We start from the raw sequence: 114,035 nt of genomic DNA, 5'->3' as shown, positions 1-114,035 counted from the left end.
GAGCACTTCGCCGGGACCGAGTACGCGAAGTACTGCGCCGACCGCGACTGAGCGGACCCGCTCATTCCTGCCGCGATATGGAGGAAGAATGTCTCGGAATCAGCCAATCGTGGATGCTTGCCGGCGGGCATACTCCGGATTCGAGGAGAACGATTTCTCGGACCTGGTGGCCCTGATGTCACCCGAGGTGGTTTTCCACTTCCCCACCTCTCTGCCTTACGGCGGGACATTCCACGGTCCGGAAGGGTTTCTCGCCTTCTACCAGGATATCTACGATCACTATTACGACACCTTCAATTACGACGCACATACGGTGCTCGACGCCGGGTCACACGTGATCGTTCCCGTCAGGGCCAGGGCAAGGGCGAAGACCGGCCGCACGATGGAGAATGAACACTGTCTGCTGTTCACCGTGAAAGACGGGCTGATCACCGAGGCCCGGCTGTACGCGGACACCGCCAAGGGCCGCGACTCGATCGAGGGCCTCCAGGCGTATCCCTCGGCGGCCTGCTGAGCCCCGAACCGACACAGCGGGCATTCGAGCGACGCCGCGCCGTCCGCAGTCGGGAATCGTCCCGGAGCCGGGGGGTGCGGACCCCGAAATGCCGGATCCATGATCCGAACTCGGTGTGCTGCGCCGAGTCGCGCGGTCCTGATCGCGGACATCGGTAAGCCGCACGAACCCGGCGCGATTACGTGATCGTCTCGAGTGGGCCGGTGAAGGGGAGTAGGGAGCCCGTGCCGATGACACTCAGCACGCGGGCCGGTTCCATCAAAAAGGAAGGGCCTGCAGCCCGGGCGCCGACGAGGAAGCCGGCACCAGCATCGTTCTTGTCCGTAACGCCCGTCGAACTCGCCGGGCGCTGGGAGATGAAAGGTCTCTCATGCCTCGATCCATGCGCGCGCTCGTAGCCGGAAAGGTCGGCGAGCCGATCGATGTCCTGCGGCTGGAATCCCGGCCTGTTCCCACACCAGGAGCCGGCCAGGCGTTGATCCGTGTGCAGGCGACTCCGATCCACGCCAGCGATCTGCATGTGCTGCGTGGACGCTACGGTTTCTCGCCCGAGTTTCCCACCGTCGGCGGTCACATGGAGTGCGTGGGCCGTATCGAGGCCCTGGGCCCGGATACGGAGGGGCTGACGATCGGCGAGCGTGTGGTGGCCGTTGCGGTCCCGGCGGTGCCCGGGCCCCATGTGGCCGGCACCTGGCAGGAATACCTTGTGGCCGATACACAAAGACTCCTGCCGGTCCCGGACGGTCTGAGCGACTCCAGCGCCTGTCAACTCGCCGTCAACCCGTTGACGGCACTGCTCCTCGTGACGCGCGAACTCGACGTAAAGCCGGGCGAATGGCTGTTGCAGACGGCCGCGGGCTCCACCGTCGGCCGGCTCGTCATTCAGCTGTCAAGGCATCTGGGTATTCGCACGATCAATGTCGTGCGGCGACGCGATGCCGTCGAGGAGATCAAAGCGCTCGGCGGCGACGAGGTCATTTGCACCGAGGACGAGGACCTGTTGCAGCGCGTGGCCGAGATCGCAGGACAGTCCGGCGTTCGCAAGGCCGTCGACTGCGTGGCGGGACATGTGGGTGCCCAGGTGTCCCAGGCATTGGCTCCGGGAGGCGAGGTCGTGGTCTACGGCGCGCTGTCCACCCATCGGCAGACCGACCCGGCGGCGCTGACGATCCCGCTGCAGGCACGCTCGGTCATCTACGAGACCAAGGCGGTCCGCGGCTTCTGGCTGAACCGCTGGTTCGGCACGGCTTCCCCTGAGGGCGCGCTGCGCGCGCTGTCCGAGGTCCGCGGTCTCGTCGCTGACGGAGTGCTGAGCATCCCCCAGGGCCGGCCGTTCCCGCTCGAACGCTTCACCGAAGCCATCGCGCTCGCCGAAACACCCGCCCGAGGCGCCAAGCCTCTCTTCGTCTTCGAAGACGGCAGCGACAACGACGCCGGGTAGCAAGCGGTGTTGCACGCGGCCGCGGCCATCAGCCCAAACAGGCGACGACGGCTTCCGCGACGCCGAAGACCACATCGCACTCGGCGCACTGCGCGTTGCCGAAGACGTAGGTCAACTTGTGTGCGACGCCGGACTGGCCGTCCGCGAGGGCGCGGTTGTGGAGTCTTCGGCCGAGCTCCGCCAGGGCTGAGGGAGCCTGTGGCTGCAGTGGCACTTTCCTCGCAGTGGTGGCCTTCATGTACATGCTGTCGGCAGTCGAAAAGAAGCCGTATGCCCCGAAGGCTATGAAGTTCTCCGTACTGCACGTGGGGCAGGAGACCTCGTACTCCTCGTCGTTCAGCCCGTCGAGCCGTTCGCCCCAGACGTCGACACCCTCGAAGCTCAGGAGGGCTGCCAGCAAGTGGACGTATGTCGTGGGAGTGTCGGCGAGTCCAGGGTCCTCGAGCGCTTCCTCGGTCAGCCCCACCAGGTCGGATGTTTCCGACGCGTAGGTCACCTGGGGATCTTGAACGCCGTAGGGCTGGTCCTTGCCGGCCACGATGGAGCCGGCCAAGCAGAGCGGCATCCGTCGATCCCGTGGCGACCAGTGACGCGCCATGTCTCGGAGTGCGGGCAGGGCCGCGTAGCTCGCCGGGTAGACGGTGCCCTGATGGCACAGCCGGGACCAGAGTTCGTCCCAGCTCGGATCCTGTGGAGCCGGGCTCGCTGCGTCGAGCAGCCCGGGAACGTCTTCTGCGGTGCCGTAGGCGTGGTGGAGCTCGGACCAGTCCGTCATTGCAGTGATCCAAGCAGACGGCGGCCGCATGACATCGGCCGGCCGGGGGCCGAGCGGGAATCCTGTCCCCGTGGTGGGCCAGGACCGATCGTCCGAAGGGGCCACCAACCTCCAGACATGGGCCTAGATCTCGTCAACAGCTCGTCTCCGGCCCCGACACAGGCCCGCTCGTGAGACATGGCGCCGTACGGACACGAAGACCCCGCCTCAGCGTTTCCGCCGGTGACGGGGTCTTGAGCACCATGCAGGGTGTCCCCGGCAGGCTTTGAACCCGCGTACAGGGTCCGGAGTGAATGCCGCGGTCACTACCGGCAGCTCTCTGAACTGCGGCGGAGTCCATCGCAAGCCGTCGGCGACACAGCAGCGCCGGACGCGTGTGGCAACGCCGGTTCGCGGCTCGCGCTGCCGGCACGCGGGGCGGCCGAGTGACTCGGGGTCGAGTATCCACGGCCGCCCGTCCGGTCATCGCCTGTGCCGGTCGCCGGGACCCGGTCGACTATCGAAGTGACCGGAAGCCCGTGCGGAGTTCCCCGACGAAGAGCTCCGGCTGCTCCCACGCGGCGAAGTGCCCGCCCTTGGGCAGCCTGTTGTAGTGGACGAGGTTCGGGTACGCCTCCTCCGACCAGCTCTTGGGGGCCTGGTAGAGCTCGTCGGGGAAGACGCTCACCGCTACCGGGAGTTTGACACCCTTCGAACCGAAGAACGGAGTTGTGTTCTCCCCATAGAGGCGGGCCGCGGAGATCGCCGTGTTCGTCAGCCAGAAGAGCGTGATGTTGTCCAGGACATCGTCCCGTGTCAGGCCCTCACTCACTCCGTTGAAGGACCGGGTGATCAGCTCGAGGCTGGCCTTGTCGTGGTCGAGCAGGAAGGCGGCCAGGCCGACGGGGGAGTCCGCGAGCGCCGTAAGGGACTGCGGGCGCGAGGCCATCATGTAGGCGTAGTAGACGTGCCGGTAGACGAAGTCCAGCTGCTCGACGGCGCGCTTTTGCTCGTCGTCGGCGAGGACGACGTCGGACGGCAGCGGGTTGCCGGCGATGATGGCCTGCTCGACCGCGGGCGGAATCACCTTGGGCATGTTGGTGTGGATGCCGACCAGGCCCTCGGGCTCCTGCACCCCCATGAGGTCGGTGACGACCGCGCCCCAGTCGCCGCCCTGCGCGACGTACTTGGTGTATCCGAGGCGCTTCATCAGTTCGCCCCAGGCGCGGGCGATGCGTTCCGGACCCCAGCCGGACGCGGTCGGCTTGCCGGAGAAGCCGTAGCCGGGCATCGACGGGATCACCACGTGGAAGGCGTCCGAGGCGTCACCACCGTGGGCCGTCGGGTTTGTGAGCGGGTCGATGATCTTCAGCTGCTCGATGATCGAACCCGGCCAGCCGTGGGTGACTATCACCGGCAGCGCGTTCTCGTGCTTCGAACGGACGTGGATGAAATGGATGTCCAGCCCGTCGATCTCGGTGATGAACTGCGGGTAGGAGTTCAGCCGCGCCTCGACCTTGCGCCAGTCGTACTCGGTCGCCCAGTAACGCGCCAGCTCCTTGACGGTGGCGAGCTGGGTGCCCTGGGACTGATCGTCGACGGTCTCCTTCTCGGGGAAGCGCGTCGCCTCGATGCGCGCACGCAGGTCCTGAAGTTCCGCGTCGGGGAATTCGAACGTGAACGGGTGGACAGTCGTCGATGCGGAAGTGTCAGACATATGGGGGGTGCTCCTTGCAATGTCGGCGACCCTCTGTCGCCGGCTCGTCCACAGTCGTCCAGGTCTGCGTGCGTCGCCCCAGGGAAACCCCCGGGGTGTCCCCGTGGTCGAACCCCGGGGTGCGTCCGATCCGCGCACAATTACTGAAAGCGCCCAAAAGGGAATACGGTCAAAACAGTGCGTAGGTGCATCAAAACTGCGTTCCAGGAAGATCGACCTATGGGTGTACAGTCCATGGACTCTCGGGTCGTGCTACGGGGCCGGGACCACGAGCTGGCGGCGCTGGAGCGGGTACTGGCCACGGCACGGGCGGGCGACAGTGCGGTTCTGGTCCTGCGCGGTGAAGCCGGGATCGGCAAGACCGCGTTGCTGGACCACGCGGTCGGCCAGGCCGTCGGGTTCCGCACCCTTGGCATCTCGGGCATCGAGTGCGAGATGGAGCTTCCCTTCGCGAGCCTTCACCAGCTTTGCGCGCCCTTGCTGGGCAGGCTCCACGGGCTGCCCGATCCACAGCGTGATGCACTGTCCGTCGCGTTCGGACTACAGAAGGGTGAGGTGCCGAATCGGTTCCTCGTGGGTCTGGCTGTGCTTGGTCTGCTGGCCGGCGCCGCCGGAGACGGCCCGCTGGCCTGCCTCGTCGACGATGCGCAGTGGCTGGATGAGGAGTCCCTGCAGGCGCTGGCATTCGTGGCCAGGCGGTTGGCGGCCGAATCGGTAGCCTTGATCTTCGCCCTGAGGGATTGCGATGACGGCCGGGAGCTGGCCGGTCTGCCGGAGCTGATCGTCGAGGGACTGAGCGATCACGAGGCGCGTGCCCTGCTGGCCTCGGCGGTTCGCGTACCACTCGACCCGCTGGTACGGGACAGGATCGTCGCCGAGACGCACGGCAACCCGATGGCGCTGCTGCAACTGCCACACACCCTGGCCCCCGCCGAGCTGGCGGGTGGCTTCTGGCTACCGGGCAGGCGACCCTTGGCGAGTCGCATCGAAAGCGCCTTTCACCAGCAGTTCGCATCGCTTCCGGTGGACAGCCGGCGTCTTGTGCTGACCGCCGCGGCCGAGCCGACCGGAGACGTTGATCTGTTGCGGCGCGCAGCCGCGCTGCAGGGGATACCGGAGGATGCCGCAATGTCGGCCGAGGCCGCGGGACTGGTCGAGTTCGGTACCAGGGTGCGCTTCCACCACCCCCTGGTGCGCTCGGCCGTCTACCGGGGGGCGGCCGCGCCGGGGCGCCGGGCCGCGCACCGGGCGTTGGCGGAGGCCACCGATCCCCACCTTGATCCTGATCGCAGGGCGTGGCACCGCGCCCACGCGACCGACCGGCCTGACGAGGGCATTGCCATGGACCTGGAGCGCTCGGCGGGCCGGGCCCAGGGCAGGGGAGGAATCGCCGCAGCGGCCTCGTTCCTGCAGCAGGCGACGGAGCTGACCTCCGATGCCGCACGGAGAGCCGGCCGTGCACTGGCCGCCGCCCAGGCACACATCGACGCAGGCGCGGTCGACCAGGCTCAGTCCCTGCTGGCCATCGCCGAGGCCGGTCCACTCGACGACCTGCAGCGCGCCCGACTCGAGCGACTGCGGGCCCGGCTGGTGTTCTCCCAGGTGCGCGGCAGCGCAGCGCCTCGGCTCCTGCTCGATGCCGCACACCGGCTGGCACCTCTCGACTCCGACCTCGCCCGTGACACCCTCCTGGAAACACTCGGCGCGGCGAGCTTCGCCGGCCGGCTCGGCGAAGGGCCCGGGCTGCGCGAGGTCGCCGAGGCGGCTCGCGCCGGCCCACCGTCCAGGACGCCGCCGCGGATGGTGGATGTCCTTCTGGACAGCGTCACCGGTCGGATCCTTGATGGTTACGTCGCCGGAGTCGCCGCCCTCAGGCATGCGCTGCACGTTGTCCGGCAGGAGCAGAAGACCGGTGTGAGGGAAGCGGAAAGGCGCTGGCTGTGGCTGGCGTTCCGTGTGGCACCCGAGCCTCTCGCACCCGAGTTGTGGGACGACGACGCGTGGCACGAGATGGCGCAGGGCGCCGTCGGCCTCGCCCGCCACGCGGGGGCGCTCAATGTCCTTCCGATGGCGCTGACCTACCAGGCGTGCTCCCACGTCCACGCCGGCGAATTCAACACCGCCGAGGCTCTGATCGACGAGGCCACGGCGATCTCGGAGGCGGTGGGCGGCGTACCGATGATGTACACGTCCCTGCTTCTCGCCGCCTGGCGAGGACAGGCATCCGCGGCCCTGGACCTCATAGGGGCCACCATCGAAGAAGTACGTGCCAGGGGTGAGGGACGCGTACTCGGCCTGGCCGAGTACGCGACCGCACTGCTCTACAACGGACTCGGCCGCTACGATGCCGCGCTGGCCGCTGCGACGCGTGCATGCCAGTACGAGGACCTGGGCTTCTTCGGGTGGTCACTCGCCGAACTCATCGAGGCGGCCGCCCGCAGCGGGCAGCCGGAGTCCGGCGAGGCGGCTCTGGACGATCTCACCGAGCGCACGCGTGCGATTGGCACCGATTGGGCCTTGGGTACGGCGGCCTGCTCTCGGGCGTTGCTGAGCGACGATCAGGCCGCCGATGCGCTCTACAGGGAGGCGGTCGAGCGTCTCGGGCACTGCCGCGTCGCCGTCCAACTGGCCCGTGCGCGCCTGCTGTACGGCGAGTGGCTGCGCCGCCGGAACCGCCGTCAGGAAGGCCGTGCCCAACTACGCTCCGCCTACGAGGCATTCAGCAGATTCGGAGCCGACGGCTTCGCCGAACGGGCCCGCAGGGAGCTGTTGGCGACGGGAGAAACCGTACGCAAGCGAACGGTAGGCGCCGACGCCGAACTCACCAGCCAGGAGGCACAGATCGCCAGGCTGGCCGGAGACCACACCAACTCGGAGATCGCCGCCCAGTTGTTCATCAGCCCCCGCACGGTGGAGTGGCACCTCGGCAACGTATTCGCCAAGCTCGGCGTGAGTTCCCGCAGGCACCTTCGCTCAGCGTTGTCCCCGTCGAGATCGGGGACGCCGGGGGCCTGACGGAGTCGCGACAGCCCACGCTGCCGGGAGCGGGCGCTTCGAGATCGGGGATGCCGGGGGCCTGACGGAGTCGCGACAGCCCACGCTGCCGGGAGCGGGCGCTTTGACAGGGCCGAGTGGCTCTCCGATCTCGTGGACCGGGTGTCCGGGGGCCGGCGATTTCTGGGTCTCACCTGCGACGATGCTTCAGGGTCCCGTCCACGCCTCGTCTGCGGACCTTGGCATGTGGTCGCTGCGGCGACATACGCCTGTGTGGGCGAAGCCCTGGCACCGGGCGCTTTCACTAGTGGCAGGACTTTGGGCACTTTATGCCGGGGGTGCCCCGGGGGCGCAGGGTTCGAACCTGCGCACACGGCTCCGGAGGCCCTTTGGGGCTGGGGCATAGATGCAGGTCAGGCGTCCCCAGTCGAGCATAGGATGGTTCCCTGTCCACAGGTAGTCCATCTTAAGAGGGCGCTCTATCTGCTCAGTTGGCCCTCACGAAACGTGAAGAACCCACGTTCAAAAGTGAAGTTGTTGTAACATCCCCGCATTGTCACGTGGAGACATCGTCGGTGGCGGTCAGGTGCTTCTTGATGGGGGATAAGGGCGGTGGCGAGAAGCGGCACATCGCTGCGCAGCGCGTTCACGACGGCGGGAAGCATCGGGCGCAGTAGCTGGGAGGTTCGTGCTGACGCGTGACTACGTTGCCGTTCTGCTGGCTTATGACGTAGTGAACCGAGCTGCTCAGGTCGAGGGGGCCCCAGGCGCCTCTTACCCGCGTGAAGCCCACCTTTGCAGGGTTGAGCTGAGGTGATCGGATGAGTACCGCGCCAACGTCTCCTAGCTTGAGCGAACCGCCAGAGCGTGCCACTGAGTTGGCAACTTTCCCGATGCCTAGGCTGAGGAAGCGATGAACAGCAAAGATCATGAATCCCGCCTCCCGGCGGAGGCCCGTGCTCGTCTCCTCATCGACCAGCAGCTGACTGCCGCTGGTTGGGCGGTACAGGATCGCAAGGCGATGAATCTGTTCGCGGGTGAGCTCGGCGTGCACGGTGTCGCGGTGCGCGAGGTCGTCATGGCGCCGGGCCACGGTCGGGTCGACTACCTGCTGTACGTGGAGAAGAAGGTTGTCGGGGTCATCGAGGCTAAGCCTCAGGGCACGACTCTGTCAGGTGTGGAGTGGCAGTCGGCGATGTACGCCACGGGCCTGCCGCCGGATCATCGCAAGCGTGCGCACACGGTGGGCGATCGCATCCCGTTCGTGTTCGAGGCATCGGGGTCGGAGACTCACTTCACCAACGGCTACGACCCCGAGCCGCGCGCCCGGAAGATCTTCAACTTCCCGAAGTCGGCCACCCTCGCGCGAATAATTCGGGAGGCTCAGGACGATCCTGCCTTCCCGACCTGGCGGGCAAAGGTGCGGCGCATGCCGGCACTGAACGAGGAACGGCTGCGGCCCGCGCAGACTGAAGCGATCTTTGGGACCGAGACATCCCTGGCCGCCCAGCGTGCGGACCGGTCGCTCATCCAGATGGCCACCGGCGCGGGCAAGACGTACACCGCGGTAACCCTGTCCTACCGGCTGCTCAAGCACGCAGGGTTCAAGCGGGTGCTGTTCCTGGTCGACCGCAACAACCTGGCCAATCAGACCGCTGCTGAGTTCAGCAACTACGAGACCCCGGACGACGGCCGGAAGTTCACCGAGCTGTACTCGGTCCAGCGCCTGACCGGTCTGGGAATGCTGGAGTCCTCGAACGTGGTGATCTCCACGATCCAGCGCGTCTACTCCGCGCTGCGCGGCAGGGAGATCCCGGAAGGCGACGACCCGGGGCTGGACCGCTTCGTGCCGGACGCCCCGGTTGAAGTCGCCTACAACCCCGACATGCCACCGGAGTCGTTCGATGCGGTGATCGTGGACGAGGCCCACCGCTCCATCTACGGGGTATGGAAAGGCGTCCTGGAGTACTTCGACGCCCACATCCTGGGGCTGACAGCCACACCCGGCAAGCAGACGTTCGCGTTCTTCCGCCAGAACCTCGTCTCGCAATACACGTACACCCAGTCGGTGGCCGACTGCGTGAACGTGGACTTCGACATCTACCGCATCAAGACGGAGGTCTCGGAGAATGGCGCGAAGATCGAGGCCGGCACGTTCGTGCCGAAGGTCGACCGCCGCACCCGCATCCAGCGCATCGAGGCCATCGACGAGGACGTCCAATACAAGAAGAATCAGTTGGACCGGGCAGTGCAGAACCCCAACCAGATCCGCACCGTCCTGGAGACCTTCCGCGACAGGCTGTTCACCGAAATCTTCCCCGGTCGCACCGCGGTCCCCAAGACGCTGATCTTCTGCAAGGACGACGCGCACGCCGAGGAGGTCGTCACCCAGGTGCGGCAGGTCTTCGGCAAGGGAAACGAATTCGCCGCAAAAATCACCTACCAGGCCAAAGACCCCGAAGGCCACCTGAAGGCCTTCCGCTCCTCCGCGAGGCTGCGGATCGCGGTCACGGTGGACATGATCGCCACCGGCACCGACGTCAAGCCGCTGGAGTGCGTGTTCTTCATGCGCGACGTCCGCTCGGCACAGTACTTCGAGCAGATGAAGGGCCGCGGGGCACGTACGATGCCCAAGCCCGACTTCCAGGCCGTCACCCCCGACTCCCAGACGAGCCCGGCCGCCCAGGAGAAGACGAGGTTCGTCATCGTCGACGCCATCGGCGTCACCGAGCACGACTTCGTGGACCCACCGCTGATGCGCACGAAGGGCATCAGCCTGAAGGACCTCCTGAGCAAAGCCGCAAGCCTCACGATCACCGAGAGCGAGACCGCAACCCTGGCCTCCCGCCTGGCCGCCCTGGAGCTCCAGGTCACGCCTGCCGAGCGGGCCGAGCTCGACAAGGTCGCCGGCCAGCCCCTCAAGAAGATCGTCAAGGATCTGGTCAAGGCCTGCGACCCCGAGGAGCAGGCCGAAGCCATCGCTGCTGCCGGCGAAGGCGCAAGCCCTGAACAAGTGATCGACGACCTGCTCGAGAAGGCCATCACCCCTCTGGCGGCTAACCCCGAACTGCGTACGCGCATCATGGAGCTACGCCGCCAGCACGACCAGATCATCGATGACACCAACCCCGACACGCTGCTCGAGGCCTACGGCGTCGGCGCCGAGGACAAAGCCCGCGAGATCGTCACGGACTGGCGCGCCTACCTCGACGAGCACCGCAGCGAGATTTCCGCGATCCAGGTTCTGCAGCAGGCCGAGGAATCCGGCACCAAGCCTGCCGGAAGCACGTTCGACCAGATCAAGGAACTGGCCGACCGGATCGCCCGCCCGCCGCACGAGTGGACCCCGCAGCGGCTGTGGGAGGCGTACGAGCAGGTGGAGCAAGGCCGGGTCCGGCCGAACCCTAAGGCCCAGGTCACGGACCTGGTGTCCCTGCTGCGCTTTACCCTTACGGGTGATGACGAGCTGGTGCCGTACGCAGACAAGATCGACGAGCGGTATCAGGGCTGGCTACGGCAGCAGGAGCAGGCCGGCATCGTCTTCACCGAGACACAGAGGTGGTGGCTGGACAACATGGCGGACGTGATCGCCTCCTCGGCCGGGATCGACGTCGACCAGCTCGATGGTGCCCCGTTCGACGAGCGCGGCGGCATCGACGGCGCCCTGCGGGACCTGGGCGACCAGGCCGGCAACCTCCTGGAGACCCTGAACAAGGAGCTGACCGCGTGAAGCCAGCCTTTCAGACCGTCGGTGAGGTCGCTACGGTCGATTCTGGCCCCGCCTTCAAGAGCGCCCACTTCGGTGGACCAGACGAAGGAATCCGGCTGCTGCGAGGTGACAACATCGAGCCCGGGGCACTGCGCTGGACGCGGACGAAGACCTGGCCAGAGGCGATGCTTCCGGGTTATGAGTACCTGGCAATACAGGAGGGGGATCTCATCCTTGGGATGGACCGCCCGCTCATCTCCTCAGGTCTCAAGCTCGCCCGGGCTCGCCCCAGTGACCTCCCCGCACTACTCGTCCAGCGAGTCGCCCGCATTCGCCCCCATTCGATCAACGGCGCTTACCTTTATTACTGGCTCGGCAGTTCCAAGTTCCAACAACACCTCAAGGGTTCAGCTACTGGAACCCAGCTGCCACACGTTAACTTGAAGAGCATCAAGGACTTTGAGGTCCCGCGTTTCGGTGAAGCCGTCGAAGCGCGGATCGTCAATGTACTGGAGGATCACCTATCACGCCTCGACGCGGGCGTCGACTATCTTGAGGCCGCACGTCGTCGAGCGGAGTCGTATCAGCGATCGGCTCGACAATTCGTGCTCGACTCTTACGAGGGCGATCCAGCCAAACTCGCAGACTTGGTTGAGTTTGTCGAAGCGGGCAAGTCGCTGGGAAGTTCAGCCCCTCCGGCAGGGCCGGATGAATGGGGAATCATCAAGGTAAGCGCGATGACCTGGGGGCAATTCCGCCCCGATGAGAACAAAATGATCCCGGCGGAGAAGGCCGATTCCCGCTATGAGATCAAGCCCGGCGATCTGCTCGTCAGCCGCGCGAACACATCCGCGTACGTAGGTGCCAGCGTGCTGGTCGGTGAAACGCGTCCACGCCTGCTCCTGAGTGACAAGAGTCTTCGAATCACGCCGAAGGAGGGGGTTGAGGCGGCGTGGCTTCAGCAGGTGCTTCAGACCCCAAGGTCCCGTCAGCAGATCTCTGACCTCTCCACGGGTACCAAGGATTCGATGCGCAACATCTCCCAGAAGGCCCTGCTGTCGATCTGCGTTCCGCGCCTGACGCCCGAGCAGCAGACTGAGATGGTCGCCCGCTGCCGATCAGCATCGGATCAGGCAGCCGCTCTAGAGCGGAGCGTCTCCGTCGGCCTGAGGAGAGCTAAAAACCTCCGACGCTCTCTCCTAGCTGCCGCGTTCTCCGGTCGCCTGACCGGTGCGGCCTCCGACCTTGAGCGGGTCGAAGAGATCGCCGCTGACATCGTCGAGGCTGAGGCTCCTGAAGGTGTGCTGGTCTGATGGCGGGCAAGCAAGTCCGCTTGTTCCTGGTGGACGGCAAGGTCGGTGGTCTGACGACCGCGGAGATCATGACGTGGACCGGGCAGCTCCTCAAGGGGGCCCGTAAGGACCTGGCGCGTATCCGGGAGCGTAGGGAGGCGCAGAAGACCGGCGTCTACATCCTGTTGGGTGAGGACGAGGAGACCGGGAAGACCAAGGCGTACGTCGGACAGTCGGATAACGTCGCCAAGCGGCTGAGCACGCACGATCAGAACAAGGACTTTTGGTCGGAGGTCGTGGTCATCACCTCTAAGGACTCCAATCTGACTAGCGCGCACGTGCGCTGGCTGGAGTCGAAGCTGATCGGCATGGCCAAGGCGATCGGCCGTGTGCCGCTGGAGAACGGCAACGAGCCCACTGGCGGTGCGGACCTGCCTGAGGCTGACGCTTCGGACATGGAGGAGTTCGTCCGTCAGCTGGAAATTCTGCTGCCGGTCCTGGGCGTCGATGTCCTGCGTGGCAGGGCTACTCGCTCGGCTGCCGGTGCTCCCTCCGTCGCGCAGGTTGCGCCTGCTGGGGCTGGTGGCCCGGGACCGGTCGCCGAGTCCGAGCCGGAGCCTGAGGTAGAGGTCTCCCCGGTGTTTCACCTCGTGCAGATGCCTGGTGCTCAGGCACAGGTCATTGATGGGGAGTTCACGGTTCTGGCCGGTTCAGAGGTGGTTGCGGAGATGCCGGACCGCTTCGGCTACAAGGCTTCGTCGGCCAAGCAGTACAAGGTTCGTCAGAGCCAGCATCGTGACCTGGTCGCGGATGGATCGATCGCCGTCGGTCCGGACGGGACCGCGCGTCTGACCCGTGACGTCGTGTTCGGCTCTCCCTCAGCCGCTGGAGCGGTGATAGCTGGACGGGTATCCATGAACGGGCGGATCAGCTGGATCACGGAGGGCAACGTCACCTACGCCTTCTGGGAGTCCGGCAGCACCAGCTGACCGGGCCCAAAAATCTATTCATCTCGCAGGGCGTATGCCTGGGGCAGGGAAGGAAGCAACGTGTCGGATACTCGCCGGCTGGTCGACAAGCTGTGGACGTATGCGGGGGTGCTGCGGGACGCCGGGGTGGGCGTGCTGGACTACACCGAGCAGCTGACCTATCTACTGTTCTTGAAGATGGCGCATGAGCGTGCCCACCGGCCGCTCAAGCCTGAGCAGATTGTCCCCGAGGAATACTCCTGGCAGCGTCTGCTGGACGCTGAGGGTGCAGCCCTGGAGACCCAGTACACGCTGATCCTGCAAGGGCTGGGCCGCCAGCCGGGCATGCTGGGCACGATTTTCCGCAAGGCGCAGAACCGGGTGCAGGACCCGGCGATCCTCAAGCGACTGATCCACGATCTAATCGACAAGGAGACCTGGTCGAGCCGCGGTGACATCAACGGTGACGCCTACGAATCTCTCCTGTCCAAGGGCGCCAGCGACAAGGGGTCGGGCGCGGGACAGTACTTCACGCCACGTTCAATCATCTCCGCGATGGTTGAAATCGTGCGGCCCACCGTGAAGGACACGGTGGTCGACCCGGCCTGCGGCACGGGTGGGTTCCTGCTGGGCGCGCACGAGTACGCCTCCAAGGACGCTGCGCACATGGACCCCGAGCAGCGTCAGCACTTGAAGGCGTCGTTCGTGCACGGCGTGGAGATCGTGGACGGCACCGCACGCCTGGCCGCGATGAACCTGCTGCTGCACGGCATGGGTGACGCCAAGGGCGAGTCACTGATCGAGGTCAAGGATGCCCTGGTCGCCGACCCCGGTGACCGGTGGTCGGTGGTACTGGCCAACCCGCCTTTCGGTACGAAGTCCTCGATCACGATGGTGGGCGCCGACGGCAGGGAGGCCCGCGAGGACCGGGAGATCGAGCGCAATGACTTCGTGGTCACCACGAGTAACAAGCAGCTCAACTTCCTGCAGCACATCATGACGATCCTGGACATCAACGGCAGAGCCGCGGTGGTGCTGCCGGACAACGTGCTATTCGAGGGCGGGGCCGGGGAGGCGCTGCGCCGACGTCTGCTGAACGACTTCGACCTGCACACGATCCTGCGCCTGCCCACTGGGGTGTTCTACGCCCAGGGCGTGAAGGCGAACGTGCTGTTCTTCGACAAGAAGCCGGCCAGTGAGACCCCGTGGACGGCCACGACGTGGGTGTACGACCTGCGGACCAACAAGCACTTCACGCTCAAGAAGAACCCCCTGGCCCGCGGGCACCTGGAGGACTTCGTCCAGTCCGCCAAGCCTGGTCAGCCTCTAGATGAACGTGTCGAGTCCGAGCGGTTCAAGTCGTTCACCTATGACCAGCTGATTGCCCGCGACAAGGTCAACCTGGACATCACCTGGCTTCGTGACGAGTCCCTCGAGGACCTCGACAAACTTCCCGCCCCCGACGTCATCGCCCGCGAGATCGTCGAAGACCTCACCGCTGCCCTAGAAGAGTTTGCGGCCGTCGCCGACGCCATAGAGGCAAATGAAGCGAACCAGCGGATTGTCGGATAGCCATCATTTAGCGCTAGCGGCCCGGGAAGGGGCTCGCATATCGGCGCTATCGATACGACTTTCGCTTTGAAGGTTCGGGCAGGGGCCCGCTCGATCGGCAGCGTGTCGCTGCTAGGGCAACAGAGGGGATTTTTGGAAGTGCAGACGGTGGAGCAGGAATCCGAAGAAGAACCCCTCGCGCGAGCAGCGAGAATCATCGAATCTATCGTGGAAGCCCGAGAAGGCGTCTCCCCTTTTTCGAGGACTGTCGAAAGAGAGTGGGGAAGGGCGTCCGATGAAGAGATCGATGCCGCCGTGCGCGAAAGAAGGATGCCTCTTCATAAGCAAGTGCAATTGCTATTTCTGCACTCGCAACGACTTGCTCTTGATGCCGCTGAAAGGTACGATCCGTCCTTGCTGCGCCAAAGTCTGATCAGACTTACAAGGGCGGGAGCTTATATAGCGCGTGCAAAGAATCACTTGCCTCCGGAACTACGGAAGGCAGCTCTGTCGTTCGCGGCAGTCTGCGCAGACGGTATCCGGGTCCCGCGCATTCTTCGCGAGGAAATTAGGCGCGAAAATGCTCGGATAGCCGAAGCTCCAGACTGGGCGGCACTATTTGGATACGGGTGGGATGAAAATGTTATTTCCGAGAAGTTGAAGGAAGTTAGGAAGGTGGCCATTGAGAACAATCCTGTCCTACTTCCGAAGGGGGAAATTACTGATAGTGATGAGTCGGCAGCCGATATTTTGGCGGCTGCTGCCGGTCGTCAAGAGCGGGAAGCCAGTGAGGTCAGTGGCGAAGTCGACTATGATCGCTCCGATGCTGAAGTAAGGCTGAGATCCGTCGAGCTTTCGGCTCTTCGTGGGGCGCCTGGAAAGCTGAGGTTGACTTTCGGAAAGAAAAACAGTCCGTCTTCTGCGCTCATTTTTGGCGAGAACGGGACAGGTAAATCGACGATCGTCGATGCGATTGAATTTGCCCTGCAAGGGCGTATTGGTCGATCTGCATACTATGACTCGCCTGTGGCTCCGTCGCTGCGCTCGTTCAGCGCGAAAGGTGAAAGCCGAGCCCGTGTTGACCTAACGGATGATTCATCCGTGGAGCGAAGCGCGGTCGTCGACCCACAAAAGAAGGTAATTGCAGAACCTCGAAGTGTCCGCCCTGGGTTCAGGCTGGCGCCGATCACGATCAAGCGAACCGATCTCTCTAATTTCTTGGATACGGAAGCGCTTAGTCGCGGTACCGTGTTGCTGGATTACTTTCCCGCAGACTCTGACAGTCTTGCTGTGCGGCCAAGCGAGAAGGCTCGGCTGCTTCGGACCGAAGTTACCGAGTTGCGCATTAAGCGCACGGCATATGCGGGGCGCCTGGCCGACCTCCTCGGTGTTGATCCTGGCGATTTGGCCAACAGTAGCGGATTCAATAATGCGATTCGAGAAAAGATATACAGGGGGAAGAAAGCTGCAACCTTCGCTGAGGAAGGAGGGTGGCAGCATGTTGACATCGAACTCCGTCAACTGGTGCAGCAGTTGGGGTCGGTGTTCACCCAACTAGGGAAGGCGAAGCAATTCATTGAAAATTCGGATAACTCGCTGAATCCCGTATTGCATCGAAAGCAGACGCTACTTCTTAAATCTGCTCTGCAGGATGTCGGAGCGGAGGTGACCGCGGCATTTCGGAGAATTTGTCATGAGCATCCGGTTGAGCGAATCGATATCGTCCTCGGAGAGTCTGGCCCCCTCTCGCTTGATGTAGTTGTGAGGCTAAAGGGTGGACGCAACTGCTTCCCGCAGCAGCTATTCTCGGAGGCGTACAGGGATCTGTTGGCCCTGCTATTCTTCGTGGCTGTGGCGCGAAGGGCGGCCGACCGTGGTCAGGCCAAGGTCCTGATTCTGGATGATGTACTGCAAAGTGTTGATTCAACAGTTCGCCAAGCATTCGTGGAGCACCTCCTCGAGGAACTTTCCGAGTGGCAGCTAATCTTCACAGTGCACGATCGATTCTGGCTCGAGCGTTTGCGCAGTCTCTTCAATTCCGCTCGCCATGTGTTTGTTGAGCACCAGATTCGCCGATGGGATCCGGATGCGGGTCCTGAACTTCAGCCGCCCGGTGTTGATGTGTTGACCAAAGACCTGAAGTTCCTTTTGCGGAACGGGGAACCAGACTCCGTTGCTGGAAAGGCTGGACCTCTTTTGGAGTATGTTTGCCGTGAGCTCTGTGCGCGTCTGAGGCTCCCCATCCCGTACAACCGCGAACGCGTATTTACCCTCCATGACCTTTGGGGGTCAGTTTCCACCTCGTTGAGTAGTACGCACTTGGCGTCAACTCTGCGGAAGATTGATTCAGTGAGGGGGATGAGGAATCCTGTTGCTCACGGTGACCCGAGGGCTCTTGAGCTAAGTAATGCAGAAGCGCGTTCTTTCGGTGATGCCGTCTTGGAACTGCACGATGCCGTTCGATGCTCGTCATGCAAGCGTTGGGCTAACGAGGGTGGGCGCTGTGCGGACAACCAATGCGTAATCGACATCCAGGTCACTCGCAAGTGATTCCTTCTGTGAGGAGTTTGGCTTGTTGCCGACGGCCTGAAGCGCATCAGTAAAACGAGGTCGGCGTAGCGGCTTTGGGCTGGAGCTGCTTTGGCGCGAGTGATCATGGCCCCGTAAGCTTCCGGCGCGTCGGGCAGTCTGTGGACCTGCCCGCTACAGCACGACGTTGGGGCCATGATCTTCGAGGCTCGCGCCAAAGTGGCTGCCTAAAGCCGCGGAGCCGACCGCCCCAGCCACGACGTACGCCTTCTCTGGCTTCAAGCGACTGATCGCTGTAGAGCGCGGCACGGGCGCCGGCAGGGCTGGAGCGGGGCGGAGACAGGAGCGCAGGGCCGGCCGGGGGCCGGGCCGCGCGCGGGGAGCGGAGCGAGCCGCCTTGATGAAGCAGGGAAAGTTCTATCCCGATCGTGTCCTTGTGGCCGGTCGCTCCCGCTCATGAGGTGGTGGCGTCGGTGTCGACGAGTGTCTGCAGTGCCAGGGTCGAGTACGCGCTCAGCCCTTCGCCGGCGCCCGGGCCGGTAGCACCGAAGCGGTCTCCCGCCCTGCCGCTGACGAGCTCAGTAGGATCGCTCTTCGTGGTCGCACTGGTCGTCACCATCGGACTGGCGTTCGTCGGTTATGCCGCTACCTATCTCAACGGGCTGCGTCTGTCGCAGCGGCAGGAGCGTCTCGCGCGCGTGAACCGCCAACTCAGCGACTTCTACGGGCCCCTGTTCGCCCTCACGGAGGCGAACGCTCGCAGCTTCCAGGCGTTCAAGGAACGTAACGCCTGCCCTGACGGCAGATCACCGTTCGTTCATGAGACACCGCCCACGGAGGAGGAACTCGCCGAGTGGCGGCTGTGGGTCACGACCGTGTTCCTCCCGAACATCCAGGCCATGCGCGATCTCGTCATCAGACATGCAGATCTCCTGAAGGAACCGGAGATGCCACCGATCCTGCTCCAACTGGCTGCACATGTCTCGGGCTACGAGATCACTGCTGCCAGGTGGACGCAGGGCAGCTACGACCAACACCTCTCATTGGTTCCGTTCCCCAGCGAGGAGCTCGCCGCGTATGCACGGCAAGGGTTCACCAATCTGAAGAGGGAACAGGCCCGTCTGTTGGGGCAACGGGGCTTCCGCTGAGCAAATCCAATGAGGTCTGAAGATCATCGGGAGCTGAGGAGATTTCGGCCGTCGTGGCTTCGGACGTGCGGCCCGCTTCCGTCGAGAGCGTCCAGGAGGCGGACGGCGAAGACCTCGGCCATGCGCTCGCTGACCTCGTCGGGTGTGAGCCATTCGACTGCCGTGGACTCGTTGGAGGTGCGTTCGGTGCCGCCTGAGGGCTTGCAGCGGAAGACCAGGGCCACGATGCCGCGGGTGGTGTTCTTGTAGACCCCGGTGAGCTCGTCGACCTCGACGTGGATGCCGGTCTCTTCCAGGACCTCGCGGGCGACGCCGGCCTCTGGGGTCTCGTTGAGTTCGAGTACGCCGCCGGGGAGTTCCCAAGTGCCGTTGTCGGCTCGGCGGATGGCCAGGAGGCGTCCGTCCTCGCGCACCACTACTCCGGCCACGGACACGGAGTGCAGCGGCGTTGACTGGCCTTCCTGGGCACTGTTACTCATGTACAGGAGCATAGGAGGAAGAGAAGGACTATGGGAACAGCGGTAGGAGGTGAGAGGGCCGTACCTCGGTACGTGCAGATCGCCGAGGAGATCGTGCAGCAGATCCGGGCCGGTGTCCTCAAGCCTGGTGAGATGGTGCCGAGTGAGTCGGAGCTGGTCGACCGCTACGGGGTCTCGGGCGGCACGATTCGCAAGGCCATGGTGGAGGTGCGTGCGAGCGGGCTGGTCGAGACGCGGCACGGCAAGGGTTCGATCGTGAAGGATCGCCCGCCGGTACGGCATCGCTCCTCCGACCGCTTCCGGCGCTCGCACCGCCAGGGCGGCAAGGCCGCGTATCTGGCGGAGTCCGCTCAGTCCGGTGCCACGGCCAAGGTGAGCGTCCTCTACATCGGCCCCATGGAAGCCCCCGAGGATGCCGCTGAGCGACTGGGCGTCTCGGCCGGCACCCAGGTGCTCGCCCGGCGTCGCCTCTACTTCCGCAACGGCACCCCTGTGGAGACCGCGACGTCGTACCTCCCGTGGGATGTCGTGAAGGACATTCCCGAGCTGTTCGCCGAGAACCCTGGTGGCGGTGGCATCTACGCCCGACTCGAGGACCACGGGCATGAGTTTGACGAGTTTGTGGAGACGCTGCAGGCGCGTACGGCTTCCAAGGCGGAGGCGTCGGAGCTGGCGCTGAGCCCCGGTGCGCCGGTGGTTCATCTGGTTCGTGAGGCGCGTACGACGGAGGGTCGTGTGGTGGAGGTCTGTGACACGCTCATGGCCGCTGACCAGTTCATCTTCGAGTACCGGATCCCTGCTGCCGACTGACGCAGACTCAATTCCCCTCAGCCCGTCGTGAGTTCTTCTTCGCGGCGGGTTGACTCATGTATAGGAGTCAGGCACTCTTCTTCATGTCACTCATGTACATGAGTGACGGAGTCCAGCATCTATAAAGGAGTGACCTGCTGTGCGTCAGATTCCTGTCGACACCTCCGCCGCAACCGTGATGGTCGCCAAGCCTCCGCAGCCGAAGGTCAAGGACCGCCGGACCGGTGAGATCGCCACCGATGCCGAGACCGGCGCGAAGCTGATGACCGTGGACGTGATGTTCGCGGCGAACGACGAGGTCGAGATCCTGTCCGTCACCGTCCCCGAGCCGGGTATCTCCGGTGAGCTGGCCATGGGCACGCCGGTCGCGCTGACGGGGTTGATCGCCCGGCCGTGGGAGAACGACTTCAACGGGCAGAAGCGCCACGGGATCGCGTTCCGCGCGGTCGCCGTCACCTCGCTTGCCGCCACCGGTTCGGCGTCGAAGGCGGCCTGATCATGACCGGGTTCACGGTCACGCTGGTGCTGGTCGCTGCTGCTGCGGGTCTCCTGCGGTGGCGGCGCCCCGCCTGGTACTGGCTGACCTTCGGGGTCACCCTCGCGACGTTGCGGGTCCTGGTCCGTTACGCCACGGTCATGGACGCCTGCGGGCTGACCGTTCCCCCGTCGCGGTGGCGGCTGGCGGTAGCCCGGGCCACCAACCGGCCCGCCCCCGAGTCCCGCCCGCCGCGCATCCTGCTGCTGCGCCCGACTCGCACCGGCCTGGTCCTGAGGTTGAAGCTGCGGCCCGGGCAGGACGCCTTCGACGTCGCCGCCGCCTCCGACCGGCTGCGCCACTCCTTCTCCATGTACGGCGTCACCTCCCGTGAGCTGCGCTCGGGTGTGGTGGAGGTGCGGATGACCGGCTACGACGTCCTCAAGCGGGTGCAGATGCCCGCCGTCACTGAAACCTGTCCGATGCGTGTCCCGGTCGCTTTGCGGGAGGACGGGTCGGTCCACTACCGCGACTACCGGGCGATACCCCACGCCCTCACCCTGGGCGCCACCGAGTCCGGCAAGTCCGTCTACCAGCGCAACCTCGTCGCCGGACTTGCCGCACAGGATGTCGCCCTGGTGGGGATCGACTGCAAGCAGGGGGTCGAGCTGTTCCCGCTGGCCCGACGGTTCTCCGCCCTGGCCGACAACCCCGACACCGCCGCCGAACTGCTGGAGGCCCTGGTGGTCCGCATGGGGGAGGTGTACCAGCTCATCCGGGCAGAGCAGCGCATCACTGCTGATGTTCCGGACGCGGAGATCGCCGCCGACATCTGGGACCTGCCCGACCACCTGCGCCCGACCCCGGTCGTGGTGCTAGTGGATGAGGTTGCCGAACTCGCCCTGTTCGCCTCGAAGGAGGAGGAGAGGCGGCGGGACCGGATCATCACCGCCCTGGTCCGTCTCGCCCAGCTCGGCCGTGCTGCCGGCATCTACCTGGAGATCTGCGGGCAGCGCTTCGGCTCCGAACTCGGCAAGGGCATCACCATGCTCCGCGCCCAGCTCACCGGACGTACCGCACACCGCGTTAACGACGAGACCTCGGCGAACATGGCCTTCGGCGACATCTCCCCGGACGCCGTCCTGGCCGCCATCCAGATTCCTGCCGAGATGCGCGGCGTCGCCGTCGCTGGGGACTCCACGGGTGGCTGGCACCGCATCCGCGCCCCGCACACCTCCCTGCGCCAGGCGGTCAACACCTGCAACCGGCATGCGGACCGGACCCCGGATCTGCCCGAACTGGCCCCCTTCCGGCCCGCCCTGCCCGGCACGCCTGCGGCACCGGTGCCGCTGTCCAAGGCCGCCCCCGCGACGGCCTGACCCCTTCCCGTCCTCCGGTTGGCGTGACCGTCTTCGCGCCGGGTCCCTACCCCCTCCATGCCTGAAACAGGAAGGAGCCACGATGAGCCGCCCTGCTCTCCGCGTCGATGCTGTGCTGGTCCAGGCCGTCATTGCCGGGGCGCTGTCCTTCGCTCACCTGCACGACTTGGCTGCCGCTGCTGGGCAGGACGGTTGGAAGGCGTGGGCCTACCCGGTGAGTGTCGATCTGCTCCTGGTCGCCGCCTGGCGACGCCTACGTAGCGATGGGCCGTCGCGGCTGGCCTGGTGCTGGTTTGTGATCGCCCTGTTTGCCTCCCTTGGGGCCAACATTGCGACCGCAGGGTTCCTCGACTTGGCCGACCCGCCCGCCCTGCTCCGCCTCGGCATCGCGGGATGGCCCGCCCTCGCCTTCCTCGGCGGCACCCTCCTCGCCCACTCCGGACACAGGGAGCCGCATCCGCCGGCACCCACAGCCCAGGACCCCGCACCCCACATCGAGCCGGAACCCGAACCCGAGCCCGTCAGCGCCCCAGAGCCCGAGCCCCTGTCGGTCGAGCAGTCCCCGGCCCTCCCTGCCGCCGCCCCGGCGCCCGCGGTTCCGGCCGTGCTCATCGAGCACGCGCGCAAGGTCGCCGACGACCACCAGGCCCGCACCGGCACCCCGATCGACACCGACACCCTCCGCGCCCGCCTCGGCGTCCCGCCCCAGCTGGCCGACGCCATCGCCGCCCAACTCACCTGACTCAGAGAGGAGAACCACCCGTCATGCCTGCTCGTGACCACTTCCATTCCGTGATGCGGATCGGCCCGGTACAGATCGGCACCCACCGCGACCGCAACGGCCACACCAAGCACGCCGCCGTGTGCACCAACGACCGGTGTGGCTGGTCCGCCGACTACTCCAGCTCCTCCGCTGCCCAGCTCGCCGCACGCACCCACCGCTGCCACGCCCGCTGAAGGAGACCACCGCCGTGCAGGTTCCGCTCTGGCTCGCCCTGATCGTCGTCGGCTACCTCGGCGTCAAGCTCATCCGCCCACCCGCCTGGCTCGTCGCCGTGCTCCTCCTGGGCGGCTTCCTCCTCGCCGACAGCGTCCTCGCCCCCGCCATCGACAGCTTCCTCAAGTAACCCGACCAGGAAGGAAATGCCTCGCCATGCTCCGCCCCAAGGTTCCGACCAACCCGATGCCGACCGGCATCGTCACCCGGCCCGCGGTCATAGAGCCGACCACCGTCGTGCAACAGCCGGTAGCCCCCGCACCTGTGCCGGTGACCCCGGCTCGATCCACCGTCCAACTCACTCCGGGCGCTGTGATTGCGCTCGTGGGGGGTGGGACGGCCGTGGTCCTGGTCGTTGGCGCCGTCCTGGTGTCCATGCTCCTCGCGGTCGCCATCACCGGCGCCTCACTCGCCATCTGCGCCCTGGTGATCCGCTCCCTGATCACGGCCGACGCCAAGCGGCGCTGACCGGCCCCCGGGCGGCCCTGATACCGCCAAGCATCCACCGCCCGGGAGCCATGCCCCCAACCGATCCCGCAGAACCGGAAGGAACCTCCAGCATGACCGACCGCACCACACCCCCGCCCCGCATCTGCCCCAACTGCGACGGCTTCGCCTCCGCCGCCATCACCCTCGGCGGCCGCAACGCCCGCGGACAGCTGCGCACCATCACCGCCCACTGCCCCGCCTGCCACGGCACCGGAACGGTTCCCGCTCGTGTCCGGGAGGGTGCCCGTGCCTGAGCAGCTGTTCGACCCGACCACCCTCGGCGACTTGCTGAGGGTGGCCTCGGCCGACGACTACCACCGCTGGGAAGAGCAGATCCGCCGCACCGGCGGCTGCGCCGACCCCATCCACCTCACCGGCTGGACCCTCCACAAGGACAAGACCACCGGCGAAACCCTCCAGCACTACAGCACCGAGAACGAGCCCGGCGGACGCCTCCGGATCGCCTGCGGCAACCGCCGCGCCTCCCGCTGCCCCGCCTGCGCCTTCACCTACGCAGGCGACACCTACCACCTCATCCGCGCCGGCCTGGCCGGAGACGACCGCCGCAACATCCCCGCCACCGTCCGCGACCACCCCCGCGTCTTCGCCACACTCACCGCACCCTCCTTCGGCCCCGTCCACAACCGCCCCGACCGAGGCATCTGCCGCTGCGGCACCCGCCACCCGGCCGACGACCCCGCCCTCGGCACGGCCCTGGACCCGGCCACGTACGACTACAAGGGCGCCGTCCTCTTCAACAACCACGCCGGGCAGCTGTGGATGAGATTCACCACCCGCCTGCGGCGCGAGATCGCCGTCCGCGCCGGACTCACCCGCCGTGAACTCCCCGACCACGCCCGCCTGTCGTACGGCAAGGTCGCCGAGTTCCAAAAGCGGGGCGCCGTGCACTTTCACGCAGTGATCCGCATCGACGGACCCGATGGACCGGACACCCCGCCCCCAGCCTGGGCAACGGTCGAACTCCTTACCGATGCCATCCGTGCCGCAGTGGCTCACTCCTACACCTCAGTCTCGGTGCCGGCCGCTGGCGACCAGCCCGCCCGCACGTTCCGTTGGGGCACCCAGCTCGACGTCCGGCCCGTGAAGGCCTTCGGCGACGGCTCCGACATCACCGAACAAGCCGTCGCCGCCTACGTCGCCAAATACGCCACCAAAGCCGCCGAGACCACCGGCACCCTCGACCGCCGCATCGGTGAACTCGCCGAACTCGACCGCCACAACGTCCCCGACCACGCACGCCGCCTCATCGAAGCCTGCAAGCTGCTCGACCCCCTGTATCCGGACCGCCGTCTGTGGGCGTGGGCCCACATGCTCGGCTTCCGCGGCCACTTCTCCACCAAGTCCCGCCGCTACTCCACCACTCTCGGGGCTCTCCGTCAGGCCCGCGCCGACTATCGCGCCGCACAGGAACGCGAAGCCCTCGGCTTCGAGGCCTTGGAGGACATCGAGCCGGACACCGTCCTCGTCCTGGCCGACTGGCAGTACGCCGGGCACGGCCACACACCGGGCGAATCCGCCCTCGCCGCATCGATCGCCCGAGACCTCAAACTCAACCGCGAAACCGCCCGCCAAGAACTTGCCGCGCTGGAAGGAGCCTGACGTGAAAGACGAGCTGATGACCGTCCCGCAAATCCTCGAAGAGCTCGGCGGAGTTTCGCGACGTACCTTCTACCGCTGGCGCGAGCTGGGGCACGGGCCCGCTGCGTTCAAGCTCCCCAACGGTGAACTGAGGGTTTGGCGGAGTGATTTCAGGACGTGGCTGCGGCAGCTGGAGACAGCCGCGTGAAGTCTCTCGACGTGAAGGTCTGGGGCGTTCGAAAGAGGAACACCAAGAAGTCGTCCTATGACGTCAGGTGGACCGTCGCCGGGAACGTGTTCTCCGAGCAGTTCCGTACCAAGGGACTGGCCGATCACCACCGTTCCAAGCTCCTTCGCGCTACCCACGCCGGCGAGGAGTTCGACACCGTAACGGGACTGCCGGACTCGCTGGTCGAGAGGGCGCCCTCGATGACCTGGTACGCGTTCGCCTTGAGATACCTCGCCATGAAATGGCCCCACGCGGCTCCGAACACACGGAATGGGATCAACGAAGCATTGACCGCCGTGACGGTGGCGCTACTCGACGAGCGTCCAGGGCGGCCGGATGACGAGCTGCTGAGGAAGGCCCTTCGCAACTGGGCCTTTGTCCTGCCCAGCCCTGACAATCGCGAGTTGCCGACCGACGTCGCGGACGCCCTGCACTGGGTGGCCAAGGCATCGCGACCACTTTCAGATCTTGCCGATGCAGCTATCGGCAGGGCGGTCCTCGACTCGTTGAAGATCAAGCTCGACGGCACAGCGGCCGCAGCGGAGACCGTACGGCGCAAGCGACGCACGCTCGTCAATGCGCTGCATTACGCTGTGGATCTCGGAGAGTTCAGGGAGAATCCGATCACGGCGGTCCGTTGGAAAAAGCCGAAGGTCGCCAATGAGGTTGATCCACGCGTCGTGGCCAATCCCGAGCAGGCTCGCGCACTGCTGACTGCGGTCTCTTACGTGGGTGGATATGGCCGTGCTCGCGGTCGTCGACTCGTCGGGTTGTTCGCCTGCATGTACTACGGCGCCTTACGTCCCGCCGAAGTCGTCGGTCTCACGGAAGGAGATCTGAAGCTGCCCGGACACGGCTGGGGAACAGCCCTGCTGAATCGCACTCGCCCCAGCGTCGGTAAGCAATGGACCGACTCCGGAGAGACGCACGACGACCGCGGGCTCAAGAACCGGCCCGTGGAGGAGGTCCGTCCCGTACCGATTCCGCCTCAGCTCGTCGTGATGCTCCGGGAGCACCTGGAAACGTTCGGCACCGCGAAAGACGGGCGGTTGTTCACGAACGAGCGTGGGGGAGTGGTCGGTTCGTCCACGTACTACCGCGTCTGGCAGGAGGCTCGGATGCTGGCCCTCCCGCCGGCCGCGGTCGCCTCACCGCTCGCGGCCCGGCCATACGATCTCCGGCACTCGGCGCTGTCGACCTGGCTCAATGCCGGAGTGGACCCGACCGAGGTCGCCGCACGGGCGGGCAACAGCGTCGAGGTACTGCTGAGCCGCTACGCCAAGTGCATCGACGGTCGGCAGGAGATCGTGAATCGCAAGATCGAAGAGTTGCTGCGCGAGTACGAGTAACCACGCCTCGGCTGTCGGCCCCCAGTTCACACGAGCTGGGGGCTTCGCTGTATCTCGGCCGTGCGGCGTTCGCTAGTGGTTGCCAGTTGCACCTACTGCGTCGCGTTACGCATCACCAATGGACGGCTGCCCCAGGCGGCCCGTCTGGTTCGCGCTCTACGCATCGGATGCCAGGCTGTCGACCCTCTCCATATGGCCGTTTTCCGAGAACGACCGCGTCGACTGCGAAGCGAGCAGTTACGTTGCCCCTACTGCGGGCTGCCACAGGATCGAGTAGCGACGCTGGATCAGGACTGGGTCCTGTTGGAGCCGGACATGGAGCCACTGGCTCACACGGTGCCGGCTGAGCATCGCTGGATCGTGCTGTCCGACGGACGAGTGACCGTGTACGGGGTATGCCCGCCGGACCCGTTCCAGCGCTGCCGAATCGAGCACCGGCTCGCATGCTCGGAACAGTCGCTGCCGGACCTTTGGCCCTGGCTGACGTCGCTGAGGGGCGAGAACGCGCGGCAGATGATGCGGCTGTCGGCTGTGGAACCATCGGAGCCTCCGACGCAATGGCCGGACGCCGGGTAGCCACCCCGCCGATTTGTGGGGGCTGACCTGGGCGGATGGTCCAAGATCCTGTCCACGAATAGTCCACAGACGGCGTCATAGGGCCGCTTCGGGCCGCATACGGCTGCACAAACACGAAGACCCCGGCCTCAGCGTTTCCGCTGGTGACGGGGTCTTTGGGCACCTCATGCTGGGTGCCCCCGGCAGGATTCGAACCTGCGCACACGGCTCCGGAGGCCGTTGCTCTATCCCCTGAGCTACGGGGGCGTGTCGGCCGTTCTCTGCGGCGACGGGTAGAACCCTACCAGCTCTTTCAGGGTCGCCATGAACAGGTTTCCCGGGCCGTGGGGTGCCCGCCGCTCCCTCGACAGGCGCCCCTCCGTCGAACACCGGGCGCCCCCGGTGTCGCAAGCCGCTCGTTTGGACACGCCCGGGTGCGCAGCGCCGCTCCCTCGAAGCTCTGCTTTCCCGCGAGCCTCGACTCCCGGCGGAACTCCCTTTGCGTGCACGGGCTGTCTCGAACCGTGGGCAAGGCGCCGGCTTCGTTGTGCCTCCCCCGGACGGGGTGGAAGTGGGGAAAACCCGGACGCGGTCGCTCGGGGCGACCTACTCTCGACTTGTGCCAGGCGCGTCCGGTCGGGTGCTTGTTGTGGACGACAACAAGGTCATCCGGCAGCTGATCAGGGTCAACCTCGAGCTGGAGGGTATCGAGGTCGTGACCGCGGCCGACGGTGCCGAGTGTTTGGACATCGTTCATCACGTACAGCCCGACGTGGTCACCCTCGATGTCGTCATGCCGCGGCTCGACGGGCTGCGGACCGCCGCGCGGTTGCGGTCCGATCCGCGGACTCGGGAGCTCCCGCTCGCCATCATCAGCGCGTGCACGCAGTACGAGGTCGAGAGCGGCCTCGACGTGGGTGTCGACGCGTTCCTCGCCAAGCCGTTCGAACCCACCGAACTTGTCGACCTGGTGAAGGACCTGATGGAGCGTCGAGGGCGTGTCGATGCCTCCCGCACCGCCGATGCCCCTGGCACCGGTGCCGGTGCCGGGCTCGCGGTCGGCAGCGGGCGCGACTCCGGAGAGGGCGAGCGGGCGGGGCGCGCTGATCACGTCGGGCGCGCCGGTGCCTGAACAGACATCCGGCCGACGGGGAACCTCCCTGAGGTCCTGATCAGCAAGTGGTCGTCGCCGTGACGGGCAGCGCATCGGCGCCGCCCGCCGAGGCCTCTCGCAACGGCATTCTGACCGCCGCCGGCCAGGCCCGTCGGCCACTCCCCGCCCGAGCTCTCCGACCCCCGTCCACATCCCGGACTTCCGTCCAAACCAGGTCGCAGGCCCACCCCCCTCCTCCCATACCCTTGTCCCGTGACCCCCGTCGAGCTCTCCCGTACCGTGCTGTGCGCGGTACGTCGCGCTGTGGACGACGGGGAACTGAGCGTGGCCGTGCCCGCACGTGCCGTCGTCACTCCGCCCGGGCCCGGCGGCCGTGGCGACTACGCCACCAACATCGCCCTCCAGCTCGCCCGTCCCGCCGGCCGGCCGGCGCGCCAGGTCGCCGAGATCCTGCGGTCCCACCTCCGTGACACCGCCGGAGTGGCCGACGTCGAGATCACCGGACCCGGCTTCCTCAACATCCACCTCGAGGGCTCCGGCGCCACCGCCTCCCTCGTGCGGGAGATCCTCCAGGGTGGCGGCGGGGATGCCTCGGGCAGGCAGGGCATCATCCTCCGGACCGGCGTCAACAGTGGCCCTGCCGTCGACAGCAGTAGAGATATCGACAGCAACAGAGATGAGAACGGCACAGATGCCGGCGGCAGCACAGACGCCGACCGCGACACCGATCCAGACGGCGACACAGAGGCCGACCGCGAGGCAGACGTAGACGTCGACCTCGGCGCAGACATCGCCCGCGGCGCAGACATCGCCCACGGCGCAGACCTCGACCGCGACGCGTACGTCGACCCTGACGCGAACCCCGCCCCCGACGCGAACCCCACCCTCGTCACAGCCACCACCCCCGACACAGCCCCCGCCCCCGACACCGCCCCCCGCCCCACCAACCCCCCCTACGGCCACGCCCCCACCCTCCAAGGCCGTGTCATTCCGCTTCGTGTCCCCTACGAGGTCCGGGCCGAAGTCGTTGCCGACAGCCTGGTGCGGATCATCGCCACCCAGGGCGGGCGGGCCGAAGTCGATCATGTGCGGCCCGGGGAGCGGGTGGATCTGCGGCCCGTGCCGGCCCCGGAGGATCCCGCCCCGCTCGGTCCCGACGCCGCTCGCTGGGCCCTGTTGTATCCGGCGCCGCACGACCGGCCCCGGATCACCGCCGATCATCTGCTGCAGCGTGAGAGCAACCCTCTCTTCCGCGTCCGGTACGCCCATGCCCGGGCCCGTGCGCTCGGTCGCAACGCCGTGCGGCTCGGGTTCGACGCCGTTCCCGGTGACCTGGCGGACGTGACCGCCGCCGACCCGCTCGTGCGGGCCCTCGCCGAGTATCCGAACGCCCTCACCCAGGCGGCCGCCCACCGTGCGCCCGACCGGCTCGCCCGGCATCTCGTGGCCGTCGCCGATGCCCTGCTCGCCTTTCAGCACACCGTGCTCCCGCTCGGCGACGAGAAACCCTCGGCCGCCCACCGGGCCCGGCTGGCTCTCGCCGCAGCCGCCGGGACGGTGCTGGCCGGCGGCCTGTCCCTGCTCGGCATCAGCGCACCCGACTATCTCTGAGAGAGCCCAGACCTGTCATGAGCCGTTCCGCACATCCCGCCGGGCCCCGCCACGCCGACGTTCTGCCCGAGGGCCACTACTCCGCACCGCCCACCGATCTCAACGCCCTCGACCCCAAGGTGTGGGCGCAGACCGTCGGACGCACCACCGACGGCGTGGTCGAGGTCGGGGGGATCGACGTCAAGGCGCTCGCCGAACAGTTCGGGACCCCCGCCTACTTCATCGACGAGGCGGACTTCCGCGCCCGGGCCCGGGCCTGGCGCACCGCCTTCGGGCCCGACGCCGACGTCTTCTACGCGGGGAAGGCGTTCCTGTCCCGGGCCGTCGTGCGCTGGCTGTACGAGGAAGGGCTGAACCTCGACGTCTGCTCGGGCGGGGAGCTCGCCACGGCCCTGTCGGGCGGCATGCCCGCCGACCGCATCGCCTTCCACGGCAACAACAAGTCCACCGAGGAGATCACCAGGGCCGTCCAGGCCGGTGTCGGGCGGATCGTGCTCGACTCCTTCCAGGAGATCGTGCGGGTGGCGCACATCGCTTCGTCGCTCGGCAGGCGGCAGCGCGTCCAGATCCGGGTCACCGTGGGCGTCGAGGCGCACACCCACGAGTTCATCGCCACCGCGCACGAGGACCAGAAGTTCGGCGTCCCGCTCGCCGGCGGGCAGGCCGCGGAGGCCGTGCGCCGTGCCCTCCAGCTCGACGGGCTCGAGGTCATCGGCATCCACAGTCACATCGGGTCGCAGATCTTCGACATGTCGGGCTTCGAGGTCGCCGCCCATCGTGTGGTGGGGCTCCTGAAGGACATCCGGGACGAGCACGGCATCGAGCTGCCCGAGATCGACCTCGGCGGCGGGCTCGGGATCGCGTACACGAGCGACGACGATCCGCGTGAGCCGCACGAGATCGCCAAGGCGCTCACCGAGATCGTCTCCCGCGAGTGCGAGTCCGCGCGTCTGCGGACCCCCCGCATCTCCGTGGAGCCGGGGCGCGCCATCGTCGGGCCCACCGCGTTCACGCTGTACGAGGTCGGCACCATCAAGCCCCTCGACGGGCTGCGCACTTATGTCTCCGTCGACGGCGGCATGTCGGACAACATCCGCACCGCGCTGTACGACGCCGAGTACAGCGTCGCCCTCGTCTCCCGGACCTCCGACGCCGAGCCGATGCTGGTACGTGTGGTCGGCAAGCACTGCGAGAGCGGGGACATCGTGGTGCGGGACGCCTTCCTGCCCGCCGATCTCGCGCCCGGCGACCTCATCGCCGTGCCCGCCACCGGGGCGTACTGCCGGTCGATGGCCAGCAACTACAACCACGTGCTCCGCCCGCCCGTCGTCGCCGTGGGCGACGGCGAGGCCCGTGTGATCGTCCGCCGTGAGACGGAGGAGGACCTGCTGCGTCTCGACGTCGGGTGACCCCGGACACCCTCCCGGGGGCCGCAGCTCCGGCGGAAGAACTTCCGGTCGTCCGCCGCCGATAGATGAAATAGACGTCTCACGATTCGGACAAAGGGCGGAAAGCGCCGTCCGGTGAGTGAGACTGGGTCAACCGTAGACCGCATGAGGAAACGAGGTCGCATGATGCGTACGCGTCCGCTGAAGGTGGCGCTGCTGGGCTGTGGGGTTGTCGGCTCAGAGGTCGCGCGCATCATGACGACGCACGCCGACGATCTCGCCGCGAGGATCGGGGCTCCCGTGGAGCTGGCGGGGGTCGCCGTCCGCCGGCCGTCCAAAGTGCGCCAGGGCATTCCCGCCGAACTCGTCACCACCGATGCCACCGCCCTGGTCAAACGCGGGGACATCGACGTGGTGGTGGAGGTCATCGGGGGGATCGAGCCCGCCCGCACGCTGATCACCACCGCCTTCGAGCACGGCGCGTCGGTCGTCTCGGCCAACAAGGCGCTCGTCGCCCAGGACGGTGCCGCTCTGCACGCCGCGGCGGAGGAGCACGGACGCGACCTGTACTACGAGGCCGCCGTCGCCGGTGCCATCCCGCTGATCCGCCCGCTGCGCGAATCGCTCGCCGGTGACAAGGTCAACCGGGTGCTGGGGATCGTCAACGGGACGACGAACTTCATCCTCGACAAGATGGACTCGACGGGGGCCGGATACCAGGAGGCCCTCGACGAGGCCACCGCCCTCGGATACGCGGAGGCCGACCCGACCGCCGACGTCGAGGGGTTCGACGCGGCCGCCAAGGCCGCCATCCTCGCCGGGATCGCCTTCCACACGCGCGTGCGCCTCGACGACGTCTACCGCGAGGGAATGACGGAGGTCACGGCCGCGGACTTCGCCTCGGCGAAGAAGATGGGCTGCACCATCAAGCTGCTCGCCATCTGCGAGCGCGCCGCCGACGGGGCGTCGGTCACCGCGCGTGTGCACCCCGCGATGATTCCGCTGGCCCATCCGCTCGCATCGGTGCGCGGCGCCTACAACGCCGTGTTCGTCGAGTCGGACGCCGCGGGCCGGCTGATGTTCTACGGCCCCGGTGCCGGCGGTGCGCCGACCGCCTCCGCCGTACTCGGCGACCTCGTCGCCGTGTGCCGCAACCGGCTCAGCGGGGCCACCGGGCCCGGCGAGTCCGCCTACGCGGCTCTGCCCGTGTCCCCGATGGGCGATGTCGTCACGCGCTATCACATCAGCCTCGACGTCGCCGACAAACCGGGTGTCCTCGCTCAGGTCGCGACCGTTTTCGCCGAGCACGACGTCTCGATCGATACGGTTCGCCAGCAGAGCAGGAGCCAGGGCGGCGGCGACGCGGCCGCCGCCGAGCAGGGCGGATCCGGGCGACGGGAGGGCGGGGAGGCCTCGCTCGTCGTCGTCACCCACCGTGCGTCCGACGCGTCCCTGGCCGGGACCGTCGAGGCGCTGCGCAGCCTCGACACCGTGCGGGGTGTCGCCAGCATCATGCGGGTTGAAGGAGAGTAGTCAGCAATGACCCACCAGTGGCGCGGAATCATCGAGGAGTACCGGGACAGGCTGCCGGTGTCCGACAGCACGCCCGTCGTGACGCTCCGTGAAGGCGGCACCCCGCTCGTGCCCGCGCAGGTGCTCTCCGAGCGCACCGGCTGCGAGGTCCACCTCAAGGTGGAGGGTGCGAACCCCACCGGGTCCTTCAAGGACCGGGGTATGACGATGGCCATCAGCAAGGCCAAGGAGGAGGGCGCAAAGGCGGTGATCTGCGCCTCCACCGGGAACACCTCCGCCTCGGCCGCCGCCTACGCCGTGCGCGCCCGGATGGTGTCGGCCGTGCTCGTGCCCCGCGGCAAGATCGCGCTGGGCAAGATGGGGCAGGCCCTGGTGCACGGCGCGAAGATCCTCCAGGTGGACGGCAACTTCGACGACTGCCTCACCCTCGCCCGGGCGCTGTCCGACAACTATCCGGTCGCGCTGGTCAATTCCGTCAACCCGGTGCGTATCGAGGGCCAGAAGACGGCGGCCTTCGAGATCGTCGACATGCTCGGCGACGCACCGGACGTCCACGTCCTGCCGGTAGGCAACGCGGGCAACATCACGGCCTACTGGAAGGGCTACAAGGAGTACGCCGCGGACGGCGTCGCCCGGCGGACCCCCCGCATGTGGGGTTTCCAGGCCTCCGGCTCGGCCCCGATCGTGCGCGGCGAGGTCGTGAAGGACCCCTCGACCATCGCCACCGCGATCCGCATCGGCAACCCGGCGTCCTGGAAGTACGCCCTCGCGGCGAGGGACGAATCGGGCGGGTTCATCGATGAGGTGACGGACCGTGAGATTCTGCGCGCCTACCGTCTGTTGGCCGCGCAGGAGGGCGTCTTCGTGGAGCCCGCCTCCGCCGCGTCCGTCGCCGGTCTGCTGAAGGCCGCCGAGCGGGGTGAGGTCGACCCCGGCCAGCGGATCGTGTGCACCGTCACCGGAAACGGCCTCAAGGACCCCGACTGGGCCGTCGCGGGCGCCCCGCAGCCGGTGACGGTCCCGGTCGACGCGGCGGCGGCGGCCGAACGACTCGGGCTTGCGTAAAGCGGGTGCCGCCGGGGGACAACCCTGATGGCATCCGGCAGAGGGGGCACAGGGGGCTTACGACACGCATCGTGCGCCTCCCGTGCGCCCTATGTCGCCACAGAACCTTCCTTCGATAGGCTGTACCGAACCCGCCCGCCGCATATGCCGCGGTACCGCGTCGTCCCTGCGGCCCGGCCCCCGGGTTTCCCGTACGCCTCGAAAGTCACTCGACCATCACGCAGCTCAAGGAGAGTCATCGAGCGATGGCCGGTCCAGCGTTCCGCGCCGCCGCCGTCCGGGTGCGCGTCCCCGCCACCAGCGCCAACCTCGGCCCGGGCTTCGACGCCCTTGGCCTGGCCCTGGGGCTGTACGACGACGTCGTCGTCCGAGTGGCCGACACCGGGCTGCACATCGACATCGCGGGCGAGGGCAGCGAGACGCTTCCGCGCGACGAGGGCCATCTCCTCGTACGGTCCTTGCGCGCCGCCTTCGACGCCCTGGGCGGGCAGCCGCGTGGCCTGGAGATCGTCTGCGCCAACCGCATTCCGCACGGTCGTGGCCTCGGCTCCTCCTCCGCCGCCATCTGCGCCGGCATCGTCGCCGCCCGCGCCGTGACCATAGGCGCGGACAGCCGGCTCGACGACGTCGCACTGCTGGAGCTCGCCACCGAGATCGAGGGCCATCCCGACAACGTCGCGGCCTGTCTCCTCGGCGGATTCACGCTTTCCTGGATGGAGCGCGGCTCCGCCCGTGCGATCCGCATGGACCCCGTCGATTCCGTCGTTCCGGTGGTTTTCGTGCCCGGAAAGCCGGTGTTGACCCAGACGGCGCGCGGACTGCTCCCGCGCACCGTGCCGCACGTCGACGCAGCGGCGAACGCGGGCCGCGCCGCACTGCTCGTCGAGGCGCTGACCAGGCGTCCCGAGCTGCTGCTGCCCGCCACGGAGGACCGTCTCCATCAGGAGTACCGCGCCCCGGCGATGCCGGAGAGCGCGGCGCTGGTGGAACGGCTGCGGGCGGACGGGATCCCCGCGGTGATCTCCGGCGCGGGACCCACCGTCCTCGCGCTGGCCGACGGCGCGAGCGCCGACAAGGTGGCCGATCTGGCGGGCGAGGGCTGGGCCGCCAACCGGCTGGAGCTGGACAGCCAGGGAGCGAGCGTGCTGCCGCTTGCGTCCTGACACACGGTTGCCGGATTTCGAGAGGGGGAATGTTTGTTGGATCCGGTAGTGTTAACCTCAAGTCTGCACCCCACCCCGCCATGGCAAGGTGCTTCGTGTCCCCGTCCGGGACAACCATTCTTCCGGGAGCCTCCCAAGCCGCACTGTGTTTCGTACCGCGTACGTGAGCAGTACGTCGTACGCGGACACTGAGCGGGTTGCCGAGCACGCTCCGGAATCGGCGTCACCGAGCCGAGTGACACAAATCCGAGTGCCACGCCTTCGGGAAGCGCCAATCATCAGATATGTCTTCCGCCGTTTTGGCGGACCACCGCCCCGGCACGGTCCACACAGACGGGATCGAAGCCGGACAGCACAACCGGTCGCCGAGCCAGACAGGCCGACGTCCGCTCCAGGGAAGGACCCTTCGTGAGCGACACCACCGATCTGATGGGCGCACGTGTCGACGAGACCGCTGCCGCGCCCGCCACGGACGCCTCTGCGCCTGCCACCGGTGCCGGCTCCCGGCGGCGCCGCGGTACCGGCCTCGAGGGCATGGTGCTGGCCGAGCTGCAGCAGGTCGCATCCGGCCTCGGCATCAGGGGCACGGCGCGCATGCGCAAGAGCCAGCTGATCGAGGTCATCAAGGAGGCGCAGGCCGGAGGTGCCCCGGCCAAGGCCGAGGCGGCCACCGAGGCCAAGCCCAAGCGCCGGGCCACCTCCAGGACCCGCACCGGCGACGAGGCCGCGGCCGAGGCGCAGGCGGAGAAGGCCTCCGAGCAGTCCGCCGCGCAGCAGATCGAGATTCCCGGCCAGGGAGCCGGTGACGAGGCCCAGGGCGAGCGCCGTCGGCGTCGCGCCACCGCCGAGGCGGGCAGCCCCGAGACGGTCGCCGCCGAGGCGAAGAGCGAGTCGAAGGCCGAGACGTCCGCGCAGGCGCAGGGCGACGGCAGGGCCGACGGCGGCGATGGCGAGGGCCGCCGCCGTGACCGCCGCGAGCGCGGGCGTGACCGCGACCGTGACCGCCGCGGCAAGGGCGACGACCAGCAGCAGGGCCAGGGCGGCCAGCAGCGTCAGCAGCAGAGCCAGCAGCAGGGCGGCGGCCGCCAGGACCGGACGCAGCAGCAGGACGACGACGACTTCGAGGGCGGCCGCCGTGGCCGTCGTGGCCGCTACCGCGACCGCCGTGGCCGTCGCGGCCGCGACGACGTCGCCGCCGAGCCGCAGTTGGCCGAGGACGACGTCCTGATCCCCGTCGCGGGCATCCTGGACATCCTCGACAACTACGCCTTCATCCGTACCTCGGGCTATCTGCCGGGTCCGAACGACGTGTACGTCTCCCTCGCCCAGGTCCGCAAGAACGGTCTGCGCAAGGGCGACCACATCACCGGCGCGGTCCGGCAGCCGAAGGAGGGCGAGCGGCGCGAGAAGTTCAACGCGCTCGTCCGGCTGGACTCCGTCAACGGCATGGCGCCCGAACACGGCCGTGGCCGCCCGGAGTTCAACAAGCTCACCCCGCTGTACCCGCAGGACCGGCTCCGCCTGGAGACCGACCCGGGCGTGCTGACCACCCGGATCATCGACCTGGTGTCGCCGATCGGCAAGGGCCAGCGCGGTCTGATCGTGGCCCCGCCGAAGACCGGCAAGACCATGATCATGCAGGCGATCGCCAACGCGATCACCCACAACAACCCCGAGTGCCACCTGATGGTCGTCCTTGTCGACGAGCGTCCGGAAGAGGTCACCGACATGCAGCGGTCGGTCAAGGGCGAGGTCATCTCCTCGACCTTCGACCGTCCGGCCGAGGACCACACCACGGTCGCCGAGCTGGCCATCGAGCGGGCCAAGCGGCTGGTGGAGCTGGGCCACGACGTCGTCGTGCTGCTCGACTCGATCACCCGTCTGGGCCGTGCGTACAACCTGGCGGCTCCGGCGTCCGGCCGCATCCTGTCCGGTGGTGTCGACTCCACGGCCCTCTACCCGCCGAAGCGCTTCTTCGGTGCGGCCCGGAACATCGAGGACGGCGGTTCGCTGACCATCCTCGCCACCGCCCTGGTGGACACCGGGTCCCGCATGGACGAGGTGATCTTCGAGGAGTTCAAGGGCACCGGCAACATGGAGCTCAAGCTCGACCGGAAGCTCGCCGACAAGCGCATCTTCCCGGCGGTGGACGTCGACGCGTCCGGCACCCGCAAGGAGGAGATCCTGCTCGGCAACGAGGAGCTCGCCATCGTGTGGAAGCTGCGCCGGGTGCTGCACGCGCTCGACCAGCAGCAGGCGATCGAGCTGCTCCTCGACAAGATGAAGCAGACGAAGTCGAACATCGAGTTCCTGATGCAGATCCAGAAGACGACGCCCACGCCGAACGGCGACTGAGCCCGTCCGAAGGCCTGAGGGCCGCCCTCGTCGCACGGCGACGGGGGCGGCCCTCTGCGTTGTCCGGACCCGGGTGCCTCCATGTGCTCTCGAACGAGACGTTCGCCACAAGAATCAGTGTCGGTACCGTTTTCCGGCACTACGCCCTCATCGGGTGAAACCCCAGGTGAGCACCGTTCGACACCATGATCGGGTAACGGTCTGTGATCGTGCGTCCACGATATGGCCACGGTGCGTCGTGCAACCCTGGCTCCGGTTCCTCCGTCTGACCGGACGGAGCGACCGTCGGAGTGACGGGGATCCCGCAGGGTCCCCCCGGCTCGACGCAGCCGAACGCTCCGGGGAGGTTCGCCACTGACCAGGCGTGACCCTGAATACAAGGGGTACCCGACCGGGACGAGAACTGAGGAGCACATGCCTGCCGAGAGCACGCCGGACGCCGGCATAGCCGACGAGACCGTGACGCCCGGGCCGCGACGCCGGGCCAAGGGCCGCCGCCGCAAGCCCCGGGGCAAGGGACGCCGGGCTCTCGTCGTCATGGCCTGGACCGCCGCGGGCATCGTCGTCCTCGGCGGCACCGGTGTCGGCTACCTGTACTTCAAGCTCAACGGCAACATCAAGAGCGTCGACATCAACCAGGCACTCGGCACCGACCGGCCCGCGAAGGTCGACAACGGCTCCGAGAACATCCTGGTCCTGGGCTCGGACACCCGTTCCGGCAGCAACAGGACGCTGGGCGGGGGGACCGACGACGGCAGCGCCCGCTCCGACACGGCGATGATCGTGCACGTCTACAAGGGCCACAAGAAGGCCAGCGTGGTCTCCATCCCGCGCGACACCCTCGTGGACCGACCGGAGTGCACCGACAGCAAGGGGAACGCGCAGCCCGCGGCCCGGAGCGTCATGTTCAACTCGGCGTACTCCACCGGAGGCGCCACGTGCGCCGTGAAGACCGTCGAGTCGATCACCGGTATCCGCATGGACCACTACGTCGAGGTGGACTTCGCCGGATTCCAGAAGCTGATAGACGACCTCGGCGGCGTCCAGGTGACCACCACCAAGGCCATCGACGACCGGGAGAGCCACCTCGCGCTCCCGGCCGGCACGCACACCCTCGACGGCCGGCAGGCGCTCGGCCTGGTCCGCACCCGGCACGGGGTGGGCGACGGCTCCGACCTAGGCCGCATCCAGCTCCAGCAGGCCTTCGTCAAGGCGCTGGTCGACCAGGTCAAGCAGATCGGCATCCTGTCCAGCCCGACGAAGCTGGTGGACCTGGCCGACACCGCGACCAAGGCGGTCACCACCGACTCCGACCTGGCCTCGGTCAAGTCCCTGGCGTCCTTCGCCAACGGGCTGAAGGGCATCAGCTCCTCCCACATGAACATGGTGACGATGCCGGTCCAGTACGACCCGGCGAACCCCAACCGGGTCCTGACCGACAAGTCCAAGGCCCGCCTGATCTGGAGCGCCCTGGAGAACGACAAGCCGATCCCGGCAAAGGCGACACAGGGCACGGCGACGGGCGAGGCCAAGGGCGTCGTGGCGTCGTCCTGAGCCGGGCGGCCACACCGCGGACCCCTCCGGCACGGGCGGCGGCAGCGGCGTGCCGGGGCCGCACGGAGGCTCTCCGGGCCCCGGTCACGGCCGGGGAATAGATCACTTGTGCCCCCGGTTTTGGGGGATGCGGCCAGTCCTGGCAGACTGGTACGTCGGCTCCGGTTCACGCTCCCGCATCCCGCGTCTGCGACCCGGCGCCCTCCCGAAACCTAGGAGACACCTTGAAGCGCGACATCCACCCCGAGTACGTCGAGACGCAGGTCAGCTGCACCTGTGGCGCGTCGTTCACCACCCGCAGCACGATCGGGTCCGGCACCATCCGGGCCGAGGTCTGCTCCGAGTGCCACCCGTTCTACACGGGCAAGCAGAAGATCCTCGACACCGGTGGCCGTGTGGCCCGCTTCGAGGCCCGCTTCGGCAAGGCTGCCGCTGCCAAGAAGTAGCGAGCCCACAGCGCCGGTCTCCGGTGTTCCCGTCTTCACGTGTGGAAGCGGGGGCCCGGGACCGGCGCTTTGCGGTGCAGCCACAGTTCGTCGTACGTACGTCCCCATGCCCGGCCCGGCGGGGGACAATCCAGGGAGTCGGAGATGTTCGAGGCGGTCGAGGAGCTGGTCGGTGAACACGCCGACCTGGAGAAGAAGCTGGCCGATCCGTCGGTCCACGCCGACCAGGCCAACGCACGCACGCTCAACAAGCGTTATGCCGAGCTGAGTCCCATCGTCGCCACGTACCGCTCCTGGAAGCAGACCGGTGACGACATCGAGACCGCCCGCGAACTGGCCGCCGACGACCCGGACTTCGCGGCCGAGGTCAAGGACCTGGAGAGGCAGCGCGAGGAGCTGACCGAGAAACTGCGCCTCCTGCTCGTCCCGCGCGACCCCAACGACGACAAGGACGTCATCCTCGAGGTCAAGGCGGGTGCGGGCGGCGACGAGTCCGCCCTGTTCGCCGGGGACCTGCTGCGTATGTACCTGCGCTACGCCGAGCGCGTCGGCTGGAAGACCGAGATCATCGACTCCACCGAGTCCGAACTCGGCGGCTACAAGGACGTCCAGGTCGCCGTGAAGGCCCGCGGCACCCAGGAGCCCGGCCAGGGCGTGTGGGCCCGTCTGAAGTACGAGGGCGGGGTGCACCGTGTGCAGCGCGTGCCCGCGACGGAGTCCCAGGGCCGTATCCACACCTCCGCGGCCGGTGTGCTGGTCACGCCGGAGGCGGAGGAGGTCGACGTCGAGATCAACCCGAACGACCTTCGGATCGACGTCTACCGCTCCTCGGGCCCCGGTGGCCAGTCCGTCAACACGACCGACTCCGCCGTGCGCATCACGCACCTGCCGACCGGCGTCGTCGCCTCCTGCCAGAACGAGAAGAGCCAGCTGCAGAACAAGCAGCAGGCGATGCGTATCCTGCGCTCCAGGCTGCTCGCCATGGCGCAGGAGGAGGCGGAGAAGGAGGCCGCCGACGCCCGCCGCAGCCAGGTCCGCACCGTCGACCGCTCCGAGAAGATCCGTACGTACAACTTCCCGGAGAACCGCATCTCCGACCACCGCGTCGGCTTCAAGGCCTACAACCTCGACCAGGTCCTGGACGGCGACCTCGACGCGGTGATCCAGGCCTGCGTCGACGCGGACTCGGCCGCCAAGCTCGCAGCCGCGTAAGGCACGTACACAACCGGAGGACCAGCGTGAACCTGCTGCTCGCGGAGGTGGCCCAGGCCACCCAGCGGCTGGCCGACGCCGGCGTGCCCTCGCCGCGCAACGACGCGGAGGAGCTCGCCGCCTTCGTGCACGGCGTCAAGCGGGGCGCGCTGCACTCCGTGAAGGACTCGGACTTCGACGCCCGGTACTGGGAGGTCATCGCCCGCCGAGAGGCCCGCGAACCGCTCCAGCACATCACGGGACGCGCCTACTTCCGGTACCTGGAACTCCAGGTCGGGCCCGGGGTGTTCGTACCCCGCCCGGAGACCGAGTCGGTGGTCGGCTGGGCCATAGACGCCGTACGGGCGATGGACGTGGTCGAGCCGCTGATCGTGGACCTGTGCACGGGTTCGGGTGCCATCGCACTCGCCCTGGCCCAGGAGGTGCCGCGCTCCCGTGTGCACGCCGTGGAGCTGTCCGACGAGGCGCTCCAGTGGACCCGCAAGAACATGGAGGGCTCCAGGGTCGACCTGCGCCAGGGCGACGCCCTGGACGCCTTCCGCGACCTCGACGGCCAGGTCGACCTCGTGATCTCCAACCCGCCGTACATCCCGCTCACCGAATGGGAGTACGTCGCGCCGGAGGCCCGGGACTACGATCCCGAGCTCGCCCTGTTCTCAGGCGAGGACGGCCTCGAGCTCATCCGCGGCCTGGAGCGCACGGCGCACCGGCTGCTGCGCCCCGGCGGCGTCGTCGTCATCGAGCACGCCGACACCCAGGGCGGCCAGGTGCCGTGGATCTTCACCGAGGAGCGGGGCTGGGCCGACGCGGCCGATCACCCCGACCTCAACAACCGCCCCCGCTTCGCGACCGCCCGCAGGGCGCTGCCGTGAGCACCCCGAAGACTCTCTTTCCGCAGCAGTACGTGTACGAGGAGGCCAGCTGAAGATGGCACGGCGATACGACACCAACGACGCGACCGACCGCACGACCGGTCTGCGCGAAGCCGCGTCCGCCGTCCGCCGTGGCGAACTCGTGGTGCTGCCGACCGACACCGTGTACGGCATCGGCGCCGACGCGTTCTCCTCGGAGGCCGTGGCCGACCTGCTCCAGGCCAAGGGCCGGGGCCGCAATATGCCCACGCCCGTCCTCATCGGCTCCCCGAACACCCTGCACGGCCTCGTCACGGACTTCTCCGAGATGGCCTGGGAACTGGTCGACGCGTTCTGGCCGGGCGCCCTCACGCTCGTCGCGCGCCATCAGCCGTCGTTGCAGTGGGACCTCGGGGACACCCGTGGGACCGTTGCCGTGCGCATGCCGCTGCACCCGGTCGCCATCGAACTGCTGACCGAAGTCGGCCCGATGGCCGTCTCCTCCGCCAACCTGACCGGCCACCCGGCGCCGGAGAACTGCGACGACGCCCAGGAGATGCTCGGCGACTCCGTCTCCGTCTACCTGGACGGCGGTCCCACCCCCGGGAACATCCCCTCCTCGATCGTCGACGTCACCGGCAAGGTGCCCGTCCTGCTGCGGGCCGGTGCCCTGTCGGCGGACGAGCTGCGAAAGGTCGTACCCGACCTCGAGGTGGCGAATTGACAGCCCCTGACGCGGGGCGTGGCATAGGCAACGGGGACGAGACGGGGACCTTCGGGCTTCCCCGCGACACTTTCCGCATCCTCCACGTCAGCACCGGCAACGTGTGCCGCTCGCCGATCACCGAGCGGCTGACCCGGCATTTCCTCGCGGACCGGCTCGGCGACCCCCTGTGGGGCGGGCTGATCGTGGAGAGTGCCGGCACCTGGGGTCACGAGGGCGCGCCCATGGAGGCGAACGCGGCGGCGGTCCTCGCCGACTTCGGCGCGGACGCCTCCGGCTTCGTCGGCCGGGAACTCCTGGACGAACACGTCATCCGGGCCGACCTGGTGCTGACCGCGACGCGCGACCACCGGGCCCAGGTGATCTCCATGGGCCACTCGGCGGGACTGCGCACCTTCACGCTGAAGGAGTTCACCCGCCTCGTGCGGGCGATAGACCCGGCCACGCTGCCCCCGCTGGAGGACGGCGTGGTCGCGCGCGCCCGTGCCCTGGTCCGGGCCGCGGCGGCCCTGCGCGGCTGGCTGCTCGCCCCGACGGCGGGTGCGGACGAGGTCTACGACCCGTACGGGGCCCCGCTCACCTTCTTCCGGTCGGTCGGGGACGAGATCCACCAGGCGCTGGAACCGGTCGTGACGGCGCTGACGGGAGTGCCCACCCGGGCCTGACCGGGTGACGCAGGCAGGCTCCGAACGAGGGCGTTGCACCTGCACGGCGGTAGCCACCCGGCGCCCCGGAGAACCCGGGCCTACATTGGACGTACGTTTCCGATGCCCGGAGCCCCGGAGCCCACCATGGCGGTCACGCACACCCTCGAGGCCGACGTCCTGCGTCGGCAGGACCCCGAACTCGCCGACATCATCCTCGGAGAGCTCACCCGTCAGTCGACGACGCTGCAGCTCATCGCCGCCGAGAACTTCACCTCGCCGGCCGTGCTCGCCGCCCTCGGCTCTCCGCTCGCCAACAAGTACGCCGAGGGCTATCCCGGCGCCCGCTACCACGGGGGCTGCGAGATCGTCGACGTCGCCGAGCGGATCGCGGTGGACCGGGCGAAGGCGCTCTTCGGGGCCGAGCACGCCAATGTGCAGTCGCACTCGGGATCGTCGGCGGTGCTGGCCGCGTACGCCGCGCTGCTCAGACCCGGTGACACCGTGCTCGCCCTGGGGCTGCCGCACGGCGGGCATCTCACGCACGGGTCGCCCGCCAACTTCTCCGGCCGCTGGTTCGACTTCGTCGGCTACGGGGTCGAGGCGGACTCGGGGCTCATCGACCACGAGCAGGTGCGCTCCCTGGCCCGTACGCACCGGCCCAAGGCCATCGTGTGCGGGTCCATCGCCTATCCGCGCCACATCGACTACGCCTTCTTCCGGCAGGTCGCCGACGAGGTGGGCGCGTATCTCATCGCGGACGCCGCCCATCCGATCGGGCTGGTCGCCGGGGGAGCGGCGCCCAATCCGGTGCCGTACGCCGATGTCGTCTGCGCCACCACGCACAAGGTGCTGCGCGGTCCACGCGGCGGCATGATCCTGTGCGGGAGCGAATTGGCGGAGCGCGTGGACCGGGCGGTCTTCCCGTTCACCCAGGGCGGCGCGCAGATGCACAGCATCGCGGCGAAGGCGGTCGCCTTCGGGGAGGCCTCGACGGAGGGCTTCGCCGCATACGCCCGCCAGGTGGTGGCCAACGCCCGGCGGCTCGCCTCGGACCTGGGCGCCGCGGGGCTGGCGATCACCACCGGGGGCACCGACACCCATCTGCTGACCGTGGACCCGGCCCCGCTCGGGGTGGACGGCCGCACCGCTCGGGGGCGGCTCACGGCGGCCGGCATGATCCTGGACACGTGTGCGCTGCCTCACGGCGACGCACGCGGACTGCGCCTCGGCACCGCCGCGCTGACCACGCAGGGCATGGGCGAGGCCGAGATGTCGTACATCGCCGCGCTCTTCGTGTCCGTGCTGCGTGACGAGGTGGACGGGAGGAAGGCACGTGAAGAAGTGCGGGAGCTGGCCGACGGATTTCCGCCGTATCCCGGCTGGTAGGGGGTAGGCGCAGCGGAGTGCACAGTCGAACGTGCAACCATCGTCGCTACCCGATTGTCCTCAACCATATGCACGCGAAGCTAGGGTGTGGTGCTGAGGACGTTCAGCGAGACCTGTGGGGAAGCCAGTGCGTGAATACCTGCTGACGCTCTGCATCACGGCCGCGGTGACGTATCTGCTGACTGGGCCGGTACGCAAATTCGCGATCGTGGCCGGAGCCATGCCGGAGATCCGGGCCCGTGACGTGCATCGGGAACCGACCCCCCGGCTCGGCGGTATCGCCATGTTCTTCGGCCTGTGCGCGGGCCTGCTGGTCGCCGACCACCTGGAGAACCTCAACGAGGTCTTCGCCAAGTCGAACGAGCCACGGGCACTGCTGTCGGGGGCCGCGCTGATCTGGCTGATCGGCGTGCTGGACGACAAGTTCGAGATCGACGCCCTGATCAAGCTCGGCGCCCAGATGATCGCCGCGGGCGTGATGGTCATGCAGGGTCTGACGATCCTGTGGCTGCCCGTGCCCGGCGTCGGCACGGTCTCGCTCACCCCGTGGCAGGGCACTCTGCTGACCGTGGCGCTGGTCGTCATCACGATCAACGCGGTGAACTTCGTCGACGGCCTCGACGGCCTCGCCGCGGGCGTGGTGTGCATCGCGTCCGCCGCGTTCTTCATGTACGCGTACCGGATCTGGTACGGCTACGGCCTGGAGGCCGCGGCCCCGGCGACCCTGTTCGCGGCGATCCTGATGGGCATGTGCCTGGGCTTCCTGCCGCACAACATGCACCCGGCGCGGATCTTCATGGGCGACTCGGGCTCGATGCTGATCGGACTCGTGCTCGCCGCGGGCGCCATCTCGATCACCGGGCAGGTGGACCCGGACGCGATGAACCTCTTCTCCGGTTCCGAGCGCGAGACGGTCCACCAGACCGTCCCGGTGTACATCCCGCTGCTGCTGCCGCTGACGATCATCGCCATCCCGGCCGCCGACCTCGTGCTCGCGATCGTGCGCCGTACCTGGCGCGGCCAGTCGCCGTTCGCCGCCGACCGCGGCCATCTGCACCACCGGCTCCTGGAGATCGGCCACTCGCACAGCCGGGCCGTGCTGATCATGTACTTCTGGTCGGCGCTGATCGCCTTCGGCGCCCTGGCGTACTCCGTGAACTCGGCGTCCCTGTGGATCGTGCTCGGCATCGTCGCACTGAGCGCGGTCGGCCTCGTGCTGCTCCTGCTGCCGAGGTTCACACCGCGTGCCCCGCGCTGGGCCGAGAGCTTCGTCCCGCCGCGCTACCGTCGCCGCCGCGACGGCGAACCCGAGGAAGCGGAGGCACCCGCCGCGTGCGAGGCGGAGGAGGAGCCGGAGCCGGACCACGAGCACCTCGCCCCGATCACCGCGGGTGTCAATGGGGCCACGGCCGTCAGCACCCGGATCCGGCCGACCCGACACAAGGCCGAGTCGTCGCGTTGACCTACAAGGTAAGAATCTGACTAACGCATTGCCGACCCGTGAGGGTGCAAAGGGCTTCAATACCAGACAAGTCGCCCCGCCGCCTGCGCAGACGCGCAGGTTCACCCTCATGTGTGACGGCGGGCACACCGTCTAGGTAAAGACCGCATCAAATAGTTTGTGATACGGTTCACGAGAACCCCGGGACAGAGCCGATGGGCCCAGCGAGAGGGACCCTCGGTGTGAGGACCCCATTCGGCCCGGGACTACGCTCGTCCATGACGACACCCTGCCCCCCTGTGAAAGCGGAGTTGCCGCCATGCCGTCCAATGACGCCCGGAACCTACTGCAGACCGCTGTGCCCACAGCGGCCGTCGGCGTGCTCGCCGTGGCCGCCGGCGGTGTGGTCGCGGGTGGCAAGGGGGCGCTGGGCGCGGCTGTCGGTGTGGTGCTGGCCATCGTCTTCATGGGGATCGGCCTGTACGTCCTGCAGTGGACCGCAAAAACGCTCCCGCATCTGTTCCAGGCCATGGGCCTGATGCTCTATGTCGCACAGCTGCTGCTGCTTCTGATCTTCGTGGGCCTCTTCAAGGACACGTCCCTCTTCAACGCGAAGGCGTTCGCCCTCTCGCTCGTCGTCGCGACCGTCGTGTGGATGGCCGCGCAGGCTCGTGCGCACATGAAGGCCAAGCTGTTCTACGTCGACCCGGACTCCCAGGAGCGCGAGAAGTCCCAGAAGGCGGGCTCCGCGACGTGAGGGGTAGGGCCGGGATAAAGACGTGTGAGAGATCCTGCTATCGTCCGGTGCCAACTGCGGCATCGCGGGCGCGGGCACTTGAGCTGACGCCTGCTCAATCGCGAGGCTCGAGGGCCCCAAGCCGCCCCCACATCCGTAACACCAGTCCGGTGCCGATCCGCGGCTGCGCGCCGCGCCGACACAACGAGGTTGCCGTACCCATGCGTCACGCCGAAGGAGCCCGCGGTGAGTGCTGACCAGACCCAGCTCGCCTTTGACTGGAGTTGTCGGGTCCTGTCCGACAACGGGTGCGGTTTCCCGGCCCCGGGCCTGCAGTCCTTCATGTTCAAGCCGCTCGCCACGGTGGGGGGCTTCGAGTTCAACAAGGTGATGCTGCTCGCCCTCCTTGCCACCCTCGTCATCGTCGCCTTCTTCTGGGCCGCCTTCGGCAAGGCCAAGGTCGTCCCGGGCAAGGTGCAGATGATCGGCGAGGCCGGCTACGACTTCGTGCGCCGCGGCATCGTGTACGAGACGCTGGGCAAGCGCGAGGGCGAGAAGTACGTCCCGCTCATGGTCTCGCTGTTCTTCTTCATCTGGATCATGAACGTCTGGTCCGTGATTCCGCTGGCCCAGTTCCCGGTGTCGTCGGTCATCGCCTATCCGGCAGTGCTCGCCGCGATCGTCTACCTGACGTGGGTGGTGCTGACCTTCAAGAAGCACGGCTTCGTCGGCTTCTTCAAGAACGTCACCGGCTACGACAAGTCGCTCGGCGCGGTGCTGCCGCTCGTGATGGTCATCGAGTTCTTCTCGAACCTGCTGGTCCGCCCGTTCACGCACGCGGTGCGACTCTTCGCCAACATGTTCGCCGGTCACCTGATGCTGGTCATGTTCACCGTGGCCTCCTGGTACCTGCTGAACAGCTGGCTGGTCGTGGGCGCCGGCGTCTCCTTCGTGATGACGATGGCCATGATCTGCTTCGAGCTCTTCGTCCAGGCCGTCCAGGCGTACGTCTTCGTGCTCCTCGCCTGCTCCTACGTTCAGGGCGCTCTCTCCGAGCACCACTGATCCGTACCACCTCCGCCCACCCCGAGACGTCCGGTGGCCAACCCCCACCGGTCCATGAAAGAGAAGGAAGAACCGGCATGTCCGCTCTTGAGACCCTCGCCGCCACCGCTGGTGTCCACGGCTCCGTCGGCTCGATCGGCTACGGCCTCGCTGCGATCGGCCCCGGCATCGGCGTCGGCATCATCTTCGGTAACGGCACGCAGGCCCTGGCCCGCCAGCCCGAGGCCGCCGGTCTGATCCGTGCCAACCAGATCCTGGGCTTCGCCTTCTGTGAGGCGCTCGCCCTCATCGGCATCGTTATGCCGTTCGTGTTCGGTAAGTAATCAGCTCTTACCCGACACGAATCGACGAAAGGCACTGATGTGATCGCCAACCTGGTACAGCTGGCGGCCGAGGAGACGGAGCAGAACCCGCTCGTCCCCCCGGGCCCGGAGCTGCTCGTCGGCACCATCGCCTTCGCCATCGTGTTCTTCTTCTTCTGGAAGAAGCTGCTTCCGAACATCAACAAGGTTCTGGAGGAGCGTCGCGCGGCGATCGAAGGCGGTATCGAAGAGGCCGACGCCATGAAGGTCGAGGCCCAGAGCGTCCTTGAGCAGTACAAGGCCCAGCTCGCCGAGGCCCGGCACGAGGCCGCGCGTCTGCGCCAGGAGGCGCAGGAGCAGGGTGCCACCCTCATCGCCGAGATGCGGGCGGAAGGCCAGCGGCAGCGCGAGGAGATCGTCGCCGCCGGTCACACGCAGATCGAGGCCGACCGCAAGGCCGCCGCTCAGGCGCTGCGACAGGACGTCGGCACGCTGGCCACCGAGCTGGCCGGCAAGCTCGTCGGTGAGTCCCTCGAGGACCACGCCCGGCAGAGCCGCGTCATCGACCGCTTCCTCGACGAGCTCGAGGAGAAGGCCGAGGCCGCGCGATGAACGGAGCGAGCCGCGAGGCCCTGGCTGCCGCACGCGAGCGTCTCGACGCGCTGACGGACTCGACGTCCGTGGACGCGGCGCAGCTCGCCGACGAGCTGGCCGCCGTCACCGCGCTGCTCGACCGCGAGGCGTCGCTGCGTCGGGTCCTCACCGACCCGGCGCAGTCCGGCGAGGCCAAGGCCGAACTGGTGCAGCGCCTGCTCGGCGCACAGGTCAGCGGGCCGACCGCGGACCTGGTGTCCGGCATGGTGCGTACCCGTTGGTCGCAGCCGCGTGACCTGGTGGACGCGCTCGAGGAGCTGGCGAACCTCGCCGACCTCACCGCCGCCGAGAAGGCGGACGCGCTCGACGACGTGGAGGACGAGCTGTTCCGGTTCAGCCGGATCGTCTCCTCGGACACCGGGCTGCGTGCCGCGCTGACCGACCGGGCCGCGAGTGCCTCCGCCAAGAGCGAGCTGCTGCGGCGGCTGATCGGTGGTCGCGCCAACGTGACGACCGAGCGTCTGGTGACGCGCCTTGTGACCGCGCCGCGGGGACGTAGCCTGGAAGCGGGACTCGAGTCCCTGTCCAAGCTCGCGGCCGCGCGCCGTGACCGCATGGTCGCCGTCGTCACCTCGGCGGCGCCGCTGAGCGACACCCAGAAGCAGCGCCTCGGTGCGGCACTGGCCAAGCTCTACGGCCGCCAGATGCACCTCAACCTGGACGTGGACCCCGAGGTCCTCGGCGGGATCCGGGTGCAGGTCGGCGACGAGGTCATCAACGGTTCCATCGAGGACCGGCTCGAGGACGCCCGCCGCCGCATGGCGAGCTAGCAGCAACTCCATACGCAGTACAACGGCCCGAGTTGGGCCGTGCAGAGGATTCCTGGGGGTCGCCCCCAGACCCCCACAGAAACTTCGGGCCCAACAAGGAGAGCAGGGAACCCAGATGGCGGAGCTCACGATCCGGCCGGAGGAGATCCGGGACGCGCTGGAGAACTTTGTCCAGTCGTACAAGCCGGACGCGGCCTCGCGCGAGGAGGTCGGTACGGTCACCCTTGCCGGCGACGGCATCGCGAAGGTCGAGGGTCTGCCCTCGGCCATGGCCAACGAACTGCTGAAGTTCGAGGACGGCACCCTCGGCCTCGCCCTCAACCTCGAGGAGCGCGAGATCGGTGCCATCGTCCTCGGTGAGTTCAGCGGCATCGAGGAGGGCCAGCCGGTGCAGCGCACCGGCGAGGTGCTCTCGGTCGCGGTGGGCGAGGGATACCTCGGCCGCGTCGTCGACCCGCTCGGCAACCCCATCGACGGTCTCGGCGAGATCGAGACCGAGGGCCGCCGCGCCCTCGAGCTGCAGGCCCCCACGGTCATGCAGCGCAAGTCGGTGCACGAGCCGATGGAGACCGGCTACAAGGCCGTCGACGCCATGACCCCGATCGGCCGCGGCCAGCGCCAGCTGATCATCGGTGACCGGCAGACCGGCAAGACCGCCCTGGCCGTCGACACGATCATCAACCAGCGTGACAACTGGCGTTCCGGCGACCCGAAGAAGCAGGTCCGCTGCATCTACGTCGCCATCGGCCAGAAGGGCTCGACCATCGCGTCGGTCCGCCGCGCGCTGGAGGAGAACGGCGCGCTGGAGTACACGACCATCGTCGCCGCCCCGGCGTCCGACCCGGCCGGCTTCAAGTACCTGGCGCCGTACACCGGATCGGCCATCGGCCAGCACTGGATGTACGCGGGCAAGCACGTCCTCATCATCTTCGACGACCTCTCGAAGCAGGCCGACGCCTACCGCGCCGTGTCCCTGCTGCTGCGGCGCCCGCCGGGCCGTGAGGCCTACCCGGGTGACGTCTTCTACCTGCACTCCCGTCTGCTGGAGCGCTGCGCGAAGCTCTCCGACGACATGGGCGCCGGTTCGATGACCGGTCTGCCGATCGTCGAGACCAAGGCCAACGACGTCTCGGCGTTCATCCCGACCAACGTCATCTCCATCACCGACGGCCAGTGCTTCCTGGAGTCCGACCTGTTCAACGCCGGCCAGCGTCCGGCCCTGAACGTCGGTATCTCGGTCTCCCGCGTCGGTGGTTCCGCCCAGCACAAGGCCATGCGCCAGGTGTCCGGCCGTCTGCGCGTGGACCTCGCCCAGTTCCGTGAGCTGGAGGCGTTCGCCGCCTTCGGTTCCGACCTGGACGCCGCGTCGAAGTCGCAGCTGGAGCGCGGTCAGCGCATGGTCGAGCTGCTGAAGCAGAACCAGTACGAGCCGATGGCCACCGAGGACCAGGTCGTTTCCGTCTGGGCCGGCACCAACGGCCGTATGGACGACGTTCCGGTCAACGACATCCGTCGCTTCGAGCGTGAGCTCCTGGACTTCCTGCACCGCAAGCACCAGGGCCTCATGACCTCCATCAAGGAGGGCGCCAAGATGTCGGACGACACGATCCAGGCGATCGACGACGCCGTCGCGGAGTTCAAGAGGCAGTTCGAGACCTCGGACGGCAAGCTGCTCGGCGAGGACACCCCGGCCGCAGCCGCCAAGTGACGTAAGGAAGGGACCTGACTCATGGGAGCCCAGCTCCGGGTCTACAAGCGTCGCATCCGATCCGTCAGCGCGACCAAGAAGATCACGAAGGCGATGGAGATGATCGCCGCCTCGCGCGTCGTCAAGGCGCAGCGCAAGGTGGCGGCCTCCACGCCCTACGCGACCGAGCTCACTCGCGCGGTCACGGCGGTCGGCACCGGCTCGAACACCAAGCACCCGCTGACCACGCAGGCCGAGACGGTGACGCGGTCCGCGGTGCTGCTCCTGACGAGCGACCGCGGTCTGGCCGGCGCCTTCAACTCCAACGCGATCAAGGCGGCGGAGCAGCTGACGGCGCGGCTGGAGCGCGAGGGCAAGCAGGTCGACACGTACATCGTCGGCCGTCGTGGTGTCGCGCACTACAACTTCCGTGAGCGCAAGATCACGGAGTCGTGGACGGGCTTCACCGACGACCCGACGTACGCGGACGCCAAGAATGTCGCGGCTCCGTTGATCGAGGCCATCGAGAAGGAGACGGCGGACGGCGGCGTGGACGAACTCCACATCGTCTACACCGAGTTCGTCTCGATGATGACGCAGTCGGCGCTCGACGCCCGGCTGCTGCCGCTCAGCCTCGAGGAGGTGGCGGAGGAGTCGCACGGCAAGGGCGAGATCCTTCCGCTGTACGACTTCGAGCCCTCGGCGGAGGACGTCCTCGACGCCCTGCTGCCGCGCTACGTGGAGAGCCGTATCTACAACGCGCTGCTCCAGTCGGCCGCTTCGAAGCACGCCGCGACGCGGCGCGCGATGAAGTCGGCCACCGACAACGCCGGTGAGCTCATCGAGAGCCTCACCCGGCTTGCCAACGCGGCCCGCCAGGCCGAAATCACCCAGGAAATCAGCGAGATCGTCGGAGGCGCTAGCGCCCTGGCCGACGCGACCGCGGGGAGTGACTACTAATGACCACCACTGTTGAGACGGCCACGGCGACGGGCCGCGTCGCGCGGGTCATCGGCCCGGTCGTCGACGTGGAGTTCCCCGTCGACGCGATCCCGGACATCTACAACGCCCTCCACGTCGAGGTCCAGGACCCGGCGAAGGAGGGGGAGAAGCGGACGCTGACCCTCGAGGTCGCGCAGCACCTGGGCGACGGCCTGGTCCGCACCATCTCCATGCAGCCCACCGACGGTCTGGTCCGCCAGGCCGCGGTGGTCGACACCGGCGACGGCATCACCGTCCCGGTCGGCGACTTCACCAAGGGCAAGGTGTTCAACACCCTCGGTGAGGTGCTGAACGTCGACGAGACGTACGAGGGCGAGCGCTGGTCCATCCACCGCAAGGCCCCGAACTTCGACGAGCTCGAGTCGAAGACCGAGATGTTCGAGACCGGCGTCAAGGTCATCGACCTGCTGACCCCGTACGTCAAGGGCGGCAAGATCGGCCTGTTCGGCGGCGCCGGCGTCGGCAAGACGGTGCTCATCCAGGAGATGATCTACCGTGTCGCCAACAACCACGACGGTGTCTCCGTGTTCGCCGGTGTCGGTGAGCGCACCCGTGAGGGCAACGACCTCATCGAGGAAATGAGCGACTCGGGCGTCATCGACAAGACCGCGCTGGTCTTCGGTCAGATGGACGAGCCGCCGGGCACCCGTCTGCGGGTGGCCCTCGCGGGTCTGACGATGGCGGAGTACTTCCGCGACGTGCAGAAGCAGGACGTGCTGTTCTTCATCGACAACATCTTCCGCTTCACGCAGGCCGGTTCCGAGGTCTCCACCCTGCTCGGCCGTATGCCGTCCGCGGTGGGTTACCAGCCGAACCTGGCCGACGAGATGGGCCTCCTCCAGGAGCGCATCACCTCGACCCGCGGTCACTCGATCACCTCGATGCAGGCGATCTACGTCCCCGCCGACGACCTGACCGACCCGGCCCCGGCCACCACGTTCGCCCACCTCGACGCGACGACGGTTCTGTCCCGTCCGATCTCCGAGAAGGGCATCTACCCGGCCGTGGACCCGCTGGACTCCACGTCCCGCATCCTGGACCCGCGTTACATCGCGCAGGATCACTACAACGCCGCCATGCGCGTCAAGACGATCCTGCAGAAGTACAAGGACCTCCAGGACATCATCGCGATCCTCGGTATCGACGAGCTCGGCGAGGAGGACAAGCTCGTCGTCCACCGGGCCCGCCGTGTGGAGCGCTTCCTGTCCCAGAACACCCACGTCGCCAAGCAGTTCACCGGCGTCGACGGTTCGGACGTCCCGCTGGAGGAGTCGATCGCGGCCTTCAACGCGATCATCGACGGCGAGTACGACCACTTCCCGGAGCAGGCGTTCTTCATGTGCGGTGGCATCGAGGACCTGAAGAAGAACGCGAAGGAGCTGGGCGTCTCCTGACGGCCCCCTGTCACGGGCCCTCCCGGGTCCGCGACAGGACTGCCTCTTGGTGAGAGGGGTGGAGAAGCACCCCGTGGGCGCGTTCCCGCGGGGTGCGGTCCGCCCCTCTCCCCACGCCTACTAGAATTCAGACCAACACCCGGCAACCGCCGGGTGGTGACCCGAGGAGCCACCCTTGGCTGCTGAGCTGCACGTCGAGCTGGTCGCGGCCGACCGCAAGGTCTGGTCCGGCGAGGCCACCCTGGTCGTCGCGCGTACCACGTCCGGCGACATCGGCGTCATGCCCGGTCACCAGCCGCTGCTCGGTGTGCTGGAGTCGGGCCCGGTGACCATCCGTACGAGTGATGGTGGAACGGTCGTCGCCGCGGTGCACGGCGGTTTCATCTCGTTCGCGGACAACAAACTGTCGCTGCTGGCCGAGATCGCCGAACTGTCGGACGAGATCGACGTCCAGCGCGCGGAGCGGGCGCTCGAGCGCGCGAAGTCGGAGGCCGACGCCTCCGCGGAGCGCCGAGCGGACGTCCGACTGCGTGCGGCGGCGTCGAGCTGACCACAGCGCGTACGCAATGACGTGACACTCAGCCGCGGCTGGGACCGGAGCAATCCGGTCCCAGCCGCGGCTGAGGCAAATCGGGGTGTTTTTTCCGTTCCGTTACCTAGGAGACGAGGAGGTCGGTGCCGATGGTCCTCGCTCTGACTGTGTGCGGAATTGTCGTCGCTCTCGTGGTGGTGGGGCTGTTCGTCTTCGGTCTGCGCCGCAGGCTCATCCAGCGGTCGGGGGGCACCTTCGACTGCAGCCTGCGCTGGGACGTCCCGGAAAAACCCGACACCAACGGCAAGGGCTGGAGCTACGGCGTCGCCCGCTACAACGGCGACCGCGTCGAGTGGTACCGCGTCTTCTCCTACGCCCCGCGCCCGCGCCGCGTCCTTGAACGCTCGGCCATCGAGGTGGCGGGCCGGCGCAGCCCGGAGGGCGAGGAGGAACTGGCCCTGCTCTCCGACGCAGTGATCCTCGCCTGCCAGCACCGGGGCACCCGCCTGGAACTCGCGATGAGCGACGACGCGCTGACCGGCTTCCTCGCCTGGCTGGAGGCGGCCCCGCCGGGGCAGCGGGTGAACGTGGCGTAGCCGCGGCCGCTTCCCCCGGACGAAGCCGGGAGGAGCGACCGCGGCCCTGGTGGGGAAACCGTTCTACGACAGACTGCTGTTGATGGCGCTCACCAGTTCACCGTTGCTGGTGTCACCACTGAACTCCCAGAAGAACGCGCCGCCCAGACCCTGGGTCTTGGCCCACGCCATCTTGGTGCCGATGGTGGCCGGGGTGTCGTACGACCACCAGTTGCTGCCGCAGTGCGCGTACGCCGTGCCCGCGATGGTGCCGGTGACCGGGCAGGACGTCTTGAGCACCTTGTAGTCCTCGATGCCCGGCTCGTAGGTGCCGGGCGCCGCGCCGGTGGCCGTGCCGCCGGGGGCGTCCTGGGTGACGCCGGTCCAGCCGCGGCCGTAGAAGCCGATGCCGATCAGCAGTTTGCCGGCGGGGACGCCCGCCGCCTTGTACTTGGCGATCGCGTCGGCCGTGGTGTAGCCGGCCCGCGGGATACCGCTGTACGAGGTCAGCGGCGAGTGCGGGGCGGTGGGGCCCTGTGCGTCGAAGGCGCCGAAGAAGTCGTACGTCATCACGTTGTACCAGTTGACGTAGCTCGCGGCGCCCGCGTAGTCGGCCGCGTCGATCTTGCCGCCGGAGGAGCCGTCGGCCGTGACGGCCGCGGTGACCAGGGCGGAGGAGCCGAACTTGGCGCGCATCGCGGCCATCACGTTCTTCAGGGCAGCGGGCCCGCTGGTGTCGCAGGACAGACCGCAGGCGTTCGGATACTCCCAGTCGAGGTCGATGCCGTCGAAGACATCGGCCCAGCGGGGGTCCTTCACCAGGTCGTAGCAGGACTGGGCGAAGGCGGCCGGGTTCTTCGCCGCCTCGCCGAAGCCGCCGGACCAGGTCCATCCGCCGAACGACCACAGCACCTTGATGTTCGGGTACTTGGCCTTCAGCTGGCGCAGCTGGTTGAAGTTGCCGCGCAGGGGCTGGTCCCACGTGTCGGCGACGCCGCTGACGGACTGGTCGGCGGTGAACGCCTTGTCGTAGTCGGCGTAGGAGTCGCCGATCGCGCACTTGCCGCCGGTCACGTTGCCGAAGGCGTAGTTGATGTGCGTGATCTTCGCGGCCGAGCCGGACGTCACCAAGTTCTTCACGTTGTAGTTGCGGCCGTAGATGCCCCACTCGGTGAAGTAGCCGAGCTTGACCTTGTCCCCGGTGGTCGGCGGGGTCGTGGTGCCGCCCGTGGTGTGCACCGCGACCGCGCCGCTGACCGGGCCGGTCTGGTCGGCGGTGTCGCGGGCCTGGATCGTGTACGAGTAGTCGGTGCCGGCGCTCAGACCGGTGTCCGTGTACGACGTCGTCGTCACGGTGGCGACCTTGGTGCCGCCACGCAGCACGTCGTAGTTCTTGACGCCCTTGTCGTCGGTCGCCGCGCTCCAGGACAGCTTCACCGAGGTGTCCGTGATGGCGGAGGCGGTCGGTGTGCCGGGTGCGGAGGGCGGGTTGTCGCCGGGAACTGTGGTACCGCCGTCACAACCCGCGCCGTTGAGGGAACAGTTGCTCGGTGCCCCGGAACCGGCGCCGTTGAAGCCGAAGGAGACGGAGGCGCCGGGGGCGAGGGTGCCGTTGTAGGACTTGTTCTTGGCGGTCCAGTGGGTGCCGGAGTTCGTCACGTCCGCGTCCCACGCCGAGGTGACGGACGTGCCGGAGGGGAAGTCCCAGGTGATCGTCCAGGAACTGATGCTGGTGGTACCGGTGTTCTTCACGGTCCACTTGCCTTCGAAGCCGCTGCCCCAGTCCTGGGTCTTGGCGTAGGTGGCGGTGGCCGATGTGGCGGCGTGGGCGGGACCGGCGAGTCCCACCAGGCCGGCGAGCGGGAGCAGCAGGGTGGCGAGCCCTGCCGCGGCTCTGTGTCTGAAGCGCATTCCGCGCCTCCTTCGGTCGTTGTGCGCCAGGGGGTGTCAGGGGCATGACTGAGCCTTCACGCCCAAGTGCCGCGAGAATAGAAAGGTCTGGACCATCGGTCAATAGGTCTGGACCATCCGGCAGTTGGCGGGCGGGAACCCCGGTTTCCCCGCCCGCGCCCGGCTGCCGCCCGCTCGGAGCAGGGCCGTACGCTGACCGGACTGCAAGCGGATCCGGGAGGGGCGGATGAGTGAGGGCATACGCCCCGGAGCCGTGCTCGTCGTGGACGACGACGCGGCCATCCGCCGTTCGCTGGAGCGCGGACTTCGACTCGGCGGCTTCCGGGTCCGCACCGCGGGCAGCGGTCCCGAGGCGCTCGCGGCGATCCGGGACACACCCCCGGACGTGCTCGTCCTCGATGTGTCGATGCCCGGTATGAGCGGCATCGAGGTGTGCATCCGGCTCCGCGGCGACGGCCAGGACCTGCCCGTCCTCATGCTCTCCGCGCTCGACGAGACCGCCGACCGTATCGCCGGCCTCCAGGCGGGCGGCGACGACTACCTCGTCAAACCGTTCGCCCTGCAGGAGCTCGTACTGCGGCTGCACGCACTGCTGCGCCGCAGGCCGCCGGTGGATCACGACACGCTCCGGGTGGCGGACCTCGTGATCGACCCGGCGGCCCGTACCGCGCACCGGGGCGGCCGGCCGCTGGAGCTGACCCGGAGGGAGTTCGAACTCCTCGAAGTCCTCGCCCGCAACGCCGGTCTTGTCCTCACCCGCGACCAGCTCCTGGACCGGGTGTGGGGATACGACTTCGATGTGCGCACCGACGCGGTCGACACCTTCGTCAGCTATCTGCGGCGCAAGCTCGAGGGGCACGGCGGCAGGCGGCTCGTGCACACGGTACGCGGGGTGGGCTTCGTGCTGCGGGAGGAACCATGACGGACCGGGGCGCCCGGCGCACGCCGGCAGGGCCTGCGGGGGAGTCGGCATGAGGCTGTCCACACGCATCGGAATCGCCGTCGGACTCACCGTCCCGCTGCTCGTGCTCGCCTCCGGCTGGCTGCTGCTCCGCCTGGTCGCCCAGGATCTGCACCGGGAGGAGGACCGCCGGCTGCGCGAGCGGGCCGCGGCCGTGCTCCCGGACGCCCGCGCCCTGCTGCGTGCCACGGCGGCGGGCCGTTCGCAGGCGGCCGACACCAGGGAACGGCGGCTCTACAGCGCGGCACTCGACGTCGGCATACGCGTCGTCGGACCCAGCGCGACCTTCACCGGCGGACCGCAGCCCGCCGCCTCGGCGGCGCTGCCGGCGCGGGCCGCCGCACCGGTGACCGTGCGCCAGGCCGGGCACAGCTGGCGGGCGCTGTCCGTGCCGGTCGAGATCGCCCGCACCCACGGCACCCTCTGGGTGTTCCAGGCCGACACCGCCGACCGGACCCAGCTCCGGCTCGTACGACGACGTGTGGCCATGACGGCCCTGCTCGCCGCCCCCCTGTCCGGCCTGCTCGCCTGGGGCGTCGCCACCGGAGCCACCGGTCCGCTGCGCCGGCTCGGCCGCCGCACCGCGGGCCTCGACCCCCGTACGAGCACCACCCGGCTCCATCACGAGCACACCGGGGTGACAGAGGTGGACGACCTCGCGGACACCCTCGGGACGGTCCTGGCCCGCTACGACGAACAGGCCGCCCGCACCGGTGAGGCCCTGGAGACGGCGCGCTCCTTCTCCGCCGCGGCCTCGCACGAACTGCGCACGCCGCTGATGAGCATGGGCACCAACCTCGACATCCTCACGGGCCACCCGGACCTGCCGGAACCGGACCGCACGGAGGTCCTCGGCGATCTGTGCAACGAGCACGCCCGCCTCCTGGGCCTGCTGGTGATGCTGCGGGATCTGGGGCGCGGCGATCTGGTGGAGGCGGAGGCGTTCCGCACGGTGGACGTCGCGGAGAGCGCGGACGCGGCGGTCGCCGAGGCCGGGCGGCGTGATCCGCACGCCCGGATCACGCTGCGGGCCGAACCCGGGCTGACGGTGCACGGCTGGGAGCCCGGACTGCGGCTGCTGCTGGACAACCTGCTCGCCAACGCGCTGGCGCACGGACGGGACGCGCGGGGCGACGCATCGGTGGCGGTCGGCGTGCGGGGCAGCGGCACCGAGGTCGTGATCACGGTGGACGACCGCGGTCCCGGCGTGCCGCCCGAGGCGCGCGAGCGGATCTTCGAGCGGTTCCTGCGCGGGCCGGAGAGCGCCGGGTCGGGTCTCGGCCTGACCCTGGTCGCCCAGCAGGCGGCGCTGCACCGGGGGAGCGTCACGGTCGGGGACGGTCCGGACGGTGTCGGGGCGCGCTTCGAGGTGCGGCTGCCCCGGGTCGGCGGCGAGCTGCCCGACCGGCGGGACTGGCTGATCGGAGCAGCCGGGGCAAACCGGTCACAGAGTTCCCACAAAGTCGGTTCCTAGCCTCCGCGGCGGAGGACGGACGACGGGCCGTCCGGAACGGAGGCGGAGATGGACGCACGACGAGGGCGCCGCACCCTGCTCGCGGGACTGGCCGCGGCGGCGCTGCTGGCGACCGGAACCGGGGCGGCCGCGGCCGACAGCTCACCCGCGCCCGGGCCCACGGGTGACGGAGCGCACGCGTTGTGCAAGCGGGTGCCGAAGATCGACCGGCGTCTCGAGCGGGCGCTGAAGCGGCTCGACGGCGGAGTGGGCGTGCGCGGATCCGTCGCACGGCTCCAGCGGCGTCTGGACAACGCGAAGCAGGCGGACCACGACGAGATCGCCACGCTCCTCCAGGACCGGCTCACCTTCCGCAAGTCCCTGGTGCCGACGCTTCAGCAGCGTCAGAAGGACCTGGAGGGCGTCAAGAGCTGGTGCGCCGCCCACAACAACGGCAAGGCGGCGAGCTGATGCGGGCGCGCCGGGCGCTGTGCCGGGCGGTGCCCGCGGTGGTCCTCCTGGTGGGGCTCACCGCGGGCTGCGCCGGGAACCATGGCGCGGCGGCCACGCCGTCCTCGTCCGCGGCCCCCTCGGCGGAACCCTCCGGTCTCGCCGACGCGCAGAAGGCGGTGTCCGCCGCCGAGTCCGCGCTCGAGCGGGCCGACCAGGACGCCGCGCAGGACGACAGCGACCGCTGACGGGCCGGGGAGCGTCGTTCAGCGCTCCCCGCCCGGCACCCACAGCACGTCGCCGGTCTCCTTGTTCGCGTACCGGGCGAGGATGAACAGCAGATCGGAGAGCCGGTTGAGATAGGTCGCGGTCAGCGGGTTCATCACCTCGCCGTGGACCTCCAGAGCGGCCCAGGTGGAGCGCTCGGCCCGCCGTACGACCGTGCAGGCCTGGTGCAGCAGGGCGGCTCCCGGCGTGCCGCCGGGCAGGATGAACGAGCGCAGTTTCTCCAACTGCTCGAGGAACCGGTCGCAGTCCGCCTCCAGTCGGTCGACATAGAACTGCTCGACCCGCAGTGGCGGGAACTCGGGGTTCTCGACCACGGGCGTCGAAAGGTCCGCACCCACGTCGAACAGATCGTTCTGTACGCGGGTGAGGACCTTGACGACCACCTCGTCGAGTCCCCCCAGCGCGATCGCGGTGCCGATGACCGCGTTCGCCTCGTTGGCGTCCGCGTACGCGGCGATCCGCAGGTCGGTCTTAGGCACCCGGCTCATGTCGCCGAGGTGCGTCGTCCCGCTGTCGCCGGTCCGCGTGTAGATGCGCGTCAGATTGACCATGTGACCAGCGTAGTTACGCTCCGGCGGTCCGGAACACCGGTGTGCCCACCGTCACGGCGGGTGTCGCGAGGCCGGTGGCGACCGGCGCCCCGCACGGTTTGACCGCCGTCGTGCGGTAGCCGGGGTACGCGTCCCGGACCGCGTCCACCGGACAGCGGAACGGCATCGGGTGGGACGGCCCGCCCGGCCGGGGGCCCAGGAACGTCGGCAGAAGCGGCCCGGAAGGCGGCACGAGCGGCATCGTCGTCGCGTTGACGACGGGTGCGTACCCCTGCGGGGTGCCCTCCTCCATGGCAGTGCGTACGACAGGGGGGCGAGCGGGACGGCCGGCGGCGCCACGAGGACGATGCCGATCACCATCCTCGCGAGCGATGCCCGGGCTCTTCTCGAAGACGATCGAGAATCCGGCGAACGCGGCATCGAAGAAGACGAGTTGGAGCTGCGGAACCGGTACCGGCGCCTGCCAGGAGCTGCTCCCCGACGCCGGCGCGCCAGGCCGGTGAGCAGCAGGCCGCATCAACCGGGTGCACCGGACGGTGACGGCCGTCGTCGACCGGGAGACGACGGCCTGCCGCAATCCGGACGAAGTGTCCCGCGAGGCCATGGTGCTTCTCGACCGCATCGAGGAGCTGTTGAGCGACAAGGTGCCCAACTACGCCGTCCGGGCCCAGGAATGACCCGTGCCGGTGTGATGTCCGTCATGTGAGACGTGACGCGCATTACTAACTGCTCACACAGCCCCCCACGAGCGCTAGGGTCCGGCCGAGAGGCATACGTAGCGCGTCAGGGGAGTCGCACAGTGGCACGGAAGCTTGCCGTCATCGGAGCCGGACTCATGGGTTCCGGTATCGCCCAGGTATCGGCTCAGGCCGGTTGGGACGTCGTCCTGCGTGATGTCACCCAGGAGGCGCTGACGCGTGGCACGGACGCCATCAAGGCCTCGTACGACAAGTTCGTGAGCAAGGGCAGGCTGGAGGCGCACGACGCCGACGCGGCGCTCGCCCGCATCACCCCGACCACCGACCTCGACGCCGCGGCCGACGCGGACGTCGTCATCGAAGCGGTCTTCGAGAAGCTCGAGGTCAAGCACGAGATCTTCCGGACTCTGGACAAGCTCGTCCGTGAGGACGCCGTGCTCGCCTCCAACACCTCCGCCATCCCGATCACCAAGATCGCGGCGGCCACCGAGCACCCGGAGCGGGTCGTCGGTGTGCACTTCTTCTCGCCGGTGCCGATGATGCAGCTCGTCGAGCTGGTCCGGGGGTACAAGACGAGCGACTCGACCCTCGCCACCGCCCGGGAGTTCGCCGAGTCCGTGGGCAAGACCTGCATCGTCGTCAACCGCGACGTGGCCGGGTTCGTGACGACCCGTCTCATCTCGGCGCTCGTCGTCGAGGCGACCAAGCTCTACGAGTCGGGCGTGGCCACCGCCGAGGACATCGACCTCGCCTGCAAGCTGGGGTTCGGCCACGCCATGGGTCCGCTGGCCACCGCCGACCTCACGGGCGTCGACATCCTGCTGCACGCCACCAGCAACATCTACACCGAGTCCCAGGACGAGAAGTTCGCTCCGCCGGAGCTGATGCGCCGGATGGTTGACGCCGGTGACTTCGGCCGCAAGAGCGGGCAGGGGTTCTACACGTACTGAATCCGCACGCACCTCTGGGGCCTCACCCCGTGGGGTGAATTCGGTATCGGTTCGCTTACAGACGGCAACCAGATCGTCCTTGGGGCAGTCAGAAGTTGCACAACCACAACGCGGAGTAGGAACGACGCACTCTCGGGGAGCGCATATGCACATCAGGGGCGACCACGCCGGGGTGGTCGTCGGGGGCCGCCTCGACGTCCACAGCGCGGCGGACGCCCGTACGGTCCTGCATGCGGCCGTCGACGACGGAGTCGGCGACCTGATCCTCGACCTGTCCGAGCTGGACTCCTGGGACGCCACCGGACTCGGGGTGATCATGGGAGTCCATCGGAGGGCCGGACGGTGCGGACGGCGGCTGGTGCTGCGCGGCGTGCCGGCCCAGATGCAGCGTCTGCTGGTGGCCACCCGGCTGCACCGGATCCTGGCCATCGAGGGCGGCATCGGGGTGGAGTCCCTCCCCCGGGTGTGAGCGAGGAGTGCGGCGCGTCACGGGAGTGAACGCTGACGAAACGCACGTCGCGCGCAATCCTCACGAGACTGTGATGTCTCGGACGGCGCGGTACCCCGGCTTGTCAGAGATACTGTGCGAAGGTTTAGGGTTCGGCTGCCCGCCGCCCGACACCCCAGAGCGGGCACCGGACCAGAAGCGACAGCGCAGTGTGCAGCGAGGCCGGGGGGGCTCAGGCACACGACGCTTTTGGGGGGCTAGGACCTATGGACCCGAACAACACGGGACCCGAGGAGTACGGCCACGACGGCGCCGGAGACACGCCGCGTCAGCGCCCGCCGCGGGATCCCATGACGCCGGACTTCGGACAGCCGGTACCCGCGCTCGTGCGAACCGTCGAGCTGGTGTCCGGCGATCTGCTGCTGACCGTCAACCCTGTCGACGGCAGCGAGATAGAAGTCCGGCCGCCGGAGGGAACCCCGGGGTCCGGGCGGCCGGTGAAGTACACCACGGCTGAACGGGCCACGCGCGCCGCCGCCGCCCGGCCGCCGGTACCCGCGGGGTCCGTCCAGCGGCCGCCGGCGCTGCTGGAGCGCCAGGACGAACGCGAGCGACTGGTGAGGCTCCTCGCCCGTGGACGCTCGGTCCGTCTCACCGGACCCGCCGGCTCCGGGCGCAGCGCCCTGCTGGACGTCGTCGCCGAGGACTGCTCGGACCTCGCGCCCGACGGCGTGGTGCGCCTGTCCGGCAACCGCCGCACCGCGAGCGACCTCCTGTACGAACTGTTCGCCGCCGTCTACCGGGCACCCCTGTACCGCCCGGGACTCCAGGAACTGCTCCAGTACGTCCACGAGATCGGCGCCGTCGTCGTCCTGGACGACCTGGAGATCGGCGGCAGCGCGCTGGACGAACTGCTCGACGCGACGCCCGAGTGCGCGTTCCTGCTGTCCGCCACGCCCGACGTGCCGGCACCCTCGACCGACTCGCATGTGGAGGAGGTCTTCCTCGGCGGTCTCGACCGTGCGGGCGGTGTGGAACTGCTCGAGCAGGCGGTCGGCCGCGAGCTCAGCGAGGAGGAGTCCAACTGGGCGGGCGATCTGTGGTTCGAGTCCGAAGGGCTGCCGCTGCGCTTCGTGCAGGCGGGGGCCCTGCTGCGGCAGCGTGAGCGGCAGCAGGCCGACGAGAGCGCCGTGGACGAGTTCGGTGTCTTCGAGGACGTCCCGGTGGACGCGCCCTTCGACGCCGGGGACGGCAACGACGTCCCGCTGCCCTCGCTCGCCGAGGCCGCCGCGGCCGCCCCGCTGCTCGCCTCGCGGCTGAGCGCGTCGGCGCGCGAGACCCTGAAGTTCGCGGTCGCACTCGGCGGCGAGGTGCCCCACCAGACGCATCTGCCGGCCCTCGTCGACGACACCCACGCGGACGCGGCGCTCGCCGAACTCGTGGGCTGCGCGCTGGTCTCCCCGGTCGGCTCCCACTACCGGCTCGCGGCCGGGGTGCTCACCCAGCTGGAGGCCGCCGGGTACACCACCGGCGCCGAGGAGTACGCGCTCAAGGCCGGCCGGCACTACGCCTGGTGGGCGGGACACCCCTCCGTCACGCCGGAGAGGGTCTCGGCGGAGGCCGACGCCGTGCTGGCCGCACTGACCGCCCTGGTACCGAACACCACGCCGCCGGAGGGCGACGAGGAGGCCCCCGCCGTCGAGCTGGCCCGGCAGGCGGCCCCCGCGTTCGCCGCAGGGCTGCAGTGGGGCGCCTGGGAGCGGGCGCTGCGGGCCGGGGCCGAGGCGTCCCAGCTCTCCGGCGAGGTCGGCGAACAGGCGTACTTCCACCATGAGTTGGGCATACTCGCGCTCTGCGGCGGACAGCTGGACCGGGCCCGCGCCGAGCTGGAGGCATCCATCGGGCTGCGCGGCGCCCTCTCCGACAAGCGGGGCGCGGTCGCCGGACGGCGTGCCCTCGCGCTGGTGACCGACCGTTCCGGGACGACGCCGGCCGGCGGGCGGACCGCGGCGGGCGAGGAGGTGTCGGACGCACGGCACGAGGAGTCGGCGTCGCCGCCCGGCGGCGTACCGGCCGGCTTCATGCTGCCCGCCCCGGCCGGGGACACGGCCACGCTCGTCACACACCGGGCCGCGAACGAGCCCGGGGGCGGCACCGCGGGCGCAACCGCGCCCAAGGGCCTGCGGGGCGTGGTGAAGGGCACCCGGCGCAACCTCGTGGCCGCGGGCGCCGGCGCGGCGCTGGCTGCCCTGCTCGGTACGGTCGTGACGCTCGGCATGACATCCAACAACGACCCGAACGCCCCCTCCGACAACGTCCGTGTGGGTCCCTCGGCCAGCCAGGGCGCGGACGACGACGGCCTCGGAGCGGCCAAGGTGGACAAGGGTGATGACGGAGACGCCTCCGGCACCGCCAAACCGCCGACACCGACGGATCCCGGCCCGGACGGAACGTACGGCACGTCCGACGACCCGACGCCGACCAGCACGAGCGGGCTCCCGGTCGACGAACCCACGGGGACGAAGGGGTCGAAGCCTACGAAGTCGACGAAGCCGTCGTCTCCGAAGCCCTCGGTATCGACCACGTCGAAGCCGCCCACCTCGCCGGAGCCGCCGAACAGTCCGTCGTCGACGCCTAGCGGGTCGGACCCCACCGGGCCCACGGGCGAGCCGTCGGACCCGCCGAGCACCACGTCCTCGGCCAGCGGTCCCGCCTCCTCCAGCGCCCCCGCCACCGTAACCAGCTCCGCGAGCGTCCCGGAGGGCACCGACCCGGGTGCGCCGTCGGGCACGGGCACGGTGATCTGAGGCCACCGTCCGTACGACAGAGGCCGGGTCCGCACCGCGGGCCCGGCCTTCGCCGTCGTCGTACCGCCCTCAGAACAGCCGCAGCTTGTCGTCCTCGATGCCCCGCAGCGCGTCGTAGTCCAGGACCACGCAGCCGATGCCGCGGTCCGTGGCGAGCACACGGGCCTGCGGCTTGATCTCCTGGGCCGCGAAGATGCCGCGGACCGGGGCGAGATGGGGGTCCCGGTTCAGCAGTTCCAGGTAGCGGGTGAGCTGTTCCACACCGTCGATCTCGCCCCGCCGCTTGATCTCCACGGCGACGGTCCCGCCCTGGGCGTCCCGGCACAGGATGTCCACCGGCCCGATCGCCGTCATGTACTCGCGCCGGATGAGCGTGTAGCCGTCGCCGAGTGTCTCGATGCGGTCGGCGAGCAGCTCCTGCAGGTGCGCTTCCACGCCGTCCTTGATCAGGCCCGGATCCACGCCCAGTTCGTGCGAGGAGTCGTGGAGGACCTCCTCCATCGTGATGATCAGTTTCTCGCCCGCCTTGTTGACGACGGTCCAGACACCCGCCTCGTCGCCCTCGCCCTCCTTCAGGGTGCAGGGCGGCGACATCCAGTTGAGGGGCTTGTAGGCCCGGTCGTCCGCGTGGATGGAGACGCTGCCGTCCGCCTTCACGAGGATCAGACGGGGTGCGGACGGAAGGTGAGCGGTGAGACGGCCCGCGTAGTCGACGGAACACCGGGCAATGACGAGACGCATGGTCGGCAACGCTACTCGACGCCGTGGCCCCGGCGCGATTCGCCCTCGTGAGCCGCCGGCACCGTTCGCGCCGCCCGTCCGTTCCCCGTGATCTCTCGGCCGTTTCCCGTGCGTTGCGTCGGGGTGGCACAGCCATGCCTCCGTGCCCGGTTCATGGGCCTCTCACACGGGCTTCGGGGGCTCCTGGGCGCTGCCCCGGGGGGCCCTCCCTTTCTTCCGGGATGCCCCTGTTCGTCAGTGGCTTGTTGTGTGCCTGGTGGGAGTTCGCGGTATGTGCATTCTCCTGGTGCCGTCACGGTCCGTTGCTTACCGTAGTAAACGGGAGGTCGCGCGGTGTGTACTCAGCGTGTTCGGCACCACGGGCCTCCCTTCCCTGTCCGTCAACCCCTGTTGTCTTGGGGTGCGAGAGGAGTACCCATGTCGCTCGACGTCTCACCGGCCCTACTCGAACAGGCCGAGCGAGGCGAGGTCGACGAAGCCGATTTCGTCGACTGCGTCCGGACCTCCCTGCCCTATGCGTGGGAGATGATCAGCTCCCTGGTGGCCCAGCTGAAGGTGGACGGCGGAGAGTTCGCCGACAACCAGACGCCCCCGCCGGACGAGCAGGCACGTGGACAGCTGCTGCGTGCGCTCGCGAGTGACGCGATACGCGGCGCCCTGCAGCGGCACTTCGGAGTGCGCCTGGCCTTCCAGAACTGCCACCGGGTGGCGGTGTTCCCGCTGGACTCCTCGGTGGACGACACACTGGCGCGCTTCACCTCGGTCCGCAATCAGCTGCTCAACCAGTCGCCGGAACTTCGCGACTGCTGACGCGCGCGAGGCCGCCACGCTTGCCGCTCCGTACACGGGAGGTGCATCTGTACCGGAGCGGCAAGCTCTCCCGCCAGGCCGGATGACGGGCCCGGTCCGGCGGTTCACCGGAGCCGGGGGAGTACCTCGGCACCCAGCCTGCGCACGTTCTCCTCCGTCGCCGCGAGGTCGCCCGAGCCCTCGACGAGCAGGGCGAAGCGCGCGATGCCGGTTCGCTCCGCGGTCGCCGTCAGCCGATCGACGCACAACCGCGGGGTGCCCACCGGATGCAGCGCGCTGAGCAGTTCGGTGTAGGCCAGCGGGTCCCGCATCGAGCGGGCCCGGCCGTCCACCGTCACATGGGCGTCGAGCCCCCGTTTCAGCCAACCCGGCATCGCCTTCGTCAGCGTCTCCACCGCGTCGGTGCGCCGGTCGGCGATCTGGCAGACGCCGGCCGAGACATGGCCCGCTCCGGCGATCACATCGCCGTCGACCCCGGCCGTGCGCGCGAACTGCCGCCACAGTGCGACCATTTCCGACTTCTCCTCGTCCCCGACGTGCATACCGAGAAGCATCGGCAGTCCCCGCTCGGCGGCCAGCCGTACGCTCGAGGGAGAGGTGCAGGCGACCACGACCTCGGGGCCCTGGGCCTCGCTGAGCGACTCCGACGGACGCGGGACCACGGGGACCTCGCGGAAGCTGAATCGTTCACCCGTGGCGGCGACGGACGGTTCACGCAGCCAGCGCACCAGCAGATCGAGTGATTCCGGGAATCCGGTCTCATAGGCCCCGAGGCCCGAGCCGAAGACCTCCAGGTCCACCCAGGGCCCGCCGCGCCCGACCCCGAGCGAGAGCCGTCCGCCCGAGACCACGTGAAGCAGCGCCGCCTGCTCGCCGAGCGCCACCGGGTGGGCGGTGGGCAGGACGCTCACCGCCGTGCCGACCCTGATCCGGCTGGTGCGGCCCAGGAGGTGGGCCGCGAGTGTGATCGCCGACGGGCAGGTCCCGTAGGGCACGAAGTGGTGCTCGGCCAGCCACACCGTGTCCAGGCCCGCTTCCTCGGCGACTTCGGCCGACCGCACCGCGCGGTGCAGCGCCTCCCCCTGGCCCTGTCCCGGAAACTGGGCGGCCAGTACAAAACTTCCTACGCGCATCGCACTTCCTGCTTTCCTGGCTCCGACGCGGAGCTCCCCCACCCGGCATAACTGCCTGACATGTGCCCAAGTCACGGCTGGACGGCAGGATTTGCGGATTGTCTGCAGAATGTGCTGTTGGGCGGGTTCCGTCGAAGACGGCGACGAACGCGTACCCCTGCTCGCGCCGCGTAGGCTGGACAGTGCCCGAGCCCCCGTACAGCCCTGTGAGGTGTCCTGTGTCGCCGCGTCGCAACCGACCGAAGGGACCCGGCTCGTCCGGCGGGAACGGGGACGACGACGACAGGTCCCGCTACGGAGGCTGGCAGTCCACCGAGAGCTGGCAGGGCGAGGACTGGAGCGTGCGCCATGTGGCGGGCGCCGGTGCCGAGGGCAAGACCTACCGCTGCCCGGGCTGCGACCAGATGATCCCCTCGGGCGTCCCACACGTGGTGGCCTGGCCCCAGCACGCGGGCGTGGACGACCGCCGGCACTGGCACAAGGCCTGCTGGAACGCGAAGGACCGCCGCACCTCGCGGGTGCAGCGGTCCCGTAACGCGCCCAGACACTGAGTCCGGGCTACACGTCCCGCTTCTCCAGCAGCACGAAGGCGCCTGCGAAGGCGACGGCCGTCACGCCGAGCGCGATCCACAGCGGGTCCCAGCCCGTCGGGCCCGAAGACGTCAGCGAGTTGGAGTAGAAGACGCTGAGCTGGTTGGGGATCGAGTACTCCAGCAGCCCCGTGCGCACCTTCGAGAGCGACTCCGCGAACATGAAGAGCGCGATGACCAGCGGGGCGAGCAGCAGCCCGATCATGATCGTGATGGCGCCCGCGGAGTGCCGGACGATCGACCCGATGACCAGCGAGAGCAGCCCGAGCAGGGCGATGAAGAGGGAGACGCCGATCGTTCCCTTGAACCATTCGCCGCCGGTGGGGACCCGGGCCCCGTGGTTCTCCAGCATGGACGTCTGGGCGAGGGCGACGACGGAGGCCGCGACCAGGGTGACCACGAAGGCGACGAGGAAGAAGACGATCGCCTTCGCCGCCAGCACCCGCCCACGGCTGGGGCACGCGGTCATGGTGGTGCGGATCATGCCGGTGCCGTACTCCGACGCGGTGGTCAGCACGCCGAGCGTTATCACGCACATGCTGCCGAGGAGCAGCCCGAAGAAGCCGAGGGAGAGCGGGCTCTCGCCCCCGAGGTCCGAGGAGGAGCTCGCGACCAGCGCGCCGGCGCCCAGGCCGATGCCGATCACCAGCAGGACGAACACCCCGAGCGTCCACATCGTGGAGCGCACCGACCTGATCTTCGTCCACTCCGAGGCGATGGCGTGTCCGAGATGGGTGCGCACCACCGGGATCGGCGAGGTGTAACCGGGGGTCCCGGAATCGGGCGTGGCCGGCCAGGTGGGCGGGGCCTGCGGCAGCGGGGGCTGGGGCGTGCTCATCGGGCGTCCTCGGGCTTGGTCAGGTCGGCGGCGGGAGCGGCGGGTGCGGCCGGTGCCCGGTCCTCGGGGGCCGGCCGTGCGTACGGGTTCGGGCCCCCCGCGCCCGGGGCGGCGGGGGCCGCAGGAGCGCCGTACGGGCCCGCGGGGACCTGCCCGGGCTGTCCCGGCATGACGAAGGGCTGCCCGCCCGGCTGGGGCGGTGGCGGGGCGTACCAGCCCGGCTGGCCCTGACCCGGCACCGGTATCGGCGGCTGGTAGCCCGGCGGCAGCGGCTGCATCAGCCCCGCGCGCTGGTCGATGGTGGAGCGGTAGTCCACCGCGCCCTGCGTCATCCGCATGTACGCCTCCTCCAGCGAGGCCTGGTGCGGAGACAGCTCCCACAGCCGTACGTCGGACCCGTGCGCGATGTCGCTGATGCGGGGCAGCGGCAGCCCGGTCACGCGCAGGCCGCCGTCCTGCTCGGGCAGCACATGGCCGCCTGCCTCGGTGAGCGCCGAGGACAGCTTCTCCCGCTGCTGGGGCTCGGTGTCGGGGGTGCGGACACGCGCGAAGTCCGCGGAGTTGGCGGAGATGAAGTCCCGGACGCTCATGTCCGCGAGCAGCTGACCGCGCCCGATCACGATCAAGTGATCGGCGGTGAGTGCCATTTCGCTCATGAGGTGGGAGGAGACGAAGACGGTGCGGCCCTCCGCCGCGAGCGACTTCATCAGATTGCGCACCCAGAGGATGCCCTCGGGGTCGAGACCGTTGACCGGCTCGTCGAAGAGCAGCACCTGGGGGTCGCCGAGCAGCGCGGCGGCGATGCCGAGCCGCTGGCCCATGCCGAGCGAGAAGCCCTTGGAACGCCTCCCGGCCACGTCCTGCAGGCCGACGACGCCGAGCACCTCGTCGACCCGGCGGGCCGGGATCCCGGACAGCTGGGCCAGGCAGAGCAGGTGATTGCGGGCCGCCCGGCCGCCGTGCACGGCCTTGGCGTCGAGCAGGGCACCGACCTGGCGGGGGGCGTTGGGCAGCTTGCGGTACGGGAAGCCGCCGATCGTCACCTGCCCCGAGGTGGGGTTGTCCAGGCCGAGGATCATCCGCATGGTCGTCGACTTCCCGGAGCCGTTGGGCCCGAGGAAGCCGGTGACGGTACCCGGTCGCACCTGGAAGGAAAGGTTGTACACGGCCGTCTTGTCGCCATAGCGCTTCGTCAGGCCGACTGCCTCGATCATGCTCCGCACCCATCGAAAGGTTCAGGACGTCGGGGCGCCCAGACTGCCCCCGTAAGGCTTAGGAGGATATCCGGGCGCCGACGGTTCCACTCAAGAGAATGTAAAAGCCCGCAGGTCACCGGCGTCAACGGGCCCTGACCGGACTCCCTGCGGGTCCTGCCTGGTCAGGGGCGCTCAGGCGTCGCGCTTCTTGAGCAGGGCGTATCCCCCGATCAGGGCGGCTGCCACCCAGAGGACCATGATCCCCAGGCCGCCCCAGGGACCGTAGGGTGTGTCGTCGCCGGTCCCGGGCACGACCTGGAGGATCCTGCTGCCGGCCTGGTCGGGCAGGAAACGGCCGATCTTCTTCGTGGCCGAGACGTTGCCCAGGATGTTGGAGATCAGGAAGAAGAACGGCATCAGGACGCCGAGGGAGAGCATCGGCGAGCGCAGCATCGCGGCGATGCCCATCGAGAACATCGCGATCAGCGTCATGTAGAGCCCGCCGCCGACGACCGCGCGCAGGACGCCGGGGTCGCCGAGCCGTGCGCCGTGCGGTCCGAGGACCGCCTGTCCGAGGAAGAAGGCCAGGAAGCTGGTGGCCATGCCGACGACGAGGGCGAGCGCGGTCGCAACCGTGATCTTCCCGAACAGGAAGGTGGCGCGGCGGGGGACCGCGGCGAGCGAGGTGCGGATCATGCCGGTGCTGTACTTGTTCGACACGACAAGCACCCCGAACACGATCATCGCGAGCTGGCCGAGGCTCATTCCGGCGAAGCTGATGAAGGTGGGGTCGAGGGTGAGCCGGTCCCGCGGGCTCATGCTGTCGAACTCCCGCCTGGTCAGGGCCGAGATCAGCATGCCGAGGGCCACGGTGACGACCAGCGCGGCGGACAGCGTCCACACCGTGGACGCCACCGACCGGATCTTGGTCCACTCGGACCTGATGACATGGGCCATCGCCATGGCTCAGGCTCCCTTCTTCCAGTCCGCGCCCCATTCCCCGCGCGGAACGGGCTGCGCCCAGGTGCCGCCGGGGGCTTCGGAGTGCGCGTGGTACTCCACCGACTGTGCCGTCAGCCGCATGAACGCCTCCTCCAAGGAGGCCTGTTGCAGGCTGAGCTCGTGCAGCACGATCTGGTGGCGGGCAGCCAGCTCGCCGATCGGTTCGGCCTTGCCGCCGTCCACCTCCAGTGCTCCGCCGCCGGTCTCGACGACGGTGATGCCCGCCTCGTGCAGCACGTCGAGCAGCCGTTCGCGCTGCGGGGAGCGGACACGGACGTACGACCTGGAGTTCTTCGCGATGAAGTCGGCCATGGAGGTGTCCGCGAGCAGCCGGCCCTGGCCGATGACCACAAGATGGTCCGCGGTGAGCGCCATCTCGCTCATGAGGTGGCTGGAGACGAACACGGTCCTGCCCTGCGCCGCGAGGGACTTCATCAGGGTGCGGATCCAGTGGATGCCCTCCGGGTCGAGCCCGTTGACCGGTTCGTCGAACATCAGGATCCGCGGGTCGCCGAGCAGGGCCGCGGCGATGCCGAGGCGCTGGCCCATGCCGAGCGAGAACCCCTTGGCCTTCTTCCGTGCGACACCGGTCAGACCGACCGTGTCCAGGACCTCGTGGACACGGTCTGCGGGAATGCCGTTGCTCTGCGCCAGGCACAGCAGATGGTTGAAGGCGCTGCGGCCGCCGTGCACGGCCTTGGCGTCGAGAAGCGCGCCGATGTATCTGAGCGGGTCCTCGATCTGGTCGTAGCGCTTGCCGTCGATACGGACGTCACCGGAGGTGGGGTGGTCGAGCCCGAGCACCATGCGCATCGTGGTGGACTTGCCGGCTCCGTTCGGCCCGAGGAAACCGGTGACGACACCCGGTCTCACGGTGAAGGTGAGGTTGTTGACCGCCAGCTTCTCGTCGTACCGCTTGGTCAGCCCCTCGAGCTCGATCATGCGGACACGCTAGAACGCCGAGAAGCCCCCCGCCACTGCAGTGGCGGAGGGCTTCTCGGATGTTCGGATGCCGTACGCCCCGTGTTACCGGGACTGCTGCGCGGGGACTCCGCGGGAGATCGGCTCGTCCTCGGCCGGCGAGCCCGCGGCGGCGACAGCGGCGCCCGTGAGCGTCGCGAGCATCTCGCGGACGTTCGTGAGCTGGGCGTTGATGGAGTCGCGACGGTTCGTCAGCGCCGCCAGCTCGCGCTCGGATTCCGAGCGGATGCGGTCGGCCTTGGCGTTGGCGTCGGCCACGATGTCCTCGGCCTGACGCTGGGCCGTCTCCACCGTCTGGCGGGCACGGCGCTCGGCGTCCGTGCGCAGCTTCTCGGCCTCCAGGCGGAGCTGCTCGGCACGGTGCTCGATCTCGGCGAGGCGCTTCTCGGCCTTGGCCTGACGGGAGGCCAGGTCGCGCTCGGACTGCTCGCGCCGCTTGGCGAGGTTCGTCTCGAAGTCGGCGGCGGCCTGGGCGGCCTTGGCGCGGGTCTCCTCGAAGAGGGCGTCCGCCTCCTCGCGCTTGGACTGCGCGTCCTTCTGGGCGTCGGAACGCAGCTGCGAGGCGTCGCTCTTGGCCTTCTCGACGATCCGGACGCCTTCGTCCTCGGCCTTGGACTTGCGCTCCGCGGCGAACGACTCCGCGTCGTTGCGCACCTGCTGAGCGGCCGACTCGGCCAGCTCGCGGTGCTGCTCGGCGGCGCGACGGGCCTCCTCGCGCAGGTCCTTGGCCTCTTCCTCGGCGAGGCGGAGGATCTTCTCGACGCGCGCGCCCAGACCCGCGTACGACGGCTCCGCGTCGGTGACGGCGGCCTGGGCGTTCTGCGTCTCGAGGTGGAGCTCCTCGATGCGCTTCTCCAGGGCGGTGATACGGCCGAGAGCACTGTCACGGTCGGAGACGAGCTTGGAGATCCGTTCGTCCACCTGAGCGCGGTCGTACCCACGCCGCACAAGCTCGAAGCCGTAGGGGGAAGTGTCGCTCATGGGGTTCCTGTCGAATGAGACCGGTGAGGTGATAGGGGAATCCTAGGGGCCAAAGCGGCGTGTCATCGAGCGGATGCGTGTTTGATCTGGAGAATGACCCTCCTTTTGGGTGGCTGGCTGTCCGAAGCCTTGCCAGAAGCTGTGTGAAACGTCACGGCGAGCACAGAATCCGCCCTCCTGACTAGCCTTCTGACGCCTTGCCACCCGAACGGGGCGCACCCACGGTGGCTCCCGCCTTGACGCCTCCGTCCTTGCCGCCGCCCGACGGGGCCTCGAAGGACTCCAACGCCTCCAGGACGTCCTGGACACGGGAGATCTCCGCATTGATGTCCTCCCGGCGGCGCACCAGGATCTCCAGCTCCCGCTTGCCCTCCTCGACGGCCGTACGGGCCTCGTGGATCGCCTCGGCCTTGATCCTCTCCGCCTCGGCGACCAGGCTGGCCTTCTTCTGCTCGGCCTCCTTCAGCAGCCCCTCGGCCTTCTTGACCGCGGCGATACGGACCTTGCCCGCCTCGGAGCTGGCCTCCGAGACGATCTCCTTCGCCTGTCCCTTGGCCTTCTCCAGCTGCTCCTCGGCCGCCTTGATCAGCGCGTCGCACCGCTCGCCCGTCGACTTCATCGCCTCGGCCGACTCGCGCCGCGCCCGCTCGTGCAGCTCCTCGATCTCGCTCGTGATGCGGTCGCGCAGCTCCTCGGCCCGCTCCCGGATCGCGGTCGCGTCCCGGCGCGCGCCGATCAGCAGCTCGTCCGCGTCGGACCGCGACCGCTCCACCAGCGAGTTGCCCTCGACCGTGGCCTCGGAGACGAGGCGCTCGGCCTCCTGGCGGGCGACGCCCACCATGGTGTCGGCCTGCGACTCGGCGTCCGCGGTCGTCCTGCGCGCGGTCTGCTGGGCCTCCGTGAGCAGCTTGTCGGCCTCGGAGGTGGTCTCCGTGATGAGCGTGTCGACCTGCTCGGCCGCCTCGGAGCGCCGCTTGTTGGCGTCCTTGCGGGCCTCGTCCAGGGTCCGCTCGGCCTCCTCGCGGGCGGCCGAGGTGATCCGCTCGGCCTCGGCGGCCGCCTCGGCCCTGACCCGCTCCGAATCGGAGCGGATGCGCTCGGCGTGCGCTCGCGCGGAGCCGACCGTCTCGGCGGCCTCGGCACGCAGCCGCTCCGCCTCGGCGGCGGCCTCGGCACGCAGCCGCTCCGCCTCGGCGGCGGTCTCCGCGGTGAGCCGCTCGGCCTCCGCCGTCGCCTCGGTGATGAGGGTGTCCACCTGGGCGGCGGCGTCCGACCGCATCCGGTTCGCGTCCTCGCGCGCCTCCGCACGGGTGCGCGCCGCGTCCTGGTCGGCGGTGGCGATCGCGTCCGACACCTCCGCCCGCACACGCTGGGCGTGCTCGGAGGCGTCCGAACGGATCCGGTCGGCGTCGGTGATCGCCTCCGAGACCGTCCGCTCCGCGAGGGACTTGGCGGCCTCCGTCTCGTCGGAGGCCTCCTGCCGCAGGCGTGCCGCGTCGGCGCCGGCCCGCTCGCGCTCGGCGTAGGCGTCGGCGCGGACCCGATCGGCCTCCTCCTGCGCCTCGGTGCGCGTGCGCTCCGCCGCGTGCTCGGCGGCCGAGCGCAGGCCGGTGATCTCCTCCTGCGCCTGCTCGTGCAGCCCGGTCACGGAGTCCCGCACCTGCTGGGCGTGCTGCTCTGCGGCCGAGACCATCTCGGTGGCCCGCCGGTCGGCCTCCTCGACCAGCCGTACGGCCTCGGTCTGGGCCTCCTCGACCCGGGCGCGCGCCACGGCGAGCAGTTCCTCGCTCTGCTCGCGGGCCCGCTCGCGCTCCTGGTCGGCATCCTGGCGCGCCGAACCGAGCAGTTCCTCGGCCTCGCGGCGGCGCCGGGTCGCCTCCTCCTGCGCGGCGGCGAGCGTCTCCGTGGCCTCGGCGCCCAGCCGCTCGGCCGCGGCCTGCGCCTCGGCGCGCACCCGGTCGGCGGTGTCCTGTGCCTCCGTCTTGAGCCGCTCGGCCTCGGTCGCGGCGTCCGTGCGCAGACGCACGGCGACGGCCTCGCCCTCGGCACGGGAGGCGGACGCGTCGGCGGCGGCCTCCGTGCGCAGCCGGTCCGCCTCGGTCTCGGCCTGCGCCTGGAGCGTACGGATGCGCTCGGCTGCCTCGGAGCGCAGCCGCTCGCCCTCCTCGACTGCCTCGCGGCGGATCCGCTCGGCCTCCCCGCGGGCGTCGGTGAGGGCCTCCTCGGCGGAGGTGAACCGCTGCTCGGCCTCGGTCTGCAGACGGGTCAGCTCCGCGGCCGCCTCCGCCCGGCGCGCCTCGACCGCACGCTCGGTCTCCTCGCGCAGCTCACGGGCGGCCCGCTCGGCCTCCTCCTTGATCGCGTCCGACAGCTCGACGGCCTCGGCGCGCTGCGTCTCGGCCTCGCTGCGGGTGCGCTCGAGGGTCTCCTCGGCCTGGCGGCGCAGCGTCGAGGCGCGTTCGATGGCCTCGGTGCGCACCCTCTCGCTGTCGGTGGTCGCGGTCGCGCGCATCTCGTCCGCGTCGGCCTTCGCCTTGGCGAGCAGCTCCTCGGCGGTCTTGGCCGCCTCCTCGATCTGCTGGACGGCCTCGCGACGGGCCTCGGCCCGGATCCCCTCGCCCTCGGCCACCGCCTCGGCACGCAGCTGCTCGGCCTCACCGCGCAGCCTGCGCGCCTCCTCCTGCAGCTCGACCGTCTTGGCGCGGTACTCCTTGGTGTCGTCCTTCGCCGCGCCCTTGAGCTGCTCGGCGATGTCGTGCGCCTCGGCGCGCAGCCGGTCCGCCTCGGTCTCGGCCTCGCGGCGGATCCGCTCGGCCTCCTCGCCCGCGGCCTTGGTGGTCGCCTTGGCGTCGTCGGCCGCCTTGGTCAGGACGTCCTCGGCGGTGCGGGCCGTCTTGGCGAGCTGGGAGGCGGTCTCCTCGGCCGTGATGCTGCGGGCCTTCTCCGAGGCCTCCGCGAGGACCTTCTCGGCCTCCGTCCTGGCGTCGGCGACGACCTGCTCGGCCTCGGCCTTGGTGCGCTCGGCCTCCTTGGTGGCCTCGCTGACGAGCCGGGCGACCTGCTCCTTGGCCGTGCGGGTGCGCTGCTCGTTGGTCGACTCGGCGCCCGCCAGGGCCTTGGCCGCGGCCTCCTTCGCCTCGGCGACCACCTTGTCCGCCTCGGCACGCGCCTCGCGCAACGCCGTCTCGGCCTCGGCCATCCGCTGCTCGGCGGCACGGCTCAGTTCGGCGGACTGCCGGCGGGCGGTGTCCGACTCGGTGGCCGAGGAGGAGCGCAGCTGCTCGGCGTGATCGGTGGCCTCCTGGGCCTGGGAGGACGCGGCGTTCAGCAGGCGTTCGGCGTCCGTGCGGGCCCGGCGCAGGATCTGGTCGGCCTCGGCGCGGGCGGCCTCCGCGTCGCTCTGCAGCCGCTGCCGGGCCTCGGCGGTGACCCGCTCGGCCTCGGCGCGGGCCGCGGCGAGCGCCTGTTCGGCCTCGGCGCGCGACTCCTCGACCAGACGGCGCGCCTGGGACTCGGAGCGGGCGCGCAGCTGCTCGGCCCACGCCACGTTCTCGTTGACGTGCGACTCGACGGTCTGCCGGCGCTCGGCCAGCTCCTGGTCGAGCTGCTGCCGACGGGTGACGGCCTCCGCGTGCAGTTCCGCCTGGAGGCGCGCGACCTGCTCGGCGTGCTCCTGGAGGATGTGCTGCGTCTGCGCGCGGACCTGGCTCAGCTCGCGCTCGGCGTCGGCCCGCAGCTGGTCCGCCTGCATCTGGGCAGTACGAAGCATCTGCTCGGCCTGATAGCCGATGTCGGTCCCGTCGTAGGCAGGACGGGTCATCAGGGTGCGGCGCGCCTCGTGCAGCTTGGCGCGCAGCACCTCGACCTGGTAGCCGAGGTCCTCGGCGTGCTGGATCGCCTTTTCCCGCTCGGTCTTCAGCCGCTCCATCTCGGCCTCGAACCGAGAGAGGTGATCGACGTCAGCCGCCGGCTCTCGCTCCTGGCGTTCGTAGCCCCGCACTGCGCGGTCCCATCCGTCCCCTGGTCGCAAGTCTCTCCAAACGAGCCCCGTCCATCCGCCGAACGGTGCCCCCGGGGAATGGTGTCAGATCAACGACGGAGCATGGGCTGCTGCCCCGACGCTCGTCCCCCGAAACCCGGACCCCGGCCTCGTGTCCCACCGGTCAGGCGGGACACGGTCGCCCTGGTGGAGCGGCGACCGCCCCAACCCTACCGGCCCATATGTACGGGAGTCAGTGCTCAGGTGACTCAACAGCCGCGGATGTGACCAGTTCTGTCAGAACTCCGTGGCAATCCTTCGGGTGCAGGAAGGTGATCCGCGACCCCATGGAACCGACTCGTGGCTCCTCGTACAGAACGCGTACGCCCTTGTCGCGGATGTGGGCGGAGTCCCCGTCGACATCCGCCGTACCGAAGGCGATGTGGTGCACACCCTCACCGTTCTTCGCCAGCCACTTGGCGACGGTGGAGTCCTCGCGGACGGGCTCGAGGAGCTGGAGGTAGGACGCACCGCCGTCGTCGGTGTTGTTGATCTTCAACATGGCCTCGCGCACGCCCTGTTCTTCGTTGACCTCGGTGTGGAACACGGAGAAGCCGTATGTCGAGGTGTAGAACTCGACGGTCTTCTCGAGGTCGAAACAGGCGATCCCGATGTGGTCGATTCGCGTCAGCATGCTGTTAGTGCAGCGCCCCTGGAGTGGTTACGCAACGTGCGCGCGATCACACCGACGGCTTGATGACGGGGCGGACTACCGCTCAGTACATTCGAAGTAAACCCTCGTTCACTCCTCGGCCGTGCAGGCCGGAAGGGGATCGCAGCTCATGTCTGGAACGAACAGCACGACCTCCGTCATCGTGGCGGGTGCCCGCACCCCGATGGGACGGCTGCTCGGCTCGCTGAAATCCTTCTCCGGAGCCGACCTCGGCGGCTTCGCGATCAAGGCCGCCCTGGACCGTGCGGGGATCGGCGGCGAACAGGTGCAGTACGTGATCATGGGGCAGGTGCTGCAGGCCGGTGCCGGGCAGATCCCCGCACGTCAGGCCGCGGTCAAGGCCGGCATTCCGATGAGCGTCCCGGCGTTGACGATCAACAAGGTGTGCCTTTCGGGTCTCGACGCGATCGCGCTCGCCGACCAGCTGATCCGTGCGGGTGAATTCGACGTGGTCGTCGCGGGCGGCCAGGAGTCCATGACCAACGCTCCGCACCTGCTGCCGAAGTCGCGCGAGGGCTTCAAGTACGGCGCGGTGCAGATGCTCGACGCGATGGCCCACGACGGTCTGACCGACTCCTTCGAGGGCATCGCCATGGGCGAGTCGACCGAGAAGCACAACGTCCGTCTGGGCCTCGGCCGGGCGGAGCAGGACGAGATCGCCGCGCTGTCCCACCAGCGCGCCGCCGCCGCCCAGAAGAACGGCGTCTTCGAGGCCGAGATCGCTCCGGTGGAGGTCCCGCAGCGCAAGGGCGAGCCGGTCCTCGTCAGCCAGGACGAGGGCATCCGCGGCGAGACGACGGTGGAGACGCTCGCGAAGCTGCGTCCGGCCTTCAGCAAGGACGGCACGATCACGGCCGGCTCCTCCTCGCAGATCTCCGACGGTGCGGCGGCCGTGGTCGTGATGAGCAAGGCCAAGGCGCAGGAGCTGGGACTGGAGTGGATCGCCGAGATCGGCGCCCACGGCAACGTGGCGGGCCCGGACAACTCCCTGCAGTCGCAGCCGTCGAACGCGATCCGGCACGCGCTGAAGAAGGAGGGCCTCGAGGTCTCGGACCTCGACCTGATCGAGATCAACGAGGCGTTCGCGGCGGTTGCCGTGCAGTCGATGAAGGATCTCGGGGTTTCCTCCGAAATGGTGAATGTCCATGGCGGCGCCATTGCCCTGGGGCACCCGATCGGGATGTCCGGGGCGCGGCTGGTCCTCCACCTCGCCCTGGAGCTGAAGCGGCGCGGCGGAGGGGTCGGCGCGGCCGCCCTGTGCGGGGGCGGCGGCCAGGGCGACGCCCTGATCGTGCGGGTGCCCAAGGCCTGACCATCCCGTACCTCGCCACGTCGTCATGAATCGGAACGGAGCTGTGATGCAGGACGTCTCCTCGCTGGTCGCCCAGGCCAGGGAAGGCCGGCCGCGGGCCGTGGCCCGGCTGATCTCCTTGGTCGAGGGGGCGTCCCCGCAGCTCAGGGAGGTCATGGCGGCCCTCGCCCCGCTCACGGGCGGTGCCTATGTGGTGGGCCTGACCGGCTCACCCGGGGTGGGGAAGTCCACCTCCACCTCGGCGCTCGTGACGGCGTACCGCAAGCAGGGCAAGCGGGTCGGCGTCCTGGCCGTCGACCCGTCCTCGCCCTTCTCGGGCGGTGCGCTGCTGGGCGACCGCGTCCGGATGTCGGAGCACGCGTCGGACCCCGGCGTGTACATCCGTTCGATGGCGACGCGCGGGCATCTGGGCGGCCTCGCCTGGGCTGCTCCGCAGGCGATCCGGGTGCTGGACGCGGCGGGCTGCGACGTGATCCTGGTGGAGACCGTCGGCGTGGGCCAGTCGGAGGTGGAGATCGCCTCGCAGGCCGACACCTCGGTCGTGCTGCTGGCGCCCGGGATGGGCGACGGCATCCAGGCCGCGAAGGCGGGCATCCTGGAGATCGGCGACGTGTACGTCGTCAACAAGGCCGACCGCGACGGCGCGGACGCGACCGCGCGCGAGCTGAACCACATGCTGGGGCTCGGTGAGTCGCGCGCCCCGGGTGACTGGCGTCCGCCGATCGTGAAGACCGTCGCGGCGCGCGGCGAGGGCGTCGACGAGGTCGTCGAGGCGCTGGAGAAGCACCGGGCGTGGATGGAGGAGCGCGGCGTGCTCGCTGAGCGCCGGCGCAAGCGCGCCGGCCACGAGGTCGAGACGATCGCGGTGACGGCGCTGCGGGAGCGGATCGGCGATCTGCACGGCGACCGCCGTCTGGGCGCGCTGGCGGAGCGGATCGTGGCGGGGGAGCTTGATCCCTACCGGGCGGCGGACGAACTCGTGGCGGGTCTCACGAACGGCTGAACGGCCATCGGTGCCGGGTGCCGGGAAAGCCCGTGGCGGGCCCCGGCACCCGCTGCTACGTTGATCCGCATGTTCCTCCTCTTGGCATAGGGCCCGCCCAGGTCCGCGATCGGCACCGGCGTCCGGCCGTGGTCGTCGCGGGACTCAGGCGTCCCCCTTCCATGCCTCCCGTCGAGGAACCTCCACATGCCCACGCCTGCTTTCGGGCGGCCTTCGTATGCCGCCGTTCTGCGTGTCCCCCACGCCCGCCGCACCTTCGCCGCCGCGTCGGTCGGCCGGCTGTCGTACGGGACGGTGTCCATCGCCGTCCTGCTGTCCGTGACCAGGGCCACCGGGTCCTACGCCGTGGCCGGTACGGTCATGGCGCTCTTCGGCGCCACCACGGTCCTCCTCTCGCCGCTGCGGGCGGCCTTCGTCGACCGGTACGGTCCCCGACGCGCGCTGACACCCATGGCACTGATCCACGCCGGGCTGCTCGCGGCGCTCGCCGTGGCGAGCTGGCGGCCCGGTGCGCCGGCGCCGCTGCTCGCAGGCCTAGCCCTGGCCGCGGGTGCCTTCCCGCCCCCTCTGGGGCCCACGATGCGGGCCGTGTGGAGCGGGCTGATCGACGATCCACGGCTGCTGCAGCGCGCCTTCGGGCTGGACGGAGTGGTCGAGGAACTGCTGTTCGTGTCCGGGCCGCTGCTGGTGGGCGCACTCGTACGGTGGGCGCCGCCCGCGGCGGGAGTGGCCCTCAGCGCGCTGCTGTTGGCCGTCGGCACCGCCGTCTTCGTCGCGTGCCCGCCGGTCGCCGGTACCCGGCCCGGCACGGCGCGGCGGGGCCGGTCCACGGGGCGCCCGCGGCTCACGCCGGGGCTCGCCCAGCCGGTGACGGTGGCCGCCGGGGTCGGGCTGGGGATCGGCGCGCTGGATCTGCTGGTCCTGGCCTTCGCCGAGCAGCGGCACTACGGCGACGGCGTCGCGGCGTGGGTGCTGGCGGCGCTGTCCGCGGGCAGTGCCGTCGGCGGGCTGCTGAACGGCGCGGTCGACTGGCGCACAAGCGCCCGGGTCAGGCTGCCGGCGCTGGCGGCGGCGCTCGGGCTGACGCTGGCCGTGGCGGGCATCGCTCCCGGCGTCGCGGTTCTGACGGCGGCCGTGGCCTGTGCGGGCCTGTTCATCGCGCCCGCCCTGACGACGTCGTACCTGATCGCGGACGAGTCGGCGGCACCGGGCCTGCGCACCCAGGCCGGAGCATGGGTGAACACGGCGGTCAACGCGGGCAGCTCGGCGGGCTCGGCGGCGGTGGGCGTGCTGCTGGGCCGGCTGCCGCTGGGCGTCTGCTTCGCCGTGTCCGGCGCGGCCACGCTGACCGCGGCCGTCGCCGCTCTCGCCGGCCGGCCGGGTGCTGTGCTCGGGGCGCGACGGTACCGGTCCGGTCCACCGGCGACGGACCCGGAGCGGTCCGTCGGCGCCGTGCCCTCGGATGTCCCGGCGGAGGCCGGGGGCGGGTCCCCGGCCGTTCCGTCCGCCCGCGGCGCGCGGCAGGGGCGCCGGGGCGGTCGGCGGCGCTGACGGTCACCGTCGTGCGGTGCCCGTCGGGGCGGTCGGCGGTGCGGGCGCATCCGCCGGCCGCCTGCGGCTCCGGGTGAACCCGGGGTACCGCTAGGGCTTGCCCCGCTGCCCCCGCAGGTGTTCCGCGATCGGGCGCAGGGACTTGTGGAGCTGCTCCAGGTCGTCCGGGGACAGCAGGTCCATGAAGTGCCGCCGCACGGACGCCACGTGGTGCGGTGCGACCTTCTGCATCGTCTCCAGGCCCTGGTCCGTGAGGACCGCGAACAGGCCCCGGCGGTCCGACTCGCAGTTCTCGCGGCGTACCAGATTCGCGTTCTCCATGCGGGTGATCTGGTGCGACAGGCGACTCTTGGACTGGAGGGTGGCGGCCGCGAGGTCGCTCATCCGCATCCGCATGCCCTCCGACTCCGAGAGATTCACGAGGATCTCGTAGTCGTTCATCGTCAGGCCGAACGGCTGCAAGTCCCGCTCGAGCTGGTACGTCAACAGCCTGTTGACCTCCAGGTGGGTGCGCCAGGCGCACTGCTCCGCATCGGTCAGCCAGCGCGTGGCCGTCTCGGTCTCCATGAATCAAGTCTACCTAAAAAGTTGAAAGGCGAACTAGTGAGGGTGGTGTGACGGTGCGCACGCGTTCGATGTCACACTCCGCAGACTACCGCTCACAGCCCGAAGCGACGCTGGAGGTCCCCCAGCTGTCCGGGAAGGCGCGGTGCCCCCGGCGACCCTTGGTGACCGGGTACCCCGCCGCCGCCCGGTACTCCGGGCTCGTTCGGGACCGCTCCCGTGGCCTGCTCCGCCATCAGTGTCTCCGTGGACTGGAGCAGGACGGTGCCCGCTCCGACGAACTCGAACTGGTGCTCCTCCCCGGAAGCGCCCCCGAGCCCCGTCATCGCACGTAGACCACCCCATACGCCGGTCAGGTACCCGTGGTCGTAGTGGTGGCAGGGCGACGGGCAGTCGGCCCAGCCGACCAGGGCCTGCGGGTCCACCCGGATCGGGGGTTCCATGAACACCACCGGACCGTTGGACGCGGCGACGAACTTGCCGGTTCCGATCAGGGTCAGGAAGCCCGGAATGATCGACTGCTTGAGGGAGAGACTTGGCTGAAAAGCGAGGAGGTTGCCCGAGCGAATGGTCAGATTGCCGTCGTCCAGGTCATACGAATTCACGTCGAAGGCCCGGTCGGCGAGGAGCATCTTGCCCGAGCCGTCGGCCACCACCCAGTCGCCCGCGTGCAGTGGCGAATGAAAGGACGTGCGGACGACGCGGTCGAGTCGCCCGTGCCCCACGCCGTTGAACTCGATCGAGCCGTAGTAGGCGATCATCTTGCCCTTCTGCAGGAACCACTGGCTCCCCTTGAGCTCCACGCAGAAGGTGTACTTGTTGACGCTCTCGTCGAACGGGAGGGTCATCGGGTCGTGCACGACGGGGCCGGCGCCCGGGTAGGTGGTCACAGCTTCTCCTCCGACGCCTGTACGTACACCGCACCGCTGCCGCTCAGCTCCAGCTGGAACGCCTCGCCCGAGCCGCGGCCGACCATGTCGCGCCAGCCGAGTGCCGTCGAGAGCTTGTTGCGCACGTCGCCGTGGTGGGCGACGTACGCCTGGGGATCGACGTGGACCGGGCGCTGCGGGGTGATCGGCACCTCGAAGACCCCGCCGTGCGCCATCACGGCGACCGCGCCGCGCCCCGTGAGCGTCGTGGTGAACAACCCCTGGCCCGTGACCTGGCCGCGCACCAGGCCCATGACCCCGCCCTGAGAGCCCATGAACATCGTGCCCTGCTGGAGGGTCCCCTCGAAGGCGAGCAGCCGGTCCGCCTCGACGTACAGGGTGTCGCCCGTGAGGTGGATCACTTGGATGTGGTGGCCGCCGTGCCCGAACAGCACCGTGCCACTGCCCTCGACCGTCATCAGCGGTGTCGCCTCGTTCGCGACGCGACGGCCGATCATCGACATGACCCCGCCCTGACCGCCCTGGATGTTGGGTGTGAAGGAGACGTCGCCCTTGTAGGCGAGCATCGCTCCCCGCTGACTGAACAGCCGCCGGCCCGGGACGACCGTCGCCTCGATCATCTTCGCGTTGACTTCGCGGAAGGTCATGTCAGACGTCCCCCGCGATCGTGTTGCGCTCGCTGGGCTGGACGTAGACCAGTCCGTCCCCCTCGAAGCGGATCTGGAAGGCCTCGCCGCCGCCCTCGCCGAGGAACGTGCGGAAGGTCACCCCGGACTGGAACGACTGCCGCAGATTGCCCCGGTGTGCGACGTACGCGCCGGGGTCGACGGTCAGCGGGTACTGCGCGCTCACCCGCAGCACCACCGCCGGACCGTCCGACATGACCGCTGCCTGGCCGTGGCCCTCGACGGTCGTCGTGAACAGGCCGTTGCCCTGCGAGGCGCCGCGCAACCCGGTGAACGTCGTCCCCGTGCGCAGTCCGGCGTCGGTCGCGAGGAGGTTGCTCGACTCGACGTACAGCTTGTCCCCCTGGAGATCTACGAGGTTGATCTCGGAGGCCCGGTCCGCGAACCAGCACGTACCGTGCCCCCGCACCTCCATCACGGTCATCTGCTCGCCGGTGAGCCGCCGGGTCACCATTCCCCGGAGCCCCTCACCGCCGCCGGTGAGCTTCTTGAAGGCCATCTGCCCGTCGTAGGCGACCATGGAGCCGTTCTTCGCCTTCACGGCGTCCCCGGTCATGTCGACGGCCAGCACCTTGCTGCCTTGGAGTCGGAACATCGCCACGTGGCGACGGTAGCGGCCGGGCGGGGGGAGCGGACAGAGCCGTGTGGTGGATCCGGTCCCCGACCCGTCCCTGAGAGAACAGGCGTACCAGTGGTCCCGCCGGCGACCGGCGGCGGGCGGACGGCCCGACACCCCGCACCCCGTTCCGGGCCCGCCGGGTCCCTGATGTCACAATGGGGCCGACGCTTGTGCGTACGTTCACAAAGCGACTGCGTCGTCAGCGAATCTCCCACCGAAGGTGACCCGTGGACATAAAGACCGCCACCGCCCTCCGCCGGCTCCGCCTTGTCTCGGCCCCCGAAGCAGTCTCCTTCCTTCTGCTGCTGCTCTGCTCGGTGCTGAAGCGCACCACGGACTTCAACGCGGTGCCCGTCATGGGCTCGATCCACGGGATCCTCTTCATCCTGTACGTGATCTTCTGGGCGGACGCCTGGAACCGCACCAGGTGGCCGCTGCGGACCGCCGCCCTCTACTTCGTGCTGTCCGTGCTGCCGACCGGCGGCTTCTTCGCCGAGCGCATGCTGCGCCGTGAGGCCGAGAACGCCGTGATCGCCGCGCGCGCCCGCAAGGAAGGGATCGTGAACGCGTGATCGTCGCCTTCTCCGTGACACCGCTCGGGGTCGGCGAGGACGTGGGGGAGTACGTCGCCGACGCCGTCCGGGTCGTACGGGAATCGGGTCTGCCGAACCGCACCGATGCCATGTTCACCTCGATCGAGGGCGAGTGGGACGAGGTCATGGACGTCGTGAAGCGCGCCGTCGCCGCGGTCGAGGACCGTGCGCCACGGGTGTCCTTGGTGCTGAAGGCGGACATCCGCCCGAGTGTGACCGACGGCCTCACCTCGAAGGTGGAGACGGTGGAGCGCTATCTGTCCGGCGGGTGAGCCCTCGTGGACCACGGAGAACCCCGGCCCCGAGGGCCGGGGTTCTCTTGTGCCCGGTGATTGAGCGTTCGCTCAAATCCGTTGTACTGTCGGGCCGGTTGCTTGAGCAGTCGCTCAAAGGGGTGCCGTGGCAGGGGGATTGGCATTGGGGCTCTACGCGGAGGCGTGCATACGCGGTGACCTCGACGACCTGTGGGCGAGGACGCAGGACCCCCGGCAGCACCCCCGCTGGGATCTGCGCTTCACCGAGATCGAGCCCCTTCCCGGCGCCGAGGGGGGACCGCGGCGCTTCGGCTGCGCGATACGCGTCCTGCCCTTTCTGACGTTCTCCGGGACGGGGGTGTCGGCGGGGGAGGAGACGCGGCCGGACGGTACACGCGCCTGCGCGCTGCGGTTCTCCTCACCGCATCCGCTGTCGCTGATCGCGGAGGGCGGCGGCTACTGGCAGTACGTCCCCGACGGCGACGGCGTCCGCTTCCTGACGGGGTACGACTACCGGCCGCGCTGGGGCGCGTTCGGTGCGCTCGCCGACCGCCTGGTCCTGCGCCGGCTCATGGGCTGGGCGACGGCCTGGTCCTTGGACCGGCTGCGGCTCTGGCTGGAGCGCGGCGTCGCGCCGGAGCGCGCGCTGGTGAACTGGCTCGTGGAACTGGCCCTCCGCGCCCTGGTCGTCACGGCCGCCGGTACCGGGCTCTTCCTGGACCCCTTCCTGCGCCTCTCCGGCCCGGTGGCGGCCTCGATGGCCTATGTGTGCCCGCTGCTGCTGGCCGTCGTGATCGCCTTCGCCCTGTTCACCTCGCCCCTTCCCGGCACGCCCGCCGCCCGCCGCTGTCTGCGCACCCCGCCCACATGGGCGCGTGCGCCGCGACTCCTCGCGACGCTGGAGCACCCGTCATGACCTCGGTCCTTTGTGCCGGGCACTGCATGTCCGCCCCGGCGCCGTGCGCATCGCCGCGGGGCGCGGGCGGGCGGCGGCCGTGTGCGGCGCCGGGGCACGGGCGGGCCTGCGGGGCGTACCCGGGTCGGCGGCCGGTCCGGCGACAGGCGTGGGCATGAGCGGGACGACCAAGGTCAAGCTGCTGGAAGGGGCGCTGCGGACGCTCACCGAGCAGGGCATCGCCGGGACCTCGGCCCGGACGGTCGCGGCGACCGCGGGCGTCAACCAGGCGCTGGTCTTCTACCACTTCGGCTCGGTGGAGGAGCTGCTCGCGGCGGCGTGCCGGTACGGGGCGGAACAGCGGGTGGCCCGCTACCGGGAGCGGCTCGACGGGATCGGCTCGCTCGGTGAACTCCTCGCCTTCGGGCGGGAGATGCACGAGGAGGAGAAGGCGGCGGGGCATGTCGCCGTGCTCGGCCAGCTGCTGGCCGGGGCCCAGAACCGTCCGCGTCTGGCGCCCGCCACGGCGGCGGGGCTCGATCTGTGGATCGCGGAGATCGAGCGGGTGCTCACCCGGGTGCTGACGGTGACACCGCTCGGGGATTTCGCCGATGCCGACGGGCTCGCGCGCGCCGTGGCCGCCTCCTTCGTGGGGATCGAGCTGTACGAAGGAGTGGACGCCGAGGGGGCGGGCACGGCGCTGGCCGCCCTGGACCAGCTGGCGTCCCTGCTGGCCGCGCTGGACGACCTGGGACCGGTGGCCCAGCGGGCGGTCCGGCATGCGCTGCGCAGGGCGTCGCGCCCGTAACCGGCGCACGCCGGGGACCGCGGGCCTCGGCGGGCGCGGACGGGCCGTGGCGCTTGCGGGGGCCTCAGAGCGCCGCGCTCACCCTTCGTGTTCCAGGTACTCCTTGAACTGCTCCAGATCGCTGCGGACGAGCCGCTCGATCGCGCTCGCCTGGGCGAACCCCTTCGGCCCGCCGAACGCCTCCCTGACGGTCGCGGGGTCGTACTCGAGGCGCAGCTGCACCCGGGTGCGGTCGCGGTCGATGGGGTGCAGCGAGAAGGAGCCCGTCAGCTCGGGGCCACCCGTGGTGCGCCACTCCAACACGTGGCCCCCGCCGCGGTCGGACATCTCGGCGTCGAATCCCGTCGTACCGCCGCCCGAGTCGATGTCCACATGTGCCCGGCCGCCCTCCTCCGTCCGGGCGCCGCGTATCCCGTCCACGAAGCGGGGATAGTTCTCCACGCGGTGCAGGCTGTTCCAGGCCGTGTCGACGGGGACGCTCACGTCGACGTGTTCTTCGAGAGTGCTCATGGCCCACCTCCGTGTTCGGCTCATGACGCATGGCTTCCGCTTCCAGTGTGCGCCCGCGGGTGGCCCGGCGACCGAAAGGCGAGACAGGGCTGACCACCATGTGACCGGCCGGTAAGGTCGAGGACGTGCCGAAGCCGCTCAGCCTCACCTTCGACCCCATCGCCCGTGCCGACGAGCACTGGAAGCAGCGATGGGGCAGTGTGCCGTCCATGGCCGCGATCACCTCGATCATGCGGGCCCAGCAGATCCTGCTGGCCGAGGTGGACGCGATCGTGAAGCCGTACGGGCTGACCTTCGCGCGCTACGAGGCACTCGTGCTGCTCACCTTCTCCAAGGCGGGCGAACTGCCCATGTCGAAGATCGGGGAGCGCCTGATGGTGCACCCCACGTCGGTCACCAACACCGTCGACCGCCTGGTGAGGTCCGGACTCGTCGCCCGGCGGCCCAACCCCAACGACGGACGCGGCACCCTCGCCTCCATCACCGACAAGGGCCGCGAGGTCTGCGACGCCGCGACCCGCGACCTGATGGCGATGGACTTCGGGCTCGGGACCTACGACGCGGAGGAGTGCGCCGAGATCTTCGCGATGCTGCGCCCGCTGCGCGTCGCCGCGGGCGACTTCGAGTCCGAGTAGCGCGCGCCCCCGACGGCACGGGGGCGCCCGAAGATCGCCCGAATCCGGCCGTTACGCTCGTCCCCATGAAAAAGAGCGTGCTGACCCGCTACCGCGTGATGGCCTACGTCACGGGCGTGCTGCTGGTCCTGCTGACCCTCGGTGTGATCGCCAAGTACGTGCTGGACGTCGACGGCGCCGCGGACTTCACCCGCGTCGTCGGTATCGCGCACGGCTGGCTGTACGTCGTCTACCTGATCTTCGCCTTCGACCTCGGTGCCAAGGCGAAGTGGCCGGTCGGCAAGCAGCTGTGGGTCCTGCTGGCGGGGACGATCCCGACGGCCGCCTTCTTCGTGGAGCGCAAGGTCACCCGCGAGCTGGAGGCTAGGCTCACGGACGAGGCGCCCGCGGTCGTCAAGGTCTGAGCCCCGGCGCCGCACGACGGCCGCGTACGGCGGTCCGCCGCTGTACGTGTCTTTGTCGCGGATCGCCTCCGTGAGCGGTCGACATTTACTTGGACGTCCTAGTAAATTCGATGGTATGGACGCTGACGCCATTGAGGACGGCCGCCGACGCTGGCAGGCCCGCTACGACGCCGCACGCAAGCGTGAGGCCGACTTCACCACGCTCTCCGGCGATCCCGTGGAGCCCGCGTACGGTCCGCGCCCGGGCGACACGTACGAAGGATTCGAACGGATCGGCTGGCCCGGCGAGTACCCCTTCACGCGCGGTCTGTACCCGACCGGCTACCGGGGGCGGACGTGGACCATCCGGCAGTTCGCCGGCTTCGGCAACGCCGAGCAGACCAACGAGCGCTACAAGATGATCCTGGAGGCCGGCGGCGGAGGGCTGAGCGTCGCCTTCGACATGCCGACCCTCATGGGCCGTGACTCCGACGATCCGCGCTCCCTGGGCGAGGTCGGCCACTGCGGGGTGGCGATCGACTCGGCGGCGGACATGGAGGTCCTCTTCAAGGACATTCCGCTCGGTGACGTCACGACCTCGATGACGATCAGCGGTCCGGCCGTCCCCGTCTTCTGCATGTACCTGGTCGCGGCCGAACGGCAGGGCGTCGACCCCGGCGTGCTCAACGGGACGCTGCAGACCGACATCTTCAAGGAGTACATCGCCCAGAAGGAGTGGCTCTTCCAGCCCGAGCCGCATCTCCGTCTGATCGGCGACCTGATGGAGTACTGCGCCTCGGGCATCCCCGCGTACAAGCCGCTCTCCGTCTCCGGCTACCACATCCGGGAGGCGGGTTCGACGGCCGCGCAGGAGCTGGCCTACACGCTGGCCGACGGGTTCGGATACGTGGAGCTCGGCCTGAGCCGGGGACTGGACGTGGACGTCTTCGCCCCGGGACTGTCCTTCTTCTTCGACGCGCACGTCGACTTCTTCGAGGAGATCGCCAAGTTCCGGGCGGCACGCCGCATCTGGGCCCGGTGGATGCGCGACGTGTACGGGGCGAGGAGCGAGAAGGCGCAGTGGCTGCGCTTCCACACCCAGACCGCTGGTGTCTCGCTGACCGCGCAGCAGCCGTACAACAACGTGGTGCGGACGGCGGTGGAGGCGCTCGCGGCCGTGCTGGGCGGGACCAACTCGCTGCACACCAACGCCCTCGACGAGACCCTGGCACTGCCGAGCCAGCAGGCCGCGGAGATCGCCCTGCGCACCCAGCAGGTGCTCATGGAGGAGACCGGGGTCGCCAACGTGGCGGACCCGCTGGGCGGTTCGTGGTACGTCGAGCAGCTGACGGACCGGATCGAGGCGGACGCCGAGCGGATCTTCGAGCAGATCAAGGAGCGCGGTCTCCTGGCGCATCCCGACGGCCGCCATCCGATCGGGCCGATGACCTCCGGAATCCTGCGGGGCATCGAGGACGGCTGGTTCACGGGCGAGATCGCGGAGTCCGCGTTCCGTTACCAGCAGGCGCTGGAGAAGGGCGACAAGAACGTCGTCGGTGTGAACGTCAACACCGGGTCGGTCACCGGGGATCTGGAGATCCTGCGGGTCAGCCACGAGGTCGAGCGGGAGCAGGTGCGGGTGCTGGGCGAGCGCAGGACCGGGCGGGACGACGCCGTGGTGCGTTCGGCGCTGGACCGCATGCTGGCCGCCGCACGGTCCGGGGCAAACATGATCGAGCCGATGCTCGAGGCCGTGCGTGCGGAGGCGACGCTCGGGGAGATCTGCGGGGTGCTGCGCGACGAGTGGGGCGTCTACACCGAGCCCGTGCACTTCTGAGACCGGACACGCGAAGGGGCCGGCGGGACGATGTTCCCGCCGGCCCCTTGCGTGCGGCTCTCGGCCCCCTGCCTCAGAACTCCTGCACGAAGTAGGGCTCCACGGTCATCCAGCCGTTGCCCCGGGCGCCGTAGCGGGTGCCGTTGTCGCTCTGGGCCAGCGTGTACCAGGAGTCGACGTAGTCGGGGTCGTCCGTCCACCAGTCGTCCGGGATGGCGTCCAGGACCGCGTTCACCAGCGGGATGTACGTGCCCTGGTCGGCGATGGTGAGCAGCACCGTGGCGATCGCCTTGGCGAGGTCGCGGTAGTTGGTGCTGCCGTCGTCCTCCATCATCACGGCGTCGGCCAGGTTGTACTTGTAGAGCGACCAGTTCACCAGGATCTGGTTGGGCCGGTAGACCGTGCCGTCGTTGTCCAGGTACGGCATGTCGACGGGATCCACCCGGGCCGTGCCGTCCTGGCCGAAGCCGGTGACGAGCGTGTAGATCTCGGCGTCGCCCTTGATCCAGGGCTCCTCGTCGTCCGAGAGCTCGACCGAGGTGATGCGGGTGGTCCAGAAGCCCGCGGCGGCCGCCGACGCCCGCGAGAGGCCCTCGGAAGCCTTCTGGGAGGCCGGCGCGGCGGAGTCCACGCCGTACCGGGCCAGTTCGTCGTTCAGGACGCCAAGGCCGGCGGCCAGTGCCTTGGAGCCGTCGATGTCCACGACGTAGACCGGGTGCGACGGCGCCGTACGGGCGTCGAGCGTGTGGGCCCGGCCCCTGCTGTCGTAGGCGGTCACCGTGGCGGCGTCGTCGTCCGAGGTGGCCGCGGCCACCCAGGGCGTGGTCCCGGCCGCGAGCGCGGCGCGCATGGACCCGTCGCCCAGCCGCAGCCGGAGCAGCGGGCCGACCCCGGCGTCCAGGCCCTTGGCGGCGGCGATCCGGCGGTCGGCGGCGGCCAGATCGGACTTGAGGGTGCCGCCGGCCTTGCCGGCGAGGTCGGTGACGGCCACCTCGTCGGAGGTGAGCGCCGCCTCCTTGACGCGGTCGCGCCAGGCGGAGTCGGTGAGCGAGCCGGCTATGGCACGGGCGGCTCGGTCCTCCGCCGTGCTGACGACGGACGAGGTGGTGGGGGGCTTCGGTGCCGCCGTGGCCGGCGGGGCGACCAGGCTCTGGGCGGCACACAGGGCGACCAGGGACGCCGCGACGGCGCCGAGGCCGCGCCGACGGGGGTGACGAGGTCTCACGTGGATCGGTCCTCCGGGAAGCGAGTGGGTGATGTCTCACTGTCGGGTGGAGCACGTGACGCGGATCTATGCGGGTAGATTCCCGCCGCGGACAAGCATGGCGGTGACATGACACGTGCGGCAAGAGGCCCGTGCCGCGTACTGAATGAACTTCCGGGGGTGCGGGCCGGAAGCCCGCCGTACGGTCCCGGGGCCGCCCGTTTCGCGCGTCAGGCGCCGTACGCCGTGAGCCCGCCGAGCAGTACCGCGGTGAAGCGCGCGGCCCAGTCGGCGTCGACGGCCTCGCAGGAGACGAGGGTGCGGTGCACGACGGCGCCCGCGATCACGTCGAAGATCAGGTCGACCTGCGGGGCGGGGTCGCCCTGGTCGTCGGGGATCTCACCGCGTCGCTGGGCCCGCCGCCGCCCCTCGACCACCAGTCGCTTCTGCCGGTCGACGATCGCGTCGCGGATCCGCCGGCGCAGCGGCTCGTCGTGGGTGGCCTCGGCCACCACCGCCATCAGCGCGGTCTTGGTGGCCGGCTGCTCCAGCAGGGCGGCGAACTCCAGCACCACGCTCTCCACGTCGGCCCGGAGACTGCCGCGGTCGGGGAGTTCGAGCTCGTCGAAGAGTTCCGCCACCGCGTCCACCACGAGTTCGCTCTTGCCGGCCCAACGGCGGTAGAGCGTGGTCTTCGCGACACCCGCCCGGGTCGCCACGTCCCCCAACGTGAGTCCCGACCAGCCGAGGTCGACGAGCGCCTCCCGGGTGGCCGCCAGGATCGCAGCGTCCGCGGCGGCGCTGCGGGGGCGTCCCGTACGGGCGGCGGAAGTGCTGCTCTCCATGTCAGTGACCATATCCGGCCGTGCCGCAGTCCACTTCTGGACGTCGTGTGGAGTGGTGAGGGAGATCACCGGTGGACTGGTCACGGAGAGCCCCGGGTGCAGTTACGCTACGACTCGTAGCGAAAGCGGGCGTGCGCATTCCGGCGCGGTGCCCGCCCGAGCGACGACCACCGGCGCCGGGTGGGGACCCGGCGCGTCCGCCACCGGCGGGGCACGTCTTTCACAGCGCTTTTCACAGCGGCGTACGGAAGGGGGAGGATGTACTCATGCAGCCACGGAACATGTCCATGAGCGGAGTCGTCGACCTCGCCGCGGTGAAGGCGGCCCAGGAGGCCAAGGCGAAGGCGGAGCAGGCGCGCGCCGAAGCGGCCCGGCAGGGCGGGGGAGGGGCGGTCTCCCCGGCCGACCTCGTTGTCGACGTAGACGAGGCGGGGTTCGAGACCGACGTCCTGCAGCGGTCGACCGAGGTGCCGGTCGTCATCGACTTCTGGGCCGAGTGGTGTCAGCCCTGCAAGCAGCTGAGCCCGATCCTCGAGCGGCTGGCCCTGGAGTACAACGGCCGGTTCGTGCTCGCCAAGATCGACGTCGACGCCAACCAGATGCTGATGCAGCAGTTCGGCGTCCAGGGGATCCCGGCCGTCTTCGCCGTCGTCGCCGGGCAGGCGCTGCCCCTCTTCCAGGGCGCCGCCCCCGAGCAGCAGATCCGCGACACCCTCGACCAGCTCGTGCAGGTGGCCGAGCAGCGCTTCGGGCTGACCGGCCTGACCGTCGACCCCGATGCGGAACCGGGCGCCGTCCCGGCGGCCGCCCCGGCCCCCGTGGGCCCCTACGACGCCACGCTCGAGGCGGCCGTGCAGGCGCTGGACGCGGGCGACTTGGGCGGGGCCATCCAGGCGTACAAGAACGTGCTGGCCGAGGATCCGGGCAACACCGAGGCCAAGCTGGGCCTCGTGCAGGCGGAGTTGCTGCAGCGGGTGCAGGATCTCGACCCGCAGAAGGTGCGCACGGAAGCGGCGGACAAGCCCGCCGACGTGGCGGCGCAGATCGCGGCCGCGGACCTGGATCTGGTCGGCGGGCACGTGGAGGACGCGTTCGGGCGGCTCGTCGAGACCGTGCGGCGCACGGCGGGCGAGGACCGGGACGCCGCGCGGCTGCGGCTGCTGGAACTCTTCGAAGTCGTCGGCGCCGAGGACCCGCGTGTCACCGCGGCGCGCAGAGCGCTTGCGAGGGCCTTGTTCTGACCAGTCGCTAAACGCCAGGGCCTGTTATGCCCAGGTGAAAGATTTGCCGACAGAGGTGCACGGCGGCCGCGCTTTACCAAATCTTGGTAATCGCGGTCGCTGTTACTTGGAGTAAGTCAGGGCCGCTGTTCTGTCGGGTTCTGTCCCTTCTTCGGATGTTTCGTCATCTCCCTTTGCGCCACGAAGAGTTGCCAGCCGATGCCCGCCCGTCGTGGTTCGGTTATCCCGCCGTTACTGCCGAGTAACGAACCCCCTTGCGGGGGAGGCGAGAATGCACCACGATCGGCGACGCTCGGTCCATCGCCGTACCCGACAACCAGCCGGGGATACGGGTGTCCGTGGGTCCCCACCGAGCAGGAGCCGGCGGCAGTGGCGTCGGCTCCTGGACAGGGGGGTCTCCGCTGAAGCGGAGCCTGTCCGGCAGGTTGTGCGTGATGCGTGTCAGGCGCGACCAGTGGTTGTCGCTCGGGGGTGATCGCCAGTGATTGGGGCGCGATTCGCGCCTCCGAGCTCGGGCGCTCTCCTTCCCGAGGACGTAGCACTTCTCCCATCCCTGCCCGGCAGAGCCGCCGACCGGTGGTGATTCGGGGTCAGGAGATGTACGTCCGAGAAGGAGGAAATATGGAGTCCCAGGTGCGTGGCGGGACCAGATGGAAGCGGTTCGCTGTGGTCATGGTGCCCAGCGTCGCCGCGACGGCAGCGATAGGCGTGGCCCTGGCGCAGGGCGCACTGGCCGCGTCGTTCAGCGTGTCGGGACAGTCGTTCAAGGTTTCGGCCGACGAGCTTCACGGCAACGGCTTCGCGCAGTACGGAGCGATCGACTCCGGCTACACGCTCTCCGGTGAGAAGACGATTCACCCGGTGGCGGTCTCGTCCTTCAAGGACGCGACGATCAAGAACCTGTGCCAGTCGGTCGTGACCCCGAACATCCCGATTCTGGGATCCGTCAGCCTGACGCTGACGGCGGGTAACAGCGACGACAAGAAGAACCAGGTCTCCGCCGACAATCTGTACATCGATGTCGCGGACCTGGAAGCCAAGGGCGGCGCCGTCTTCCATGGCATCGACATCGGTGTTGCCGCGGGCGACACGGGTGCCGACAAGGGCGGCAAGGGCCCCGGCATGAAGGGCGGCAAGGAGCAGGCCAACCCCTACGGCTTCGCTCAGCAGGCCACCGGGGCGGACCTGTACGGCGTGCAGCAGACGGCGTGGGCGACCACGGCCGGCACCTTCACCCTTCCCGGGCTGAAGATGAAGCTGCAGACGGGCACGCACGAGTGCTACTAGGCACTCGGTGACGGGCGGGGGGAGCCGACGGCGCCTCCCGCCCGTACCAATCTCCGGTCGCGATTCACACACCCCCCACATCTCCATCGCACCACACCCTCACCACAGCAACGCTGCACCTGGGAGCTGTTTTCCATGAGCGCCGAGACTCCTGCCGTATCCGGCCAGTTCACCCGCCGGAGGCTGCAGTTCCGCGCCTGGCGGGGCACCCGGCCGTTCTGGGCCGGCCTGTTCGTCATGCTCGGTGGCTTTCCGATCATGTACTTCCCGTATGCGCACTTGCAGGTCGGACACCTGACCCTGGCGATGGCCACCACCGCCGGCGCCGGCTCCCTGATCATCGGTGTGCTGCTCGTCGTCCTGGGCATCAGCCTCTGGTTCCAGAAGCACATCCGCACTTTCGCCGGTGTCGCGGCGATTCTGCTGGGTCTGGTGTCCCTTCCCGTCTCCAACTTCGGCGGATTCATCGTCGGCTTCCTGTTCGCCCTCATCGGCGGGGCGATGGCCGTGTCGTGGGCGCCGGGGAAGTCGCCGGAGCCGCAGACGGCCGAGGAGGCCGGCGGGGCACAGGGCGGCGCCCCGGAGAGCGGGTACGGCAAGACGGTGGACGGAATGGTCGCGCCGAACGATCTGTCAGGAACGAGCCCGGCCAACGGGGCGAACGGGAGGCACAGTGCCGGCTGACGAGGTGACCGACGGGACTGACGTGGACGCGTCCCGTGCGAGAACCGGGCCGCGCCACGCGGCCCCCAGGAAGCCGCTGTTCACCAGGTTCCACATGCCGGCGGGCAAGGCGATGGCCCTGGCGGCGATGCCGACGGCGGTCTTCATGGGGGTGGGGATCAACACGGCGTTCGCCCGTGCCGACGACCACTCGCCGTCCAAGAGCATGTCCGTGGACGAGTACCAGAAGTGCGTGGAGGCCCTGGACCCCCAGGACTCCAAGGACGCTTCGGCCTCGCCGTCGCCGTCCGCCTCGGCGAGCGCGTCCGAGTCGGCGGACACACCGGATCCGACGTCGTCGGCCTCCGCGGACAAGCCGTCGGACGGTACGCCGGGCAAGACCTCTTCGTCGGATTCAGGTTCCGACGACGAGGGCACGCCCAAGCCGTCCACGTCCTCCACGGGCGCGTCCGGTGGTGGTACGTCCACGCCGGACCCGTCGGCCTCCGAGGGTGGCGGCCTGCTGGGCACCATCGGGGACACCCTGTCGGGCGTCCTCGGCGGCCCCCACTCCGGTTCGAGCTCGTCGTCGAGCACGAGCCCCGCGCCGTCCGCCTCGGCCTCCGCGACGAAGGACTCGTCCTTGTCCGGTGCCGTGAAGGACACCACCAAGAAGGTGACCGACACCGTCAACGACACGGTGAAGGACACGACGGACACGGCGGGCAAGGCGGTCTCGGAGGTCACCAAGTCGGCCGACGACGCGGTGAAGTCCGTGGCGTCCGCGGCCGGCACCCCGTCCCCGGGCTCCACCGAGCTCCCGGACGACTGCGTCGCGGCCACCGACGACGAGGGCGGCGTCGAGAAGATCACGGCCCTGCCGGACGCCCCGTGGCACCTGCAGGCCAGCTCGCTGCTGCTCAAGGGTGCCGACTACCAGGGCGTCGTGAAGGTGCGCACGGCCAACGGCACCGTCAAGAAGGTCCTGAAGTACGTCATCTCCAACGGCACCGACATCGGCGACCTGCACCAGCTCGTCGACGGTCAGAAGGGCGAGACGTACCACGTCCAGGCCGCCAAGGGATCGACCTCGACGATCCGCGACGGCAAGACGGTGATGTACACCGAGAGCATCTCCGGCAATCTGCTGGGGCTGATCCCGGTGACGTTCAGCCCGGACAGCCCGCCGCCGCTGAACATCCCGATCATCTACTTCACCAACGTGAAGGTCACGCAGGCCGGCCAGTTCGGCGGCACGCTGACGGTGCCCGGCATGCACCAGTACGTCACCGGTGGCTGAGCACTCCCCAAGACCTGTCCGGGAGCCGCACAAAGAGCCGTGGCCCGGTCCCCCTTCGCGAAGGGGGACCGGGCCACGGCTCTTTGTGCGGGACGGCGCGCGCAGCGTCAGCCGCGGTGCTCCCTGCCCAGGTGGTGCACCCGGACCATGTTCGTGGTGCCGGGGACACCGGGCGGGGAGCCGGCGGTGATGACCACGATGTCTCCGTCGTCGAACCGCTTGAGCCGCGTCAGCTCCTGGTCGACCAGCTCGACCATCTCGTCGGTGCTGTTCACGAACGGCACGACGTGCGACTCCACGCCCCAGCTCAGCGCCAGCTGATTGCGGGTTGACTCGTCCGTGGTGAACGCCAGGATCGGCTGGCAGGCCCGGTAGCGGGACAGCCGGCGGGCGGTGTCCCCGGACTGGGTGAAGGCCACCAGGCCCTTGCCGCCGAGGAAGTCGGCGATCTCGGCCGCGGCGCGCGCCACCGAACCGCCCTGTGTGCGCGGCTTCTTGCCCGGCACGAGCGGCTGCAGACCCTTGGAGAGCAGTTCCTCCTCGGCCGCCTGCACGATCTTCGACATCGTCTTGACGGTCTCGACCGGGTACGCGCCCACGCTCGACTCGGCGGACAGCATGACCGCGTCGGTGCCGTCCAGGATGGCGTTGGCGACGTCGGAGGCCTCCGCGCGGGTCGGGCGGGAATTGGTGATCATCGACTCCATCATCTGAGTCGCCACGATCACCGGCTTGGCGTTGCGGCGGCACAGCTCGATGAGCCGCTTCTGCACCATCGGGACCTTCTCGAGGGGGTACTCGACGGCCAGGTCGCCGCGGGCGACCATCACGCCGTCGAACGCCATCACGACGTCCTCCATGTTGGCCACCGCCTGCGGCTTCTCCACCTTGGCGATGACCGGGACGCGCCGGCCCTCCTCGTCCATGATCCGGTGGACGTCCTTGACGTCGTTGGCGTCGCGTACGAACGACAGGGCGACCATGTCGCAGCCCATGCGCAGCGCGAACCGCAGGTCGTCGATGTCCTTCTCGGACAGCGCCGGGACGTTCACCGCCGCACCGGGCAGGTTGATGCCCTTGTGGTCGGAGATGACGCCGCCCTCGATGACCATCGTCTTCACCCGCGGGCCCTCGACGTCCAGGACCTTCAGCTCGACGTTGCCGTCGTTGATGAGGATCGGGTCGCCCTTGGAGACGTCGCCCGGCAGGCCCTTGTACGTCGTACCGCAGATGTGCTTGTCGCCCGGGACGTCCTCGGCGGTGATGGTGAACTCGTCACCGCGCACCAGCTCGACGGGACCCTCCGCGAAGGTCTCCAGGCGGATCTTCGGGCCCTGCAGATCGGCGAGGACACCGATGGCCTTGCCGGCTTCGGCGGCCGCGGAGCGGACACGGACGTACCGCGCCTCGTGCTCTTCGTGCGTGCCGTGGCTGAAGTTGAAGCGGGCCACGTTCATGCCGGCCTGGATCAGCGCTACGAGCATTTCATGGGAGTCGACCGCGGGGCCGAGCGTGCAGACGATTTTCGAACGGCGCATGGGGGCGATCCTATCGGTTTGTTTCGCTACGGAATATTCCGTCTGGCGGAAGACACAAATGGGCGGGTTCGCGCTCAGGCGAGAGCCGTCGAATAGGTTCAGCTGCCCTTTCCGACCAATGCGTAGGTCTGTGTGGCGATCTCCAGTTCCTCGTCGGTGGGCACGACGGCGACCGCCACCCGCGCGCCGGCGGGCGAGATCAGCCGCGGCCCGTCGCCGCGTACCGCGTTCAGGTCGCCGTCCACCGCGAGACCCAGTCCTTCGAGGCCCGCGACGGCAGCCTCGCGCACCGGGGCGGCGTTCTCGCCCACCCCCGCCGTGAAGGCGATCGCGTCCACCCTGCCGAGTACCGCGTAGTAGGCGCCGATGTACTTCTTCAGCCGGTGGATGTAGATGTCGAAAGCGAGCCGCGCCTGAGCGTCGCCCTCGTCGATCCGGCGCTGAATTTCCCGCATGTCGTTGTCGCCGCACAGACCGAACAAACCGCTCCTCTTGTTGAGGAGAGTGTCGATCTCGTCCATGGACATTCCGCCAACACGCTCCAAATGGAAGATGACGGCAGGATCCAGGTCACCGGAACGCGTCCCCATCACGAGCCCCTCCAGGGGTGTGAGCCCCATGGAGGTGTCCACGCACCGTCCGCCCCGGACCGCCGAGGCGGACGCACCGTTGCCCAGATGCAGCACGATGACGTTGACGTCCTCCGGCGCCCTGCCCAGCAGCCTTGCCGTCTCCCGGGACACGTAGGCGTGCGAGGTTCCGTGGAACCCGTACCGGCGGATCCGGTGCCGGTCCGCGATCTTCGTGTCGATCGCATAGCGCGCGGCCTGCTCCGGCATGGTGGTGTGGAACGCCGTGTCGAACACGGCGACCTGCGGCAGGTCCGGACGGAGCGCCATCGCCGTGCGGATACCGGTGAGATTGGCCGGGTTGTGCAGCGGTGCCACGGGGATCAGCCGCTCGATCTCGGTGAGCACGGCGTCGTCGATGACGGTGGGCTCGCTGAAGAACATGCCGCCGTGCACCACGCGGTGGCCGATGGCGGCCAGCTCGGGCGAGTCGAGGCCCAGCCCGTCCCTGGCCAGTTCCTCGGCGACCGCCTTGAGCGCCGCCTGGTGGTCCGCGATGGGGCCGTTCTGCTCACGGGTGTCGCCGGTGGCGGCCACCGTGTGCTTGATCCGCGACGTCTGCTCGCCGATGCGCTCGACGAGGCCCGTGGCCAGCCGGCTGCTGTCGCGCATGTCCAGCAACTGGTACTTCACCGACGAGGAGCCGGAGTTGAGGACGAGTACGTGGGTCGGGCTCACCGGTCTGCCTTCTCGACGGGGGTCTGGGCCTGGATCGCCGTGATGGCGACGGTGTTGACGATGTCCTGGACGAGAGCGCCCCGGGACAGGTCGTTGACGGGCTTGCGCAGCCCCTGCAGCACGGGGCCGACGGCGATCGCGCCGGCCGAGCGCTGCACGGCCTTGTAGGTGTTGTTGCCGGTGTTGAGGTCGGGGAAGATCAGCACGGACGCCTGTCCTGCGACGTCCGAGCCCGGGAGCTTGGTCGCCGCCACGCTGGGCTCGACCGCGGCGTCGTACTGGATCGGGCCCTCGATCATCAGGTCGCCGCCGCGCAGCCGCACCAGCTCGGTGGCCTCACGCACCTTGTCGACGTCGACGCCCGAGCCGGAGGTCCCGGTGGAGTACGACAGCATCGCGATCCTCGGTTCCACCCCGAACTGCCTTGCCGTGACGGCCGACTGGACGGCGATGTCGGCGAGCTGCTCGGCGTTCGGGTCGGGGTTCACGGCGCAGTCGCCGTAGACGAGCACCTTGTCCGCGAGGCACATGAAGAAGACGGAACTGACGATCTTCGCGTCAGGCTTGGTCTTGATGATCTCGAAGGCGGGCCGGATGGTGGCGGCCGTGGAGTGCACCGCCCCGGACACCATGCCGTCGGCGAGCCCTTCCTCGACCATGAGCGTGCCGAAGTAGTTCACGTCGGCGACGACGTCGTACGCCAGCTCGACCGTGACACCCCGATGCGCGCGCAGCCGGGCGTACCTCTCGGCGAAGGTGTCGCGCATCGCGGAGGTGGCGGGGTCGATCAGCTGGGCGTCACCGAGGTCGATGCCGAGGTCGGCGGCCTTCTTGCGGATCCCGTCGATCGGCCCGAGCAGCGTCAGGTCGCAGACGCCCCGGCGCAGCAGCACCTCGGCGGCGTGCAGCACGCGCTCCTCGGTGCCCTCGGGGAGCACCACCCGGCGCTTGTCGGCCCGCGCCCGCTCCAGCAGCTTGTGCTCGAACATCATCGGCGTGAGCCGGTCGCTGCTCGGGGCGGACACCCGCTGGAGCAGGTCGGCGGTGTCGACGTACCGCTCGAACAGGCCGAGCGCGCGCTCCGCCTTGCGCGGGGTGGCCGCGTTCAGCTTCCCTTCCAGGGAGAAGAGCCGGGCGGCCGTGGGGAAGCTGTTGCCGGACACGGAGAGCACCGGTGTGCCCGGGGCGAGTCGGTCGGCGAGGGAGAGGATCCCTTCGCCCGGCACCTCGTCCAGAGTGAGCAGCAGTCCGGCGATCGGCGGATTGCCCGCGCTGTGGGCGGCGAGTGAGCCGACGACCAGATCGGCGCGGTCGCCCGGCGTCACCACCAGGCAGCCCGGCGTCAGGGCGCTCAGGAGGTTGGGCAGCATGGCGCCGCCGAAGACGAAGTCGAGGACGTCGCGCGCCAGGCCCGCGTCGTCGCCGAGGACCACCCGCGCATCGAGCGCCTGGGTGATCTGCGCGACCGTCGGCGCGGAGAGGGCGGGGTCGTCGGGAAGCACGTAACAGGGGACGGGGAGCCGGGAGTCGAGCCGCTCGGCGATCTCGTCCCGGTCCTCGCCGGCCACCCGGTTGGCGACCATGGTGAGGACGTCGCAGCCCAGTCCGTCGTACGCCCGGTAGGCGTTGCGCACCTCGGCCCGTATCGACTCGGTGGTCTGGCCGCGTCCACCCACCACCGGGATCACGGACGCCCCGAACTCGTTGGCGAGCCGGGCGTTGAGGGACAGCTCGTCGGGGAGCTGGGTGTCCGCGAAGTCGGTGCCGAGGACGAGGACCACGTCGTAGTCGCGGGCCACCAGGTGGAAGCGGTCGACGAGTGTGGACACCAGCTCGTCCGTCCCCTGCTCGGCCTGGAGCGCGGACGCCTCGTGGTAGTCCATGCCGTACACCGTCGTCGGGTCCTGCGACAGCCGATAGCGGGCGCGCAGCAGCTCGAAGAGGCGGTCGGGGCCGTCGTGGACGAGCGGGCGGAACACGCCCACCCGGTCGACCTGCCGGGTCAGGAGCTCCATGACTCCCAGTTCGACGACCTGGCGGCCGTCGCCGCGGTCGATCCCGGTCACGTACACGCTGCGCGTCACGCGTGCTCTCCGTTTCGTCTCTCGTGCGGGGTGGCGGGCAGGGGCGCGGGCGGCCCTCCGGTCGTTCCGCGCCCTCTCCTGCGGCCGGGGCCGAGGCGGGCGTCACTGACCGGCTCTGCATGATTTTGTGAGGTTCTGCGGCACGCGACTGTCGTCCATGGGGGGTCGGCAGAACCCTCTTGACAATACCCCTGAGGCTGGATAAGGCGCCCGTCAGCATCCCGGGATCAAGGGCTCGGCGCAAGACGGGGTGCGGGCGCGGCACCCGTCTGTGTGCCGTGAAACAATCGGATTGGCTCACCGGAATCAACAGCGAGCAGGAGACACAGCACGATGCGCATCGGAGTACTCACCGCAGGCGGCGACTGCCCGGGCCTGAACGCAGTGATCCGGTCGATCGTGCACCGGGCGGTGGCGCAGTACGGCGACGAGGTGATCGGCTTCGACGACGGCTACCGCGGTCTGCTCGACGGTCACTACCGCACGCTGGACCTCGACGCGGTCAGCGGCATCCTGGCGCTCGGCGGCACCATCCTCGGCTCCTCGCGGCTGCAGCGCGACCGCCTGCGCGAGGCCTGCGAGAACGCGTCCGACATGATCCGCGACTTCGGCATCGACGCCCTGATCCCGATCGGCGGCGAGGGCACGCTGACGGCGGCGCGCATGCTCTCGGACGCGGGCCTGCCGGTCGTCGGCGTGCCCAAGACGATCGACAACGACATCTCCTCGACGGACCGCACCTTCGGTTTCGACACGGCGGTGACCGTGGCCACCGAGGCGATGGACCGCCTGAAGACCACGGCCGAGTCCCACCAGCGCGTGATGGTCGTGGAGGTCATGGGCCGCCACGCCGGCTGGATCGCGCTGGAGTCGGGCATGGCGGCGGGCGCCCACGGCATCTGCCTCCCCGAGCGCCCCTTCGACCCCGCCGACCTGGTCAAGATGGTCGAGGAGCGCTTCGCCCGCGGCAAGAAGTTCGCGGTGGTCTGCGTCGCCGAGGGCGCGCACCCCGCCGACGGCACCATGGACTACGGCAAGGGCGAGATCGACCAGTACGGACACGAGCGCTTCCAGGGCATCGGCACGGCCCTCGCGTACGAGCTGGAGAGGCGGCTCGGCAAGGAGGCCAAGCCGGTCATCCTCGGCCATGTCCAGCGCGGTGGTACGCCGACCGCGTACGACCGGGTGCTCGCGACCCGCTTCGGCTGGCACGCGGTCGAGGCGGCGCACCGCGGGGAGTTCGGCAGGATGACGGCGCTGCGGGGCACGGACGTGATGATGGTGCCGCTCGCGGAGGCGGTCACCGAGCTGAAGACGGTGCCGAAGGACCGGATGGACGAGGCGGAGTCGGTCTTCTAGGAGCCGGTCCTCGGGTTCTCCCACGACCGCCGCGCCCGTTGATCACCGGCGGCGGGACGGTCTCGCTTGCGCCGGTTCCCCGGTGCCGGGGACCGCGTGTATCGGTGGCGTATCAAAAATCGCATACGCCACCGCAACGGCCATGCGTCTGCGATGGGGGCATGAACCACAACGCATCCCCGTCGGCGCCGCCCCGCCGGATCCTGCTCCTCGGCCTTGCGATCCTCGGTACCGGGAGCGCCGTGTTCGTCGTGCGGCGGCCGCTCATGATGTCCGCCCCGATGTGCATGACCGGGCGGTGGCACGGCTGCTTCGGCACGTTCAACGGTGTGGTGCTCATGACGCTCGTCGCACTGCCGTTGGCCGCGCTGGTGGTGTGGGCTCTGGCGCACGTCCGGCGCGCCGCCGGTGTCCCGCCGGCGAGGGCATGGCGTACGTCACTGGCCGAGGTGGGCATGGTCCACGGGACGGTGCCGCTCGTATGGCTGACGATGATGCCGGGCGCCGGTCCCGGTGTCGCTCCCCGTCGGGTGAGCCTGGTACCGCTGCGGGACCTGGTCACGATGGGTCCGCTCGGGATCGTCGGCAATCTGCTGGTCTTCGCGGCGCTGGGGTTCTTCGCCCCGATGCGGTTCGCGGCCCTGGCGTCCGTGCCGAGGGTCCTGGCGCTCGGGGCCGGCTGCTCGGTCCTGGTCGAGACCGCGCAGTACGTCCTGTGGCTGGACCGGGTGTCCTCCGTGGACGACGTACTGGTCAACGCCGCCGGCGCCGTGCTGGCCGCGTCGGCGTCGCGCCGCTGGTGGCGCACGGCGGCGCAAGCGGCGTCGGACGAGCCTCGGCCCGCGCCGGCGGCGGCCGTCTGACCCCGCGTGCCCGGTGTGCACACGTCTTCGCATACGGCGGCGATATGTGCGAGTGCCTAGGCTTCGGACATGCGCGTACTGATCGTGGAGGACGAGCCCTACCTGGCCGAAGCCGTCCGTGACGGTCTGCGTCTGGAGGCGATCGCCGCCGACATCGCCGGCGACGGCGACTCCGCCCTGGAACTGCTCAGCGTCAACTCCTACGACCTCGCGGTCCTCGACCGGGACATCCCCGGCCCCTCCGGTGACGAGGTCGCCCGGCGCATCGTCGCCTCCGGCAGCGGCATCCCGATCCTCATGCTCACCGCCGCCGACCGGATCGACGACAAGGCCTCCGGGTTCGAGCTCGGCGCCGACGACTACCTCACCAAACCGTTCGAGCTGCGGGAGCTCGTCCTGCGGCTGAGGGCGCTCGACCGCAGACGCGGGTACGCCCGGCCCCCGGTCCGCGAGATCGCGGGCCTGCGGCTCGATCCCTTCCGCCGGGAGGTCTTCCGCGACGGACGCCATGTCGCGCTCACCCGCAAACAGTTCGCCGTGCTCGAGGTCCTGGTCGCCGCCGAGGGCGGGGTCATCAGCGCCGAAGAGCTGCTGGGACGGGCCTGGGACGAGAACGCCAACCCCTTCACCAACGCCGTCCGCATCACCGTCTCCGCACTGCGCAAACGGCTCGGCGAACCATGGATCATCACCACGGTGCCGGGCGTCGGCTACCGCATCGACACCGGGCCCGGCACCACTCGCCCCGGCACTGCGCATGCCTAGGCGCCCGGGGCTCAGCGTCCGGCTGAAACTCACCGTCAGCTACGCCGGGTTCCTCGCCGTCGCCGGTGCCCTGCTGATGGGCGTCGTGTGGGCGTTCCTGCTGCGTTATGTCCCCGACACGTCCAGGGGCCTTCTGGGGATCTCGCCCAACCGCTATCTCCTTGTGCACACCTTCGCCCCCGCCGCGGCCGTGGCGATGGCGTTCCTGCTGCTGTTCGGCCTGGTCGGGGGATGGATCCTCGCCGGCCGGATGCTCGCACCGCTCACACAGATCACGGATGCGGCGCGGACGGCCGGGAACGGATCGCTGTCCCACCGGATCCGGATGAAGGGCCGTCAGGACGAATTCCGCGAACTCTCCGACGCGTTCGACTCGATGCTCGAACAACTGGAGTCGCACGTCGACGAGCAGCGGAGATTCGCCGCGAACGCCTCCCACGAACTGCGCACCCCGCTGGCCATCTCGCGGACGCTCCTCGACGTCGCCCGCAAGGACCCCACACAGGACCGGGGCGAACTCATCAGCCGCCTGCAGGCTGTCAACACGCGCGCGATCGACCTCACCGAGGCCCTGCTGCTGCTCAGCCGCAGCGACCGCGGGAACTTCGTCCGCGAGAGCGTCGACCTCTCCCTCGTCGTCGAAGAGGCTGCCGAAACCCTGCTCCAGCTCGCCGAACGGCGCGGGATCACGCTCGACGTCACCGGCCGGGCGACACGGACCAGCGGCTCGGCGGAGCTCCTGCTGCGGATGGTGACGAACCTCGTCCAGAACGCCATCGTCCACAACCTCCCCGACGGCGGCACGGTGACGGTCCACACGGAGGCGCACGGCGGCACGAGCGTGCTGCGGGTGGAGAACACGGGCCGTCGGCTCCCACCGGAACTGGTGTCGACCCTCATCGAACCCTTCCAGCGCGGAACGGAACGCGTACGCACCGACGAACACCCCGGCGTGGGCCTCGGCCTGGCCATCGTGCACAGCATCGTCCGCGCCCACGACGGGACCCTCGAGCTCGCCGCGCGCCCCGCCGGCGGTCTTCTCGTCACGGTCCGGCTGCCCGGTACGCCGTAGGCGTCGTCCCGGAGCGGCCCCCCTGAGTTTCCGGAACCCGCCGTCCTGCGCAAGGGGTTCGCGCTCGTGCCGACCGCCGGGGAGATCACGGACCGACTGACCGCGCCCCCGGCCGCGTCAGCCGGCGAGGGCCGCCGCCCGCCCCTCGTGCTCACCCCTTGACGGCCCCGCCCAGTGCGAATCCGCCGCCGAGGCGCCGTGCGACGAGCACGTACAACAGGATCACCGGCGTCGAGTAGATGACGGAGAACGCTGCCAGCTGGCCGTACGCCACCATTCCCCGGTTGCCGAAGAACTCGTTGATGCTCACCGACGCCGGCATCTGGTCCGGGGTCAGCAGCAGCATGAAGGGCACGAAGAAGTTGCCCCACATCGTCACGAACGAGAACACCGTCACCACCGCCACCCCCGGACCCATCAGCGGCAGCACGATCCGCACGAGCGACTGCATCGGCGACGCGCCGTCCGTCCACGCCGCCTCCTCCAGCTCCTTCGGCACTCCGTCCATGAAGTTCTTCATCAGCCAGATGGAGAATGGCAGTTGCGAAGCGGCGAAGAACAGGATCGTGCCCTGCATCGTGTCGATCAGATCGACCTGCACGAACAACGCGTAGACCGGGACCATGATCGCCGTGATCGGCAGGCTGGTCGCGAACAGGATCGTCAGCAGGAAAGGCCGGTTCAGCCGGGACCTGAAGCGCGACAGCGGGTACGCGGCGAGGGCCGCGCACACCACGGTCAGCAGCGTCCCCCCGCCGCACAGGATCAGGCTGTTGAGCAGCGGTGTGAAGGTGATGTCGGGTTTGAGGATGGCGTCGAAGTTGTCCAGGGTGATGCCGTCGGGGGCCTTCACCCGCAGGTCCGCCTGCGGGTCCACCGAGGAGAGGATCACCCACACGAGGGGCAGCGCGAACGCGGCGGCCGCCACCAGCAGACCGGTGTCGGCCGCCAGACGGCGCCCCGTACGGCGGGTCGCGAGCGTGGACGCCACCTCACACCTCCGTTCGCAACAGTCGCATGTACATGACCGAGAACACCGAACCGACGAGCAGCAGCAGCAGCGCCACCGCCGTTCCGTACCCGATCATGCTGTTCTGGAAGGCCTGTTCGTACATGAACAGGGGGAGGGTCTGGCTCTTGTTGCCGGGCCCGCCCCTCGTCATCACCCAGATCAGCCCGAAGACCGAGAGTGTCTGGAGCGTGTTCAGCATCAGGTTCGTGCCGATGGACCGGCGGATCATCGGCAGCGTGATGTGCCACAGCCGGCGGGGTCCGCCCGCGCCGTCCACCTCGGCCGCCTCCGTGATCTCCTTCGGGATCTCGTTCAGGGCCGCCGAGTAGACCAGCATGGAGAACGCCGTCCCCCGCCAGACGTTCGCGAACGAGACGGCCAGGATCGGCAGGGTGTAGAGCCAGTTCTGGGACGGGAGGTGCAGCGCGTCGAGGATCGCGTTCAGGGTGCCCTCCTTGCGGAAGAAGGCGTAGAGCAGAAAGCCCGCCACCACCTCCGGCAGCACCCAGGCCGTGATCACGACCCCGCCCGTCAGAGTGCGCACCGGCTTCGACGCCCGTTGCATCAGTGCCGCCAGGGCGAGCCCCAGCGTGTTCTGGCCGACCAGAGAGGACACCACGGTGAAAACGAGCGTCAGCCAGACGGCGTTGAGGAAGGCCTCGTCCCCGGACGCCGTACGGAAGTTGGCGAAGCCGACGAAGGACGAGTGCGCCTGGCCCGTGAGTTGCAGGTCCGTGAAGGCGATGTACGCGCAGTAGGCGATCGGGCCCGCCAGGAAGAGCAGCAGCAGGACCACGGCGGGGGCCACCGGCAGCGCACGGGCCAGGGAACGGCGCGGATCGCTCACTTCTGTACCACTTGGTTGTCGGTCGCCGCCTTGAGCGCCTCGTCGTAGTCGCTCGCCGCCTTGTCCACCGAGGCGTCACCCGTCGTCACGCTCTCCATGGCCTCCTGGATCGCGGTGGACACCTTCGGGTACGCCGGATAGGCCGGGCGGTAGTGGGTGCTGCTCACCAGGTCCGTGAAGAACTTGATCCCGGGCTGCGCCTTCACGTACGCGGGGTCGGACGCCACGTCCTTGCGGACCGCGATGCCGGAGTTGGCGATGTACCACTTCTGCGCGTTGGCCTTGGTCTGCATCGTCCGGATGAACTTGAAGGCCAGGTCCGGGTTGCCCGCCTTGGCGGGGATCGACCAGGTCCAGCCGCCGGACATGCTCACCTTGCCGGGGGCCTGGCCGTGCTGGGTGGGCATGTAGGCGAGGCCCAGCTCCTTCGACCACTCGGGCCATTCGTGGCCGCTGCCCTGCAGCCAGTCCTGCGGGAGCCAGGAGCCGTCGAGGTCGATGGCGAGCTTGCCCTTGGGAAGCAGCTCACCGCGCACGATCGTCTGGATGTTGGGGTCGAGGGCCTGGGAGACGTCCGTGCCCAGCTTCTCCTGGTACACGGTGTGGACGAATCCGAGGGCGTCCTTGAAGCCCTGGCCGCCGGCGACCCACTTCTTGGTCCCCTTGTCGTACAGGGGGTCCGACGTGCCGTCGCCCGTCCCGTACAGGAGCATCTCGAAGCCCTGCATCGTGGCGGCCTCACCGGCGGGCTTGCCGGTGTAGACGTTGAGGGGGGTGACGCCGGGGACCTTCTCCTTGACCGTGCGGGCGGCGGCGAGGACGTCGTCCCAGGTCTTCGGCTGCCAGTCGGCGGGCAGTCCGGCCTTCTCGAAGATGCCCTTGTCGAACCAGAGCCCACGGGTGTCGGTGCCGTCCGGGACTCCGTACGTCTTCCCGTCCTCGGCCTTGGCCGCGGCCTTCGCCGTGTCGATGAACTGGTCCCAGTCCTTCCACTTGGCGAGGTAGGGGTCGAGGGGTTTGAGGTAGCCGCTGGTGATGTCCGAGTTGATGAGGAAGGTGTCCTCGTAGACGAGATCGGGAGCCGTCTTCGGCGAGCGCAGCATCTGCTGGAGCTTGGTGTAGTACTCCGAGTCGGGGGCCTTGATGGGGACGAGCTCGACCTTCTTGCCGGGGTTCTCCTTCTCGAACTGCTTCTTGATGCCGGCGAGATAGTCGTCCATCACATGGATCGAGTTGTCCGTCGACTGTTTGAAGGAGATCTTCACCGTGTCCGGGTCGCTGCCGGACCCGCTGCCGCACGCCGTGAGCGTGGGAGCGGCGAGGGAGACGGCGAGGAGTGCGGTGAGTACGGAAGTGGAACGGAAGCGGGCGGCGGTGGGGCGCACGGGCACGACCTCCTACTGGCCTACATCGTTGTCGGCCGGGACGACTGCCGTGTGAAGGTAAGAGGAGTGGTCTCGTCAGGTCAATGAGTGTGCGGGGGATACTTCGCCCGTGACCTGCGCTCCGGTTGCGGCGGCACCCCGCGGCGCCCGTCCGCCCTTCGAACTCCCCTTCCATCAACGGGACTTCTCGGCCCCCCGCACCCATCGGTAGACCAACTCGGGCCGCCCCACCTGACCGTAGAGCGGACTGCGTCCGGCGCGCCCCGCCTCCACGAGGTGTTCGAGATACCGGCGGGCCGTGATCCGTGAGATCCCCACGCTCTCGGCGACCCCCGCGGCGGTGAGTCCCTCCTCACGCTCCCGCAGCACGCTCGTCACCCGCTCCAGCGTCGGAGCGCTCAGCCCCTTGGGCAGCGCCGCCGGCCCCGGCGCCCGCAGCGTCGCCAGGGCCCGGTCCACCTCGTCCTGCCCGCTCGCCTCGCCCGCCGCCTCGCGGAACTCCGCGTAGCGCACAAGACGGTCCCGCAGCGTTGCGAAAGTGAACGGCTTCAGCACGTACTGGACCACCCCCAGCGAGACCCCTTCCCGCACCACGGCCAGATCGCGTGCCGATGTGACGGCTATGACGTCCGCCTGGTATCCGGCGGCCCGCAGCGAGCGCGCCAGCTGCAGTCCGTGCACATCCGGCAGATGCAGGTCGAGCAGCAGCAGATCCACCCGTGTACGGTCGAGCAGCCGCCGTGCCTCCGCGCCGGTGTGCGCGGTGCCGACCGCCGTGAAGCCCGGGACCCGGCCGACGTACATGATGTGCGCGTCGGCGGCCACCGGGTCGTCCTCGACGACCAGGACGCGGATCGGCTCGGTCATGCGACACCTCCTGACAGGGCGGCCCCGGCCTCCGGCACCGCCGGAGCGTGCACCCTCACCGTGGGCAGGGGCACCCGCACCGCGAACTCGGCCCCGCCTGCGGCCGCCTGCGACACGGTCAGTGTGCCCTCGTGCCGGCGGACGGTCTGACGGACCAGGGCGAGGCCCAGCCCACGGCCGCCGGAGGCGGTCGCGGGCTTGGTCGACCAGCCGCGCTCGAACACCGCCTCCATGTGCGACGGATCCACGCCCGCGCCCGTGTCGCAGACGCGCAGAACCAGGCCGGAGTCGTCGGTGCACGCCGTCACGGTGACCCGGGCGCCCGTCGTGCCCTGAGCGGCGTCCATGGCGTTGTCGATCAGGTTGCCGAGGATCGTCACCAGATCCCGGGCGGGGAGGGACGGCGGCAGCAGACCGTCGTCGATCCGGCTGTCGTCCGACACCACCAGCTCCACACCCCGCTCGTTGGCCTGCGCAGCCTTGCCCAGCAGCAGGGCCGCCAGGACCGGTTCGTTCACGGCTGCGACGACCTGGTCCGTCAGGGCCTGGGCCAGTTCCAGCTCGGCCGTGGCGAAGTCGACGGCCTCGTCGGCGCGGCCCAGCTCGATCAGCGAGACGACGGCGTGCAGCCGGTTCGCCGCCTCGTGCGCCTGGGAGCGCAGCGCCTGGGTGAAGCCGCGTTCCGAGTCCAGCTCGCCCGTCAGGGACTGGAGTTCGGTGACATCGCGCAGGGTGACCACCGTGCCGCGCCGCTCGCCGCCGGAGACCGGGGAGGTGTTCACGACCAGGACACGGGTGGCGGTCAGATGGACCTCGTCCACCCGGGGCTCGGAGGACAGCAGCGCCCCCGTCAGCCGGGCCGGCAGACCCAGCTCCGCCACCGAGCGGCCCACCACCTCGCCGCTCACCCCGAGCAGTTCCCGGCCGCCGTCGTTGATCAGCGCCACCTGGAACCGGCCGTCCAGCATCAGCAGGCCCTCGCGCACGGCGTGCAGTGCCGCCTGGTGGTAGTCGTGCATCCGGCTCAACTCGGTCGCGTTCAGGCCGTGGGTGGAGCGGCGCAGCCGCGCGTTGATCACATAGGTGCCGATCGCACCCAGCGCGAGGGCGCCGCCCGCGACACCGAGCAGGGTCGTCACCTGTTCCTGGACCCGTGCCGTGACGGTGTCGACCTTGATCCCGGCGCTCACCAGGCCGACGATCCGGCCGTCGTCGTGGATGGGCGTGACGGCGCGCACCGAAGACCCCAGCGTGCCGGTGTAGGTCTCGGTGAACGACTCGCCCGCCAGCGCGCGGGCCGTGTGGCCGAGGAAGTGCTCGCCGATCCTCGCGGGATCCCGGTGCGTCCAGCGGATCCCGCGCGGGTTCATGATCGTGACGAAGTCGACGCCGGTGTGCTGCTGGACCTCGGTCGCGAACGGCTGGAGCGTGCTCGTGGGGTCGGGGGTGCGGATCGCCGCGCGGACGGACGGGGCGTCCGCTACCGAGCGGGCCACGGCCATCGCCTGGCGGCCGGCCGCGTCCTGGGCCTGGCCGCGGTCGCTGAGGTAGGTGAAGGTGGCGTACCCCGCGACGAGCACCGCGATCAGCACGGCCTGCATCGCGAACAGCTGGCCGGCGAGGCTGCGGGGGCTCGGGAGGGTGGGGACGCGCATGCGTTCAGTCTGCCTTGCGGCTCCAGCTCTCCATATAAGCGTGAACTAAATGAACGGAAGGGTGACCGCCGTCACAGGGCGGGAGATAGTCACCGCATCGCCGGGGAGCACGCCGCCCCTCGGTCAGCGGGAGCACATCTCCCGTTTCCCCCGGACGTGAGCCGCACGCCGGAAGATCCGACGACGTCGTCGAGGAGGGCAGCCGTGGCCAGCACACCCCCAACGGCATCCGCCGCGCCCGCGGTCAAGCGGGACCGCACCCACTATCTCTACATCGCGGTGATCGTCGCGGTGGCACTGGGCATAGCCGTGGGCCTCATCTGGCCCGATGCCGCGGTCGAGCTCAAGCCCCTCGGTACGGGCTTCGTGAACCTGATCAAGATGATGATCTCGCCGATCATCTTCTGCACGATCGTGCTGGGCATCGGCTCGGTGCGCAAGGCCGCCAAGGTCGGCGCCGTCGGCGGTTTCGCGCTCGGCTACTTCCTGGTGATGTCCCTGGTCGCACTCGCCATCGGCCTGGTCGTCGGCAACATCCTGCACCCCGGTGAGGGTCTGCACCTGACGAACGCGATCAAGGACGCGGGTCACGCCCAGGTGTCGGCGGACGCGCTGCCGCCGGTCGACTTCGTGCTCTCGATCATCCCCGTCACCTTCGTCTCCGCCTTCACCGAGGGCCAGGTCCTGCAGACCCTCCTCATCGCGCTCCTCACCGGGTTCGCCCTTCAGGCGATGGGACGGGCCGGTGTTCCGGTGCTGCGCGGCATCGAGCACATCCAGCGGCTCGTCTTCCGCATCCTCGCCATGGTCATGTGGGCCGCCCCGATCGGTGCGTTCGGCGCGATCGCCGCGGTCGTCGGTTCGGCCGGTCTGGACGCGCTCAAGAGCCTGGCCGTGCTGATGCTCGGCTTCTACATCACCTGTGTGCTGTTCGTCTTCGTCGTGCTCGGCGCGCTGCTGCGCGTCGTCGCGGGCCTGAACGTGTTCACGCTCCTGAAGTACCTGGGCCGTGAGTTCCTGCTGATCCTGTCCACGTCCTCCTCCGAGTCCGCGCTGCCGCGGCTCATCGCGAAGATGGAGCACCTGGGCGTCAGCAAGCCGGTCGTCGGCATCACCGTCCCGACCGGCTACTCCTTCAACCTCGACGGCACCATGATCTACATGACCATGGCGTCGCTCTACATCGCCGACGCGCTGGGCACACCGCTGTCGGTCGGCGAGCAGATCCCGCTGCTGCTCTTCCTGCTCCTCGCCTCCAAGGGCGCGGCGGGCGTCAGCGGCGCCGGCCTCGCCACGCTGGCCGGTGGCCTGCAGTCCCACAAGCCCGCACTGGTCGACGGCGTCGGCCTGGTCGTCGGCATCGACCGCTTCATGAGCGAGGCCCGCGCCCTGACGAACTTCGCGGGCAACGCCGTGGCCACCGTCCTGATCGGCACCTGGACGAAGGAGATCGACAAGGAGCGCGTCCAGGAGGTGCTCGCCGGCCGGCTGCCCTTCGACGAGCGGACGCTGCTCGACGAGAACGAGTCGGCCACTCCCGCCGAGCCTTCCGGGGACGGCGGCGAGAGGGAGCTGGCCAAAGCGTAGGCGTTCCGCCGGGGCGGCGGGGCCACGCGGCCCCACGCCCTCCGGCGGCGCGCTGCGCACCTGAACGCCGGGCGCCCGGCCCTGCCTGAACCCGGGCCGGGCGCCCGGGACCACAGAAAGACCGCCGAGCGGCCGTGCCTCCCCCCGTGGGCCCGGCCGCTCGGTCCTGCCCGGGTCCGCCCGCCCGGTGCTCCGGCGGGCGTCACCCTCGACGCCCCGCGAGCGCTGCCGAACGGAACCCGCTGACCTGCCGCGGAACCTCGTGCCCCGCTCCTACGTCTCGTAGGGCATGCACTACCGTGCCGTGCCGTACGGACCCGGCACGGCACCTTCCGCGGGAGGCACGGGGGTATGAAGATCGACTGGGACCGGCGGACCTGCGCACGCCGGGGACATGTGACCTACGCGCCGGAGGACCCCCGGCTTCGGGTGCGGCTGCGCGCCGACAGCGCGCTGGGCGAGATGTGGCGGTGCCTGCGCTGCGGCGACTTCGTCCTCGGTGAGCCGCACGGCTCGGGGCCGGCGGCCGAGGCGCCGCTCGTGCCGCGCGGCAAGGTGCTGCGCGACCTGTTCATCCTGCGCTTCCTCGCCGCCGAACGGGCCGTGCGCGGTGTGTTCATCGTCCTGGTGGCGGTCGCCGTGTGGAGGTTCAGCAACAGCCAGGACGCGGTACGGCGGCTCTTCAACGAGTATCTGGACGTCCTCCGCCCCGTCTTCCGGCACTTCCACTACGACCTCGACCACTCGCCCGTGGTCGGCACCATCCAGAAGACCTTCGGCTACCGGCACTCCACGCTCCTCCTGGTCGCCGGGCTGCTGCTGGCGTACGCGCTGGTGGAGCTCGTCGAGGCGGTCGGGCTCTGGTACGCCAAGCGCTGGGCGGAGTATCTGACGGTCGTCGCCACGGCGGCCTTCCTCCCGCTGGAGG

General features: G+C 69.3%; 108 protein-coding genes and 1 tRNA gene (2 of these 109 running past the window's edge). 78 read left to right on the top strand and 31 right to left on the bottom strand.

Translation table 11 applies throughout. The features are described 5' to 3' along the window. The 3 genes from RCR19_RS12475 to RCR19_RS12465 all read left to right on the top strand — a co-directional run. Window positions 1–51 carry the 3' portion of a hypothetical protein gene (locus tag RCR19_RS12475; protein ID WP_331265204.1) on the top strand. Its footprint begins 378 nt before the window's first position, so 51 of the gene's 429 nt are visible here — the last part of the coding sequence; its start codon lies off the left edge, out of view; it ends in the stop codon at window positions 49–51. A gap of 37 nt (window positions 52–88) precedes the next feature. Further along, a complete protein-coding gene (locus RCR19_RS12470) occupies window positions 89–514 on the top strand; it encodes a nuclear transport factor 2 family protein (protein WP_331265203.1) in 426 nt (141 codons plus the stop codon). Window positions 515–896: 382 nt separating this feature from the next. After that, the gene (locus tag RCR19_RS12465) at window positions 897–1,955 is read left to right on the top strand and encodes a zinc-dependent alcohol dehydrogenase family protein (protein WP_331265202.1); all 1,059 of its coding nucleotides are present in this window, start codon (window positions 897–899) and stop codon (window positions 1,953–1,955) included. Between the two features lie 28 nt (window positions 1,956–1,983). Here the strand turns inward: RCR19_RS12465 and RCR19_RS12460 are convergent, their stop codons facing one another. Both RCR19_RS12460 and RCR19_RS12455 read right to left on the bottom strand, forming a co-directional pair. Further along, window positions 1,984–2,730 (bottom strand): hypothetical protein, encoded by a 747-nt coding sequence (locus RCR19_RS12460; RefSeq protein WP_331265201.1) that lies wholly within the window; start codon window positions 2,728–2,730, stop codon window positions 1,984–1,986. A gap of 496 nt (window positions 2,731–3,226) precedes the next feature. Next, complete coding sequence (locus tag RCR19_RS12455) at window positions 3,227–4,426, bottom strand: epoxide hydrolase family protein (RefSeq protein WP_331265200.1); 1,200 nt, start codon at window positions 4,424–4,426, stop codon at window positions 3,227–3,229. 234 nt (window positions 4,427–4,660) lie between these two features. On the opposite strand from RCR19_RS12455, the gene RCR19_RS12450 reads away from it, so the two are divergent. The 7 genes from RCR19_RS12450 (at window position 4,661) to RCR19_RS12420 (ending at window position 18,617) form a co-directional block, all read left to right on the top strand. Beyond that, window positions 4,661–7,441: an AAA family ATPase gene (locus RCR19_RS12450; RefSeq protein WP_331265199.1), complete on the top strand. Its 2,781-nt coding sequence runs from the start codon at window positions 4,661–4,663 to the stop codon at window positions 7,439–7,441. Between the two features lie 892 nt (window positions 7,442–8,333). Then, window positions 8,334–11,150 carry a DEAD/DEAH box helicase family protein gene (locus RCR19_RS12445; protein WP_331265198.1) on the top strand — a complete coding sequence of 939 codons (2,817 nt, stop codon included), beginning with the start codon at window positions 8,334–8,336 and terminating at the stop codon, window positions 11,148–11,150. After that, the gene (locus RCR19_RS12440; protein WP_331265197.1) at window positions 11,147–12,442 is read left to right on the top strand and encodes a hypothetical protein; all 1,296 of its coding nucleotides are present in this window, start codon (window positions 11,147–11,149) and stop codon (window positions 12,440–12,442) included. Before RCR19_RS12445 ends, RCR19_RS12440 begins: the two co-directional genes overlap by 4 nt. Further along, window positions 12,442–13,410 carry a GIY-YIG nuclease family protein gene (locus tag RCR19_RS12435; protein WP_331265196.1) on the top strand — a complete coding sequence of 323 codons (969 nt, stop codon included), beginning with the start codon at window positions 12,442–12,444 and terminating at the stop codon, window positions 13,408–13,410. The genes RCR19_RS12440 and RCR19_RS12435 overlap by 1 nt, the downstream gene beginning before the upstream one ends. A gap of 60 nt (window positions 13,411–13,470) precedes the next feature. After that, window positions 13,471–14,961: a class I SAM-dependent DNA methyltransferase gene (locus tag RCR19_RS12430; protein ID WP_331265195.1), complete on the top strand. Its 1,491-nt coding sequence runs from the start codon at window positions 13,471–13,473 to the stop codon at window positions 14,959–14,961. A gap of 138 nt (window positions 14,962–15,099) precedes the next feature. Further along, window positions 15,100–17,490, top strand: coding sequence for an AAA family ATPase (locus tag RCR19_RS12425; protein WP_331265194.1), 2,391 nt, complete (start codon window positions 15,100–15,102; stop codon window positions 17,488–17,490). Between the two features lie 575 nt (window positions 17,491–18,065). Further along, on the top strand, window positions 18,066–18,617 hold the full coding sequence (locus RCR19_RS12420; protein WP_331265193.1) for a hypothetical protein: 552 nt from the start codon (window positions 18,066–18,068) through the stop codon (window positions 18,615–18,617). A gap of 23 nt (window positions 18,618–18,640) precedes the next feature. Here RCR19_RS12420 and RCR19_RS12415 read toward each other — a convergent pair whose 3' ends face one another. Further along, window positions 18,641–19,108 carry an NUDIX domain-containing protein gene (locus RCR19_RS12415; protein WP_331265192.1) on the bottom strand — a complete coding sequence of 156 codons (468 nt, stop codon included), beginning with the start codon at window positions 19,106–19,108 and terminating at the stop codon, window positions 18,641–18,643. An 18-nt stretch (window positions 19,109–19,126) separates the two neighbouring features. Between RCR19_RS12415 and RCR19_RS12410 the strand changes: the two genes are divergently transcribed. The 12 genes from RCR19_RS12410 (at window position 19,127) to RCR19_RS12355 (ending at window position 26,999) form a co-directional block, all read left to right on the top strand. Continuing rightward, window positions 19,127–19,906: a GntR family transcriptional regulator gene (locus RCR19_RS12410; RefSeq protein ID WP_331265191.1), complete on the top strand. Its 780-nt coding sequence runs from the start codon at window positions 19,127–19,129 to the stop codon at window positions 19,904–19,906. A 139-nt stretch (window positions 19,907–20,045) separates the two neighbouring features. Next, the gene (locus RCR19_RS12405) at window positions 20,046–20,402 is read left to right on the top strand and encodes a hypothetical protein (protein WP_331265190.1); all 357 of its coding nucleotides are present in this window, start codon (window positions 20,046–20,048) and stop codon (window positions 20,400–20,402) included. Window positions 20,403–20,404: 2 nt separating this feature from the next. After that, window positions 20,405–21,760 carry an FtsK/SpoIIIE domain-containing protein gene (locus RCR19_RS12400; RefSeq protein ID WP_331265189.1) on the top strand — a complete coding sequence of 452 codons (1,356 nt, stop codon included), beginning with the start codon at window positions 20,405–20,407 and terminating at the stop codon, window positions 21,758–21,760. 82 nt (window positions 21,761–21,842) lie between these two features. Continuing rightward, a complete protein-coding gene (locus RCR19_RS12395; protein WP_331265188.1) occupies window positions 21,843–22,502 on the top strand; it encodes a DUF2637 domain-containing protein in 660 nt (219 codons plus the stop codon). A 23-nt stretch (window positions 22,503–22,525) separates the two neighbouring features. Then, window positions 22,526–22,717, top strand: a complete 192-nt coding sequence (locus tag RCR19_RS12390) for a mobile element transfer protein (protein WP_331265187.1) — start codon at window positions 22,526–22,528, stop codon at window positions 22,715–22,717. Window positions 22,718–22,731: 14 nt separating this feature from the next. Beyond that, window positions 22,732–22,887, top strand: coding sequence for a hypothetical protein (locus RCR19_RS12385; protein ID WP_331265186.1), 156 nt, complete (start codon window positions 22,732–22,734; stop codon window positions 22,885–22,887). Between the two features lie 26 nt (window positions 22,888–22,913). After that, window positions 22,914–23,225, top strand: coding sequence for a SpdD-like protein (locus tag RCR19_RS12380; RefSeq protein WP_331265185.1), 312 nt, complete (start codon window positions 22,914–22,916; stop codon window positions 23,223–23,225). A 92-nt stretch (window positions 23,226–23,317) separates the two neighbouring features. Further along, window positions 23,318–23,500, top strand: a complete 183-nt coding sequence (locus RCR19_RS12375) for a hypothetical protein (protein ID WP_331265184.1) — start codon at window positions 23,318–23,320, stop codon at window positions 23,498–23,500. After that, on the top strand, window positions 23,493–24,866 hold the full coding sequence (gene repSA, locus RCR19_RS12370) for a replication initiator protein RepSA (RefSeq protein ID WP_331265183.1): 1,374 nt from the start codon (window positions 23,493–23,495) through the stop codon (window positions 24,864–24,866). The genes RCR19_RS12375 and repSA overlap by 8 nt, the downstream gene beginning before the upstream one ends. A gap of 16 nt (window positions 24,867–24,882) precedes the next feature. Beyond that, complete coding sequence (locus tag RCR19_RS12365) at window positions 24,883–25,053, top strand: helix-turn-helix domain-containing protein (RefSeq protein ID WP_181923369.1); 171 nt, start codon at window positions 24,883–24,885, stop codon at window positions 25,051–25,053. After that, window positions 25,050–26,423 carry a site-specific integrase gene (locus tag RCR19_RS12360; protein ID WP_331265182.1) on the top strand — a complete coding sequence of 458 codons (1,374 nt, stop codon included), beginning with the start codon at window positions 25,050–25,052 and terminating at the stop codon, window positions 26,421–26,423. The genes RCR19_RS12365 and RCR19_RS12360 overlap by 4 nt, the downstream gene beginning before the upstream one ends. Before the next feature lie 192 nt (window positions 26,424–26,615). Further along, window positions 26,616–26,999, top strand: coding sequence for a DUF6083 domain-containing protein (locus tag RCR19_RS12355; protein ID WP_331265181.1), 384 nt, complete (start codon window positions 26,616–26,618; stop codon window positions 26,997–26,999). Window positions 27,000–27,173: 174 nt separating this feature from the next. Here RCR19_RS12355 and RCR19_RS12350 read toward each other — a convergent pair. Beyond that, window positions 27,174–27,245: transfer RNA gene (locus tag RCR19_RS12350), tRNA-Arg, on the bottom strand. Between the two features lie 304 nt (window positions 27,246–27,549). Here RCR19_RS12350 and RCR19_RS12345 point away from each other — a divergent pair. The 25 genes from RCR19_RS12345 (at window position 27,550) to RCR19_RS12225 (ending at window position 54,206) form a co-directional block, all read left to right on the top strand. Further along, window positions 27,550–28,110: a response regulator gene (locus tag RCR19_RS12345; protein ID WP_331265180.1), complete on the top strand. Its 561-nt coding sequence runs from the start codon at window positions 27,550–27,552 to the stop codon at window positions 28,108–28,110. Between the two features lie 234 nt (window positions 28,111–28,344). Next, complete coding sequence (gene nrtL / locus RCR19_RS12340) at window positions 28,345–29,703, top strand: ArgS-related anticodon-binding protein NrtL (protein ID WP_331265179.1); 1,359 nt, start codon at window positions 28,345–28,347, stop codon at window positions 29,701–29,703. A 17-nt stretch (window positions 29,704–29,720) separates the two neighbouring features. Further along, complete coding sequence (lysA, locus tag RCR19_RS12335; protein ID WP_331265178.1) at window positions 29,721–31,112, top strand: diaminopimelate decarboxylase; 1,392 nt, start codon at window positions 29,721–29,723, stop codon at window positions 31,110–31,112. 165 nt (window positions 31,113–31,277) lie between these two features. Next, window positions 31,278–32,624 (top strand): homoserine dehydrogenase, encoded by a 1,347-nt coding sequence (locus RCR19_RS12330; protein ID WP_331269418.1) that lies wholly within the window; start codon window positions 31,278–31,280, stop codon window positions 32,622–32,624. Between the two features lie 6 nt (window positions 32,625–32,630). Next, window positions 32,631–33,689 (top strand): threonine synthase, encoded by a 1,059-nt coding sequence (gene thrC / locus RCR19_RS12325; protein ID WP_331265177.1) that lies wholly within the window; start codon window positions 32,631–32,633, stop codon window positions 33,687–33,689. A 245-nt stretch (window positions 33,690–33,934) separates the two neighbouring features. Continuing rightward, entirely contained in the window at window positions 33,935–34,852 is a 918-nt protein-coding gene (thrB, locus tag RCR19_RS12320; RefSeq protein WP_331265176.1) for a homoserine kinase, read from the top strand. 408 nt (window positions 34,853–35,260) lie between these two features. Beyond that, window positions 35,261–37,207 carry a transcription termination factor Rho gene (gene rho / locus RCR19_RS12315; protein ID WP_331265175.1) on the top strand — a complete coding sequence of 649 codons (1,947 nt, stop codon included), beginning with the start codon at window positions 35,261–35,263 and terminating at the stop codon, window positions 37,205–37,207. A 414-nt stretch (window positions 37,208–37,621) separates the two neighbouring features. Then, complete coding sequence (locus tag RCR19_RS12310; protein WP_331265174.1) at window positions 37,622–38,761, top strand: LCP family protein; 1,140 nt, start codon at window positions 37,622–37,624, stop codon at window positions 38,759–38,761. 224 nt (window positions 38,762–38,985) lie between these two features. Continuing rightward, the gene (gene rpmE / locus RCR19_RS12305; RefSeq protein WP_059130001.1) at window positions 38,986–39,207 is read left to right on the top strand and encodes a 50S ribosomal protein L31; all 222 of its coding nucleotides are present in this window, start codon (window positions 38,986–38,988) and stop codon (window positions 39,205–39,207) included. Between the two features lie 144 nt (window positions 39,208–39,351). Continuing rightward, window positions 39,352–40,419, top strand: a complete 1,068-nt coding sequence (gene prfA / locus RCR19_RS12300) for a peptide chain release factor 1 (RefSeq protein ID WP_220292381.1) — start codon at window positions 39,352–39,354, stop codon at window positions 40,417–40,419. Between the two features lie 26 nt (window positions 40,420–40,445). Continuing rightward, window positions 40,446–41,291 (top strand): peptide chain release factor N(5)-glutamine methyltransferase, encoded by an 846-nt coding sequence (prmC, locus tag RCR19_RS12295; protein ID WP_331265173.1) that lies wholly within the window; start codon window positions 40,446–40,448, stop codon window positions 41,289–41,291. A 55-nt stretch (window positions 41,292–41,346) separates the two neighbouring features. Continuing rightward, window positions 41,347–41,994 carry an L-threonylcarbamoyladenylate synthase gene (locus RCR19_RS12290; protein ID WP_059130004.1) on the top strand — a complete coding sequence of 216 codons (648 nt, stop codon included), beginning with the start codon at window positions 41,347–41,349 and terminating at the stop codon, window positions 41,992–41,994. Further along, entirely contained in the window at window positions 41,991–42,659 is a 669-nt protein-coding gene (locus tag RCR19_RS12285) for a protein-tyrosine-phosphatase (RefSeq protein ID WP_059130005.1), read from the top strand. The genes RCR19_RS12290 and RCR19_RS12285 overlap by 4 nt, the downstream gene beginning before the upstream one ends. A gap of 126 nt (window positions 42,660–42,785) precedes the next feature. Then, window positions 42,786–44,027: a serine hydroxymethyltransferase gene (glyA, locus tag RCR19_RS12280; RefSeq protein ID WP_331265172.1), complete on the top strand. Its 1,242-nt coding sequence runs from the start codon at window positions 42,786–42,788 to the stop codon at window positions 44,025–44,027. A 127-nt stretch (window positions 44,028–44,154) separates the two neighbouring features. Continuing rightward, the gene (locus tag RCR19_RS12275; RefSeq protein WP_331265171.1) at window positions 44,155–45,489 is read left to right on the top strand and encodes an MraY family glycosyltransferase; all 1,335 of its coding nucleotides are present in this window, start codon (window positions 44,155–44,157) and stop codon (window positions 45,487–45,489) included. Between the two features lie 298 nt (window positions 45,490–45,787). Next, window positions 45,788–46,225, top strand: a complete 438-nt coding sequence (locus RCR19_RS12270; RefSeq protein ID WP_331265170.1) for a hypothetical protein — start codon at window positions 45,788–45,790, stop codon at window positions 46,223–46,225. 273 nt (window positions 46,226–46,498) lie between these two features. After that, window positions 46,499–47,269: a F0F1 ATP synthase subunit A gene (gene atpB, locus RCR19_RS12265; RefSeq protein ID WP_059130076.1), complete on the top strand. Its 771-nt coding sequence runs from the start codon at window positions 46,499–46,501 to the stop codon at window positions 47,267–47,269. Between the two features lie 77 nt (window positions 47,270–47,346). Then, window positions 47,347–47,592 carry an ATP synthase F0 subunit C gene (gene atpE / locus RCR19_RS12260; RefSeq protein WP_059130009.1) on the top strand — a complete coding sequence of 82 codons (246 nt, stop codon included), beginning with the start codon at window positions 47,347–47,349 and terminating at the stop codon, window positions 47,590–47,592. A 39-nt stretch (window positions 47,593–47,631) separates the two neighbouring features. Further along, window positions 47,632–48,183 carry a F0F1 ATP synthase subunit B gene (locus RCR19_RS12255; RefSeq protein WP_329509640.1) on the top strand — a complete coding sequence of 184 codons (552 nt, stop codon included), beginning with the start codon at window positions 47,632–47,634 and terminating at the stop codon, window positions 48,181–48,183. Then, the gene (locus tag RCR19_RS12250) at window positions 48,180–48,995 is read left to right on the top strand and encodes a F0F1 ATP synthase subunit delta (RefSeq protein ID WP_331265169.1); all 816 of its coding nucleotides are present in this window, start codon (window positions 48,180–48,182) and stop codon (window positions 48,993–48,995) included. Before RCR19_RS12255 ends, RCR19_RS12250 begins: the two co-directional genes overlap by 4 nt. Before the next feature lie 115 nt (window positions 48,996–49,110). Beyond that, the gene (gene atpA, locus RCR19_RS12245; protein WP_331265168.1) at window positions 49,111–50,703 is read left to right on the top strand and encodes a F0F1 ATP synthase subunit alpha; all 1,593 of its coding nucleotides are present in this window, start codon (window positions 49,111–49,113) and stop codon (window positions 50,701–50,703) included. 21 nt (window positions 50,704–50,724) lie between these two features. Next, on the top strand, window positions 50,725–51,642 hold the full coding sequence (locus RCR19_RS12240; protein WP_059130013.1) for a F0F1 ATP synthase subunit gamma: 918 nt from the start codon (window positions 50,725–50,727) through the stop codon (window positions 51,640–51,642). Continuing rightward, on the top strand, window positions 51,642–53,078 hold the full coding sequence (gene atpD, locus RCR19_RS12235) for a F0F1 ATP synthase subunit beta (protein ID WP_331265167.1): 1,437 nt from the start codon (window positions 51,642–51,644) through the stop codon (window positions 53,076–53,078). Before RCR19_RS12240 ends, atpD begins: the two co-directional genes overlap by 1 nt. Window positions 53,079–53,253: 175 nt before the next feature. Further along, window positions 53,254–53,628 carry a F0F1 ATP synthase subunit epsilon gene (locus RCR19_RS12230; RefSeq protein ID WP_059130015.1) on the top strand — a complete coding sequence of 125 codons (375 nt, stop codon included), beginning with the start codon at window positions 53,254–53,256 and terminating at the stop codon, window positions 53,626–53,628. 131 nt (window positions 53,629–53,759) lie between these two features. Next, window positions 53,760–54,206 carry a DUF2550 domain-containing protein gene (locus tag RCR19_RS12225; protein WP_059130016.1) on the top strand — a complete coding sequence of 149 codons (447 nt, stop codon included), beginning with the start codon at window positions 53,760–53,762 and terminating at the stop codon, window positions 54,204–54,206. 63 nt (window positions 54,207–54,269) lie between these two features. Here the strand turns inward: RCR19_RS12225 and RCR19_RS12220 are convergent, their stop codons facing one another. Then, window positions 54,270–56,096, bottom strand: coding sequence for a glycoside hydrolase family 18 chitinase (locus RCR19_RS12220; RefSeq protein ID WP_331265166.1), 1,827 nt, complete (start codon window positions 56,094–56,096; stop codon window positions 54,270–54,272). A gap of 226 nt (window positions 56,097–56,322) precedes the next feature. Here RCR19_RS12220 and RCR19_RS12215 point away from each other — a divergent pair, with 226 nt between their 5' ends. The 4 genes from RCR19_RS12215 to RCR19_RS12200 are packed head-to-tail and all read left to right on the top strand — an operon-like array spanning window position 56,323 to window position 59,208. Beyond that, window positions 56,323–57,018, top strand: coding sequence for a response regulator transcription factor (locus RCR19_RS12215; RefSeq protein ID WP_331265165.1), 696 nt, complete (start codon window positions 56,323–56,325; stop codon window positions 57,016–57,018). Window positions 57,019–57,067: 49 nt separating this feature from the next. Beyond that, window positions 57,068–58,531: a HAMP domain-containing sensor histidine kinase gene (locus RCR19_RS12210; RefSeq protein WP_331265164.1), complete on the top strand. Its 1,464-nt coding sequence runs from the start codon at window positions 57,068–57,070 to the stop codon at window positions 58,529–58,531. A gap of 48 nt (window positions 58,532–58,579) precedes the next feature. Continuing rightward, the gene (locus RCR19_RS12205; protein WP_331265163.1) at window positions 58,580–58,981 is read left to right on the top strand and encodes a hypothetical protein; all 402 of its coding nucleotides are present in this window, start codon (window positions 58,580–58,582) and stop codon (window positions 58,979–58,981) included. After that, the gene (locus tag RCR19_RS12200; RefSeq protein WP_331265162.1) at window positions 58,981–59,208 is read left to right on the top strand and encodes a hypothetical protein; all 228 of its coding nucleotides are present in this window, start codon (window positions 58,981–58,983) and stop codon (window positions 59,206–59,208) included. Before RCR19_RS12205 ends, RCR19_RS12200 begins: the two co-directional genes overlap by 1 nt. An 18-nt stretch (window positions 59,209–59,226) precedes the next feature. Here RCR19_RS12200 and RCR19_RS12195 read toward each other — a convergent pair whose 3' ends face one another. Together RCR19_RS12195 and RCR19_RS12190 are read right to left on the bottom strand one after the other, a co-directional pair. Then, complete coding sequence (locus RCR19_RS12195) at window positions 59,227–59,799, bottom strand: cob(I)yrinic acid a,c-diamide adenosyltransferase (protein ID WP_331265161.1); 573 nt, start codon at window positions 59,797–59,799, stop codon at window positions 59,227–59,229. Window positions 59,800–59,812: 13 nt separating this feature from the next. Further along, the gene (locus tag RCR19_RS12190; RefSeq protein WP_331265160.1) at window positions 59,813–60,091 is read right to left on the bottom strand and encodes a hypothetical protein; all 279 of its coding nucleotides are present in this window, start codon (window positions 60,089–60,091) and stop codon (window positions 59,813–59,815) included. A 79-nt stretch (window positions 60,092–60,170) separates the two neighbouring features. Here RCR19_RS12190 and RCR19_RS12185 point away from each other — a divergent pair, with 79 nt between their 5' ends. From RCR19_RS12185 to RCR19_RS12165, 5 genes are all read left to right on the top strand, one after another. Next, window positions 60,171–60,302 (top strand): hypothetical protein, encoded by a 132-nt coding sequence (locus RCR19_RS12185; RefSeq protein WP_331265159.1) that lies wholly within the window; start codon window positions 60,171–60,173, stop codon window positions 60,300–60,302. Window positions 60,303–60,335: 33 nt separating this feature from the next. Beyond that, on the top strand, window positions 60,336–60,476 hold the full coding sequence (locus RCR19_RS12180) for a hypothetical protein (RefSeq protein WP_331265158.1): 141 nt from the start codon (window positions 60,336–60,338) through the stop codon (window positions 60,474–60,476). A gap of 122 nt (window positions 60,477–60,598) precedes the next feature. Next, complete coding sequence (locus RCR19_RS12175) at window positions 60,599–61,447, top strand: 3-hydroxyacyl-CoA dehydrogenase family protein (RefSeq protein WP_331265157.1); 849 nt, start codon at window positions 60,599–60,601, stop codon at window positions 61,445–61,447. Between the two features lie 145 nt (window positions 61,448–61,592). Beyond that, window positions 61,593–61,916, top strand: coding sequence for an STAS domain-containing protein (locus RCR19_RS12170; protein ID WP_059130024.1), 324 nt, complete (start codon window positions 61,593–61,595; stop codon window positions 61,914–61,916). Between the two features lie 245 nt (window positions 61,917–62,161). Further along, complete coding sequence (locus tag RCR19_RS12165) at window positions 62,162–64,702, top strand: ATP-binding protein (protein ID WP_331265156.1); 2,541 nt, start codon at window positions 62,162–62,164, stop codon at window positions 64,700–64,702. A 69-nt stretch (window positions 64,703–64,771) separates the two neighbouring features. On the opposite strand, the gene nucS is transcribed toward RCR19_RS12165, so the two are convergent. Next, window positions 64,772–65,443 (bottom strand): endonuclease NucS, encoded by a 672-nt coding sequence (gene nucS, locus RCR19_RS12160; protein WP_331265155.1) that lies wholly within the window; start codon window positions 65,441–65,443, stop codon window positions 64,772–64,774. 417 nt (window positions 65,444–65,860) lie between these two features. Here nucS and RCR19_RS12155 point away from each other — a divergent pair, with 417 nt between their 5' ends. Further along, entirely contained in the window at window positions 65,861–66,253 is a 393-nt protein-coding gene (locus RCR19_RS12155; RefSeq protein WP_059130027.1) for an SCO5389 family protein, read from the top strand. A 104-nt stretch (window positions 66,254–66,357) separates the two neighbouring features. Here the strand turns inward: RCR19_RS12155 and RCR19_RS12150 are convergent, their stop codons facing one another. After that, window positions 66,358–67,386, bottom strand: coding sequence for an LLM class flavin-dependent oxidoreductase (locus RCR19_RS12150; protein ID WP_331265154.1), 1,029 nt, complete (start codon window positions 67,384–67,386; stop codon window positions 66,358–66,360). 218 nt (window positions 67,387–67,604) lie between these two features. Between RCR19_RS12150 and RCR19_RS12145 the strand changes: the two genes are divergently transcribed. Next, window positions 67,605–67,937 (top strand): hypothetical protein, encoded by a 333-nt coding sequence (locus RCR19_RS12145; RefSeq protein ID WP_059130029.1) that lies wholly within the window; start codon window positions 67,605–67,607, stop codon window positions 67,935–67,937. Window positions 67,938–67,944: 7 nt separating this feature from the next. Here the strand turns inward: RCR19_RS12145 and RCR19_RS12140 are convergent, their stop codons facing one another. The 7 genes from RCR19_RS12140 to mce all read right to left on the bottom strand — a co-directional run bounded on the left by RCR19_RS12140 (window position 67,945) and on the right by mce (window position 77,647). Further along, a complete protein-coding gene (locus RCR19_RS12140) occupies window positions 67,945–68,814 on the bottom strand; it encodes an ABC transporter permease subunit (protein ID WP_331265153.1) in 870 nt (289 codons plus the stop codon). Further along, window positions 68,811–70,028 carry an ABC transporter ATP-binding protein gene (locus tag RCR19_RS12135; RefSeq protein WP_331265152.1) on the bottom strand — a complete coding sequence of 406 codons (1,218 nt, stop codon included), beginning with the start codon at window positions 70,026–70,028 and terminating at the stop codon, window positions 68,811–68,813. The genes RCR19_RS12140 and RCR19_RS12135 overlap by 4 nt, the downstream gene beginning before the upstream one ends. Window positions 70,029–70,202: 174 nt before the next feature. Further along, entirely contained in the window at window positions 70,203–70,973 is a 771-nt protein-coding gene (locus tag RCR19_RS12130) for an ABC transporter permease (RefSeq protein WP_331265151.1), read from the bottom strand. Window positions 70,974–70,976: 3 nt separating this feature from the next. After that, window positions 70,977–71,954, bottom strand: a complete 978-nt coding sequence (locus RCR19_RS12125) for an ABC transporter ATP-binding protein (protein ID WP_331265150.1) — start codon at window positions 71,952–71,954, stop codon at window positions 70,977–70,979. Between the two features lie 84 nt (window positions 71,955–72,038). Then, window positions 72,039–72,974 (bottom strand): cellulose-binding protein, encoded by a 936-nt coding sequence (locus RCR19_RS12120; protein ID WP_331265149.1) that lies wholly within the window; start codon window positions 72,972–72,974, stop codon window positions 72,039–72,041. Window positions 72,975–73,155: 181 nt separating this feature from the next. Beyond that, complete coding sequence (gene scy / locus RCR19_RS12115) at window positions 73,156–76,974, bottom strand: polarized growth protein Scy (protein WP_331265148.1); 3,819 nt, start codon at window positions 76,972–76,974, stop codon at window positions 73,156–73,158. Between the two features lie 232 nt (window positions 76,975–77,206). Continuing rightward, complete coding sequence (mce, locus tag RCR19_RS12110) at window positions 77,207–77,647, bottom strand: methylmalonyl-CoA epimerase (RefSeq protein ID WP_331265147.1); 441 nt, start codon at window positions 77,645–77,647, stop codon at window positions 77,207–77,209. A gap of 148 nt (window positions 77,648–77,795) precedes the next feature. Here mce and RCR19_RS12105 point away from each other — a divergent pair, with 148 nt between their 5' ends. From RCR19_RS12105 to RCR19_RS12095, 3 genes are all read left to right on the top strand, one after another. Next, window positions 77,796–78,998 carry an acetyl-CoA C-acetyltransferase gene (locus RCR19_RS12105; RefSeq protein WP_331265146.1) on the top strand — a complete coding sequence of 401 codons (1,203 nt, stop codon included), beginning with the start codon at window positions 77,796–77,798 and terminating at the stop codon, window positions 78,996–78,998. Window positions 78,999–79,044: 46 nt separating this feature from the next. After that, window positions 79,045–80,001, top strand: coding sequence for a methylmalonyl Co-A mutase-associated GTPase MeaB (gene meaB / locus RCR19_RS12100; RefSeq protein ID WP_059130038.1), 957 nt, complete (start codon window positions 79,045–79,047; stop codon window positions 79,999–80,001). Between the two features lie 186 nt (window positions 80,002–80,187). Then, window positions 80,188–81,552 carry an MFS transporter gene (locus tag RCR19_RS12095; RefSeq protein ID WP_331265145.1) on the top strand — a complete coding sequence of 455 codons (1,365 nt, stop codon included), beginning with the start codon at window positions 80,188–80,190 and terminating at the stop codon, window positions 81,550–81,552. Window positions 81,553–81,642: 90 nt separating this feature from the next. On the opposite strand, the gene RCR19_RS12090 is transcribed toward RCR19_RS12095, so the two are convergent. The 4 genes from RCR19_RS12090 to RCR19_RS12075 form a co-directional block, all read right to left on the bottom strand. Beyond that, the gene (locus tag RCR19_RS12090) at window positions 81,643–82,119 is read right to left on the bottom strand and encodes a MarR family transcriptional regulator (protein WP_059130039.1); all 477 of its coding nucleotides are present in this window, start codon (window positions 82,117–82,119) and stop codon (window positions 81,643–81,645) included. 92 nt (window positions 82,120–82,211) lie between these two features. Continuing rightward, complete coding sequence (locus RCR19_RS12085) at window positions 82,212–83,006, bottom strand: AIM24 family protein (protein ID WP_331265144.1); 795 nt, start codon at window positions 83,004–83,006, stop codon at window positions 82,212–82,214. After that, window positions 83,003–83,653, bottom strand: coding sequence for an AIM24 family protein (locus RCR19_RS12080; protein WP_331265143.1), 651 nt, complete (start codon window positions 83,651–83,653; stop codon window positions 83,003–83,005). The genes RCR19_RS12085 and RCR19_RS12080 overlap by 4 nt, the downstream gene beginning before the upstream one ends. A 1-nt stretch (window position 83,654) precedes the next feature. After that, window positions 83,655–84,287 (bottom strand): AIM24 family protein, encoded by a 633-nt coding sequence (locus tag RCR19_RS12075; RefSeq protein WP_331269417.1) that lies wholly within the window; start codon window positions 84,285–84,287, stop codon window positions 83,655–83,657. Window positions 84,288–84,538: 251 nt separating this feature from the next. Here RCR19_RS12075 and RCR19_RS12070 point away from each other — a divergent pair, with 251 nt between their 5' ends. The 4 genes from RCR19_RS12070 (at window position 84,539) to RCR19_RS12055 (ending at window position 86,861) form a co-directional block, all read left to right on the top strand. Continuing rightward, on the top strand, window positions 84,539–84,883 hold the full coding sequence (locus RCR19_RS12070; RefSeq protein ID WP_331265142.1) for a DUF3817 domain-containing protein: 345 nt from the start codon (window positions 84,539–84,541) through the stop codon (window positions 84,881–84,883). Then, window positions 84,880–85,176 carry an MTH1187 family thiamine-binding protein gene (locus tag RCR19_RS12065; RefSeq protein ID WP_331265141.1) on the top strand — a complete coding sequence of 99 codons (297 nt, stop codon included), beginning with the start codon at window positions 84,880–84,882 and terminating at the stop codon, window positions 85,174–85,176. The genes RCR19_RS12070 and RCR19_RS12065 overlap by 4 nt, the downstream gene beginning before the upstream one ends. Before the next feature lie 145 nt (window positions 85,177–85,321). After that, window positions 85,322–86,074 carry a hypothetical protein gene (locus RCR19_RS12060; RefSeq protein WP_331269416.1) on the top strand — a complete coding sequence of 251 codons (753 nt, stop codon included), beginning with the start codon at window positions 85,322–85,324 and terminating at the stop codon, window positions 86,072–86,074. A 154-nt stretch (window positions 86,075–86,228) separates the two neighbouring features. Next, window positions 86,229–86,861 (top strand): TetR/AcrR family transcriptional regulator, encoded by a 633-nt coding sequence (locus RCR19_RS12055; protein WP_331265140.1) that lies wholly within the window; start codon window positions 86,229–86,231, stop codon window positions 86,859–86,861. A 78-nt stretch (window positions 86,862–86,939) separates the two neighbouring features. Here RCR19_RS12055 and RCR19_RS12050 read toward each other — a convergent pair whose 3' ends face one another. Further along, window positions 86,940–87,371, bottom strand: coding sequence for an SRPBCC family protein (locus RCR19_RS12050; RefSeq protein ID WP_331265139.1), 432 nt, complete (start codon window positions 87,369–87,371; stop codon window positions 86,940–86,942). 125 nt (window positions 87,372–87,496) lie between these two features. Between RCR19_RS12050 and RCR19_RS12045 the strand changes: the two genes are divergently transcribed. The 3 genes from RCR19_RS12045 (at window position 87,497) to RCR19_RS12035 (ending at window position 90,226) form a co-directional block, all read left to right on the top strand. Next, window positions 87,497–88,006 carry a MarR family transcriptional regulator gene (locus RCR19_RS12045; protein WP_059130048.1) on the top strand — a complete coding sequence of 170 codons (510 nt, stop codon included), beginning with the start codon at window positions 87,497–87,499 and terminating at the stop codon, window positions 88,004–88,006. A gap of 65 nt (window positions 88,007–88,071) precedes the next feature. Beyond that, window positions 88,072–88,410 (top strand): DUF3817 domain-containing protein, encoded by a 339-nt coding sequence (locus RCR19_RS12040; RefSeq protein WP_331265138.1) that lies wholly within the window; start codon window positions 88,072–88,074, stop codon window positions 88,408–88,410. A 115-nt stretch (window positions 88,411–88,525) separates the two neighbouring features. Continuing rightward, complete coding sequence (locus tag RCR19_RS12035; RefSeq protein ID WP_331265137.1) at window positions 88,526–90,226, top strand: methylmalonyl-CoA mutase family protein; 1,701 nt, start codon at window positions 88,526–88,528, stop codon at window positions 90,224–90,226. Window positions 90,227–90,299: 73 nt separating this feature from the next. Here the strand turns inward: RCR19_RS12035 and RCR19_RS12030 are convergent, their stop codons facing one another. Both RCR19_RS12030 and RCR19_RS12025 read right to left on the bottom strand, forming a co-directional pair. Beyond that, complete coding sequence (locus tag RCR19_RS12030; protein WP_331265136.1) at window positions 90,300–91,451, bottom strand: DUF3103 family protein; 1,152 nt, start codon at window positions 91,449–91,451, stop codon at window positions 90,300–90,302. Window positions 91,452–91,660: 209 nt separating this feature from the next. After that, on the bottom strand, window positions 91,661–92,275 hold the full coding sequence (locus RCR19_RS12025) for a TetR/AcrR family transcriptional regulator (RefSeq protein ID WP_107116699.1): 615 nt from the start codon (window positions 92,273–92,275) through the stop codon (window positions 91,661–91,663). Between the two features lie 266 nt (window positions 92,276–92,541). Here RCR19_RS12025 and RCR19_RS12020 point away from each other — a divergent pair, with 266 nt between their 5' ends. From RCR19_RS12020 to RCR19_RS12005, 4 genes are all read left to right on the top strand, one after another. After that, window positions 92,542–93,516: a tetratricopeptide repeat protein gene (locus tag RCR19_RS12020; RefSeq protein WP_331265135.1), complete on the top strand. Its 975-nt coding sequence runs from the start codon at window positions 92,542–92,544 to the stop codon at window positions 93,514–93,516. 621 nt (window positions 93,517–94,137) lie between these two features. Beyond that, entirely contained in the window at window positions 94,138–94,803 is a 666-nt protein-coding gene (locus tag RCR19_RS12015; protein ID WP_059130054.1) for a DUF6230 family protein, read from the top strand. A gap of 135 nt (window positions 94,804–94,938) precedes the next feature. Then, entirely contained in the window at window positions 94,939–95,487 is a 549-nt protein-coding gene (locus tag RCR19_RS12010; protein ID WP_331265134.1) for a DUF6114 domain-containing protein, read from the top strand. Continuing rightward, on the top strand, window positions 95,477–96,766 hold the full coding sequence (locus RCR19_RS12005; RefSeq protein WP_331265133.1) for a hypothetical protein: 1,290 nt from the start codon (window positions 95,477–95,479) through the stop codon (window positions 96,764–96,766). The genes RCR19_RS12010 and RCR19_RS12005 overlap by 11 nt, the downstream gene beginning before the upstream one ends. 107 nt (window positions 96,767–96,873) lie before the next feature. Here the strand turns inward: RCR19_RS12005 and pyk are convergent, their stop codons facing one another. From pyk to pta, 3 genes are all read right to left on the bottom strand, one after another. Beyond that, window positions 96,874–98,304, bottom strand: coding sequence for a pyruvate kinase (pyk, locus tag RCR19_RS12000; protein WP_331265132.1), 1,431 nt, complete (start codon window positions 98,302–98,304; stop codon window positions 96,874–96,876). Window positions 98,305–98,402: 98 nt separating this feature from the next. Continuing rightward, window positions 98,403–99,611, bottom strand: coding sequence for an acetate kinase (locus tag RCR19_RS11995; protein WP_331265131.1), 1,209 nt, complete (start codon window positions 99,609–99,611; stop codon window positions 98,403–98,405). Next, complete coding sequence (gene pta / locus RCR19_RS11990; protein WP_331265130.1) at window positions 99,608–101,695, bottom strand: phosphate acetyltransferase; 2,088 nt, start codon at window positions 101,693–101,695, stop codon at window positions 99,608–99,610. Before pta ends, RCR19_RS11995 begins: the two co-directional genes overlap by 4 nt. A 333-nt stretch (window positions 101,696–102,028) precedes the next feature. On the opposite strand from pta, the gene RCR19_RS11985 reads away from it, so the two are divergent. The 4 genes from RCR19_RS11985 (at window position 102,029) to RCR19_RS11970 (ending at window position 105,754) form a co-directional block, all read left to right on the top strand. Beyond that, on the top strand, window positions 102,029–103,054 hold the full coding sequence (locus RCR19_RS11985) for an ATP-dependent 6-phosphofructokinase (RefSeq protein WP_331265129.1): 1,026 nt from the start codon (window positions 102,029–102,031) through the stop codon (window positions 103,052–103,054). A gap of 161 nt (window positions 103,055–103,215) precedes the next feature. After that, window positions 103,216–103,917, top strand: a complete 702-nt coding sequence (locus tag RCR19_RS11980) for a VanZ family protein (RefSeq protein WP_331265128.1) — start codon at window positions 103,216–103,218, stop codon at window positions 103,915–103,917. Between the two features lie 69 nt (window positions 103,918–103,986). Continuing rightward, window positions 103,987–104,682 (top strand): response regulator transcription factor, encoded by a 696-nt coding sequence (locus RCR19_RS11975; protein WP_331265127.1) that lies wholly within the window; start codon window positions 103,987–103,989, stop codon window positions 104,680–104,682. Then, entirely contained in the window at window positions 104,675–105,754 is a 1,080-nt protein-coding gene (locus RCR19_RS11970; RefSeq protein ID WP_331265126.1) for a HAMP domain-containing sensor histidine kinase, read from the top strand. The genes RCR19_RS11975 and RCR19_RS11970 overlap by 8 nt, the downstream gene beginning before the upstream one ends. Before the next feature lie 151 nt (window positions 105,755–105,905). Here RCR19_RS11970 and RCR19_RS11965 read toward each other — a convergent pair whose 3' ends face one another. From RCR19_RS11965 to RCR19_RS11945, 5 genes are all read right to left on the bottom strand, one after another. Then, complete coding sequence (locus RCR19_RS11965) at window positions 105,906–106,745, bottom strand: carbohydrate ABC transporter permease (RefSeq protein ID WP_331265125.1); 840 nt, start codon at window positions 106,743–106,745, stop codon at window positions 105,906–105,908. Between the two features lies 1 nt (window position 106,746). Continuing rightward, window positions 106,747–107,613, bottom strand: coding sequence for a sugar ABC transporter permease (locus RCR19_RS11960; protein ID WP_331265124.1), 867 nt, complete (start codon window positions 107,611–107,613; stop codon window positions 106,747–106,749). Further along, entirely contained in the window at window positions 107,610–108,998 is a 1,389-nt protein-coding gene (locus tag RCR19_RS11955; protein ID WP_331265123.1) for an extracellular solute-binding protein, read from the bottom strand. Before RCR19_RS11955 ends, RCR19_RS11960 begins: the two co-directional genes overlap by 4 nt. 174 nt (window positions 108,999–109,172) lie before the next feature. After that, on the bottom strand, window positions 109,173–109,865 hold the full coding sequence (locus tag RCR19_RS11950) for a response regulator (RefSeq protein ID WP_331265122.1): 693 nt from the start codon (window positions 109,863–109,865) through the stop codon (window positions 109,173–109,175). Then, window positions 109,862–111,520, bottom strand: a complete 1,659-nt coding sequence (locus RCR19_RS11945) for a sensor histidine kinase (RefSeq protein WP_331265121.1) — start codon at window positions 111,518–111,520, stop codon at window positions 109,862–109,864. Before RCR19_RS11945 ends, RCR19_RS11950 begins: the two co-directional genes overlap by 4 nt. Window positions 111,521–111,724: 204 nt before the next feature. On the opposite strand from RCR19_RS11945, the gene RCR19_RS11940 reads away from it, so the two are divergent. Continuing rightward, window positions 111,725–113,107 carry a cation:dicarboxylase symporter family transporter gene (locus tag RCR19_RS11940; RefSeq protein WP_331265120.1) on the top strand — a complete coding sequence of 461 codons (1,383 nt, stop codon included), beginning with the start codon at window positions 111,725–111,727 and terminating at the stop codon, window positions 113,105–113,107. A gap of 351 nt (window positions 113,108–113,458) precedes the next feature. Then, a protein-coding gene (locus RCR19_RS11935; protein ID WP_331265119.1) for a DUF2127 domain-containing protein crosses the window boundary here: on the top strand, window positions 113,459–114,035 show its 5' portion. 194 nt of this gene lie beyond the right edge of the window; the window shows 577 of its 771 coding nt (coding positions 1–577); the start codon lies at window positions 113,459–113,461; its stop codon lies beyond the right edge, outside the window.

Origin of the sequence: Streptomyces sp. WAC07094, from assembly GCF_036320405.1 — a bacterium.
Classification (GTDB): domain Bacteria; phylum Actinomycetota; class Actinomycetes; order Streptomycetales; family Streptomycetaceae; genus Streptomyces; species Streptomyces lannensis.
The sequence above is the reverse complement of the archived record's forward strand: the minus strand, read 5'-3'. Positions and strand labels throughout refer to the sequence as shown.

Bases quoted from the DNA above. Each gene is read 5' to 3' on its own strand.
- RCR19_RS12215 (WP_331265165.1), top strand. From the start codon at position 56,323: ATGAGTGAGGGCATACGCCCCGGAGCCGTGCTCGTCGTGGACGACGAC.
- atpE (WP_059130009.1), top strand. From the start codon at position 47,347: ATGTCCGCTCTTGAGACCCTCGCCGCCACCGCTGGTGTCCACGGCTCC.
- glyA (WP_331265172.1), top strand. From the start codon at position 42,786: ATGGCGGTCACGCACACCCTCGAGGCCGACGTCCTGCGTCGGCAGGAC.
- RCR19_RS12105 (WP_331265146.1), top strand. From the start codon at position 77,796: ATGTCTGGAACGAACAGCACGACCTCCGTCATCGTGGCGGGTGCCCGC.
- RCR19_RS12135 (WP_331265152.1), bottom strand. From the start codon at position 70,028: ATGATCGAGGCAGTCGGCCTGACGAAGCGCTATGGCGACAAGACGGCC.
- mce (WP_331265147.1), bottom strand. From the start codon at position 77,647: ATGCTGACGCGAATCGACCACATCGGGATCGCCTGTTTCGACCTCGAG.
- RCR19_RS12010 (WP_331265134.1), top strand. From the start codon at position 94,939: ATGAGCGCCGAGACTCCTGCCGTATCCGGCCAGTTCACCCGCCGGAGG.
- prfA (WP_220292381.1), top strand. From the start codon at position 39,352: ATGTTCGAGGCGGTCGAGGAGCTGGTCGGTGAACACGCCGACCTGGAG.
- RCR19_RS12015 (WP_059130054.1), top strand. From the start codon at position 94,138: ATGGAGTCCCAGGTGCGTGGCGGGACCAGATGGAAGCGGTTCGCTGTG.
- RCR19_RS12220 (WP_331265166.1), bottom strand. From the start codon at position 56,096: ATGCGCTTCAGACACAGAGCCGCGGCAGGGCTCGCCACCCTGCTGCTC.
- RCR19_RS12035 (WP_331265137.1), top strand. From the start codon at position 88,526: ATGGACGCTGACGCCATTGAGGACGGCCGCCGACGCTGGCAGGCCCGC.
- RCR19_RS12130 (WP_331265151.1), bottom strand. From the start codon at position 70,973: ATGGCGATGGCCCATGTCATCAGGTCCGAGTGGACCAAGATCCGGTCG.
- RCR19_RS12355 (WP_331265181.1), top strand. From the start codon at position 26,616: ATGGCCGTTTTCCGAGAACGACCGCGTCGACTGCGAAGCGAGCAGTTA.
- nucS (WP_331265155.1), bottom strand. From the start codon at position 65,443: ATGCGTCTCGTCATTGCCCGGTGTTCCGTCGACTACGCGGGCCGTCTC.
- RCR19_RS12470 (WP_331265203.1), top strand. From the start codon at position 89: ATGTCTCGGAATCAGCCAATCGTGGATGCTTGCCGGCGGGCATACTCC.
- RCR19_RS11970 (WP_331265126.1), top strand. From the start codon at position 104,675: ATGCCTAGGCGCCCGGGGCTCAGCGTCCGGCTGAAACTCACCGTCAGC.
- RCR19_RS12390 (WP_331265187.1), top strand. From the start codon at position 22,526: ATGCCTGCTCGTGACCACTTCCATTCCGTGATGCGGATCGGCCCGGTA.
- RCR19_RS12270 (WP_331265170.1), top strand. From the start codon at position 45,788: ATGCCGTCCAATGACGCCCGGAACCTACTGCAGACCGCTGTGCCCACA.
- RCR19_RS12125 (WP_331265150.1), bottom strand. From the start codon at position 71,954: ATGATCGAGCTCGAGGGGCTGACCAAGCGGTACGACGAGAAGCTGGCG.
- RCR19_RS12375 (WP_331265184.1), top strand. From the start codon at position 23,318: ATGACCGACCGCACCACACCCCCGCCCCGCATCTGCCCCAACTGCGAC.
- RCR19_RS11945 (WP_331265121.1), bottom strand. From the start codon at position 111,520: ATGCGCGTCCCCACCCTCCCGAGCCCCCGCAGCCTCGCCGGCCAGCTG.
- RCR19_RS12195 (WP_331265161.1), bottom strand. From the start codon at position 59,799: ATGGTCAATCTGACGCGCATCTACACGCGGACCGGCGACAGCGGGACG.
- lysA (WP_331265178.1), top strand. From the start codon at position 29,721: ATGAGCCGTTCCGCACATCCCGCCGGGCCCCGCCACGCCGACGTTCTG.
- RCR19_RS12020 (WP_331265135.1), top strand. From the start codon at position 92,542: ATGCAGCCACGGAACATGTCCATGAGCGGAGTCGTCGACCTCGCCGCG.
- RCR19_RS12050 (WP_331265139.1), bottom strand. From the start codon at position 87,371: ATGAGCACTCTCGAAGAACACGTCGACGTGAGCGTCCCCGTCGACACG.
- RCR19_RS12395 (WP_331265188.1), top strand. From the start codon at position 21,843: ATGAGCCGCCCTGCTCTCCGCGTCGATGCTGTGCTGGTCCAGGCCGTC.
- meaB (WP_059130038.1), top strand. From the start codon at position 79,045: ATGCAGGACGTCTCCTCGCTGGTCGCCCAGGCCAGGGAAGGCCGGCCG.
- RCR19_RS12120 (WP_331265149.1), bottom strand. From the start codon at position 72,974: ATGAGCGACACTTCCCCCTACGGCTTCGAGCTTGTGCGGCGTGGGTAC.
- RCR19_RS12310 (WP_331265174.1), top strand. From the start codon at position 37,622: ATGCCTGCCGAGAGCACGCCGGACGCCGGCATAGCCGACGAGACCGTG.
- atpD (WP_331265167.1), top strand. From the start codon at position 51,642: ATGACCACCACTGTTGAGACGGCCACGGCGACGGGCCGCGTCGCGCGG.
- RCR19_RS12410 (WP_331265191.1), top strand. From the start codon at position 19,127: ATGGGAACAGCGGTAGGAGGTGAGAGGGCCGTACCTCGGTACGTGCAG.
- RCR19_RS12205 (WP_331265163.1), top strand. From the start codon at position 58,580: ATGGACGCACGACGAGGGCGCCGCACCCTGCTCGCGGGACTGGCCGCG.
- RCR19_RS12095 (WP_331265145.1), top strand. From the start codon at position 80,188: ATGCCCACGCCTGCTTTCGGGCGGCCTTCGTATGCCGCCGTTCTGCGT.
- RCR19_RS12455 (WP_331265200.1), bottom strand. From the start codon at position 4,426: ATGTCTGACACTTCCGCATCGACGACTGTCCACCCGTTCACGTTCGAA.
- RCR19_RS12445 (WP_331265198.1), top strand. From the start codon at position 8,334: ATGAACAGCAAAGATCATGAATCCCGCCTCCCGGCGGAGGCCCGTGCT.
- RCR19_RS12165 (WP_331265156.1), top strand. From the start codon at position 62,162: ATGGACCCGAACAACACGGGACCCGAGGAGTACGGCCACGACGGCGCC.
- atpA (WP_331265168.1), top strand. From the start codon at position 49,111: ATGGCGGAGCTCACGATCCGGCCGGAGGAGATCCGGGACGCGCTGGAG.
- RCR19_RS12200 (WP_331265162.1), top strand. From the start codon at position 58,981: ATGCGGGCGCGCCGGGCGCTGTGCCGGGCGGTGCCCGCGGTGGTCCTC.
- thrB (WP_331265176.1), top strand. From the start codon at position 33,935: ATGGCCGGTCCAGCGTTCCGCGCCGCCGCCGTCCGGGTGCGCGTCCCC.
- RCR19_RS12400 (WP_331265189.1), top strand. From the start codon at position 20,405: ATGACCGGGTTCACGGTCACGCTGGTGCTGGTCGCTGCTGCTGCGGGT.
- RCR19_RS12435 (WP_331265196.1), top strand. From the start codon at position 12,442: ATGGCGGGCAAGCAAGTCCGCTTGTTCCTGGTGGACGGCAAGGTCGGT.
- RCR19_RS12465 (WP_331265202.1), top strand. From the start codon at position 897: ATGCGCGCGCTCGTAGCCGGAAAGGTCGGCGAGCCGATCGATGTCCTG.
- RCR19_RS12415 (WP_331265192.1), bottom strand. From the start codon at position 19,108: ATGCTCCTGTACATGAGTAACAGTGCCCAGGAAGGCCAGTCAACGCCG.
- RCR19_RS12090 (WP_059130039.1), bottom strand. From the start codon at position 82,119: ATGGAGACCGAGACGGCCACGCGCTGGCTGACCGATGCGGAGCAGTGC.
- RCR19_RS12185 (WP_331265159.1), top strand. From the start codon at position 60,171: ATGCCCGGGCTCTTCTCGAAGACGATCGAGAATCCGGCGAACGCGGCA.
- RCR19_RS12460 (WP_331265201.1), bottom strand. From the start codon at position 2,730: ATGACGGACTGGTCCGAGCTCCACCACGCCTACGGCACCGCAGAAGAC.
- RCR19_RS12040 (WP_331265138.1), top strand. From the start codon at position 88,072: ATGAAAAAGAGCGTGCTGACCCGCTACCGCGTGATGGCCTACGTCACG.
- RCR19_RS12025 (WP_107116699.1), bottom strand. From the start codon at position 92,275: ATGGAGAGCAGCACTTCCGCCGCCCGTACGGGACGCCCCCGCAGCGCC.
- RCR19_RS12150 (WP_331265154.1), bottom strand. From the start codon at position 67,386: ATGCGCGTAGGAAGTTTTGTACTGGCCGCCCAGTTTCCGGGACAGGGC.
- RCR19_RS12330 (WP_331269418.1), top strand. From the start codon at position 31,278: ATGCGTACGCGTCCGCTGAAGGTGGCGCTGCTGGGCTGTGGGGTTGTC.
- RCR19_RS12225 (WP_059130016.1), top strand. From the start codon at position 53,760: ATGGTCCTCGCTCTGACTGTGTGCGGAATTGTCGTCGCTCTCGTGGTG.
- RCR19_RS12290 (WP_059130004.1), top strand. From the start codon at position 41,347: ATGGCACGGCGATACGACACCAACGACGCGACCGACCGCACGACCGGT.
- pyk (WP_331265132.1), bottom strand. From the start codon at position 98,304: ATGCGCCGTTCGAAAATCGTCTGCACGCTCGGCCCCGCGGTCGACTCC.
- thrC (WP_331265177.1), top strand. From the start codon at position 32,631: ATGACCCACCAGTGGCGCGGAATCATCGAGGAGTACCGGGACAGGCTG.
- RCR19_RS12140 (WP_331265153.1), bottom strand. From the start codon at position 68,814: ATGAGCACGCCCCAGCCCCCGCTGCCGCAGGCCCCGCCCACCTGGCCG.
- RCR19_RS11950 (WP_331265122.1), bottom strand. From the start codon at position 109,865: ATGACCGAGCCGATCCGCGTCCTGGTCGTCGAGGACGACCCGGTGGCC.
- RCR19_RS12380 (WP_331265185.1), top strand. From the start codon at position 22,914: ATGCTCCGCCCCAAGGTTCCGACCAACCCGATGCCGACCGGCATCGTC.
- RCR19_RS12155 (WP_059130027.1), top strand. From the start codon at position 65,861: ATGTCGCTCGACGTCTCACCGGCCCTACTCGAACAGGCCGAGCGAGGC.
- RCR19_RS11975 (WP_331265127.1), top strand. From the start codon at position 103,987: ATGCGCGTACTGATCGTGGAGGACGAGCCCTACCTGGCCGAAGCCGTC.
- RCR19_RS12250 (WP_331265169.1), top strand. From the start codon at position 48,180: ATGAACGGAGCGAGCCGCGAGGCCCTGGCTGCCGCACGCGAGCGTCTC.
- RCR19_RS12210 (WP_331265164.1), top strand. From the start codon at position 57,068: ATGAGGCTGTCCACACGCATCGGAATCGCCGTCGGACTCACCGTCCCG.
- RCR19_RS12365 (WP_181923369.1), top strand. From the start codon at position 24,883: ATGACCGTCCCGCAAATCCTCGAAGAGCTCGGCGGAGTTTCGCGACGT.
- RCR19_RS12190 (WP_331265160.1), bottom strand. From the start codon at position 60,091: ATGGAGGAGGGCACCCCGCAGGGGTACGCACCCGTCGTCAACGCGACG.
- RCR19_RS12170 (WP_059130024.1), top strand. From the start codon at position 61,593: ATGCACATCAGGGGCGACCACGCCGGGGTGGTCGTCGGGGGCCGCCTC.
- RCR19_RS12450 (WP_331265199.1), top strand. From the start codon at position 4,661: ATGGACTCTCGGGTCGTGCTACGGGGCCGGGACCACGAGCTGGCGGCG.
- RCR19_RS11980 (WP_331265128.1), top strand. From the start codon at position 103,216: ATGAACCACAACGCATCCCCGTCGGCGCCGCCCCGCCGGATCCTGCTC.
- RCR19_RS12075 (WP_331269417.1), bottom strand. From the start codon at position 84,287: ATGTTCCGACTCCAAGGCAGCAAGGTGCTGGCCGTCGACATGACCGGG.
- RCR19_RS12080 (WP_331265143.1), bottom strand. From the start codon at position 83,653: ATGACCTTCCGCGAAGTCAACGCGAAGATGATCGAGGCGACGGTCGTC.
- RCR19_RS12240 (WP_059130013.1), top strand. From the start codon at position 50,725: ATGGGAGCCCAGCTCCGGGTCTACAAGCGTCGCATCCGATCCGTCAGC.
- RCR19_RS11985 (WP_331265129.1), top strand. From the start codon at position 102,029: ATGCGCATCGGAGTACTCACCGCAGGCGGCGACTGCCCGGGCCTGAAC.
- RCR19_RS12055 (WP_331265140.1), top strand. From the start codon at position 86,229: ATGAGCGGGACGACCAAGGTCAAGCTGCTGGAAGGGGCGCTGCGGACG.